We start from the raw sequence: 115,343 nt of genomic DNA, 5'->3' as shown, positions 1-115,343 counted from the left end.
CTGGGTACTTGGGCATGGAAACAGCCATAGCCTCCTGATAATGCGATTCTTGATAGTTTAGTTTTTTGTTGCTTATAGGATGTTGTGCGATAAGCTCCGTGTTATAATAAATCCATAATTGGTCATCGTACACTTGTAGTCCTACGTTTTTCCCTTGGTATTTCGATGGTACGGAGTACTGATTAGACTTGTAGGAAATCATGTTTGAAGCATTGACTTTTACAAGCGTATGTTTGATGCGATAGGAATCCCTTACTTTTTCAGTTGGTAGCTGGAGTAGGTGATTCCTTTCTTTTTGGAACTCTAGAATTGGGATTTTACCTGTCCCTTGATGTACTCCATGATTAATTCGATTACATAAATCTTCTACAAACTGATGCAACTCTTCTAAGGTCAATTGACCTTGATAAGCATGAATTTCCTCTAATAGTTTCATCGTTGTTTCTATTTTCCCTTTCGTTCTTGGTCGTCCTGCAATACAAGGTTTCACTTTAAAACCAAAGTCATTGGCGAATTGTGCGAACTTGGCGTTTACTTTTCCAGAAGAATATTCTGTCCTCGCTTCATCCATGACTGTTTTCATATTATCCGTGACAATTTCTGTTGGTACACCTCCAAAAGCTTCGAAGGTTTCTGTCAAGAAGGTTAGTAAGACACTCTGTGACTTGGAAATACTCAAATAAAACCTGCGCATCCGTGAGTGAGAAAGGATTAGTGCTGCTACATTAACCTCCACCTTTTGCCCATCTTTTGTTTCAAAAAGTATACTCTCTTTCCAATCCAACTGTGCCTGTTTACCAGGTGGAGTTTCGAAACGGACAGTTCCCTTGGGAGAAGGAATACGTTTGTCTTCTTCAAAATAGGCATTAAATTCAGGGATTTTACTAATGTAAGCACGAAATGTAGAAGCTCCACAATCAAGCCCATGATTATCTTTGAGATATTGCCAAAGTACTCGACGATAATAGAATTTTTGTATGGAGTCCTCTGAAAGTAGTACAGATATAATCGAGTAATATTCATCTATTTTGGATGGTTTATTACGCGTACGTTTTGGGATAAAGCCATTCAGATACTTTTCTATCGTTCTTCGATCTACCCCTAATTCCCTTGCTAGTTCACTCTTATTTATTTTCATTTTTAGTTGCTCCATTATTTGTTTAAATTTTGGAAGGTCGTCTAGACCTTTAACTTCAAAATCCATTTCAACATTTAACGATATGTACATCTTAATCACCTCAAAATTATTATAAAGAAGTGATCATTTTTGTCCATATTTATTCAAGCAACTTTGTACATATTTAAATTAACATTTGTACCCACGTTTCAGCTTGCGATTTGCGGTCCTGACCTTGCGATTTTCCTGAAGTATCTTGCGATTCTCGGTGTCGACCTTGCGATTTGCGAAACTTAGGAGCGAGTTTCTCCCTTCATATCTTCATAAACTTTCTTTAAAGCCTCATAACGCTCCCCATCAAAATCTTTCTGCCCACGAATATACTTCTCTTTAAGATTAAAATAACATATCTCCAAATATTCTTCGTTATGATGATGAACGAATGGATGTGTTACCTCTTCAAAAGGTCCTTCTGCGAAATAACGATCCATTTTATCTATCGTGCGAATATTAATATAGCGGGCACGCATTTCATGCAGAACAAGTTGCGTATAGGCAAACAAATCATCTTTCGAATAGTCATAAATATAGTTAATCAAAATATGACGATCTTCCTTTGCAAATATGCTATTTAACTCACGCCACTGTGCTAGCAGCTGAGACTTTGGTAAAACATTTAGTAAATTTTGATGCCATAAACGCAATCAGATCAACTCCCTTTCTACCTATTGTACGGCATTGATAGGAAGGACTGTTAAGAAAAAGGTTGGAACTTCACAATACCTAAACAATTTTTACTTAACATTATAAACTCATCCATACTTGCTTAATGTTTGTTTTGTAGAATAATCCTTGTAAGCAAATCAAAACAAACATAAACAAATGGAGGTTTTCATTAATGTCTTTTAAACGAGTCTGGAAAAAAAGTTTAGTCGGTGTATTAGCAGTATCTATTTTGGCGGCTTGTTCAGATAGTTCGGCAGAGTCAACAGTTAATGGCAACGATTTATCAGTAGATGAGATTACAACAAAAGCTAAAGAAGAAGGCACGGTAAATTCAGTAGGTATGCCAGATACTTGGGCGAACTGGGTAGAAACATGGGAAGAGCTTGGCACTGAGTACAATTTAGAACATGTAGATACAGATATGTCGAGCGCAGAAGAACTTGCTAAGTTTGAAGCTGAGAAGGAAGATGCAACGGCTGATATCGGAGACGTTGGTATAGCGTTTGGACCGATTGCGAAAGACAAAGATCTAACATTAGCTTATAAAACTTCTTACTGGGACGATATTCCGGATTGGGCAAAAGACGATGAAGGCCACTGGGTTGTTGGATATACAGGAACAATGTCCTTTTTAACAGATACAAATAATGTAAAAAATCCACCTAAATCATGGGAAGACATTAAAAACGGTGATTTTAATGTAAGTATTGGGGATGCATTAACTGCCAACCAAGCGCAGTTTGCTATTTTAGCAGCGGCAATGGCTTATGGTGGAGATGAGACAAATTTACAACCAGGAATTGATTTCTTCGCAGAGCTTGCAAAACAAGGTCGTTTACAAGGTGACGCAACCGTTGCAAACTTGGAAAAAGGAGAGATTGATGTAGCAATTATGTGGGATTTCAACTCGTTAGGCTACCGTAGTCAAATTGATGAGTCACGCTTTGACATAGTCATTCCAGAAGAAGGTTCAGTTATTTCTGGATATGCAACAGTTATTAATAAATACGCAAAAAATCCACATGCTGCGATGTTAACACGTGAATATATTTTATCGGATGCTGGACAAGAAAATCTGGCAAAAGGGTATGCTCGTCCTATTCGTGAAAACGTAGAGCTTTCAGCAGAAGTAAAAGCATTATTATTACCTGAGGAAATGTATGCAAATGCAAAACCAGTTGGCGATCAAAAAGCGTGGGAAGAAACAACGAAACAAATTCCACAAATGTACCAAGAACAGGTGTTAATCCATGTCAAATAAGCGTGTAGTTCTAATAGTCGTAGATGCCCTTCGATTCGATACCGCATGTACACATATGGGATTCATGCAACATTTAGTGGAAAGAGATGCTGGTGCGCGCTATGAAGTGCGCTCAGAAGTACCATCATTATCTCGCCCACTATATGAGACGATTTTAACGGGGACACCACCAATTATTCATGGTGTTACAAGTAATGCTACCGTACGTTTATCCAATCAAACAAGCTTATTCCATTTAGTAAAAAGCAACGGAAAAACAACCGCTGCTGCTGCTTACTATTGGGTGAGTGAACTGTATAATCATGCTCCTTTTAATCATTTTACAGATCGTATTCAATTGGATACGGATCTCCCGATTAAAGATGGACTATTCTATTTTGAAGACCACTATCCAGATAGTCATTTATTCGCTGAAGCGGCTTGGTTACTGGATAATAAAAACCCTGACTTTTTATATATTCATCCGATGAATGTGGATGATGATGGTCATAAGTTTACGGCAGATTCCAAGGGATATCGTAATCGTGTACTAGCGGTAGATGCCATTCTATCGATGTTTATCCCTAAATGCTTAGAGCAAGGATATGAAGTAATTGTAACGGCTGATCACGGCATGACGAGCGATGGAAATCATGGAGGTAATACGATAGAAGATCGACATGTTCCGATGTTTGTATTGTCGGATAAAGTGAAGCCGGGTATTAATGAAGGTATTGTTTCACAGTTACAAGTGGCACCTTTAGTTTGCCAATTATTAGAGATAGAGCCTTCAGGGGAAATGGTTCCTCTTCTTCTGAACGGTGTACGCAACTAAAAAGGGGCCAAGTGCCTCTTTTTTCACTTTAAAAAGGAAGTAGTGATGTTAGTTGACTTCTAAAAAGCAATTGTTCGTTTGGATATTGCCGTTTTTAGTACTTGTCTTGTTATTTTTTATCGTACCATTGCTATATATGGTTATTTCAAGTTTTAGTAGTGGGGATGGATTTACGTTCGGTCATTATCATGAGGTTTTGACGAGTAGATATATTTTACAAGGATTTAAAAATAGTATTACGCTGTCTGCAGTTTCGGCTATTATTGCGCTAATTGTAACGTTGTTTGCGGTGTATGCGATCATGCGTTTTTCAGAGCCGGTGCGTGAGCGGATTTTAATGATTTCGAATTTGACATCGAATTTTTCTGGTATTCCACTAGCGTTTGCTTTTATCGTTTTATTGGGTAATAGTGGTTTGTTCACACTGTTATTTGAAAAATGGGGAATCGATTCGTTAGCGTCGTTCTCTTTATATAGCTGGAGTGGATTACTACTTGTGTATATTTACTTCCAGTTACCTTTATCATTGATGCTTTTATATCCAATTTACTACGGTATTCAGCAACAATGGAAGGATGCAGCTGCGCTACTTGGGGCATCGACTTTTCAATTTTGGAGAAAAATTGGAGTTCCTATTATGCTTCCAGGGATTGTTGGGACATTTAGTGTCCTTTTTGCGAATGCGATGGGTGCGTATGCGTCTGCCTATGCGTTAACAGGCAGTAATTATAATTTAGTCGCCATTCGAATTGGTGCATTAATAAGTGGTGATATTTTTGCACAGCCAGAACTTGCAAGTGCGGTTGCAGTGTTGCTTGGAGTGACGATGGTTATCGCGATGCTGCTAAGTGAGTGGAGTATTAAGAAAACAAGGAGGAATTTATAGTGAAAAAGAGAGGTTTTGCAGATCTATTTTTTTTCTTCCTTCTTTTATATTTATTCCTCCCTATTTTAGCAACGATGCTTTATGCGTTTGCAACTAATTGGAACAAAACGGTGTTACCGGAAGGGCTAACGTTTAAATGGATCTCAACGTTATTTCAGGATAGTAGTTTTATCGAGGCATTTGGACGATCGGTTTTACTCTCTGGAGGAGCGGTACTGCTTGCTTTATTGTTCATTGTGCCAGCGATTTTTGTTATCGTTCTTTATTTTCCAAAGTATGAGAAATGGATTCAAGCGGCGGTCGTTATGGTCTATGCATTTCCGGGTGTTATATTAGCAGTTGGGTTGATACGTGCGTATGCTCATATAGGAGTGCCGATGATTTTAGCGGTCCTGGGGGCCTATGTGATTAGTATTTTACCTTATATTTATCAAGGGACGCGTAATAGTTTGCGCAGTGTAAATGCAAGACAGTTATTGGATGCTGCGGAGTTATTAGGTGCATCTAAAGCACAAGCCTTTACGAAAATATTATTACCAGCAGTATATCCGGGACTGTTTGCAGGTGCGTTATTGTCATTTTCCGTGTTGTTCGGTGAATTTGTATTGATCAATTTGGTTGTAGGTTCAAGGTTTGAAACGGTTCAAATCTATTTGATGAAAAAGTTGAGTACGAGCGGTCATATTGCGAGTAGCGTTGTGTTTGTTTACTTAGTATTAATGGGTATTTTAACATTTATCATATCGATGTTAACGAAACGATCAAAAGGGGCTGCAAAAGTATGAGTTATGTTGTAATAGAAGGCCTGCATAAAACTTATGGCACGAATGCGGTATTATCAAATATTGATATGACGATTGAAAATGGAGAATTTGTTACGTTACTTGGACCGAGTGGCTGCGGCAAAAGTACAATTTTACGTATTATTGCTGGTTTGACAGATGCGACTTCCGGATCTGTGAAAATCGAAGGGAAAAATATGAACAACATCCAACCGAAAAATCGTGAAGTTGGAATGGTGTTTCAGTCCTATGCATTATTTCCGAATATGACTGTAAAAGAGAACGTTGCATTCGGGTTGAAAATGAAAAAAATGAACGCCATTGAAATAGTGGAAAAAGTGAAAGATACATTAGCACTAGTGCACTTATCTGATAAAGAGCATGCATTTCCACATGAATTATCCGGAGGACAGCAACAACGAGTTGCACTTGCAAGAGCATTGATCGTACGCCCAAAAGTATTGCTTTTAGATGAACCACTAAGTGCATTAGATGCACAAATTCGTAAAAAGTTACAAGCAGATTTACGTTCGATTCAAACAGAGCTTGGCATGACCATGGTTTTAGTTACGCATGACCAAGAAGAAGCAATGGCTGTATCGGATAAAATATTCGTGATGAATAAAGGGGAAATTGCGCAAGAAGGGTCTCCAACAGAGATTTACACAAAACCGGAAAGTGAGTTCGTTGCCAATTTCATCGGGCATTATAATGTATTTACACGGGAAGAATTAGAGCAGATGATTGGTGGGAAACTACCTGGAGAACGGCAGAAGTTTGCAATTCGCCCGGAGGCTATTCATTTAAAAGCAAACGAAGGAGATTTCTGTTTTACAGGTATTGCAAAAGAAGCAGTAATGAGTGGGAATGTCATTCGAACTGTTTTTCAAGTAGGTGAACGTACTTTTTCCGTGGAGCAGTTACATGATCGAGGGTCTTCGGTAGAGCTCGGAAATAAGTATCGATGCTATGTATCACAAGAAGATGTGGTTGCATTATTATGATGTACTCCAAATTAGAACGTTTTGAACATATTTTAAGTAAGCTAGAATTTGAACGGCAAATTGTTGTCTCCGTTATTGCAGAAGAGTTGAATGTGGCACCAGAAACGATTCGTCGTGATTTTGATGAGTTAGAGGAACAGCATTTGTTAACAAGAGTGCATGGTGGTGCTGTGAAGTTTATCAACTTACGAAAAGAGCCTGAGTATTTACGAAAGTTGGATATGCAAAAAGAGGCTAAACGTGAAATTGCTCGTCTTGCAGCTATGCGTATTATGGACGGAGATACAATTGCGGTAGATGTTGGGACGACCACTGTCCACATGGCGGATTTTCTCGTGGAAGTAAATAATGTAACGGTCGTAACGAATTCGATTTCTGCTGCGGTAAGGTTCAACTTAGCTTTGGAAGAAAAAAGAATGACTGGTAAAGTGATTTTGCTTGGAGGGACGACAAACCCTGAACAATCTTCCGTGTCTGGAGCAATGACATTAGAATGGCTTAGTCGTATGAATTTGGATAAAGCATTTTTATCATGCGGTGGGATAGATGAAGGAATCGTTTTTGACTACGATTTGGATGAATCACTTGTTTCTACAAAAATGATAGAAAATAGTTATGATCATATATTGCTAGCGGATACTACGAAGATAAACCAAAAATCTTTTTATGAGATATGTAATTTGAATGATATTTCAGAAGTTATTTGTAATGAAGCACGTCCGACTAGTTGGACGACGTTTGAAGGACAATGGACTGTGGCAGATGGAGGTAAGTATAAATGAAAATGGATTATCATGTACATTTAGAGGAAGGTCCATACTCATTTGGTTGGTTGGAGCGAACTTCTCAGGCAATTACTGCTTTTCATTCGCCAGAAGGCTTGGAAAAGGGCTCAAAGGAATTTATAACTTGGCAAACAAACGTATTGAAACATAGATTAGATCAAGGTTGTTATAGTGAAGAATGGTTAGACTTTTACTTGATACGTGCAAAACAGCTCGGATTAAAGGAAGTTGGCATTGTGGATCATTTATACCGTTTTAAAGAGACGAAAGCTTATTTCGAAAAGAATTTAATCTTAGATGAATCAGATTTAGGAAAGATGCAGCGATATTGGTTGGACAGTGTCATGACGGAAGATATGAATAATTTTGTGGATATTATTATGCGGTCCAAAGAGAAATGGCATCGAGAAGGAATAGAGCTGAAGCTTGGTATGGAGGCAGATTATTTTGTCGGCAGTGAAGCGGAGCTAACAGAGTTGCTAAGCGAGTACCCGTGGGATTACGTGATTGGCTCGGTTCATTTTGTAGATGGATGGGGATTTGATAATCCACAAACAGCGAATAAATTTGAAGATATGGATTTGAAGGCATTGTATGAGCGATTTTTTACGACTGTGGAGAAAGCTATTCGGTCGGAGTTGTTTGACTTTGTAGCGCATTTAGATAATTTGAAAGTATTCAAATTTAAAGTGGATGATACGGAATTTATGATGAATTGGTATAAGCGAATTGCAGATGCACTCGTGGAAACGGGGACTGCTACGGAAGTGAATGCGGGATTATTCTATCGATACCCGGTACAAGAAATGTGTCCAGGTCCTGCGTTTGTGAAGGTATTAGTGGATCGTGGGGTAGAATTTACGGTATCTTCGGATTCCCATTTCCCAGATGATTTAGGAAAGTATACTGTTGTGAATGCGGATATGCTGAAGTCCTTAGGCGTGGAGAAGCTTGTAGGGTTTGAACGAAGAGAGAAGAAGGACTTTTCCATTTGACCATGTGTAAGAAACATTAGATTCACCTTGCGATTCGCCCCAAACCACGTTTCAACTTGCGATTTGCGGACCTGACCTTGCGATTAACCGGAAGTATATTGCGATTCTCGAGGTAGACCTTGCGATTTGAAGCGTTTAATTTGCGATTCGCCCCAAACCACGTTTCAACTTGCGATTTTCGGACCTGACCTTGCGATTAACCGAAAGTATATTGCGATTCTCGAGGTAGACCTTGCGATTCGAAGCACCTAATTTGCGATTCGCCCCAAATCACGTTTCGACTTGCGATTCGCGGACCTGGCCTTGCGATTTCCCTGAAGTATATTGCGATTCTCGAGGTAGACCTTGCGATTCGAAGCGCTTAATTTACGATTCGCCAAAAAACAAGATTCAAAACAGGGACGGTCTTGATTTAAGTCAATGAAACATCTTAACCCCTCTATTACAATAAAGTGAAAACAATAGTAGGGGGTTATTTTATTATTAGCTCACAAAAGAACGTAATAAGTTTGAGAAAGGCTGCTATTATTTCGGGTATATCACTGATCATTATGGCTATTGTTGCAGGATTTTCTTATGGTTATGCCCACAGTAGTCTTGTCGTACCTGGTGATATAAGCACAACTTATCAGAATATCGCATCATCCATTTTGCTGTTCAAAGCTGAAATAGTAGGTTGGGTCGTTATTTTAATCCTGGATGTAATTGTCGCTTGGTCTTTTTATATCTTCCTAAAGCCGGTTAATCAGGAATTAGCACTGCTAGCTTCCTGGTTGCGTCTTACTTATGCAGCAATATTAGGAATCGCCATTCTTAATTTAGTCTTTGTGTTACTGCTCTCAAATGATGCATCATTAGCAAATCAGCTTCAAGCAGATATTACTTTGTACTTGGAAGCATTTGAAGTGATTTGGTCTGTTGGATTAATTGTTTTTGGTTTACATCTACTAGTTGTGGGATGGATTGCCTTCCAATCAAGTAGTATCCCTAAAATTATTTCTAGCCTGTTGGTAATTGCGGCAATAGGCTATATGGTAATTCACCTTGGCAAAACATTACTCATTGAACAAAATATTATTGCAACAATGGAGCTAATTTTTAATATACCAATGATTGCAGGAGAATTAGGCTTTGGATTATGGCTACTATTCAAAGGAGGAAAAGTCACAATTAAGTCGTGACTTCCGCTTAGCTGTGATCTATTTCTACACGTTTTTTAATTCTACTTAGTGACTCTGGAGTAATTCCGAGATAGCTTGCCAATTGATGTTGGGGTACACGACCAATTAGTTGAGGTCGTTTTAGTAATAGCGTCTTAAAACGCTCTTCAGGGGTCGAGGCGATAAATGTAGCAAATTCCTCTTGAACCTTACCAAAGTTTTCCTCGATCATCTTTCGCGTCATAATTTCCAATTGAGTATATTTGGTATACATGTCCTGTTCCGTATCTAATTCGCCTTTAACCAATACAGAGTCCTCCAGACACGTAAAAGTGTATTCGGATGATTTATCTAGTTTATGATTATTGAAAACTGCAATTGCTTGTTCTTCTGTGTAAAAATTGGACGTTACTTCTTTTCCTTCTTCATTTACAGAGTATTGCCTTATGCATCCCTTTAACACAAAATAACATTTGGTGGGAACATCTCCTTGTCTAAGAAGGATTGTTCCCTTTTTAAATTCATCGATCTTTATTTCATTTGCGATGGTCTTTTGTTGTTCTTCGGTAAGAGAAGTGAATTTAGACATATACTTATACAATATACTTTTCATTTTGCTCTCCTTTTATCCAAACACATTTAATACTATAATACTATAAATAAGAGTGGAGATTTATGTTCATTAATTTAAATGGTTCGTTATTTTTATCCCCATACTATGACTAATAAAATGACATCCGCACAAACTAAGTTGTAGTTAGCTTTTGTGAGAAAAGGATGTGTCCTATGGATTTTTTTCAAAGTCAGGAAACACTTACTACGATTGAGTGGATTCTTCGCGCTGTTGTTGCGTTTATCTTTTTAGTGGTTGTTGCTAAAGCAATGGGTCAGCGTGCCATCTCCCAACTAAGACTATTAGATTTTGTTATAGCTTTAGTCATTGGAAATCTTATTGCACAACCGTTATCAGATGAGAGGTTGGGGCTTAAAGGATCTATTATTACAACAGTAGTATTGGTTTCCTTATATCTTAGTGGTATTTTCCTAATGCTAAAATGGCCTTGGTTTAGAAGGCTGATTACCGCTCCACCCATCAATCTTGTAAAGGATGGAGAAATCATTTATGCAGGATTAAAAAAGGCACGAATATCCATTGATGTATTATTAGAAGAGTTACGGGAGGAAAAAGTAGAAGATGTGAAGAAAGTGGCATTAGCTATCTGGGAGGCAGACGGAAAAATTTCCGTATTTTTAGATCCCAAGTATAATCCACTTACACCTGCATACTACCAGCTAATAGCAGAGCCTTTTGACTTGCCAAAGTTAATCATCAAGGATGGAAAACTTGAATTAAAGGAGTTAAAGCAAATCAATAAGGACGAAGAATGGTTAGTTTCAAACTTAAAAATTCAATTCCAGACCGAAATAAAAAATGTTCTCCTCGCTACTATTGATCAAAAAGACAATTTGAAGGTTTTTTTGTATAAGTGAAATGAATTGGACCCTGTGTAAGAAACATTCATGTTAGTTAAAACAATCGTGAATGTTCAAACTTTCCTGTTTGTTTGCTGCACAGGGACCATATATAAAGGAGTTGTAGAAGTTGATAGATTATAAAGCTAAAACATATGAAGATGCAATAAAAGTAATCGAGGAACTCGGATTACTTCCTCTGGCTTCCTTAATCCCTGGGTATCCTTCTCTGAATAGCATAACTATACAAGAAAATTGGCATTCTGATACAGAATTTGACCCTTGGATCTGGAGGACTAAGTTTTCTTCTGACGGGGTTGCAGGATACGGGAAATTTATCAAGAAAAAATCAATATTAGTATCTCGTCAGCTTCTGCCATATATAAAATTAGTCTTGGGACATAATGAATCAGTTGAAGAACGCTATTTTAACGGAAATATATCAAAGGAAGCATTAAGCTTATATAAGATTATCAATCAAGAAGCAGGGATCGATACGAGAGCGTTAAGGGTAAAGGCAGGGCTAAAGGAAAAGGAGAAAAAGAAAGAGTTTGAAAATGCATTACTCGATTTACAGGGAACGATGGATATTGTCATCTCGGGCATACATGAAAGAAGGAATGTAGATGGTGAAAAGAATGGTTGGAGTAGTACATCCTTTGAAACTTATGATTCTTGGACAAGCAGAAATAAAATAGCAGTTATTGACATGAAAAGAGAAGATGCAAAGAAATATCTTTTAGCTCACTTTTCGAAAGTATGTAGTAATGAATCTTTAACTAGATTTGAGAAAATATTTGGATAATAATAACGTAATTAGAGTACTCTTTCTATAAAGTAAGAGTACTCTAAAAGTGATGTTATTTGATAAACGCCACAGCACGAACAGGTGAAGCAGTTGCATTTTTTAGATTGAGTGGCAATGCCATGAAAGTGAAGCGTTCATTTAAAGGAAGCTGATGTAGATTCACTAAGTTTTCTACTATATAAATAGGAACACTTAATAGCTTTAAATGTACTTCGCGCATCATATTGTCGTGAATGTCGATATTCGCCAAATCTAATCCTATACATTTTACTTGTTTTTCTACGAGCCAGTCACCAGCACAAGGTGCAAAGGCATGTTCCTCATAAAATGCCCCTTCACCCCACGGAAGCTTTCGTGTACGAGTAAGAACAATGTCATCAGGTTGAACAGTAATACCTTGGCGTTTTTCAGCTTCTTCCAACATTTCACGTGTTACCGCCTGAAAAGGATCTTTAAAATCGGACACATCTAATAGTACAGCTTCTCCGTACGCTTTTGTGAGATCCATTTCAGCTGTAGATTGACCATCACGCATAAAGTGTAAAGGTGCATCAATATGCGTACCACTATGGTCGGACATTTTTAGCATGCGAGATTCAAAACCTTCACAGGGAGCCACATAACGATGCCCCGAGTTCTCAAAAGTAGATTCCTCTGCAATAGCAATAGGTGGATGTGACGTATAAGAGCGAAGTCCATCGTAAATTTCTAAAGATAAATCAATTAGTTTCATAAAAGTTCCTCCTTACATTTTAATAACAATTTTACCTGATGCTTTGTTTAATGCGCTTTCAAATCCTTCGAGGCAATCATTAAATGGCACGGTTTGCGCAATTAGTTTTTGGAAAGGAAAGCGAGGATCTGCTGCAAGCGATAAAACAGCTTCATAATTTGATTGGGTAATGCCGTAGCTTCCTTTTATACTGATTTCTCCACGAACGATTTGATCCATTGGAATAGAAAAATTAGCGGGATTAATGCCAACTAAGATAAGTTCACCACCTCGTTTTAAAAGGCGTAGTGCTGTATTTGGAATAGTTGGATGACCAGAACAGTCAATAATAGCATCAAAACCTTTGAATTGTTCATGTGGAATATCCTCTGCATTTTGAAAAATCTTGGAAACTCCAATGTCTTTAGCAAGCTGAAGACGATCTTTATCAATAGCAGTACCTAACATTACCACTTGTGGATTACCTGATCCGACTAAGATAGCTGCTACGCCTAAGCCAATCGGTCCTGGACCAACTACTAGGATAGACTTTTGTGCAAAGTTTTCTATTTTCACCACAGCGGTATAACTGACGGCTAAAGCCTCCGAAATTGCAGCAACCTCATCTGTTACCTCATCCTGAATTGGGATTAGATTTTTATTGTCCACAACCATGTATTCTGCCATTCCACCTGGTTCGCGAAAGCCATAACGTAAAGCTTCTGTCGGTGTTTTTATATATTTATAATCATCGAAATCACAGCGGTTACTATCACCTGTAAGGCAGAACTCACATACGCCACAGCTTTTATAAGGATTAATGACCATGCGTTGTGGTGGGATTTCCCCTTCACCGACCGCAACGACTTTACCAGTAACCTCATGCCCTAATACAAGAGGGTAGGTTACCCAGTCATAACCTCCATGCCCATCATACATATGTAAATCACTGCCACATATTCCAACAGCATTCACTTTTAATAAGCTTTGATGGGGTTTTAGTTCTGGTATTTCGTAAGACTCAAATTTTATATCCTTTTGAGCTGATGAATTTTTTACAAGTACTTTGTTATGCATTTATTCATTCACCTCTTCATCTTGAGCTGAAACAGCTCTAATAATATTTAGTAAAAAGTCATCTTTCTGGGCTAGATATTGTTTTTTGTCCGTTGTGGACCAATCATAAAAACCTTCATTTGTCTTCATGCCGAATCGTTTGTCTTCTATTAGCTGTTCATGAATCGATAATGGTTCGATACCATTTTCTAGAGTAGGATAAACGTATTTCACAATAGCCATATGCGTATCGAGCCCATTAATATCTCGCTGTTCAAGAGGACCAGTATTGGCTAGTCGAATACCTAAACTCCATTTAGCTATGAAATCCAGTTCTTCAGGTGAGACAATGCCTTTTTGGACAAGAGACATTGCTTCGCGTGATAGCGCACTTTGAAGTCTATTTGCCACAAATCCTTGAATTTCTTTTTTAAGCAGTACTGGCTTTTTATGAATGGACTGTAGAAAGGCCATCGTTTTTTGGATATGATGTTCATCTGTAAAAGCACTTGGAATAACTTCTACTAAAGGAGTAATATGTGCTGGTGAAAAGAAATGTGTACCAATGACTCTTTCCTTATGTTTTACGTTTTCTGCTATTGAACTGATTAAATAACTCGATGTGTTTGTACAAAAGGTAGTAGAAGTAGGGAAAAAATCTTCTATGCTTTCGAATAAATGTTGCTTTGCTTCTAAATTTTCCGTAATTGCCTCGATGACAAAATCTACTTCTTTACAATCCTCAATAGATTCTAAAAAGAGTACTTCTTGAAAAGCTTTATCTACCATTAATTCCTGGCGACGTGCAGTAAAACCTTCGTAAAGTGATACCTTTATTTGTGCATCCAAAAAATACTTAGTAAGGGCAGTCCCCATAAATCCACCACCAATTATGCATACATGCTTCAAATGATTCATCTCCTTAATACTTCAGAACAGCTTGAATACCAACTGCATAAATACAAATAGTCCGAATATCTTTCAGCACATCATCAGTAGCACCCATTTGAATCGCATTCGTTTTGTGAATATCTATGCCTTTTGGGTATTGATCGCAAAGGTTAATTGCGTATAAAAGTAGTTCCTTTAAGTAACGTGACACTCCCCCGTCACGAAGGGAAGTCGTGCGTAAATTGCTATACTTTAATAGTGTATCAGGTGCAAAATCTACTAAATACGCAATCCACTTTGGAAGCTGTTCAAATTCTGATTGATAGTAGCTTATGCATTCTTGTTGATTGGAGAAAGAAGAAACACTCTGTAGTTCTATTGTAGATTCAGCTTTACCTGTTAGTTCAATAGCCATCGTAATAGCCTCAATCCCCGATAACCAGGCTGGGATTCCTCGAGAAATAATGGCAGCGGAAATTAGTTCAGCAATTTCCTGTACTGTATTGCCTGCCTCAACGGCCACTTCTGTGAAGTGAAGCATAGCCTGTTCTTCGCGACGAGCAGCAAATAAACCAACTAATAGTAAAGACTTTTCTTTTTTAGAAAGATGAGAATCGTTTAGCAAAGTGTGCATGATGAAACCTCCATATAATTGAAAGAGCCATTGTGATGAAAACAATGACCCTTTTTTATTTTTATAATAGGTAAGCCCAAGCTAGTGTAGCAACGATATAAACAATTCCAACGTAGAACATAATCATTACTAGGAAGCCCATGATGTCTTTTAGTTTTAAACGAGATAGTGCTAATGCTGGTAAAATCCAGAATGGTTGTACTAAATCATTCCAAGCATTCCCAAGCATAACGGACATTGAAGTCTCTCCAAGTGAAGTTCCCAATTCTTTAGCGGCATCAATCATGAAAGGACCTTGAACTGCCCAGTGACCGCCTGCAGATGGTGCAAAGAAGTTAATAAAGAAAGAACTAATCAAGCCCCAAAACGGCAATGAATGCTGAGTGGAGATATCAACGAATACTTGTGAAATTGTATCTACTAAGCCAGAAGCAGCCATGATTGCCATAATACCAGCATAGAATGGGAATTGAAGAATAATCCCGGATACAGTTTTGATACCATCTGATAAATGCTCTGTATATTTTGCAGGAGTACCAAGTAAAATAATCCCCAGGAATAAAATCATAAAGTTAAGGATATTTAAGTCTAATGACTTCCCACTAGTAAAATGAATTACTACGTAAATAAAACCTAAAATCCCAATTGAATAAGAAAGCAGACGGCTATTATTTAATTTGTTAGCAAATGTGTTTTCATCATCCAACACATTTATTTTTAATTTTTTCGTATCTGAGTGTAAAGTAGGATCAATTTCTCTCACATTTTTCGGGTCTTTTGGATGAAGCATTGCATTGAAAAGTGGTAATGTGATGAACAAGAAAATAGCTGTGATAATCATTGGTAAACTAAAAATAGTTTCAGATAAAGCGATAAGTCCCATACTTTCCTCTAAAAAATGACCAGGTGTTGAGATTAAAATTGGTATAGAAGCAGAAAGACCTAATCCATAAAATGTGAAACCAGAATAGGCAGCAGCGATAATTAAAGGGTAATGAACACCTTTCACTTTTAAAGCTAATTTTTTAGCGATTATTCCACCGATAACTAATCCGAATCCCCAGTTCAAGTAACTACCGAATCCACCTACTAATGTAGCGACAATAATTGCTGCCTTAGGTGTATGCACGTAAGTCGCAATCTTATTCAAGAAGCGATCTGTAATTGGTGCTGTTGCTAGTACATAACCCATAGCTAAAATGACAGCCATTTGTGTAGTGAACGCTAAAAGGTTCCAAAAACCGTCACCCCATGAACTTGTTAAATTGAGGAATGATATATCCTCGATTAATAGCGCTAAAATAAATGTTAAAATCGTTAAACCAATCGCAAATACGAATGGATCTGGTAAATACTTTCTCATAACAGATGTAAAGAAATTCGTTAATCTTTCCATATAATATCCCCCTAAAATTGTTATACTTGCATCAATTACTCCCATATAATTTTTGTAATTTGAAATATTAAATCTTATTTGCATGACAATGCCTAATCTTCAGAATAACTATGCTAAAATGTATCTAGTTTAAATAAATGGAGGTCCTATTTATGCAACAATTAAATACCGTATTAGTGACTGCATATGCAAAAGCACCACAAGGTACAGCTATGTACGAAACCTATAAGCACGCAGGTATTGTACTTGAAATCGATAAACTAACACATAAAATAGTAAGTGCCGAATTTACATTCATAACAGAGTTAGCACAAAATTTCTTTCAACGCATGTTATTAGACTTTGACTTTACATCGGATATCCATATTTTAATCGACCGTATTGAAGAGCATTATTTGGCCCCTTCAAGCGGAGCGGTTATTGTTGCTTTAAAGTCTGCACAGAAAAGATATTTAGAAAAAATAGGTAAATAAGATTTAGACTTAAACATTAATATTTTTTAGAAGAAAACTCTTTTAGGAGAATTTTCTTCTATTTTGCTTGGCAATTTTCCACGATTGTTGTGATGCCTAATCCACCTGCAATACAAAGTGTGACTAGTCCATAACGCTTGCCTGTACGCTCTAATTCATGAATAAGTTTCGTCATTAAGATCGCACCAGTCGCACCAATAGGATGTCCCATTGCAATAGCTCCACCGTTAGGATTTACTTTGCTTTGATCTAAGCCTAGTTCTTCGATAACAGCAAGTGACTGGGAAGCAAAGGCTTCATTGAGCTCAATCACATCAATGTCTTCAATGGAAAGACCGGCTTGTTTTAAAGCTTTTAATGTAGCTGGAACAGGTCCAATACCCATAATAGAAGGGTCTACTCCAGCAGCAGCTTGAGCAATGATTTTAACCTTTGGCTGAAGACCTAGCTCTTCGGCTTTTTCTTTTGACATAACGAGAAGGGCTGCGGCTCCATCATTACGACCACTAGCGTTAGCGGCAGTTACTGATCCACCCTCGCGGAAAACTGGTTTTAAAGTAGCAAGCTTTTCTATAGGTGTCAGTCGTGGATGTTCATCGACTTTGAATACTTCCGTTGTTTTGCGTGTTTTAATCTCATACGGGACAATTTGTTTTTCAAAGTAGCCATTTTTAATAGCATTTTCAGTACGTAACTGACTTTGATAGGCAAATGCATCCTGCGCTTCACGAGTAATGGAGTATTTTTCAGCAAGATTTTCAGCTGTTTCACCCATTGTTGTTAGACCATATGATTCTGGTTGTGAGCCGGGTTGACTTTCCGTATTTGGGTCTAATACTTGGCTATTTCCTACATTAAAACCGTATCTGGCATTACGAATATAGTAAGGGGCAGTACTCATCGATTCTGTCCCACCTGCGATAATCACATCACTTAACCCAAGTGCAATTTGCTGTGCGGCATTATTAATAGATTGTAGTCCAGAACCACATTGACGATGCACCGTGTAACCAGGCACTTCAAGAGGGATATCTGCACGTAATGAAGCAAGGCGAGCAACATTAGACTGGTCAGCACTTTGTTTTGCTTGGCCAAAAATAACTTCATCGACTTCATGAGGGTCGATTTGCGTGCGAGCCAGTAGTTCTTTTATAACAGCAGCACCTAAGTAATCAGCAGTCTGAGTCATTAGTGAGCCGCCGAGCTTTCCAATTGCAGTACGTACTCCTTCTACAATAACTACTTCCTTCACGATGATTCCTCCTTATTTCAAGCTATTTACAAATGTTGCTTCCGTATTAGTTTCTACTGTTTCTAAATCAGCGCCAGGCATTAATTCAACTAAATGTAGTTGACCATCGATGTAATTAAAAACAGCTAAATCCGTAATAATAGTATTTACACTTCGAGTGGATGTAATAGGGTACTTACATTCCTTCAAAATTTTACTTTTTCCATCTTTGGATGTATGAGTAGTCGTTACAATGACTTTACGAGCACCAACTAATAAATCCATTGCACCGCCCACACCGATAATGTTTTTTCCTGGAACGGCCCAGTTGGCAATACGTGCATGCTCATCTACTTGTAGAACTCCTAGAATAGCTACATCTACGTGACCACCGCGAATCATGGCAAAGGATGCTGCGCTATCAAAGTAAGAGGCACCAACCGCTTCTCCAACTGCAAATTTCCCTGCATTGACGATATTTGGATCTATATCTTCTTCCAAAACATCCTCGACACCAAGCATCCCGTTTTCGGTGTGTAAGTACACATGGTTATGGTCTACGTAGTTTGCCACAAGTGTTGGAATACCAATGCCTAAGTTAACAATTTGTCCTTGTTCTAACTCTTGCGCAGCACGTTTAGCAATAGCTTCTTGAATTGGATTAGCCATGTTCGACGACACCTTCCTTTGTCAAAACTTTTTTCGCTAGGATAACGCGATCGACGAATAGGTGTGGTGTAGCGATTTCATCACTTTTAAGTTCGCCGGCTTCTACTATTTCATCCACTTCGACAATAACTGTTTTAGCAGCAGTTGCCATAAGCGGGTTGAAGTTACGTGCTGTTTTGTAATACACGAGATTGCCTAATGTATCAGCTTTATAGGCACGAATAATGGCTACGTCTGCCTGTAATGCTTCTTCTAAAACGTATTCCTCATCCTTAAACATCTTCGTTTCTTTCCCTTTCGCTAAATCAGTGCCAAAAGAGGTTTTTGTATAATACCCGGCAATCCCGGCGCCACCAGCTCGAATAGATTCTGCTAATGTACCTTGTGGCAATAACTCAATATCAATCTCTCCGCGTTGGAAGGCATCGCCGACATCTCTATTACCAGTAAAATAAGAACCTATTGCTTTTTTGACTTTCTTTTGTTCAAGTAATTTCCCTAAGCCTTGTCCTTGCTCGCCGAGGTTATTACTAATAATCGTTAAGTCATTAACATCAAGTTCTACTAATGTATCGATCAATGTTAGTGGACCACCAACTAAACCGAAGCCACCAACCATAATCGTTTGACCGGATTGAACACATTCCAGTGCCTCTTCTGCCGAATTATAAAATTTCATGTTTTTTCACTCCGTTATTTTTGTATAAGTGCGTCACTAATTTCAAACCAAGAAGGGATACCTGCTGTTAACAAACAAATGTACCCAAGTTCCGCTAAGCGAGGTTCATCTACCCCTTTTTCACGTGCTTTTTCAGCCCAGTACTCAGTTTCGGTATTTTTTAATACCGTAGTGTAAATACCAGTCATTAAAATATATTTCATTTGTTCATTTACTACATTTGTTTCAAGTAATTTCTCAGATAAAGCGTTTTCATCTTTTGATACCAAAAGAGATAGAAGCTGTTCGTAGTAGTTTTTGATATCGTCATTGGAAGCAAACTGTGCATAATAACGTACAATTTCTAATGCTGTTGCATCATGTGAAACTTTCTCGGCTTGTGTGCCAGTTAGCTCAAGTGCATATTCAAACGATTGAAGCCCAATTTGTAATGCTTTTTCTCCACCGTAGTTATATGCTACAAGTAAATACTCAACCAATTCTTCCAGCGTAGCACCACCATCAATTGCACCTTTTGTATGATAAACCATGCTTCGTGCATAATGTCGAGCAGAGTTAATACCAACTAGTAAAATATCCTTTTCTTTTACCGAAAGTACACCTTCCGACATTGCTGCTCCGCGTAACGCAGTGTAATGATCTAGCATAGCTGGGTTATAATCATGCATTTTTTGAACCCAACCTGGTACGACATCATAAACCTTTTTGAAGTAATCTAATCCAGTCGACATATTTTTTCAGCTCCTTTTTATATAATAAAAGGCCACACTACGTCCAAAACACAATAGTAGTGTCTTTTAAGAGTAGTGTGGCCAACAGTCAAGTGGGGAATAACAAAGAAAGGTCATTTCTCTGTAGCCACCTGATAGGCTTTATATTTATGGTTACATAATTATTCACATAAAACTGAATAAAATTCAAGCTTTATTTATAATTTTTGTACAAATTCCTTTATTGTCGGGTTTACATCGTTACGTTCCGCGAAAACAAGTGTATAGTGATTGCTGTCGGTTGTGATTTTATGGATATTTTTTGCGTATTGTTGCGTTTCAATATATGACTCAGCTAAAAATAATGCTGGCATCGTACCGATCTCACCAGTCGAATGCACTAATAGTACTGGACATTCTACTCCAGGAAATACTTCGGCAGGCTTGTAATCATAGAAGCTCTGGAAGTCTTGGCGAATTTTTGTTTCATCCGATTTGTTCTCCCAATGACCATCCACTTCGGTTAACTCATAACGACCAACACTTTCCATATGCTCATCCCAAACTACTCCAAGATTACTATAGATTCTCTTGATTTCTTCTAAGTAGGCTTCTGGAGTTTCGTAGTGTTTACTAATACGTCCTAGCGAAGGCTCTACTATTTTTCGCTGATGATCCGTACAAGTCGCAGCACCATCTAGTAAGATAAGACCTTTTACATCATCTCTCTTACTAGCGACATTAGACATAATAAATCCACCCATTGAGTAACCCATTAGTATTGGATTTTGTATATTTAATGCATCTATTAAACTGATAATATCCTGTGTATGCTGCTCGATACCGGTATATTCTGTAGCTTCAGAACTATTTCCACGACCTCTTAGATCAACAGAAATAAATCGGTAATCACCTTTAAGTAATTCTGCATAGTAATGGAGCTGTTTACTATTTCCTGTTAATCCATGAATACCAATAATTACACCTTGTGTTCCTTCGTAGTCTGCATAAGCCAAAGTACCACCATTAACTTCAATTGAACGATATTGCATATGTATCCTCCTTTTGTACAAAGTATAGAGTAATTTGTACACCTTCTATCCAGAAATGTCAAAATTTTAATTTACAGTTTGAAACAAATCTCTAACAACAATATAAATGGATAGCTGATATAGCTGAACGATTGCCTTCGCTCCACTTGAGTGAATTTTATCTGCTAGCTTTGTAAGGCCAGGAATTGTACCATCATGGTCTATGCACATCTGACCTTCAAGCTTTTTCCGTTTTTCGTAAATTAAATAGGTTTTTATGCATAGTTGTCTCCTTTTAAAAACACCTCTTCATTAAAGAAGAGGTGTTTTAGTATTATTAGTTATTTTTCATCCATTCTAGGAAGTTAGCGATCACAGTATCTAAAAATTCAATAGTTGCTTGGTCTGTTAATTCGCCATTGTCATTGAATTTTGTATGTGCTGCTCCAACGTATACTTCATTCATTGGCAATAGTGGTGAGTTTAAACCACTTGCGAATAGAATATCACGTAAATGCATTTGTGCTTTTACAGTGCCCATAGCACCCATAGAAGCTCCCATAATCATGGATGGTTTATTGTTCATTACTTTATCTACACGACTCATCCAGTCAATTGCGTTTCCTAAAACACCTGGGATTGTAGAATTATATTCTGGTGTTAACCAAAGAACAGCGTCTGCTGCTTTTACTTTTGCTTTAAAGTCTAATACTTCTGGTGGTGCATCTAACTCGATATCTTGGTTATACATAGGGATTGGTTTTAAGTCTAAAATTTCTAACTCAAACTTATCCGCATAGCGTGCTTGTATATGTTTTGCTAGTTGTAAATTTAATGATTCTTTGCGGATACTTCCTACGATTGCTACTATTTTCATGATGTGTTCCCTCCGAGGTCTATTTAATGGAATTTATGTTGATTTCCATTGTAAGTATGTGACTGCTGGTTGTTAATGATACGATACGTTTTGTATTGTAGGATGTCTTCACCTGAGTCCTTTGTTAGTATAGAAGGTTACTAAAAGTAAGTCAAAATAATTGACTCGCATTCGTAATTTTAGAAATTTCTGAAAATAAAAAGGAACCGAAAACGGCCCTTTTAGATTGAGAGACTGAAGTGACTTTTAGTTTAGGAAAGTGCTGGAATTCGAACTGTTAAAATAGTGCCTTCACCTAAAACACTTTCAATAGTAATTCCATATTTGTTACCAAAATAATAACGAATTTGTTCGTGAACATTTTTGAGCCCGATATGTTCTTCCGTTAAAGTATTAGAGGATTCTTCTAGGTGATCTCGTAAGTGCTGTACTTGCTCGGGATCTATGCCAACTCCATTATCTTGAATCTTAATAAGGAGGTCTTTTCCTGAAATAGTAGAAGAAACTTCAAGAATCCCTTGTCCAAGCTTCGGTTCTAAACCATGAACAATCGCGTTTTCCACCAGTGGCTGAAGTGAAAAGTGTACGATTTGTATTGATTTACTTTGTGGTTCTAAGGTTTCAATATATTGTATTTTGTCTCCAAACCGCATTTGCTGTACTTGGATATACAAACGAATATGAGTCAGTTCTTCTTCTAACGTGATTGTTTCTTTTCCGCTTTGGATAGTGACTCGAAATAACTGTCCAAGAAGACCAATCATTTCTGCTATATCTCGTTGTTTGTTTATGACTGCTTTCATTTGAATTGATTCGAGAGCGTTTGCTAAAAAGTGTGGATTGACCTGACTTTTTAATGCACGATAATGTGCTAGTTGTTGTTGAGCCTTAAGATAAGAGGCTCTCTCAATATAATCCTTTAAGTTAGTAGTCATTTTACTGATTCCTTGATATAGGACACCAAATTCATCTTGACGTTCACTAGTTAAGTTTACATTGAATTTTCCACTTCCAATTTTTTTCACTTGCTTACTTAAAAAGATAATTGGTTTTGTTACACGTGAATATAGAATTACCATAAATAACATAGCCATAGCAAGGGAGAAAAGTGCCAACCACAAAATAACCTGACGTAGCAGATTCGCATGTTTCGTCATTTCTTGTTCCTCAATATATTGGATTACTGTCCAACCAGAGTAAGGGGAAGTCACATAGTTAAAAAAAGAGTCAACTCCGTCTACATCAGCATAGAAGCTTCCTGTATCTGTTTGGGAGTTAGCAACTGCTTGCTGAACAGGTGTTTTAAATGTCCTATTAAAGTTAATCTGATTTAAATCAGAAGCATAAATAATCTTCCCGACGTCGTCGATAATAACAAAGTTTCGATTGCTATTCTCTGATAGGTTTAAGATATTGCGTAGTGAATCTAAACGGATATCGATTAGTAAAACCCCTAATGGATTTCTCGTGCCGCTTTTGTTAATGACTCTTGCAATGGATATAACCGATTCATTTGAATTGGGTCGATGAAATGGTTGATGAGTTCCAAATAACACTATTTTTCCTTTTTTCTCCACCGTTTTTTTGTACCATTCCTCGTTCGGTAGGTTACTCACGTCGTAAACAGCTCTCTTAAAACTCGAATAAAATACGCGGTTATCTAAAAAAATCTGTACACTGTCTACATTATCGATAGTCATTTCAATACTACTGATGAAGTGTTCAATTGCATTCTCGTATTCTAGACTTTGAATATAATCTTTCTCCGAATCCGTTTTCCCCCAATTTTCTAGTGCATTTTGAAGTCTGCTATCCATATGAGCTGTTAAAGCGCCAATTTCAACACTGCGTAAATATTGATCGAAATTGAATGATAAATTGTTCAGAATAAGGTTTGAGCTATTTTGATATTCACTTTTTGATGATTGGATAGAAAAGATATATATAATAACCGACAAAATTAATAGTGGAATAGTAATCGTAATAATCATCAGGCTAAAAATTTGAAAATTAACATATTTAAACTGAAATAATTGGAAGAGTCGTTTTAGTCGGTTCATACATTATATCCTTAGTTGTTTTCTATATTCTGTAGGAGTCATTTGTGAAATATGTTTAAATAATTTTACAAAATGTTTATAGCTTTTATATCCACACATAAGCGAAACATCATTTATGGAGTATTTAGATTCTTTGAGACATTCGAGAGCGTATCTAATTCTGATTTCGCTTACGAAGGTCATGTAGTTAATATTTAGTTTTGATTTGAATAGTCGACTTAGATACGATGGATTATAAAAGAAGTGTTCAGCAACCATATTAAGGGTTAACTCTTGGTTAATATGTTTTGTTATATAGGTTTCAATTTTCTTGAAGAGTTGAAGATCTTCTGGAGAAAGTGACTCCAACGTACTCAAAATTAAAGAGTTACCAAGTATATCTAGTGTGCTGTCTATAGTTTCTTGAGATGCTAGTTGCTTTAAACGAATTTTTTCTATACATTCCACAATAACGGAAAAACTCTTTTCATACTGTAAAGGTTTTAGTAAGTAATCATGAACCCCACCGTAGTGAATGGCTTTTTGTGCATATTCAAACTCGCTATGTCCAGTTAGAATAATGAATACGGTATCGGGTAGCTTTGTGCGTAGATGACCAATCATTTCTAGTCCATCCATTACCGGCATTCGAATATCTGTAATGACCAAGTGAGGCAATTCGATTAACGCAGTATCTACCCCATCTTTACCATTCTCTGCTTCCACAATTGTTTGTACCCCTAATTGCTTCCAATCGAAATATTGTTTTAAGCCAGAACGTATAACTGGTTCATCTTCAACAAGCATCAATTTATACATCATATTCCCCCAAAATGATTTAATAGTGGTTGTTGTTATAGAAGGATTTTAATATGCCATTTTTTGTATTTGCTCTAGTGTACACGATAAATTACAATTTCCCAATAGCTAGATATATGATTATTCAGACTATTTTATATATTATGACCATACATGTCAGAATCGGTGTATGAATGTAAAATTCGAGGGATTGTAGAGAGAGCTCTATGACTCTATGATAAAAGCAGGTAATGAAAGCGCTTACCAACATTTCCAGAATCGTAATAGGGGGGATACAATGCAAGGTTCAAAAAGAAGGTTCATTTTGTTTATCGCAATTGCATTAGTCGTATCGATGTTCTTAGCAGCTTGTAGTGAGGATGCTGGGGATGAAAAAGTAAAAGAAAAAGATTCTACAAAAGTTCCAACATCTAGTGATGCCAAATCAGTAGAAATAACATGGTGGAATTTCCCGAACTTCCAGGCTTTAGATGGAGAAGTAGGGAAGTATGAAGAAGGAATTATAGCTGCTTTCCAGGACAAAAATCCTGATATTAAAGTTAATTTAGAAATGCTTACTTTTGAAGGTGGACCAGAAAAACTTAATGTAGCCATTGCAACAAATACAGCACCTGATGTGATTTACGATGCACCTGGACGAATTATTGACTGGGGTAAAAAAGATTTGCTCGCACCGTTAAATGACATGATGCCTGAAGAGGTAATGAGTGATATTTCTCCAGCTTTGTTAAAGTTATCAATGGTTGGTGATGAAGTATATATGTATCCGTTCAATACAGGGCCATTCATGATGGCAGTAAATAAAACATTATTTGAAGAAATTGGAGAACTTGATTTGTTACCTTTAGACCGACCTGATCGTACATGGTCTGTGGAAGAATACGAGAAAGCTTTAAATGCAGTGAAAGAAAAAGCTCCAGATATTATTCCATCTGGGTTCTATGCAAAGAGTGTTGCAGGAGACCAAGGTACACGTGGTTACATTACAAACTTAGGTGGAAGTAGATTTTTAAATGAAGATTATAGTGAAGTAGCGATTAACTCAGCGGCTGGTGTGAAAGGGCTGGAGTGGGTTGTGCAGGCTTCTCGGGATGGATTAGTAGCACCGGGTGCTGCGTCACTTGAAGCGGGAGATCATAATGATTTATTCCTGCAAGGGAAAATGGCATTTGCTATTAACTATTCTGCTGTACTAAAATCACTATTTGCTCCAAATAAAACCGAAGACTTTGAAGATATTTTACTTCCTTACCCAACTCCAGATGGATCAGATCCTAAGCTTGAGCCGTTTCTTGGAGGTTTAGCTGTCTTTAATAATGAAGACGACGATAAAATCGAGGCTTCTAAGAAATTAATCGATTTTATCGTGAACGATCCAGAATGGGGAGAGAAAAACCTTATTCAAACTGGTGGCTTGTCAGCGCGTAACTCCATCACGGGGTTATACGAAGGTTCAGAGTATGATTATTCTGAGCTGGCACGTAAGTTTATAACAGATCCGCCCACAACTGCAGATGGTTATGCAGAAATCCGTACTTTCTGGTTCCCTGCTTTACAAGAAGCAATTCTTGAAACAAAAACGGCGAAAGAAGCACTAGATGAATTTGCAGAAAAAGCGAATGCAACGATTGAAAAAGCAAAATCTGCAAAATAAAATACGCGAAGAAAGAAAGTGCCATTAGCAGAGTGAATAGTTAGAAAAGGAGCAGCATCTTTGATGTGTTGCTCCTTTCTAAAAAAGAACTAGATTGGGGTGGTAGAAAATTGTTAGCAACTATTCGTAAACCAAATAAACACAAATTGTACGATTGGTTGATGAGTTATTTGTTCTTGTTGCCAGCGTTAACATTTTTCCTTATTTTCGTTGTATATCCTATGTTAAGAGGAATATACATGAGTTTCTTCGACTATAGCATTACCAACTTTGAATTCATTGGATGGGATAATTATGTAACTCTATATCATGATGAGACTTTCCATAAGTCACTTATAAATACGATTGTATTAGTTGCTGTTGCTGTTCCTATAGTTATTGGATTCTCGATTTTTGTTGCAATGGCTATTTACAAGAAAAGTGAATTTATCCGCTCATTTTGTAGGGGAATATTTTATCTGCCAGCAGTAACCTCTGTAGTAAGTGTGACAGTAGTGTGGGGGTGGATTTATCATCCGAATTTTGGACTGCTTAACTATGTGACTAATTTTTTCGGAATGGAGCCGAAATCCTGGCTTGGTGATCCTAAAACAGCGTTAATGGCGATAACCGTTATATTAATCACAACATCTGTCGGTCAGCCAATCATTTTATATGTTGCTTCTCTAGGTAATATTCCTACTAGTTATATAGAAGCTGCCCAAATAGACCGAGCAACGCCGTGGCAAATTTTTCGGAAAATTATTTGGCCATTACTAATGCCGACAAGCTTATATGTAATTGTCATCACAACGATAAATTCATTTCAGTGTTTCGCGCTCATACAATTACTTACTTCTGGTGGACCAATCTATAGTACCTCAACCGTCATGTATGGCGTTTACCAACAAGCATTTCTTTTAGGTAATTTCGGTATTGCTTCGGCAATGGGGGTCATTCTAGCAATTATTATTGGAATTATTTCCATCATTCAATTTAAATACTTAGGCAATGATGTGGAGTACTAAAAGGAGGAAACGTCTTGAAAACAATATCTCCGTTAAAAATGAAGAACAAAAATAATATGCATGGACGGTTAAAATGGTTACGCGAATTAAGTGCTATTAAAATAATATCCACAATTATATTAATCTTCTCGGGATTATTCTTTCTTTTCCCGCTCTACTGGATTGTTACTGGTGCATTTAAATCTCAAGTTGTAGCAATCACAATTCCACCAGAATGGTTTCCACTAAACCCTATACTTGATAACTGGGTAACATTATTTAGTAATCCAGTTTGGCGTTGGACTTTTAATAGTTTCTTCATAGCAAGTGCGGAAATGATTGCCGTATGTTTTGTAAGTGCAACAGCTGGTTTTGTCCTTGCTAAAAAGGTGTTTCCTGGTCGTAAGCTTATATTTATCGTATTGATTGCTGCTATGGCGCTTCCGAAACAGGTAATTCTTGTTCCATTGTTTACGATGCTGGCAGATTTTGGATGGGTAGATACATATAAAGGGCTGATCATTCCAGCAATTGGCTGGCCATTCGGTGTTTTCTTGATGAAGCAATTCTCACAAACCATACCGAATGAACTTCTCGAAGCCGCAAAAATAGATGGTTGTGGTGAAATTCGTACCTTTTTTCATATCGTACTTCCAATGCTCAAACCAGCAATTGGTGCTCTAGCAATCTTCACCTTCATGTTAAGTTGGAATGATTATTTTAGCCAACTCGTTATTACACGTTCTACCGATATGATGACTCTTCCTTTAGGTATTGCAACCATGCAAGGGGAATATAAAACAGATTATGGTGTAATGATGGCGGGTGCTGCATTAGCTTCTGTCCCTATGATTATTATTTTCATGCTATTCCAAAAGTCGTTCACACAAGGAATTACAATGGGTTCAATCAAGTAAAGGAGTGGGAGTTATGGCGCTAAGTAAATTTAAGGGTATTATACCTGCTTTCTATGCTTGCTATGATGATGCAGGAGAAATATCTCGAGAGAGAATTACAGAATTAAGTCAATATTTATACGAAAAAGGAATTAAGGGCCTCTATGTTGGCGGAAGTTCTGGAGAGTGTATTTATCAAACGCTTGCTGAAAGAAAAGCAACGCTAAAGTATGTTGCGCAAAACCTACAAGACAAGCTTACACTAATTGCGCATGTAGGGGCACCGTCTACAAAGGAAAGTGTGGAATTAGCACGGTATGCGGAGGAATTAGGTTACGATGCATTATCTGCTATTCCTCCCATCTATTTTCAGTTACCTGAAAGTGCGATTGAAAAGTACTGGTTAGAAATTATGAATTCTACGAAATTACCATTTATTATTTACAATATTCCTCAAACAACAGGCTATAATCTTTCCATTTCGTTACTAGAAAGGTTACTAAAAAATGATAAGTTAATAGGCGTCAAAAATTCTTCTATGCCGGTAATGGATATTGAGCGATTTAAAGCAGCAGCAGATGAAGACTTTATCGTTTTTAATGGACCAGATGAGCAATATGTGTCTGGTAGATTAATAGGCGCTGATGGAGGGATTGGTGGGACTTACGGGGTAATGCCAGAACTATTTTTAAAAGCGGAAGAATTTATTTCATCGGGTAACTTCTCAGATGCTAGAAAAATTCAACATGATATTAATAATATTATTATTGCCCTTTGCTCATTGAATGGTTCGATGTATTCCGTTATTAAAGAGATTCTAAAAATAAGAGGCGTAAATATTGGCAGTGTAAGAGGTCCATTAGAGGCAGTACATGGAGCAGATTGTGGAAAATTGGAAGGTATTAAAAGGATGATTGATGAGGCAATTGCGACATATCAAATGGCTTAATAATGGGGGCATGTAGATGAAATGCAAACGGGAAATTTTAAAATCTATCGAGAACGAACTCATCGTTTCTTGCCAGGCGTTACCGGAAGAGCCATTGCATAGTCCACACATTATGGCTCGAATGGCTTATGCTGCGATGAGGGGTGGGGCGAAAGGGATTCGAGCGAATAGCATTGAAGATATTAAAGAGATTAAAAAAGCAGTTGACCTGCCAATCATCGGGATTATTAAACAAGTCTACGATGAATCGGACGTTTTCATTACCCCGACACAAAAAGAAATAGACATACTCTATCAGGAAGGGGTCGAAATTATAGCTATTGATGCAACGAATAGGAGAAGACCTGATGGGAAAGTAATTAGCGACGTTTTCCCAACTATTCGTGAACAATATAGTAACCAACTGTTCATGGCAGATTGCTCTACATATGAAGAGGCAAAACAAGCTTACGAATTAGGTTTTGACTGTTTAGGTACGACACTTAGTGGTTACACAGAATATACTCAAGGGGTAAAACTACCAGACATGGAGTTGATCGCAAGGCTAGTAAAAGATTTCCCGATTCCAATTATTGCAGAAGGTGGGATTTGGGATCCCGAGGAACTAAAGGGTGTATTTGAACTTGGTGCCTATTCAGCAGTTGTTGGAACAGCTATTACAAGACCGATGGATATTACGAAAAGATTTGTAAAAGCGATAAAGTCCAATGTATAAGGATGAAGTTGATGAATATTTTAGCAATTGATATTGGTGGAACATCTATTAAGTTTTGCATCTCTGATACAAGTGGAAATATATCCGAATTTAAGGAATTTGATTCAGAAGCTAAAATGGGGGCCAAGCATTTAATCGCAAGAATAATGCATCTCATTTCAATGAATTATACAGACTTTCAAGCTATTGGTATTAGTACGGCGGGTCAGGTTAATAGCGAAGAAGGGTCAATCATCTATGCAAATGAGAACATTCCTAATTTTACTGGTATGAAGGTGAAGGATATTTTCGAGTTGAACTTCCATGTTCCTGTAGTTGTTGAAAATGATGTGAATGCGGCTGCATTAGGAGAAAAATATTTTGGCATAGGTAAAAGGTATAAAGACTTTTTATGTTTAACCTATGGAACAGGTATAGGAGGTGCTATTGTTTATAATTCAGGCATCTATAAAGGGTTAAATGGTTCGGCAGCTGAGTTTGGTCATATGATTCTATATCCAGGTGGAAAGAAATGTACTTGTGGTTTTTTAGGATGTTACGAAATGTACGGCTCCACAACAGCGTTAGTTGAAAAAGCATTAGAGGTCGATGAAAAATATGTGAATGGCAGAGAAATTTTTGCAGGACTTGAACAAGGTAATGCAGAACTGAAGAAAATACTTAGTGCATGGATAATGGACGTAGCGTATGGCTTAGTTTCTTTGATACATATATTCAATCCACCGGCAATTATTTTAGGTGGGGGAGTAATGGAACAGGATAAATTAGTTTCATTAGTAGATAGTAAAGTTAAAGAACTAGTAATGGAAAGTTATTCAGAGGTAGAGATTGTTAAGGCATCTTTAGGTAATAAGGCAGGATTATTAGGTGCAGTGTCGCTGCATTTATAAATGTTAATGGTTCATATAAACTTACAAATAGAGAAGCCGACTCTATCATTCCAATGCTAGAAATTGTAGAGAACTTAAGAGATATTCTTTACTATTGTGAGTTAAAGCCATATATGAAATATCGCTATTTGTCCTGTAGCAAATCAGTTTTTTGGAGAGGGCGCTACGCGGGGCTTTCAGCTCGTACTGTTCCCACAGGAGTCGCCACTTTCACTTCAATCAATTAAATGAGTATTACTAAACTATGGGATATTGCATAGCCTCTCGCTTGGATGATTAGAGGGGTCCGAGTTAAAGAAGGGATAAAATTGTCTTTTTAATTAGGGATACTATTCTGTAAGGAGAGAGGAAGAAAGTGGATTTTCTCTTATCTAGTGGAATAAAGAAAAATAGTAAGTATTTACTGAATAAAGAAGCGAAAGAGCGAACGAAATTGCATCTTCGTGAGCCTCTACTATGAATAGGAGAGTTTCATATCTATAGTTACCCAAAAATGAACTAACCTGTTTCTAAAAGTTGTAGAAGGGCGACGGACAGTCAATAGCCATAAGATTACCGAGAAAAAAAGATGCTGGTCGTGACTTCAGTCACGACCAGCATCTTTAAAAAATCAAACGGTAATTATATAGCGATAAGTCTGTCTAAAGCCCTTCGAAAACAGTAGAAACAGGTTTAGATCCTAAAGGACCAGGCATTTTTTGCCTGGTTTTTTTATGCAATAAAGAATTATCCTCTATTTTCAAAATCAATATTTCCAAATAAATCCTCGTATAATAAATGTGTTTAGATGCACGTTAATACAGTCGACAAATAGATTCAGGAGACCGTTATAATTTGCAATTGGTAGCTATCTATTGTCACAAATAAGTAGAAAGGTTTGTATCGCTCATTTTTAGGGCAATACATATAAGGGATTGTTGAACAGTACAATGGAGGTATAACATTGAAAACTAGAATTTTGGTATTTACATTAATCATTATAAGTATAAGTATTTCTACAGCAAGTGCTGATGAACCATTATTGAATCAACTGGATTTAACAGATACATATATAGAAGGTATGCCTATCTTAGAAGAAAGTCTTCCGGATCCATCTATACATACTGTAGTGGATGGGGACAACCTATTTGATATTGCGGCTGCTTATAATATTTCAGTTGACCTACTCATAGAGTGGAATGGATTGACCGATCACGTGATTTACCCAAAAGACCGGTTAGTATTGAGTAGCGATACTAAGTTGGTTAAGCATCCGAATTCTATCCCCCCAGATGGACCAGGTATAGAAATGACAGTAGAGGCAACTGCTTATACTGCCTATTGCTATGGCTGTATTGGAATTACTGCTTACGGGATCGATCTGAGAGCGAATCCAGAGGAAAAAGTAATTGCAGTGGATCCGACAGTTATTCCACTTGGTACTAAAGTGTGGGTGGAAGGCTATGGAGAGGCGATTGCTGGAGATACGGGTGGCGCTATAAAGGGGAATCGAATTGATGTGTTCATTCCTACTTATGATGGGGCGATTGAGTGGGGACGACAGGAGATAATACTGAAAATTATGGAGTAGTTTTAGCTAGTAAATTATGTGTTTTAAATGCCATTTTCCCAAACAGATTTTAAGTGTTTGGGAGGGTGGTATCTTTTTATTTTATTAGAATGTTTGTTTTTAAAAGTTTTTGGGCAATACTGAGTCAAATTCAAAAGTGATTGAAAGATTGCTTGAAGGAGGATTTAGTATTGAAAGCAAAAACAATGTTAATGATTTTAGTTGTTACTTTATCGATGAGTTCAGTAACGTATGCTGCTGACCCTTTCCTCATGGGCACGAGTGATGCAGAAGGATCTGATATATTTAAGTCAGATAGCGAAACAGATTATGTTTTTTTCGATGATGCCATAAATCTCGAACTAGCTTATGATTTTCTACTTAAGCCTATGACATATACAGTAGAGCAAGGGGATAATCTATTTCGGATTGCTCTTATGCATGGTATTTCATTGGAATCGCTGATGGAATGGAATAATATTGAGGGAGATTTAATCTTTCCAGGTGACGTGTTAAATGTAGGTAGAGAGGGGATCGATGAACCTGCTCATATGGTAGCGGCTGCATCAACTATAGCTAGAAGTTCCCCACCTTCGGATACGTCTGAAAAACCAAAAATAATTGTCTCGTCTTCTATAGAAGAGCCTACAAGTTTCGAAGAAGAGATGACTGTTACCGCTACAGCATATACAGCCTATTGTGCGGGGTGCTCAGGAACGACCGCATACGGAATTGATTTGCGAGCCAACCCCAACCAAAAGGTAATAGCCGTGGATCCCCGCGTAATTCCATTAGGGACCAAAGTGTGGGTAGAAGGCTATGGAGAAGCGATAGCTGGCGACACTGGAGGAGCTATTAAAGGAAATAAGATTGATGTCTTCATTCCTTCCTATGACAGTGCTATGGCTTGGGGAGTCAAACAAGTGAAATTAAGAGTAATTAACTAAACCAAAAAACCAGATCAGCTATTTTATGCTGATCTGGTTTTTTGGTAGAAGCTGCAGTTATGACAAGAATAAATGTAGAACTACGAGATCCTCTATTGCAACCCTTTAGTCCGTTAATTCGCTAAAGGGTTGTGAAGATGTTTAGAATGTTGCATAATAAGGAAATTAGTACGTTTATAATTGGAGGGTTTTATATGCAAATTGATACACAGGTAAGAGGTAGCTTGCAGCAACGAAGCACCGATTTAGACAACCGAGGACGCCTGTTAGTCAAATGCGCCGATAAACCAGGAATCGTTTCTGTGTTATCAACATTTTTACATACACATCATTCGAATATTATTGAATCTAGCCAATACTCAAGTAATCCAGAGAACGGTACATTTTTTATCCGAATTGCTTATCATTGCGATGGATTACGCGAAAAGGCGTCGCAAATGGAAAAGGATTTTGAACAAATTGCTACAGTACATAATATGGAATATAGCTTTCATTATTTGCATGAGCGTACACGTTCTGCAATTTTTGTTTCAAAGGAACCGCACTGTCTAATGGAGCTTCTATGGGAATGGCAAAATGGTGATTTGGATACTGATATTGTCGTAGTCATCAGTAATCATGAAGACGCGCGACCATTTGTTGAAGCATTAGGCATTCCATATTATTGTATCCCAGCAAATAAAGACATTCGGAAACAAGTGGAAGCTGAACAAATTCGTTTAATGGAAGAATACAATGTAGACTTATTAATTCTTGCTCGCTATATGCAAATATTAACACCCGCGTTTGTGGACCATTTTGAAAATCGCATTATCAATATCCACCATTCATTCCTCCCAGCATTCATCGGAGCCGGTCCATACGAGCGTGCTTACGAACGTGGAGTAAAACTGATTGGTGCTACATCTCATTATGTAACAAATAATTTGGATGAAGGCCCTATTATCGAACAGGATGTGGAGCGAGTGGACCATCGTGATAACGTAGGAGAGTTAAAGAAAATTGGTCGCACCATCGAACGTCGAGTCCTGGCAAAAGCAGTTAAGTGGCATTTAGAAAACCGTATTATCGTTGAAGGGAATAAGACGATTGTGTTCCACTAAGTCAAAAGTTGGAATATGAGCCTAAAAAATATTAATAAGCCCTGACAGAGTAATTTACTTTTCTCTGTCAGGGCTTATATTAGATATGAATAGGTTTAGGTTTCTTGGCACGTATATCTCCTAAGAAAAACTTTCCGTTTGGAATCATTTTTTGAATGGCGATGGACGCTATAATGGGTATGATTAACCCAAGAGTCGTAAAGCCGATAATGCCGTATTGGAAATAATCGTTCAGGATAATATCGGTGAAAATATGCAAATACATGATAGTAATCGAATGCTTTTCAATTTTTGCCAACCAGTCTAGCGATATAATAGCGGTAATTCTTTGGAACAGACCAAAGATAACGATTATAAATGCAAGCGGAATAACTAAGTCGAGCAGTAAATGATCGTACCGTAGAAACTTCATACTTAAATGATAATCAATAAATCCAACTCTATCTGTTATTATTGCAGTAATTGAAACGATAAGAGCTCCTATTAACCAAGATTTCGTAATGTTCATCCAAATAGACTTAGCGTAATAGCCAATAGCGAAATAGACAATTGCCATTAGAACGACATCTAAGTTCCAAAGCATAGGGATTGTTTGTGAGGCTTCGTCTGGAGCACCGCTGATATATTGCATAGCGAAAACACTTTCTAAATGAGCGACAATATAAAACACTATTAATAACCCAATTTGCTTGACCCGACTTAGATATTTAGTCATCATCATGAATAATAAATATGTAAAGAACATTGTCGTTACGAACCAGAAAACTCCATAAGCACCTCGTGCAAAACGGCCTGCGATAACTAATTTTAATAGATCTTGCAAGTACCACGATATGTCGAAGTTACCAGCTACAAGTTCCATTCCGTATCTAACAGTTGTAATTGCAAGTAGGAAAAATAGATAAGGTACCATCAGCTGTAAAAACCTTTTTTTAATAGTTACCTTAGTGTCTTGATCTTCATTCAATTCTTTGAAAAATAACCCGCTTAATAAGAAAAAAGCTGGCATATGGAACCAGTATATATAGGTAATGAAAGGGACATCCAATTCACCGGGATAATGTCCGATCACAACTAGTATCATTAAGAATCCTTTTGTCACATCGACCCATGTTAATCTTTTTTTTGCCATAAAACTTCCCCCAAAACATATTGTCTATGTTTGTTTATCCGTTTTCAGGTAAATATAAACGTATAGTGCGTTTCAAGTATATTATATATTTTCAAAAGGGGTTTTGTTAAATGCTGGAAGTAGTTTGTTTTGGTGACAGTATCACCGCTAGAAAAGAAGGCTACCCGTCACCAATATTAACGTCTAAATTGACATCAAAAATGCCTGGATTTAACTTTATCAATGCAGGTATATCTGGCAATACAACGGAGCAAGCGATGTTACGTTTTAATAAAGATGTGCTATCAAAGCGTCCAGATTTGGTGACTGTATTGTTTGGGGCTAATGATTCGGCAACTCATAAATTTGTAGATTTAGAAACATTTAAGCGTAATATATCTTTAATTGCTAAGCAGATAGGGCCAGAAAAAACGATATTAATAAGTCCTGCTCCCGTGGATGAGACCCTTCAACCGAATAGAACGAATGAACGTATGGAGCAATATGCACAAGCTGTTCGGGAGGTTGCGGAAGAAACAGGAAGTTATTTTATTGATTTCTTTCATATTTTTTATTCGCTTCCGAATTACAAGGAACTTTTAGTCGGAGAGCTGAATGATGGATTGCATTTTGGGGAGGCTGGCTATGAATTGCTTTCTGATTTAATCGCGCAAAAAGTAGGGGAACTGAAGGTGGAGGATGGTTTCTTCAAAAAACTAGTAAACCGATTAATAAGAGGCTAGTATTTTTCAAGCGATTCTTGGAAATGATAGGAGGAAGATTCGAATAAGGAGTGAATTTTCTTGCTGCAATTGCAAACAGAGTTAGAAGGGAAAGAAATTGGGTTTGGTGATTTAAGAAGTAGAATAGATAGCCTAGGCTACACGATAGGCGGAAATTGGGATTATCATAAGGGCAGTTTTGACAACGTATTATGGCGAGATGAAGGAGAAACAATCTACTTGCGACTTCCATTCGAAGTGGTGGAGGGGGAGCTAGATAATTACGATGCGCAAATTAAGTTTCAAACGCCTTATGTCATCAAGCATGTTGTCAATATAGGCTTGGACGATGATGAGAATTCACTACTCACTTCTACAGGCTTCAATCAATTCCAAAATCCAGTTGATAAGGACGGTCACATTGACAACAAAAATAAATGGACAGCTGCTGGAGAGCAGGCAGTTGAGAAAATCGTTCGGCTAGTCCAATAAGAAGAAAGATCATTTTGCACAAGTTGCGAAATGGTCTTTTTTACAAAGAACGAATAAATAATACTACTGATTTCCGTTTCAGGTGGGGTACAAATGCTAAGAGCGCCACCTCTCAAAAGGAAAGCAATCTAAGTTCGCCGCGTCCTGCGGCAACGATTGCATAACCCACCTCCTGTGGGCCTCAACGCCTTCGTGACCAACATCCTGTTGGCCTCCGCGGGGTGAGCGATGAGCTATCACCACAGCACACGCGTCGCTGTGATAGCTCATCAGTCTCACTCATTCCGACGGAGTCGCCACCTTTCACTACAATCAATTAAGTGAGTAGTACTCAACTATGAGATATTGCATAGCCTATCGCTTAGATAATAAGAGTAGTCAAAGGTAATATAGGTATAAAACCCCTTTTGAACTGGGCTACTATTCAGTAACGAAGAATGTAGAAAGTTGATCTTCTTTTTCAAAAGCCCCTTTTCCCCTTATTTATTTTAAGATAAAACATGTGTACATAGGTGGTTTTATACCAATTATCCAATCATATAAAGTGGATCTATTTGATTGGAGCGTAGAGCGGCGACTCCATTGGGAATAGCACGAGCTGAAGACCCTGGACTGAGCGTAAGTGAGGGAAGCGGCTGAAGCCGTGCCCACGGAACGCGTCCGCTCGGAGCGGAAACCAATGGCCTACAAAAGATCATTTTGCACAAGACGTGAAATGGTCTTTTTTAAAATTGGCTACTATTGTGTAAGATGAAAAAAGTATATTTTCTTTTAGTGGAAATAAAGTGAAATAGTAAGTAAGTTACTAAATAAAGAAGCGAGATAGCGAACGAAATTGCATCTTGGATGCCCGCACGATGCGGGTCAGGCAGTCGTTGCGAAATGTTTTTTATTTTGCGACGAGCTTTGCGCAGGAGCACCACGATGTCGCGCACTTAGACTGTCATCCACCTGAATGGGTAGTAAAGTATTTTATCTCTAGTTAACCAAAAATGCACTAAGCTGTTTCTAAAAGTTACAGGAGGGCGAAGGACAGGCAAACGCCATAAGATTACCGAAAAAAGGGTGCTGGTTGGTTGTGACGAACGTCACAACCAACCAGCACCCCTAAAAATTCACTCGGTAATAATATAGCAAAACGTCTGTCCAAAGCCCTTCGAAAACGATAGAAACAGGTCTTGAACTTAAAGAATCGGTCATCTTTATGGCTAATTTCTCTTATTGCGTTATGCTACCTAAAGACCCCACACTTACAATATTCGCTGTATTTCATTATAATAGAAGCATTAGAGATGTAACTGGAAAGGAAAGCAACCGATGAAATATGAACGAATGATTAATTCGGAGCAAGAAACACAGGCTCTTGCAGAGCAGCTGGCAGCTCGCTTACATGCCGGGGATATACTGACGCTAGAAGGCGATTTAGGCGCAGGTAAAACGACATTTACTAAAAGTGTGGCCAAGGGGCTTGGAATTACGCGTAATGTGAATAGCCCAACGTTTACTATATTAAAGCAATATGAGGGTAGACTGTCGTTAAATCATTTAGATGTCTACAGACTTGCAAATAGTGATGAGGATCTTGGTTGGGACGAGCTGTTTTACGGAGATGCGGTTAGCATCATTGAATGGGCACATCTAATAGAAGAAGATTTGCCGCCGGAACGACTGGCGATTCAAATTCTGCGTCTGGATGAGGATGCTAGAAAATTTACGTTTATGCCATTTGGCGAACGATATGAACAATTATGTGAGGAGCTTTTTGAATGATTTGGTTAGGAATAGATACGTCACATACACCGCTTTCGGTAGCTATTGTAAAGGATGAACAAGTACTTGCAGAGTACAAATCTTCTATGAAAACTACCCATTCGATTGGAACGATGCCAGCGATTGAGGAATTAATGGAAAAAGCAAATATCAAGCCCAATGAAATAGAGGCAATTGCTGTAGCGAAAGGACCAGGTTCTTATACAGGAGTTCGTATTGGAGTAACGATTGGAAAAACGCTTGCGTGGACGCTAAATGTGCCGATATATGCGGTATCAAGTTTACATGTGCTTGCCGAGAATGCACCGTATTTCCAAGGGGCTGTATGTTCCATTATGGATGCACGTCGTGGAAATGTATTTGCTGGAATTTATTCGAACGGTGAAGTAGTTAAAGAAGCACATATGTCGTTAGTAGATTTACTGTCGACACTAGAAAGTTTAGGACAGCCTGTTTTGTTTGTCGGCATGGACGTTACGATTCACTGGGAGCAAATAAAAGAAGTACTTGGAGGAAAGGTTCAACGGGTCAATGCCGCATTCGATTTACCAAGTGCAGCTGTTTTAATCGAAATGGCGAAAAAAGTGGAACCATCCGAAGTGCATACAGTGGTACCTGAGTATTTGCGCATTACTGAGGCAGAGGCAAACTGGATGAAAGAACAGAAGAAAAATGGAAACTAATATAACGTATCGCAAAATGACGCTAGATGATATAGACCAAGTACTGTTAATAGAACAGGAGGCATTCGACACACCGTGGACGAGAGAAGCCTTTGAACACGAAATGACGACTAATTTGTATTCACATTATCTTGTTGCGGAAACAGAGGACAAAGATATTATTGGATACTGTGGCATGTGGGTAGTAATAGATGAAAGTCATATTACTAATGTAGCAGTAGCCGAGCAAATGCGTGGAAACAAAATTGGCGAAGGTTTGATGCGTGAAGCTATCCGTGTTGTAACGGAGCAGAATGTAGTGCTCATGACGCTAGAAGTTAGAGTAACAAATGATGTGGCGAAGAACTTGTATCATAAACTTAACTTCCAAGACGGAGGCATACGGAAAAACTATTATTCAGATACCGGAGAGGATGCACTAGTGATGTGGGTGGAATTCAAATGATTAAAGACCAATATATATTAGGAATAGAAACGAGCTGTGATGAAACAGCAGCATCGATTGTGAAAAATGGGCATGAGATTATTTCCAATGTAGTCGCTTCACAAATCGAAAGTCATAAACGATTTGGTGGAGTAGTACCGGAAATTGCCTCGAGACATCATGTGGAGCAAATTACGATTGTTATCGAGGAAGCATTAAAAGAAGCAGGTATGACACCTCAGGATTTAGATGCAGTCGCAGTAACAGAAGGTCCAGGTTTAGTTGGCGCACTTCTGATAGGTATAAATGCAGCGAAAGCATTCGCTTTTGCAAATGGACTTCCACTTGTTGGAGTCCATCATATTGCGGGGCATATATATGCTAATGCATTAGTGCAGAAGATGGAATTTCCACTTCTTGCGTTAGTTGTGTCTGGAGGACATACGGAGCTAGTATTGATGAAGGAAGATGGACAGTTCGAATTGATCGGAGAGACTAGAGATGATGCTGCGGGCGAAGCGTACGATAAAGTAGCTCGAGTATTGAATCTTCCTTATCCAGGAGGTCCACATATCGATAAACTTGCGAACGAAAGTGATAAAGCATTGCAATTTCCTAGAGCATGGTTAGAGGAAGGGTCATATGATTTTAGCTTCAGCGGATTGAAATCAGCCGTGATCAATTATCAGCATAATGCCGAGCAACGAGGGGAAGAAGTGAATCCGAACCATCTAGCGGCAGGATTCCAGCAAAGTGTAGTGGAAGTGTTAACGACAAAAACAATTCGTGCAGCACGTGAATTTAAAGTGCAGCAAGTCATAGCTGCAGGTGGAGTTGCTGCCAATAAAGGACTTCGTACTTCACTAGAGGAAGCTTTTACAAAAGAAAATATCCCTTTTTATGTACCACCCATCAAGTTGTGTACAGATAATGCTGCCATGATCGCTGCCGCAGGTAATTCAAAATTTTCGGCGGGGCATATAGGTAATATGTCGATGAATGGTAGACCAGGTTTAGAATTAGATAGCTGGAACTAAATGAAATCCTCTTTTCTTCGACAAGAAAAGAGGATTTTTTAACATGTAATTTAACAGTTGTCAATAGAGAACATCCGTACTTATACACAATTTGTGGATAACATGTGCATAACTTAGCAGAAAACTACATATAGTATGATAGTTACGCACAGTGTTGTGTATAACTATTTTTGAGAATTGTGGACAGTGTGGATAAACCTGTTGATAGATTGCTATCACTAGTTTTTTTATGTGAATAAATATGTGGAGGAAAATTATTATAAAATAGTACTTGACCAACATATATGTATACGATTCGACAGGAAAAGAACGAGATATATAAAATAGGTAGTGAAACCAAATTGAAGATTGGTCTCACTACCTATTTAAGGTGCTATTTCCTCTAGTTGCTCTTGTAATTCCAACCATTCATTGGACAAGTCATCTTGTTTTTCTTTCAATTCATCCAGTTCACGCTGTAACTGTTGAACAGCTTCGTGGTCTTGGAAAATTTCAGGGTCACATAGCTTTTCTTCAATCGTAGCAATTTCCACATCAACAGTTGGAATCTGACTTTCTAATTCCTCTAGCTGACGTCGAAGCTGGCGTTCTTTTTTCTTCGCCTCTTTATCAATTGTGGATGTGTTCACTTTTGAAACTGCTGTATTTTCAACGACGGCATTTTCTAAAGCAAGCTCTTCCATTTCTTCTTTTTTCTCTAAGTAATAGTCATAATCTCCAAGGAAAAGGGTTGCGTCTTCGCTGGCTAACTCAATAACCTTTGTGGCAATTCTGTTGATGAAGTAGCGGTCATGGGATACGAATAGGATAGTCCCTGGAAAATCGAGCAAAGCATTCTCGAGAACCTCTTTACTGTCTAAGTCTAGATGGTTGGTAGGCTCATCGAGGACAAGCGTGTTCGCTTTTAATAGCATTAGCTTTGCGAGAGCAAGTCTTGCCTTTTCACCACCGGATAATGTAGATACCGTTTTTTGTACATCATCCCCTGTAAATAAGAAACGACCTAATACGTTGCGGACATCTCGTTCATTCATCAACGGCCACTCATCCCATAGTTCCTGTAAAGCGGTTTTGTTGCCAGTTAGTGCTGCTTGTTCTTGGTCATAATATCCAAATTGGACATTTGTTCCGTACTGGATTTTTCCGTTAGCGGCATCCAGTTGTTTCATAATTGTCTTAAGTAGAGTCGATTTCCCAACACCATTTGGTCCAACAAGTGCAATACGATCTTGCTTGTAAACAGAGAAGGAAATGTTAGACGAAACGGTATTATCCCGATAACCAATTGCGATTTCCTCTAGTCGTAGCACGTCATTGCCACTAGGACGGTCGATAGTAAATCCGAATGAGGCAGACTTTTCATCGCCATCTGGGGAATCCATCCAATCGGTTTTTTCGATAACCTTACGTCTAGATTGAGCCATTTTAGTAGTAGAGGCACGAGCTAGGTTTTTACTTACAAAATCCTCTAGCTTTGCTTTTTCCTCTTGCTGTTTTTCATACTTCTTTCTATCTAACTCATAGTTCTTTGCTTTTTGCGTTAAATAGGAGCTATAGTTGCCAACATATCTGGCTATATTATGACGAGACACTTCGTACACAAAGTTGACTACCTGATCTAAAAAGTAACGGTCATGTGAAACAATAAGAACCGCGCCGTTATAATTTTTTAAATAGTTTTCTAAAAAGCTCAGCGTTTGAATGTCCAAATGATTGGTAGGTTCATCAAGGATTAGTAAATCTGGCTTACTCAATAGCATTTTGGCTAGTGCTAGTCTTGTTTTTTGACCTCCAGACAATGCTTGGACAGGTTTATCATAATCATCTTGGAAAAATTGCATTCCATGTAAAATGGAGCGGATATCTGATTCAAAGCGATAACCACCAGCTTCCTTAAAGGCCAACTGTAATTCATCATACATAGCTGCCACTCTTGCATATGCTTCGGAATCTTCATATATAGTGGGGTTTGCCATTTGTGTTTCTAGTGAACGAAGCTCTTTTTCTGAGTCAATGAGATGACTAAAGATCGTCTTCATTTCTTCCCAGATGGACAGCTTGGAATCGAGTCCTGCATGCTGCTCTAAATAGCCCAGACGAATATTTTTGGGCATAATTATTTCGCCTGAATCATAAGACATTTCGCCAGCTATTATTTTAAGTAGAGTGGATTTCCCTGCACCATTTCTCCCTACAAGGGCAACCCGGTCTCGGTCCTGAACCTCTAGCTTTACGTTTGTTAATATATCTTCTCCGTTAAAGGATTTTGTTATTTGATTGACTTGTAAAACAATCACTGTATTCGCACCTCTATTCTACTCTAAGTGTAATAGATAGGGCTTGTCGTTGCAACGGGATAGCTTTACAATGGTAGAAATGTCTAGTATTATAATAACGATTTGTTTGAATAAATTAGGAGGATTTTTTATGAAACCAGAAACACCGAGAATTCCTCAAGCAACTACGAAAAGACTTCCATTATATTATAGATTTTTACAAAGCTTTCATAATGCTGGACATAAACGAGTTTCCTCACAGGAATTGAGTGAAGCGATGAAAATCGATTCCGCAACAATTAGAAGAGACTTCTCTCATTTTGGTGCACTTGGAAAAAAAGGATACGGTTATGAAGTTCCAATGTTACTTGCATTTTTCCGTAAAACACTTGATCAGGATGAGGCTGCCAATGTTGGCCTTATTGGAGTAGGGAGTTTGGGCACTGCATTTCTAAAATATAATTTCCAAAAAAATCACAACACGAAGATTGTCGTCGCATTCGATACAAAGGCACCCGTTGAAGGTACGATAATTAGTGATATTCCTGTGTATCATTCGAGTGTGATGCTTGAAAAGCTAAAGGAATATGGAATCGAGCTCGTCATTTTCACATTGCCAACCCGATCTGCACAACAAGTGGCCGATCAGTTAGAGGCTTCCGATATTAAAGGGATATTGAATTTTACGCCAATTCGTTTACAAACAACTGATGCTATTCGTGTGCATACAATCGATCTTTCTGTCGAATTACAGACCCTTATTTATTTAATACGAAACGAACATACTGAATAACGAAAAAGCCTTTGACCACATTGCTAATAGGTCAAAGGCTTTTATAAATGAAAAAATATAAAATTGTTCCATGAAAAATGGGATCATGGGACTTTAAAGGATGAATAATACTACTGATTTCCGCTTCAGGCGGACGCTTTCCGCGGGCTTGGCTTCAGCCTCCTCGTCGCAAGCTCCTGCGGGGTCTTTAGCTCAAGCTATCCCGCTGGAGTCGCCGCCTTTCGCTACAATCAAAAAAATGTGTAGTACTCCAATCTAAGATATAGCATAGCTTATCACTTAGATTATAAGATAGGTCAGAGAGTAATAAAATTATTTGTAATCCCTTTTGAATTAGAAATACTAATATTTAATTTTAATAATAAGTGAAGTTATATTTCATTTTTTACTAGTGGAATAAAGAGAAATAGTAAGAATTTACTAATAAAGAAGCGAGATAGCGAACGAAATTGCATCTTCGAGAGCTTTCTCTATGAATAGTAATGAATCTTTTCTCTAGTTATCCAAAAACACATTAAATTGTTTCTAGAAGTTGTAGGAGGGCGACGGACATACAAACGCTATAAGATTAACGAAAAAAGTGATATTGGTTGTGACTAACGTCACAACCAATATCACTAAAAGTTCACTCGGAAATAATATAGGAAAAAGTCTGGCCAAAGCCCTTCGAAAACGAATGAAATAGGTATGGACTTTAAAGGAACAGGGGTCTATGTTCCCGTTTTTATTAATGAAAAAATATTATTTGCAAATTTGAGTATTGTTTTAAAAAATTTTGAATATCTTCTCCGTAAAATTGGACAAGTACAACAAATCCATTTAATAGCATATGGGAGATAATAGATGCGATAATGCGCTTGGTCTTGTAATAGATATACGAGAATATAAATCCAGATACTGCATATATTAGGATGTGCGTAAAGTCAAAGTGAATAATACCGAACGCAATCGCACTGACAGAAGCAGCTACAAAGAAATTGGTTTTCGGTAATAAGGTTCCGAAAATGATGCGTCGAAATATGAGTTCCTCTAAGATAGGAGCAAAAATGACAATTGAAAAAATCGCAAATGGAACAGCTTGGGCGATTTCGATAAACTGGGTTGTATTATCTGAACCAGGATCTACACCAAATCTAAGTTCGATGCTTGCGGCAATACCTTGACCAACGAGTACTAAGAAAAAACCGGCAAATCCCCAGCTGATCGTTTGAAGAATTAGGGATGGCGTACCTTTTAATTGCTTCAAGTAAGTATTGTCTTTCCGGATGATCAGTAAGGTGATTATTGTGGCGATTCCCATGCTGAGAAATACCCACCAACCAGAAATATTAAGTGCCGGATCTTCCACACCTCTTGTTTCAAAAAAGTTATAAAGGGATGGCAGAAATGGTACAAGTACCGCTCCTGATAACTGCATAATACAGTAAACGATTAAAATGTATATACCTGTTTTTTGTTGTTTCATGAAAAGTTATATTCCTCTCTATTTGTACCTTCTTCTTTATTGTATCGGAAAAAAGAAATAAAAGAAAAAGATACCTTCTCACTTGCAAAATGTTCTGTGATTAATTATTATTAGAAGAGTGTTAGCACTCGAAGAGTAAGAGTGCTAATAATATTAAATTTTACTATTTTAGGGAGGTAGTTTCACTTGTTAAGACCATTAGGTGATCGTATCATAATCGAATTAATCGAAGCTGAGGAAAAAACAGCATCTGGCATCGTACTTCCAGAATCTGCTAAAGAAAAACCGCAAGAAGGTAAAGTTATTGCTATAGGGACTGGACGAGTACTTGAAAACGGCACTCGCGTTGAACTTGACGTTAAAGAGGGAGACCGTATCATCTTCTCTAAATATTCAGGTACAGAAGTAAAATATGACAACAATGACTATTTAATATTACGCGAAAGCGATGTTCTAGCTGTAATTGGCTAATATAACTTCGAAAATATATTTAGGAGGTAACTAACACATGGCTAAAGAAATTAAATTCAGTGAAGACGCTCGTAGTGCAATGCTACGTGGTGTAGACAAACTTGCAGATGCTGTTAAAGTAACGCTTGGACCAAAAGGACGTAACGTAGTTCTTGAGAAAAAATTTGGTTCACCACTTATTACAAATGACGGTGTAACGATTGCAAAAGATATCGAATTAGAAGACCCATTTGAAAACATGGGTGCAAAACTAGTAGCTGAGGTTGCTTCTAAAACAAATGATATCGCTGGTGACGGTACAACAACTGCTACTGTATTAGCGCAATCAATGATTCGTGAAGGATTGAAAAACGTAACAGCGGGTGCTAACCCAGTAGGAATTCGTAAAGGTATTGACCTTGCAGTTGCTGCAGCAATTACAGAGTTAAAAGCAATTTCTAAACAAATCGAAGGTAAAGAGTCTATTGCTCAGGTTGCAGCTATTTCTTCAGGAGATTCTGAAGTTGGAGATTTAATCGCCGAAGCAATGGAACGCGTTGGAAACGACGGTGTTATTACAATTGAAGAATCTAAAGGTTTCACTACGGAACTTGATGTCGTAGAAGGTATGCAGTTCGACCGTGGATACGCATCTCCTTATATGGTGACAGATTCCGATAAAATGGAAGCTGTTTTAGAGAATCCATATATTTTAATTACAGATAAAAAAATTACAAGCATTCAAGAAATCCTTCCTGTGCTTGAGCAAGTAGTACAACAAGGTAAACCACTTTTACTAATCTCTGAGGATGTAGAAGGGGAAGCTTTAGCTACTCTTGTGTTAAACAAATTACGTGGAACTTTCAATGCTGTAGCTGTTAAAGCTCCAGGATTTGGGGACCGTCGTAAAGCAATGCTAGAAGATATCGCAGTTCTAACTGGAGCTGAAGTAATTACAGAAGATTTAGGCTTAGACTTAAAATCTGCTAACATTACACAATTAGGTCGCGCTTCTAAAGTGGTTGTATCTAAAGACAATACGACAATCGTAGAGGGTAACGGAGAGTCTGATCGCATCGCTGGTCGTGTAGCACAAATCCGTTCTCAATTAGAAGATACTACATCTGAATTCGACAAAGAAAAACTGCAAGAACGCCTAGCTAAATTAGCTGGTGGTGTAGCTGTAGTGAAAGTCGGAGCAGCAACAGAAACAGAACTAAAAGAACGTAAACTTCGCATTGAAGATGCTCTAAATGCAACTCGCGCAGCAGTAGAAGAAGGTATCGTAGCTGGTGGTGGTACTGCACTAGTAAACGTATATAACAAAGTTGCAGCATTAGCAGAAACAAAAGAAGGCGACGTAGCAACAGGTCTGAAAATTGTACTTCGTGCATTAGAAGAACCAGTTCGTCAAATCGCTAACAACGCAGGTCTGGAAGGATCTATCGTTGTAGATCGTTTGAAACGTGAAGAAGTCGGTATCGGTTTCAACGCTGCAACAGGCGAATGGGTGAACATGATCGAAGCTGGTATCGTAGATCCAACTAAAGTAACTCGTTCAGCACTTCAAAATGCTGCATCTGTAGCAGCATTATTCTTAACTACAGAAGCAGTAGTAGCGGACATCCCAGAAAAAGGCGGCGCAGGAATGGGCATGCCTGACATGGGCGGAATGGGCGGCATGATGTAAAATAGCAAAATGAAGCCTTTAACACCAAGGTTTCAAGCTATGTGCCATTGTTATTGATGCCATTTTGATGCCTAAAATTTATTTTAGTTCATTTTCTGGCTCTGAAAGGCTTCTCATTAGTTGACCAAACTTTTGAGAGGCCTTTTTTTGTTTCTCTTTTGTAATGTGCAAATAAACTTGTGTTGTCGTTTCATCATCTCTATGTCCTAGCCTATCCATTATCTCGAATAGATCGACACCTGCTTCTGCCATAAGAGAAGTATGCGTATGCCTTAATGAGTGAGGAGTAAGATGCTTAGTGATAGTTGGCAATTGTTTTAGTACGGCTTCCATCCGATTTTGAACAGTCTTAATAAAAAGTGGATAGCCGAAATAGGGCGGGTTCATTCTGCCGAATACATAATTCTTGTCATAATATTCATCGCCAACTTCTTCTTTTACAGCATCGATTAACTTTTTCTGATTTAGTAGTACATCTATGACTTCATCCTCAACTATGATTTTACGAATAGACGAAGTCGTTTTGGGTGGCAATAGTGTATATTTAACGCTGTTATTAGTTGGGTTGTAATACGTTTTCGTTATACTAATTGTTTTTTGAATAAAATCTATATCACTCCATCTTAACGCTACGAGTTCCCCTACTCTTAAACCAGTCCAAGAAAGTACGAGTAAAATTGCATATGTTTCCTGTTTCATTTCTTTTGCTTTCTCTAAAAATAGCTTTAACTCATCTTTTTCAAGAAATAATTCTTTTACTTCCGTGTTTTCAATTTCTTCAACTGTTGTTCTATCTTTAGGTATCCTTGCGAACTCCGTTGGGTCAGAAATAAGTACATCCTGTTCCCTTTCCCTTTTAAAAATCATACGTGCAGTTCCGTGAATTCCAGAAATAGTGTTATAGGCCAGATTCTTTTTGTTTTTTAAATGGTTAAGTGCATTTTGGTACATAGTTTTTGTGATCTCTTTCATTTTATATAAAGCAAAATAATCATTCAGATGCCCGATTTCGTGAACACGTACCCGGATTGTGCTTATTTTTATCTCAGTTGTTTGGTAGAAGGAAAGCCATTCATCAGCCATATCTTTAAAGGTAATGTCTTCTTTGATTTCAAAGTTTAGAATATTCATTTGGTATTCAAATTTTAGTGCAGCATCTTTAGCATCCTTTTCACGTTTAAAACCACGTTTAACAATTCTACGTCTTTTTCCAGTCTGCGGGTTAATACCACCCTCTACAATATACATCCAACGCTGTCCGCTTTTCGTTTCATATTTCTCATACCGTGCCATTAGCTAACTCTACTCCCTTCAGTTCCTTTTACTAAATACTTCTGTAACAATATCATCCATTTTAATTTGTACTTTTATATTTTCAATACTAATAAATGTTTTCCTAGTAGACAGATATTACATTTATGAGCAAAGAAAGGTTTTAGATAAGGTAGCTAGCGGAATACTCGGTGTACCTGAAAATAATCTATTAAATGGCTTAAAACAGATAGAAGAAGAATACGCCGTAACTATTGTTTATTCAGAGATTATTGGAAGTTTGGATCAACTTAATGAAAGAATAAAATCAGAATTTGAAATGAAAAAAATAAAGCTAAACAAATTTTGGATTACTGAAAGTACGTTAAATACTTTACAGGAGAAAAGCGTTAATAAGATTTACGATCAAGGGGTAAGTAAATATAAAGTTTTAACTAAATTTATAAAAATAGATAATTTTATTATTGCCATTGGATTACCCTTACCGCATATGGAAGAAGCGATCGTAATTATAAATAGATTTAATATATTTATAATGACCATTTCCGTAATATTAATTATCTTTTTAGTAGTGATAATATCTAAAAAAATCACAAGGCCTTTAGAATCCTTGAAAAACTTGTCTCAAGATATAGCCAATTTGAAATTCAGGAAAGAAGAGATTAAAACAAATGATGAGGTAGGAGAACTTGCAAAGAGCATAAACATCATGAGTGAAAAATTAGAGAAAGCTCATGGTGAAATTAATGATCAAAATAACCGATTGAGAGATTTAATGTCAGATGTGTCCCATGAGCTAAAAACGCCACTTTCAATAGTGAAAGTTATTGGACGGTTTGGATGACGGAACCTTTAGGGATGTAATTGGAGAACAGATTGAGAAAATGGATTTATTAATCGGAAAGCTTTTGTTTTGGACAGAATTAGAAAACAGTTCATTAAACAAATCAAATTTTGATTTAGGCAAAAGTATTATTGCTATCATGGGGAAATACGCACTGATACTACAGGAAAACAGTATTGATTTTTCAATGAATGTAGATGCGGACAGGGAGTATTTTATTCGTGCAGAAAAAGAAGGAATAGATGTTGTACTTGATAATCTAATTACCAATGCTATTAAATATTCCAATGACAAGCGTATTGATATTACATTAACTAAAGACGATAATACCGTAAAGCTTACGATTGCTAACGGGGTAGGTGAAATTGATGAAAGTGAGCTAGATAATATCTGGAGGCCTTTTTATGTAGTTGAAAAATCAAGAAGTAAGGAGCTTTCTGGAACAGGTTTAGGATTACCTATTATCAAGACCATTTTGGATAATCACAATTTGGATTTTCGGTTTAAATTAATAAATAATAAGCTAGTGTTTTTTGTGACATTCGCATAACACACCCAGGTTAATCTAGTTATGGAGGCGGATTGTTAGCCGGACTTGTCGTTCTAGTTCATTTACTCGCATTTCAAGTTTAACAATATGGGTTTTCTGTTGATCAATTTTCATTTCTGAATTTCCGATATTTGTAGTTGCAATAAGCAATCACTTACCCCCTGGACTGACGTTCATTCAGGGGTTTTTAGTTTAATAGTTAAAACTCTAGAGTTGTCTTTAACCCAAAATAACCCAATGTCACTGGTAATGCTCTTACATAGATTGAGTGAATGAATGATTCCATTGAAATTATATTTTTAAGAAAACGTTGAATATTATGAAGAATCGGGTTATACTTGCCTAACTATATTAGTTAGGCGGGGAAACATGACAAAAAATAAAATTAAGGACGTTGCTTGTAGACAATTAGCTGACAAAGGGTATGAACGAGCCACTCTTGCCAGCATCGCTAAAGAGGTCGGTATAAAAACACCATCTATTTATGCATTTTTTAAAGGCAAAGAAGATCTGTTTATGGCTGTCTATAAAGATTTATTGGAAGATCAATTTCTGTACATCAAACAGTCACTAAGCAATATGGAAAATGCGCCTATCAAGGACTTACTTTATCAGATGGCAAAAGATGTTTGTAATTATCATTTAAGTCAACCTGGAAAAACAGCTGCATATATGAGACTAGCCTTTTTCCCAACCAATAATTTAAACGATGATGTGAAAAAAGTTTTTTACGATATGGAAGCGTTTCATTATGAGATTTTATTGAGGATATTTTCTCAAGGTGTAAAGCAAAGCATAATCAGGGATCAACCTGTAGATGATTTGATTGTTTCATTCCTATGTTTAATGGATGGCATATTTTTGGAGTTATTCTATTACGAAGAAGACAAATTCAAAAAGCGCTTTGAGCAGATATGGAACATCTATTGGAACGGTATATGTAACGAATGAATGAATGGGTTCAATATGCAAAGGGGGTATATTGGTAATGAAAGAAGCTAAACAAGCATTAGATTATCAACGGGAAGAAGTTAAACAAATATTAGATTACGAACAGGAAGCAGTTCCCATACAAGCACGCAAATCATGGATTTCAATGTTCCTGGTATTAATTGCTATCGGAGTCGATTTATCTTCTGTGTTGTTAGGCGCTGAGCTAGCAAATGGAATGACACTAAATCAAGCAATCTTATCAGTTTGTGTGGGATCATTTCTTTTGGCCATCTTATGTACTATCTGTGCTGTTGTAGGTGCTTCAACCAACTTATCCACCGCGATGATTACAAAGTATGTGTTTGGAAAATATGGTGCACTGACATTTTCTATTGTGATTGGTGTTTCCCTACTAGGATGGTTTGGCGTCCAGGTTGGTTTTTTTGCAGACAATGCCCATATTATTTTACAAGACTTAACCGGTTTAGACATCCCTGTAAAGGTGCTATCGTTTATCGGCGGCCTTTTAATGATGACAACTGCTATCTACGGGTTTCATGCAATTGAAAAGTTAAGTATGTGGTCAGTGCCTCTTCTATTAGGCTTAATGTTATTGACCTTATTTTTAACCTTAAAAAATTTCCCACTACCTGTTGAGTTACCTAATGTTGAGGCTTTTACATTTGGTAGTGCAGTTTCACTCGTTATCAGTATTTTTATCGTAGGCGCAACTATTTCACCAGATATTTCTCGATGGGCGAAAAGTAAAAAGGATGCCATTATTGCTACTTTTTTCGGTATTTTCATCGGGAATAGCTTTATGATTGTCATAGCCATTATCTTGTCAAAGTCGATGGGAACAGATGATATGATGCGCATCTTTATTATATTAGGAATGGCTATACCTGGTGTTTTGGTATTGACACTGGCACAGTGGACAACCAATACAAGCAATCTATATTCCGCTTCTCTCGGATTCTCTTTGGTTTTTCCGAAGATACCAAAAAAGTTGTTAACAATTATTTTAGGATTAATGGCTACGAGCCTAGCTGTTTTTGGTATTTATGATCAGTTTATCCCCTTTCTAGATATACTAGCCATTGTTGTTGCACCAATTGGTGGCATCTACGTTTCTGAATTTTTTACTGTGAAAACAGAATTTAAGCGCTACGAGAACGAACTAGAACCGAAAACAATAGTTGTTCGTTCAATCATCGCTTGGGTTATAGGAATGGTTGTCACTTATTTGACAACATTACAACCTACGGGACCGGAGTTATTTTCCCTAACGACCGTTCCTTCCCTAGATGGCTTTGTAGCAGGGTTTGTTGTACAAACTGTGATAGGAAAGTTTACCAATCGAAAGTCAATAACTAAATAGTGGAGGTATTAGGATAATGAGATACATTGATGAAGAAGCTATAGAAAAAATAGCATTAGGGGCTGCTGTTCTAGGTACTGGAGGAGGCGGTGATCCATATATCGGGAAATTGGTGGCCAAAGAGGCGATTCGTAAATATGGACCTGTTGCGTTAATCTCTTTAGATGAGTTAGAAGATGATCAACTAGTGGTACCTGTATCTGGAATGGGTGCACCATCTGTAACAATTGAAAAGATACCGTCAGAAATTGAATTCACTGCAGCACTTGATAAGTTAGAAGAGGTATTAGGGCGAAAAGTTGACGTGGTAATGCCAATTGAGATAGGAGGGATTAACTCCTTGACTCCTATTATTGCAGCTGCAAAAAAAGGATTACCTCTATTAGATGCAGATGCCATGGGGCGTGCTTTTCCAGAAGCGCAAATGGTTACTTTTCATTTAGATGGTTTAGAACCATCGCCTGTTACAATGGCTGACGAAAAGGGAAACACCGTTGTGTTATATCCTAGTGATGGCGTTTGGTCCGAAAGATTAGCACGTGTCATTACAATAGAAATGGGAGGAAGCGCTTCCATCTGTGATTATAGTCTATTAGGTAAAGAGGTAAAGCAAAGTGCTATTCCTGGAACCCTGACATTGGCCGAAAAAATCGGAGGATTTCTGCTTGATAACAAAGGGAAAGAACAGCAAGGTATTCGTAAAATGCTAGAGGAGCTAAAAGGATATCAGTTATTTGAAGCAAAAATTACGGACATTGAGCATAGGCTAGTTGGAGGGTTTACAAGGGGAAGTGCACAATTTGAAGGAATAAATCAAGCACAAGGAAGGTCTTTTACCATCCATTTTCAAAATGAGCACCTTGTAGCTAAAGAAGGCGAGCATATATTATGTTCAACACCAGATCTAATTGCTGTATTAGATGAAGAGACTGGTTTTCCCATTACAACAGAGCGAATGAAGTATGGAGCCCGTGTAGTGGTTGTAGCCTTTCCGTGTCATGATAAATGGCGAACAAAAAAAGGCATTGAAACCGTTGGACCTAATTATTTTGGATATGACTTTGACTATCGACCGGTGGAAGAGTTACAGAAGGAGAGAAGATAATGTATCGCTTAGGATTGGACGTTGGAGGAACTAATACAGATGCGGCTTTACTAGATGAACAGTTAAAGGTGATTCATACGGTAAAAGTACCAACTTCAAAAGATGTGGAAAGTGGAATAGGAGAAGCTATTGCAAAATTGGTGAAAGAAAGTAAGGTAGATAGTAACGCGATTAAATATGCGATGCTTGGTACCACACATTGTACAAATGCCATTGTAGAGCGTAAAAACTTGGACAAAGTAGGAGTTATAAGAATTGGAAAGCCAGCCACAACAGCTATCCCTCCTTTTACTGATTGGCCAAAAGATTTAAGAGAAAAGATTGAAGTTGCATCTGCTATTGTCTCGGGTGGGTATGAATTTGATGGACGTTTAATCTCTGAATTGAACAGAGATGAAATATCAATGTTTTGCAAGGACGTAAAAGGGATTGTTAAAAGTATCGCCATTTCAGGTGTATATGCTCCAGTAAATAAAGGCCAAGAGGAAATCGTGGCTGGTTGGGTAAGGGAGGAACTTGGAGATATTCCTATTTCTCTTTCCAATGCGATTGGCAGCATCGGTCTACTTGAACGTGAAAATGCCACGATATTAAATGCAGCATTAATGACGACAGGTCAAACCGTCACTAACGGATTCTCCAATGCATTAAGTAACCAAAATATTAAAGCTGAAGTTTTTTTTAGCCAAAATGATGGGACTTTAATGAATTCTGCATACGCACAACGTTATCCTATTCTCACCATGGGATGTGGCCCTACAAACTCCATTCGAGGTTCAGCCCATTTAACAGGGCTGGATAATGCGATAGTTCTAGATGTTGGGGGAACAACAAGTGACATTGGGGTTTTGACAAATGGTTTTCCCAGACAATCTTCCCTAGCGGTTAGCATCGGAGGAGTAAATACTAATTTTAGGATGCCAGACATATTATCCATTGGGCTAGGCGGTGGAACTAAAATACTCGAAAAAAATGGGTATATCACGATTGGACCAGAGAGTGTGGGCTATGAAATCACTAGAAAGGCACTTCTATTCGGCGGAGACGTCCTAACAACTTCGGATATTGTGACGCGTTTAGGACATGCCTTTCAAGATAAAGCAATACAAGTAGAACACCTTTCCATTGCGTTTTGTGAAAATATATATGAGGAAATGACAGTAATGTTAGAGGATGCTATTGATCAAATGAAAACAAGCTCCAAGGAAGTACCACTTATTTTATCAGGCGGGGGAAGCATTATAGTTTCTAATTCTTTAAGAGGGGTTTCTGAAGTTATTATGCCAGAACACTACAGTGCCGCAAATGCTATAGGCGCTGCACTTGGTCAAGTAAGTGGCGATGTAGAGAAAATTTATAGTTTAGAAACAATGAAGCGAGAAGAAGCGATAACAGATGCGAAAAAACTAGCGACTAATGAAGCGTTAAAAGCAGGTGCCGATGAAAAAAGTATTTCCATTGTTTCGGTTGAAGATATCCCACTCGCATATTTACCTGGCAATGCATTATTAATCCGTGTGAAGGCGGTAGGGGACCTACAATATCTTAAAAGCTCTGTTATTATATAGTGTCAAGGGTCTTCACTAATACACTTCCATCAAGGGGCTGTTCCTAAATTAATCTTTTAGGATAGCCTTTTTGTCATGCGTACCGAAAGAGTACGCTTATTTTTATAATTCGGGCTTACGTTTGTTTGGTGTTTTAGTAACTTTCCATCCTATTATGCTCTCAGAAGATTCCCTGCACAAAACTTATTCCATAGTCGTGGTGCCTAACAGGCACCACGACTATGGAATTTTTATTTCAACGTTCTAGTTGAAGAGTAATAAAAGTAGCCCTTCTTTTTCAATGTAATTCCAGTTAGATGTGGAATCGTGTAAAAATAATTACTTTCATAAGTAAGCTTAATCACCCTACTTATGCATGCTTAACAGCATCATCCAATGTTACAAATAAAATGTGGGTAATCCAAAAAACGATAGTCACAGACCATCTGTCACATTTGAAGCAAGCACTTGAAATCATATTTTGTGATTAGTTAAGATTTCATTCAAATGTAACATTGGCGTCACAATGAGAATGTATGGTACTAGTAAGAGGAAATTAGTGCTATGAAAAAACATTAGATTTCGAGCTTGGTTTGAAAGGAAGAACTGATGACTATAAATTTTGTAGATGTATTAGGACTTCTGCCTATTTGGCACCGTTTCTCATACAAATAACTATGAATTAATTCACATGAAGGACCTTAGATGGGTGTTAATAATATTAAGTAAAAAAGGTAGTGAAGGATTGAAAAGGTTAGTTTTTGGAATAATAAAATGCTTGGTTATAGCTAGCGTAGTAGTAGCTGGATTGGCTGTATATTCATTTAAAATAGAGCCAAAACGTCTTGTCACAAAGGAGTATGAACTCGAGTTCTCGTCGGGAGGCACGGATTCAATTAGGGTAGTGCAGTTTTCAGATGTCCATTTAGGTCCGAATTATTCGCTAGAGCAGCTAGAGAGGCTTGTAGATAGAGTCAACGATCTTGAGCCTGACATAATCGCTTTTACGGGAGATCTCCTAGATGTAGCATCCGAGTTCGAGAGAAGGTCTGAAACAAGTGGAATATTGGGTAAACTAAGTAGTAGGTATGGAAATTATGCTGTTTGGGGAAACCATGACCACGGAGGTGGTGGAGTTAGGTTTTACGAAGATTTAATGATGAAATCGGGATTTACACTACTAAAAAATGAGAATAGCATAATAGAACTTGAAAGTGGACAAGTACTAAATATTATAGGGTTGGATGAGGCTATGCTTGGAAAACCGGATGTTCAAAAGGCATATTCAGGTGTTGACGATCGGGGGGCTAAGCTTCTTCTGTTGCATCAGCCAGACCTTGTGGACGAAATAGGGTATGATAATTTTGATTTGGCACTTGCAGGACATAGTCACGGAGGGCAGGTCGTTGTTCCAACGTTTGGTCCAGTGGTGACACCCCCACTTGCAAAGAAATATAGAAAAGGGATGTATCAGCTAGGAACTCATACGCATCTTTATGTGAATAGCGGAATCGGCACAACGAGGATACCTATTCGATTTTGGAGCCCTCCTGAGATATCGGTGTTTGACATAACTTTATGACACTTCTTTTTGATTATTTTTGGACTTTTAAAGGCTTCTCCTGAGTTGACCAAACTTTCGTGAGGCCTTTTTTGTTTTCCTTATGTAAGACAACTAAAATAAGTTGCGTTTTATATGATTTCTGTCGGTGTTTCTAAATCCGGAAGTTGAAATCATAATCTAAGGGGGAGCGAGATTTGAATATTCTAATCGCGGATGATGAACAGCAAATGGTTAAGATCCTTTCAGCCTATTTCAGAGATGAAGGCTTCAATGTCCTGGAGGCTAGGGATGGACAGGAAGCATTGAATATAGTTGAATCAACCAAGATTGACTTAGCCATTTTAGATTGGATGATGCCAAAAATGGATGGAATAGAGGTATGTAAATATATAAAGGGAAATAGCCAGACCAAAGTCCTGATATTAACAGCTAAAGGTCAAAATGAAGATGAAATAAAAGCCTTAAATGGTGGAGCTGATGACTATATTAAGAAGCCATTTGATCCACGGATATTAATCTTAAGAGCTAAAAAGCTAATGAATAGTGGCGAGGAAATTAAGTTCAGAGATATTAGGATAAAGGAAAATGAAAAAAAAGCATATAAGGGTGAAGAACCATTGCAACTAACAAAGATAGAATATGATTTGTTGCTGGTCTTCATTAAAAATAGAGGCGTTATTTTATCGAGGGATAGACTTATTGACATAGTTTGGGGCATGGATTATGACGGAGATTATAGAACAGTAGATACCCACATCCGAAGATTAAGAACTAAAATTGGGGATGACATTATTAAGACGTATAGAGGCATTGGGTACTGTCTGGAGGTGAAGGAAGATTAAAATCAAGCACAAGTTTGCCGCTGGCATATCATCCATAGTAATTTGTACTTTTATATTTTCAATACTAATAAATGTTTTCCTAGTAGACAGATATTACATTTACGAGCAAAGAAAAATTTTAGATAAGGTAGCTAGTGATATCCTCGGTGAACCTGAAAACAATCTTTTAAACGGTTTGAAACAGATTGAAGAAGAATACGCCGTAACTATTGTTTACTCAGAGATTAGTGGAAGTTTGAATCAACTTAATGAAAGAATAAAATCGGAATTTGAAATTAAAAAAATAAAGCTAAATAAATTCTGGATTACTGAAAGTACGTTAAATACTTTGCAGGAGAAAAGCGTTAATAAGATATACGACCAAGGGGTAAGTAAATATAAAGTTTTAACAAAATTTATTAAAATAGATAATACTATTATTGCCATAGGACTGCCTTTACCACATATGGAAGAAGCGATCGTAATTATTAATAAATTTAATATATTTTTGATGACCATTTCAGTAATTCTGATTATATTTTTAGTAGTGATCATATCTAAAAAAATTACAAGGCCATTAGAATCCCTAAAAAATTTATCTCACGACATAGCCAATTTGAAATTCAGGAAAGAAGAAATTAAAACCAATGATGAGGTAGGAGAACTTGCTAAGAGTATAAACATCATGAGTGAAAAATTAGAAAAAGCTCATGGTGAAATTAATGATCAAAATAACCGACTGAGAGAATTAATGTCAGATGTGTCCCATGAGTTAAAAACGCCACTTTCAATAGTGAAAGTGTATGAACAGGGAATATTGGACGGTTTGGATGACGGAACATTTAGAGATGTAATTGAAGAACAGATTGAGAAAATGGATTTATTAATTGGGAAGCTTTTGTTTTGGACGGAATTAGAAAGTAGTTCATTAAACAAATCTACTTTTGATTTAGGCAAAAAGGTCATAGCTGTTACGGGAAAATACACATTGATACTACAGGAAAACTGTATTAACTTTTCATTAAATATAGATGCGGGTGAGGACTATTTCATCAGCGCAGAACAAGAAGGAATAGATGTTGTACTTGATAATTTAATTACCAATGCTATTAAATATTCCAATGACAAGCGTATTGAAATTACGTTAACTAAAGACAATAATACCGTCAAGCTTACGATCAGTAACGGGGTTGGCGAAATTGACGAAAATGAATTGGAAAGTATATGGAGACCATTTTATGTATTAGAAAAATCAAGAAGTAAGGAGCTTTCTGGTACAGGTTTGGGCTTACCTATTATTAAGACCATTTTGGATAATCACAATTTGGATTTTGGGTTTGAATTAAAAAATAATAGGTTAGTGTTTTTTGTAACATTCGCGTAACACACCCAGGTTACTATAGTTATGGAGGTGTGATTGTTAACTCGACTGGTCGTTCTAGTTCTAGTTCTTTTACACGAGTTTCTAGTTAAACAATGCATGTGCCTAAATAGTTACGATAAAACAGGACATAGAATTTAACGATAGGTGGATTTATGGATGGGAAAAAGCGAACGGAGAAACAAGAAGCATAAAGGAGTGAGGAACTTCCTTATCGTGACTACATTGATTTTGTTAGCGGGAATCGCATATGGAGTAGTCCAATACAATAGCGGATTAGCGACGGCAAACGAAGGATTGATTAAAGAAGAACAAACGTTGTTTGATGAATTTGAAGGCGCAGATCCACAATTTGGTGAAATTAATGTTCTGTTATTAGGTAGTGACTCTCGGGGAGAGAAAGTTGCACGGGCTGATACGTTAATGATTGCTCATTATAATCAAACGACTCATCAGATGAAACTCGTATCGATTATGAGAGATACGTATGTGAATATCCCGGATTACGGATACCATAAAATGAATGCTGCCTTTTCTCTTGGAGGTCCGGAGCTCGTTAGAAAAACGATAAAGGATAATTTCGATGTCGATGTTGATTCCTATGCAATTGTTGATTTTACTGGATTTTCAAAAATTGTAGATGTTATAGCTCCTGACGGTATTAAAGTTGATATTCCATACGCCATGTCTCATGGAATCGGCATGACATTACAGCCTGGAAACCAAGTTTTGAATGGAAAACAGCTACTTGGATATGTGCGTTTTCGCCACGATATTCATAGTGACTTTGGGCGAGTGGAACGGCAGCAGGAAGCGTTGTCGAAATTAAAGGATGAAGTTGTTAGCATCCACAGTATACTAAATTTCCCTAAGTTACTTGGTGTTGTTGAACCTTACATTAATACAAACGTTGATAATCGAACAATCCTTACAATCGGTAAAGGTTTGATTATTGGGAAGGCTGGAAATATAGAAACGTTACGTATCCCTGTTGAAAACTCTTTTGAAGATAAGCGTGTAGCAGCAGGGGCAGTTCTTAGTATTGATTTCGAGAAAAACAAACAAGCTTTACAAGAGTTTTTGTCGACTGAAGAAATTAAGAAGTAAGGAGCTTTCTGGTACAGGCTTGGGTTTACCTATTATCAAGAACATTTTGAATAACAACTTGGATTTTGGGGTTGAATTAAAAAATAATAGATTAGTGTTTTTTGTAACATTCATGTAACACAGCCAGGTTAATCTAGTTATGGAGCTGGAATTATTGGCGCGACTGGTCGTTCTTGTTTTATTACACCCATTACTAGTTAAACAATATGAGTTTTCTGCTGCTCAATTTGGATTTAAATTTTTTTAATATAGGGTAGATGATTCGTGATAAAGAAACAGAAAATGCGGTTAAAGTTATGCGTGAGTGGGAAGCACATTTAAAGTGGGAAGAAACGAATTGGAACTATGTAGAAGATACATTGACAGAAGAACAGAGCTTATCGAAAGAGGAAATTGAGTGGTTGAATGATTGGGTGGGCAAAGAGAAATGATAAGCATAGAAGTTGATCAAGAGAAGCTAAAAGAGCTTTATCTTCAGAAAATAGATGAGCATTTACAAGAACTTGAATCAGAAGTGTTTTTTATGAATTCAAAGCAACTAGGTGCATACTTAAATATGTCCTGGAATACTATTGTCACCCACCTTTTATATGATGAAGAATTTCCGAAGATACGCATTGAAAGTAAGTGGCTGTTTCATAAAAAAGAAGTCGGTATATATATGGATAAATATTATAATGAAGTTCATAAAAATGGTGGGAGCATGGTTGATTATAAACGAAAGTAATAGAAACAGAATAAGAAATGTTGCGCTTTCTATAATGTTTGAAATTTAGAAAACAGATAGCGGAACTTATAAAATTTCAGCTATCTGTTTCTGATGCCATGGAGGAATATTTGATGCCCCAATTGATGCCGAAACTTATAAAAGCCAGTATAGGTTGATATAACTGAATTGATTGAAACACTCTGAAACATTGATATAGAAAGATTTGTACGAGTACGTATATAACTGTAATAGCCCAGACTCTATGGGCGGCATGATGTAATTCTTTTTAAATCGCTTTCTGTGAAGCAGTGTATTTCACAATTAATTAGTAAAAAATAACCACTTCTCAAAATTAAAATGTACCCTATAAGATGGACACTTTGAAAAAAGACCATCTTGTAGGGTACTTTTGTTTATAATAGGAAAAAAGATGTTGGAGCGAAACTATAATGACGAAAAGATTATTAACTAAAAAAGAACAAGAACTACTAAAAGGGAATTCCTACATAAAATCGGTCAGTGATAAAGCAATTACGTATACAGACGAATTTAAACGTCATTTTATTGCGGAAAATGTGAATGGTAAGCTGCCTAGAGATATATTTGAGGAAGCTGGTTTAAGTGCGGATTTAATCGGTATTGATCGAATTAAAACAGCTGCTAAACGTTGGCGTACAGCCTTTCGAGAAGCAGGTATAGAAGGTTTACAAGATACCCGTAAAACAAATTCAGGACGCCCGCTTGAACGTGAACTAAGTATTGAAGAAAAGTATGCTCGATTAGAAGCGAGAGCACGATTACTTGAGGCGGAAAATGAGCTCCTAAAAAAGCTCGATTTACTCGAAAGGCAGATGTTGAAGAAGAAATAAAAATTGCACCAGAACTAAAGTTTGAACTCATCCAACAGACGATTAAAAAGTATAGATTGAAGCGGATGGTGAGTTATCTTTGCGAGGTAATGGATGTATCTCGTTCAGGTTTCTATAATTATTTTGATGAAAAGTCCGTTCAAAAACGTGCAGTTAAAGACAGTTCAGACGAGGTTTTGAGAGATAGTATTTTAAAGGCATATCATTTCCGAGGACGTCACAAAGGAGCACGCCAAATTAAAATGACGCTTCAAAATCAATATCAAATTACGTACAACTTGAAACGTATACGTCGCATTATGAAAAAGTTTGATATTATTTGTCCCATCCGAAAAGCGAACCCCTATCGACGTATGGCAAAGGCAACGAAAGAACATCGCACATGCAAAAACGAATTACAACGTCAATTTAAACAAGGTGTCGCAGGAAAAGTGTTATTAACGGATATCACTTATTTAACATACAGAGGCGGAAAACGCGCGTATTTATCTACGATTAAAGACGCTGAAACGAATGAAATTTTAGCGTATGAAGTCTCAGATAAAATTACATTAGACATTGCCCTAAATACACTACGCCAATTAAAACGTCGTCATTCACATATCCGAAATGATGCCATTATTCATTCAGATCAGGGATTTCATTACACAAATCCGACCTATCAAAAATTAGTGAAGAAGTTAAAGCTTGGACAGTCGATGTCGCGCCGTGGAAACTGTTGGGACAATGCGCCACAAGAATCGTTCTTTGGGCATTTTAAAGATGAAACGAACCTAAAAAATTGTGAAACATTAGAAGAAGTAAGACGAGAAGTGAAGAGTTATATGACCTATTACAATCATTATAGAGGCCAATGGAATTTAAAAAAGCTGCCGCCTGCAAAATACAGACAGCAGCTTCAACAAGTTGCCTAGGCTTTTTCAAAATGTCCTTTACAAAGGGTACACTTTAAATTAGAGAGGTGGTTATTTTTTATGCTTTTGAAATTTGCTTATCAAGATTTTTTAGCGGACAGAAAGTTTAAGAACACAACGCAAACAAACATCAAGAACTAGGAGATGACGTTAGTCAGCTGTAATCCACCAATTGTTAGAAATATGATTAAAAAAATCGATTAGTTCCACGAGATCGGGACAAAAAAGATGCCCAGATTAGTGGAGTCCATTTGACAGAAAAAGGTCGTGAAATTCAAGCTCCTGTTTCTGACTTTATTTTCGGTATTGGCCCTTCCCCAATCTAAAAGTTATAATTATTATCACAAATGGTCATATGGTAAAAAAGTGCCCGTAGTTATTTTTAGTAGTATTAGTAGGGAAGGAGTGGTCAGGAGTGGTCTATATTCACCTTATTGATATGACACAACGAATTCAAATTAGCAAAGCCAGTTCATGGGTTTTATTTTGTTGACAATATAATATAACAATAATATGATTTTATCAGTTGATAGGTTTTGCATGCTTAGAAAGGATTTTGAATATGAATAATCAATTTGACCATATTAACAATTCACATCAGAAAATTGTGGAGGTAGCTCGTGACCTTTTCATGAAAATGGGATATAGAGCTGTGTCTACGCGTAAAATTGCTGAAATTTGTGGGATCACTCAGCCGACCCTTTACCATCATTTTAAAAATAAAAAGGCGCTTTATGTTGAAGTATTAAAAACTGAGTTGTTTAAGATGCAAATAGCACTTAGGAAAATTATTAATACATGTAGCGATGATATTGAAGAGTGCTTGTTTCAAGTTACTTATCATATATTAATCAATAAACCAACTTCTATGGGGCAAATGTTCCATGATATTGAAAAAGAGTTAGGCGAAGAAGATAAAAAAGAAATCGACAAATGTTGGATTGAATCTTATCAATTGCCCATCGCTTCCATATTTGAAAGGGGAATCAAAGAAGGGCAAATTAGAAACCCTGTCGAATTCGGTTCATACCCCATCCCCTCAGCCTACTTACTTTTAAACTTAATATCTTCAAATAATAGAGAAGATCAATCACAGGAACACATCGCAAAAGAACAGGCGAGATTTTACACGAATGTTCTTTTATATGGATTAGCTCCTTTATCAAAAGAAAAAAGAAAGTAATTCTTTTTTCTTTTTTTTGATAAAGAGCCTATCAATCGATAGATAGGAAAATGATGAATGGAAACATTCACTTAATATAGATGAAAACATACAACAAGGGAGGTTATTTGATGAATTTTTTAACGAAATTCAGTTTAAAGAATGCAATGGCTGTTTTTATTATTTCCTTTTTACTTGTACTTGGTGGTTTATATTCTTTTACTAAACTAAAGATTGATCAGTTCCCTGATATTGAGTTTCCTCAGCTTTCTATAGAAGCTATCTATCCAGGTGCATCACCAGATGACGTTGATAAGCAAGTCGTTTCAAAGCTTGAGAAAAGACTAAATTCGATAGAGGGCGTAACTAAAATAACTAGCTCATCTTATGATAGCATTGGAATCATTACCTTAGAATTCCCGTTTGACACAGATCTAGATAAAGTCGAACAACAAGTCAGTTCTGGGATTGAGGAAGCTGGATTACCTGATCAGGCTGAAATTAAAGTAAACCGACTATCTTTTGGATCTTTTCCTATCTATAATATTTCATTCTTTAGTAAAGACGGGAAAAGTATTGAAGAGGTAATGAAAGATGATGTAATTCCCGAGCTTAACAAAATAAAAGGAATTAGTAGTGTTTCGGTTGCAGGTTTAACAGATACATTTGTTGAAATTACGGTGGATAAAGGGAAGGCAGAGCAAGCTGGACTGTCTCTCGGAAGCATTAAATCTCAAATCAATGAAAGATATTTGTCCTTCCCAGCTGGTGAGTTAACAGAAAATGAAGAGCGAATTCCTATACGTGTTGAGGAAAATCTTGAATCCTTATCCGAGCTGGAGAATTTACAACTTACGGCTTCCTTTGGAGCTTCAACGACACAGCAAGTCTTCCGTTTAAAAGATGTTGCATCTATTAAAGAAATAAAAGAGAGAAGCGAGCTTGCTCGCTATGATAAGAATGATTCTTTATCCATGGCGATTACGAAGAAACAGGACGCCAATACAGTAGAAGTTGCAGAAAAAGTTAGGAACGTCTTAAAAAAATATGATGACAGGTTCGCTTATGAAATTAGCATAGACTCTGCGAAGGATATTGAAGAATCGGTTAGTACGTTAGTTAAGGAAGGTTTATTAGGAGCGTTATTTGCCTCTCTTGCAGTGTTAATTTTCTTACGGAATACAAGAGCAACGATTATTGCGGTTATTTCCATTCCGTTATCCTTGTTAATTTCTGCTATTTTTCTAAACCAGTTAGATATTTCGTTAAACATTATGACTCTTGGTGGAATGGCAGTAGCGGTAGGACGTGTGGTAGATGATAGTATTGTAGTCATTGAAAATATTTTTAGACGGGTTAGAAAAACGAATGAAGGTATGTCAGATAAAATAATTTTAGAATCGACAAAAGAAATATTAAAGGCAATTACTTCATCTACTTTAACTACAGTTGTAGTTTTTCTTCCTATTGGATTTGTAGGTGGAATTACAGGGAAATTCTTTTTGCCTTTTGCATTAACCATTATTTTCTCACTACTGGCATCCCTACTTGTTGCCATTACCATTGTACCGATTTTAGCGAAGTTTTCCTTTAAGAAAGTACCTAACGAGGAAAAAGAGGGGATTCTTCAAAAGGTATATGGCCCGTTAATTGAAAAATCCTTGAATAACAAAGGAATCATATTAGTCGTATCTGTATTAATGCTTGTTGGTTCGTTTGCGTTTGTCCCTTCTTTAGGGTTCACTTTTATTCCTAATGAAGAGTCCAAAACATTAACTGCATCTATTGAGCTGCCCTCATCATCTCCTTTGGCTAAAACTAATGACATCTCATTGCTTGTCGAAGATATGTTTAGCGGCCAAAAAGAAATCGCCGATGTGACTGCATCAATTGGAGCTAGGGACTTTGCTACGGGACTTAGGCTAAAAAATAAAGCAGGTTATTTTTTAAATTTAAAAGATGATGTGGATGTTGAAAAAACAATAAAATCCTTAGAGGAAAAAATAGAAACGATCTCAACTGAACAAAATATCGATTTAAAAATAAGTATTCAAGAATTGGAAACAGGCGGGCCGCCATCAAACAACAATGTGGATGTTGAGTTGTTTTCCAATGATTTAGGTGAACTGCAACAAGCAGCGAACCTTGTAGAAGACTATATGAATCGAAATAGTGATTTAAAATATGTTACAAATAATTTCAGTGAAAAGCAAAAGCAGTTTTTAGTTCAAATTGACTCTGATAAAGCCATGGAATATGGGTTGTCAGGGTTCCAAATTCTTGGAACAGTCAGCGATCAGACAAAGCCGGTCAATGTGGGAACATTAACCTTGGGTGGGAAAGAGCAGGAGATACAACTATCCTATGATACGGAACTACAATCAAAGGATCAACTAGATGAAGTCACAATCTTTTCGCCAAAAGGTCCAGTCAAGCTTTCGGAAATAGCAGAAATAAAGATGATTGATGCATTTACATCTATTCAGAAGCTAGATAGCAAGGTTTATGCACGCGTTTCAGGTCAAGTAAAAGGAAACGATGTGCAGGCTGTGTCCTCTAAAGTAAAAGCTAGTGTAGAACAACTTGATTTGCCAAACGGTGTTTCTTTGACAAGTGGAGGGGGGAACGATGATACGGTCGAAATTTTCCAATCGTTAGGAATCGCTATCATTGTGGCCATTGGGCTCGTGTATTTAACGATGTTAATTACGTTTGCCAAAGCAAGAATTCCATTTATTATCTTGTCATCATTGATTTTTGTGCCGATTGGATCACTTGTATCGCTATATGTTGTCAAAGAGCCATTATCCGTTAGCGTCATGATTGGCTTCTTAATGCTAATTGGTATTGTTACAACAAATGCAATAGTACTTGTCGATCGAATTGGTCAGAATAGATCTCGCGGCTTAACAATTAGAGATTCCCTAGTTGAGGCTGGGAAAACAAGATTACGACCAATTCTAATGACAGCATTTGCGACAATAGCTGCTTTAATTCCTCTAGCAATGACTACATCATCTGGTACACTTATTTCAAAAGGGCTGGCGGTTACGGTAATTGGGGGATTAACTTCATCCACATTATTAACGTTAATCATTGTTCCTGTAGTGTATGAAATATTCTTCTTCAAGACTTCAAGAGAAGAGAGATTTAAAGAAGCGAAGTAGTAAAATAAAATCCCCACTTAGTCCATTAGTAGAAACGAGTAGTGCTACACATCATTGAATTCTGAATTAGATGTTGCATAGGCGCTTTAAAGTTTACACTGAACGAGTAAAATGGAGGAAGAGTTAGGCCTATTATCGTTAAAGGACCTTGAAAAGGGCGAATACAAAAGAGTTACGTCGCCAAAATAGATTTTTATATCAGTGAAGCAGGTGCAAAATTATTATATTTATTAATACTTTTTCACGTAATTGACTCTATTTAACAAAGATGATATCTTAAAGATATTTTAATAAAAGGTGTGGTGGGTATGTCAGAAGTAGGTATGAACTAATTCAATTTAGTTTAATAAGGCTTTTAATAACTGGATTTACTTCAGGTTTTTAAATGTGCCTTGTTTCTCAGTGTTAACGAAACATTGTGAGTACCTACCTTAAGACTGCTTCCTTTTCCATATATTCGTTTAACATCATTGGGTGTTAGGACGAAGAGCATGGCGGGACATGTCCTGTCATGCTCTTTTTTAGTCCACTCATTTAATTGTTGACGATAATAACGCCCGCGGGAGCATTCTACACATTTTTACGGTTCAATCGTGAAAATGGAGGGTAGGAGAGTTTTTTGCGGGCATTTTTTCAATTAAAGGAGGAACATATTTGAATACAATGACATATGTTATATTGGTGTATGTGGCTTTTAAAATAATAACTGGTACATTTTAATATAGAAGAAAGCCCAACCACTTAAGTGTGGAAGGGCTATTTGTGAAGAATAACTGTGACCACTTTTTTGACCACTTTTATTTTTATTTCCATATAATCATATATACTGCAAAAATGAAAAATCCTTATTTTACAGAAGCTTTGATACTGTATTTCCTCCTAAATATAGCGTTGAGTGATGGGCGGCATGATGTAAGAAGAACCTTGAACCCTTGATGTATATGGGTTTGTAAGGTGACGCTTAGTGAAATGCTAACTTTTTTACTAACTTCCGTTTTTTAAAAAACTAAAAATGATTCATTAGAGAAGACTTTTTGTAAGTTCATTGAACTTATGAAAGGTCTTTTTTGATTTGAATTTCTGCTACAAAGATTATTCCTGAGACGAATAATTGAAATCGGATTCTTGAATATTCGGAAGCTCGATGTTGAGTTTTAAGAGGGTCAATACTTTAAAGCGAATGAAAATGCTATCGATGCCTGGAAAAATGCGGGGCGAGTTTTCGATGATAATGATAAATTCAAAGCGAACGATAAATACTTAAAAGATCAATCAGAAGAATGGTCTGGTTCCGCCACATTTACTTCTGATGGAGAAATTCGTTTATTCTATACCAACCGTACTGAGTTTAATGAAGCAAAAGGCCTTTACGGAAAACAAACCTTAACAACTGCACAGGTGAATGTTTCTGAAATCGAAGAGGAAACACTTCAAGTTGATGGTGTGGAAGATCTTAAGTCAATCTTTGAGGGAGAAGATGGCTCTGTCTATCAAAATGTTATGCAAGCTTTCGGAGATGGAATAGATTGGAAAGAAAACCATACTTTGAGAGACCCACATTATATTGAAGATAACGGTCATAAATACCTTGTTTTTGAAGCTAATACCGGAACAGATTATGGATACACTGGAGAGGAGTCTCTTTATAATCAAGCTTATTATGGGAACAGCAATAATTTTTTCCAGAATGAAAAAAATTGGCTTTTAAATAGTTCGCAAAAAGATTATGCTGAATTGGCCAATGGAGCCATGGGAATTGTTGAACTTACTGATGACTACGAATTGAAAAAAGTAATGAAGCCTTTACTAGTTTCTAATACCATTACAGATGAAATCGAAAGACCGAACATTTTCAAAAAGGATGGAAAATGGTACTTGTTCACGAGTGTCCGCGGATCTAAAATGACAATTGATGGTATTGATGATGAAGATATTTATATGCTTGGATATGTTGCAAATTCACTAACTGATGAATTTAAACCAATGAATAAAACAGGTATTGTTCTTCATCATGATTTGGACCCAACTGACATTACTTGGACTTATGCGCACTATGTTATTCCTCAAAAAGGAACAGATGAAGCGGTAGTTACAAGTTATATGACGAACAGAGGAGAGTTTGAAGATCATAACTCTACCTTTGCACCAAGCTTTCAGTTGAAATTAAAAAACAAAAAATCATCGGTTGTGCATGATAGCATCCTTGAACAAGGTCAAATCACACAATAGGATGAAGATGAAAAAGTAAAAAGAGAAAACGCCTAGCCCATTCGGCATTGGCTGTCGAGAACCATCGACAGTCATTTTTTGTTTTCTCCATTTATATTATCATTACAATTTATGCTAATAGAAATAATGATAAGGAAATGAAATGGCGTTTGTCTTTCACGGAAAATTAGTACCCCAAGACCATCTGCGCTCCCCGGAAGATAGGGGGCGCTATCTTTCATAAAACAGTTATTTCTAGAAGGAGGTCAGAAATCTTGAAAGTATTCAAAATCATGAAGAGAAAATGGTTCGTAATTTTTTTCTTTCTTTTATTCCTTTTATTGGTTATTTCCACCATTTTTATGTTGCAAACTGAAAACGAAAAAGCAACTACGGAGCCTGTAGTTGAACCATATTCTTATCGGGCTGATTATCATTTCACGGTGCCCGATAATTGGAAAAACGACCCTCAACGACCCATTTATCTTAATGGAAAGTATTACTACTATTATCTTTATAACGAAGATTACCCAGATGGAAACGGAACCGAATGGCGTTACGCTATTTCTGAAGATTTGATTCATTGGGAGGATGAAGGCGTTGCGATTCCAAAATATACGAATGAAAATGGGGATCCATGGTCAGGATCTGTGGTGATCGATCATGAAGATACAGCTGGATTTGGAGAAGGTGCGCTGGTTGCTATCGTTACCCAGCCATCCACAGATGGACAACAGGAACAATATCTTTGGTATAGCACGGATGAAGGCCAAACATTTAACAGCTATCAAGACGAACCAGTTATGACCAATCCCGGTGTAGAAGACTTTAGAGACCCTAAGATTATTTGGGAGGAGGAATCACAAAAATGGATCTTGCTAATGGCTGAAGGATCCAAAGTTGGTTTTTACGAATCTGATAATCTTAAAGAATGGCATTATACGGGTGGGTTTCAAACAGAAAATATAGGGATAATAGAGTGCCCCGATCTATTTCAACTGCGAGCAGATAATGGCAGTATAAAATGGGTAATGGGCGTCAGTGCAAACGCTATAGAGCAAGGAAACCCCAATACATATGCTTATTGGATCGGAGACTTTAATGGCCAAACGTTCACTCCAGATCACGAGGAGCCTAAATGGCTGGATTATGGATTTGATTGGTATGGAGGCATCACTTTTGAAGATGGTGAGCAAGAAGATAAACTGAATCACCGCTATGCTTTAGCATGGATGAATAACTGGGCATATGCAGACAATACACCAACAGTAGAAGAAGGCTTTAATGGACAGGATTCCATTGTTAGAAAGATAGCGTTAAAAGAAGGTGAACCAGATGAATATTATCTCACTTCTCAACCCAAAAAAGAACTCGACCAACTTATAAAGGATACAGATAGTTACCCCGAATTAAAAGTAGACGGTGAATTAACGCTGGATGCTGTGGGGGATATATTTCAGTTAGAAGCAGATATCAGTTGGGATGAAGCTGAAAATATCGGGATTAGACTTAGAGAATCAAACAAACAAAATCGTCACATTGATATCGGTTTTTTCCCTCGAGAGGCGTATTCTTATGTCAATCGTGAATCTGTACATCAGCCAGATGATAATAATGAAATGGTTGAGAGTAAAGCACCTATGGACCAACACCAAAAGGATGCTCATCTCAAAATACTTGTCGACAAAACGAGTGTGGAAGTATTTATTGATGATGGGAAAATAACACATTCCAATTTAGTTTTTCCGCTACAGGAAGATCAGGGAATTACCCTATTTTCTGAGGGAGGTAAAGCCATTTTTAAAAATGTGGAAATTAAACATATGAATTCAATACTTGAATAAACACTAAAAAGTAAGAAACGCTGATGAAATACATTAGCGTTTCTTTTGGTCCCTCGTTATTTGGTGTGGGAGTAGACCTAACACAATGGTTAGGATAAATCTTAAAATTTTATGAGTATAGGCTTTTGTCTAGATAGGAATCCTTCCCTATAATCTGTGTAGGCGTTAAACCTTAATCCTTTTTTATTGGTAAAAATCCCCGTCGCTTTGAAGTGGTAATTGTAGCACCTGCGGGTTAAATAGAAATACATTAAAGCTGAATGTATTTTTTTGATATTTTTGTGCTATAAAATCCAACGTTTTTGGATAGCGTGAGTATATTCTAGGTACAGCAGGAGGCAGTGCTGTTTTTATGGGTATAAATTCAGTTTGCTCGTAATCATATTTCTTATATATAGGATTTATACGGATAAAATCTTCCACAGAGTTAAAAATAGTATTTGTTGAAAGTGCCTCTTTATTTTCCTTAGATAATTTATTATATGTTATATCGTACTCCGAACCAGATTCACTGTTTTTCCATGCAGTGAATTGTATTGCTCGTGGCATGTCTTTAAATATATTATTTTGGAAGGTAGGATTAATAGCCCCACTTGCGATAATTCCTCTGTTAGAGTTGTACTTTCCTGGTTCAACTTTTTGGAGTGTATTATTTTCTATTGTTGTATTACTCCAGTTCAGCACCCGAATGGCATCCTGACGCATTTTTTCTATTTTATTATTTCTAATTACAATATGATCGTGATATTTCCCGCCTGAATATTTATGTGTTCCGATTGCTCGGTCTAAATCGTAGAAAGCATTGTTTTCTATCCTCATATTGGAATTAGGGGTTTTGTCGAACTTACTCCATGCAGAGCTCCATCCATTCGTTAGCTTGTCCGGCGTATCGATATTAATGGCTTCTTTAATTTTAGTTGGTGAAGCCTTTGAGTTCATAAAATGGTTGTTGGATATTACCGCATCCTTTGTTGCATCAATTTCAATGAAATGACCAGAATACATATTTAGAAAATTAATATTTTCAATCCTAATATTTTGATTATGACCTGCAATAATAGCGATAGCTTCCTTATCGAAATTCAAATCAATCGTCGCTGTCCCAGCTCCAATGATCGTAATATTTTTTTCACCTTCATATTTGCCATAAACACCTTCATATTTGCCATAAACACCTTCTTCTTTTCCTAGTGAAGGACGGATGAGTTGGAAAAGTGATTTGTCGGCATCTAGCTTAGATGTACCAGTTTTTATCCCATTTACGATTTTTGCACCGTCTTCTAAATTAATCGTTATGTTGGAAGAGACAAACAATACATTAGACACGGTATATGTGCCTTTTTCTAATGTGAGTGTACCACCGCCTGTTTTCTCCAGCTGTTCAAGATAAGAACGAAGTAAATAATAATGCTTCGTATGATGATTGTAAGTCGAATAGCTTTGAAAATTAGGGTTAAATGTATCGCTATTTGGTGAAATAGTATAAGTTTCTGCCTTAGCTTCGAATGAAAATGTCGGAATAATAATTGACAAAGACCAGACAGCTATGACCAGTAAAAATTTTTGCATGTTTTCTCTGTTCCTCCTGACTATTGCTATAAGTATGACTATAGATTCCGGAATTCTAGTAATAAGAAGACAAGCAACAATGTAACCGTATGCTTTATTTTTAGCCTATCTATAGTTCTCTTTACTCTCTAAAACATTTACCCTCTTTTTGTAAAAGTAATCTAGGAATGCCTTCAAAATTTGACTAGGACCTATTCCGGACTGATTTTCTTAACGGTCAGTATTTTAAATGCTGGTGCATATTGAATCGTTCGATCAGATACAGAGACGACATTAGGATTTAAGTCTAGTATTTTTCGCTGATGTTCGTTGAAATAGATTTTACTCATAAGATTCTCCCGCTTTCTCTAATTACATTTAGTATAACGGGCTTTTTCATAGAAAAAACCCTAAAAATGAGACTTTTTTAAGTGTCCGATTTTCAGGGTTCAGTTCATAAAGGGAGGTGGTTTGTTATTATATTTATACCAAGTGTGAGTTTCGTGTAATGATATCAACAGTGTTTCACCCCATAAACCACCCCAGGAATACCCCTGTGAAAAAAATGCATATATTTAATTTTAAAGAAGGTCTTTATCAGGGTGTTAAGCTGGTGGAGGCCTTTTCTTCCATATTGGTGAAGGAGAAGACGTACTATAAGGGGGAATTACACATGGATTTTACGAATAAAGTGGTGTTAATTACTGGTGCGGGTGCTGGGATTGGCTGAGAAACCGCATTTCAATATGCAGCAAATGGTGCGAAAGTGGTTGTAAATGCTATAGGGAATGAACGTGGTAAACAAACAGCCGAGTTAATCAAAGAAAAAGGTGGAGAAGCAATTTTTATACAGGGTGATATATCCAAAAGGTCCGATGTGGAAAATATGGTGAATAAGACGGTACAGACATACGGTCGGATTGATATTTTAGTTAACAATGCTGCTGTTGTTTCTGTTGGGACCATTGAGAATACATCGGAAGAAGATATCGATCGTACATTGGCCGTTAATATTAAAGGTACTTACCTTACATCTCAATTTGTGGCAAAACAAATTAGGGCGCAAGGAGTTGGAGTAATCGTCCATGTTGGTTCTGTTGCTGCTACAAAAGGACATCATGACCGTAGCATTTATAGTGCTTCAAAAGGAGCTGTTTTGGCTCTTACAAAATCAATGGCGCTTGAATTAATGGATGCCAATATTCGGGTTAATTGCGTGAGTCAGGGAACAACCCATACAGAAGGCGTACATAATCGTATTGAAGCTTCTTCAGACCCAGAATCATTGAAATCGATGTATCTCGCAAGACAGCCCATGAATCGTCTCGCAACACCTATTATTTGCAAGCTGTGACGAAGCAGCATTTATGACTGGAAGTAATATTGTCATTGATGGTGGTACTTCGATATAATATATTTTGAACGTTCTTTTCATTTAGGGAAGGTGACTCCCTGTATACTTATTCAAAATAGTATTTTTATTATAAATAATCATTCAATTAACGAACGATTTTAATTATTTTTAAATAAATGTTCGTGTTTTGTATTGACGTTAAGAATTAATGATGTTAATATGAGAAAGTGTATGTTAGAATTATAGTATTCGACTAAATTCGACAAGAAGCTTTCGTTAAGTATATACTGAATTTTACGCTTCGCTTGTGGCGGTTTTGTACGAACACGATTCTCACGGCGAATCCGTCTTTGAAAACGCGGAACAACCGTTTAGAACAGTTTTTTCGGTGCATACTTGAGTTAATAAATAATTTATTTAAAAAATTACCTAAAAGGGGAATACTATTATGAGCAATTATAACGCAGTAGCAGCAAAAAATACAGAAAATGCTCCAAACGGTAACGGTCTATATTCACAAACTGTAGCTTTCTCTCATTACAATAATCTTTCAGCTCAATTACCTATCGAACCAAACACTGGTAAATTGGTAGCTGGCGGTATAAAAGAGCAGGCTGAACAGTGCTTTAAAAATATTAAGGAAATTTTAGGCAGCATCGACCATGTTATGAGCGATATTGTTAGAATCACTGTATTCGTTAAGAATATCAAAGATATTGACGCTGTAGACGAAGTTTATAAAACATTCTTCCCAACTTATGTTCCTACACGTACGACAGTCGCAGTTGCAGCTTTACCTATGGATGCTTTGGTGCAAATTGAAGCAAATGTTACACACGGTGAAGGTACAATTCCAAACGCACCACAATCAGGCGACCTTATAAAGATTACAAATAACACGGCAAATGCACCAACAAGTCCTCTATCTACACAAACAGTAGCTTTCTCTCATTATAATAACCTTTCAGCTCAATTACCTATCGACCCTAAAACAGGCAGATTGGTAGCTGGTGGTGTAAAAGAGCAAACTGGACAATGCTTAACAAATATCAAGGCAATTTTAGAAAGTATCGACGTTCCTTTGGACGATATTGTTAAAATTAATATATTCCTTACAAACTTATCGGATATTGAAGACGTAAATGAAGTTTATACAACATTTTTCCCAGACTCGGCTATTGCCAGATCTGCAGCCTATTTCCCAGCACGCACAACAATTGCAGCTTCAGCTTTACCTATGGACGCTTTAGTACAAATTGAAGCAGTAGTGTCACACGGAGATGGTACACCTCCACAAGCTGTTGAAGACAGACATGGAATTGTTCTATGGGCAAACAACACTGAAAATGCACCTAAGAGCTCACTATCTACACAAACTGTAGCATTTTCTCATTACAATCACCTTTCAGCGCAATTACCATTGGATCCAACAACTGGTGAGATGGTAGCTGGTGGTGTTAAAGAGCAGGCTGGACAGTGCTTAACAAATATCAAAGCAATTTTAGAAAATATCGACCACGTTATGGATGATGTTGTTAAAGTGAATATCTTCCTTAAAAATATCACAGATGTGGAAGCTGTAAATGAAGTTTACAAAACTTTCTTCCCAGGCGGTGTTCCTGCACGAAGAATAGTTGGCGTATCAGCTTTACTTCAAGATGCTTTAGTCCAAATTGATGTAGTTGTATCAAACGCTGAAGGAACTCCTCCAAAAGCATAACGGACATTTGTTTGTGGGCTGTCTCAAATGAAAATTGAGGCAGCTTCCTTTTTTAGACAGTATAAGTGAAAAAGCATCAAGATTTTAGCTAATTATGGCAGAAATCTTGATGCTTTTTACGTTTCCGGTCATTGTATAACAAATCTTCCCAATTTTAATTTGGATCAGATAATATATTTTTATTTTGTTTGAACGAAAAATCCCTTCATATGTTCTTTCTGAACACATGAAGGGATTCCTATTACTAATTTATTGAGCCGTGAAACCACCATCAATTGTTAATGTATTCCCAGTCATGAATGAAGAATCATCAGAAGCTAAGAATAAAACTGCTTTTGCCATTTCCTCAGATGTACCTAAACGTCCCATTGGAGTAACTTCTCTTAAAGTTTGTTTATAATCTTCAGGAATAATTGGTGTATCAATGTAACCTGGACAAAGTGCGTTCACGCGAATATTACGAGTCGCATATTCAAGACCTAAAGAACGAGTTAAGTTAATAACTCCACCTTTTGCGGCATTGTAAGCAGCACTACCAGGAGAACCAACCCAACCGTACATAGAAGCAGTATTGACGATTACTCCTCCGCCAGTTTTCAACATTTCTTTAATAGCTGATTGAGCTACTAAAAACGTACCGTCTAAATCTACACTTACTGTTTTACGATATTCAGCAAATGTTAATTCTTCTGTTGGTTTTACAGCACCGATCCCAGCATTATTGAATAAGATGTCAACTTTACCAAGTGCATCAATTGTCGCTTTATAAGCATTTGCAACGTCTTCTTCACTTGCAACGTCAGCTTTTACAAAAATAGCTTCAGCACCTTGACCTTTCAATTCGTCCGCAAATGCTTGTCCGTTTTCCTCATTCCAGTCAAGAACAACAACTTTTGCTCCTTCTTTAACAAAAAGACTCGCTGTTGCTGCACCAATACCTGAAGCTCCACCAGTAATAATTGCTACTTTATCTTGTAATTTACCCATTTTAAAACCCTCCACTAATTTAGTGTATCGTTATAAAATATATAATTATCTTAATAAAATACTTTATACGACCAATTTGAAAGTTAACTTTTAGTATTTATAAGATTGTCCACCATCAATAGGAACAACTGTCGCATTGATGAAAGTAGCTTCATCAGAGAGTAGGAATGCTACTAAGTATCCAACTTCTTCAGGGCGACCAAAACGTATCATTGGGTTTGGTTTAACAACTTTTTTTCCAACTTCTTCCCAATTGTCGCCACCCATTTATTTAAGCGAACCTTCTACCATTGCTGTCATGATTGCTCCCGGTGCAATTGCATTAATATTAATGCCGAATTTCCCATATTCAATTGCTGAGTTTCTTGTTAATCCAATTACACCATGCTGATTGGTTACCAACACCACGAATACCACCAACAGAAGCGCAATTCAATATCGAACCTGAATCTTGCTTTCTCATTCTTAAACTATTTAGCCGGTGAAAAATTGATGATTAGGATCCATAATTCAATTATAACATTAATGGTTTAAAAGACATTTACCATAGAGGATAACTATTTACGAAATAGTTATACAAAAACCGGAGCAAGAAAATAGCAGCACCACCATGTAGATCTTCCGCAATCGGGTGAGATTAATCTAGTCGGTAAAAATAAGTTACATAAATAATTGAATGTAAATAATTAGGGAACCCAGCTAGTCTTCCAACTTAATATAATGTTAAGTAAAAACTACTCCATGCATACTCAGCAGGTTTTTAGGGGAAATTCATTACGAACTTAAAAAAAAGGAGTAGTTATTATGAAAAGACTGGGTGGAAATATTTAATAAAGAATTAAACAGATTATATAAAAAAACAAAACTAGGCCTTGAAAATCCATTTAATATGATTTTCAAGGCCAAGTTTCATTTAAAATATTCTACTAAATGGACATCCGCTCTTGTTTCGGATCAATTGTCTTTTTCAAATTGCTTTCTTAGAAACTGAATGACATCATTAAATGCATTTTGCACAGTAATACTTTGCCAATCTTCATCAAATACATGTTTGCCGTTTGGAATAGTTATCAATTGATTTTCTACTCCAACTTTCGTCAATGCTTCGGACATGAAAACAGATTGTTCGTATGGGACATCTTCGTCCATAGTTCCATGTAATAAAAGGGTTGGTGGATACTCCGCATTTACAGAATAAATTGGGCAAAATGACAGTAGCTCATTGACGTCCATATTGCTGATTTTTTCAATCCAATTACCATTTTGTCTTGCATACATATAAATCGCGTAACGTTTTTGAATCGGTCCAACGGTAATAACTTCATTCGATACGAGCATGTCGGCAAGTTCTTTTGGTACAGTGGTCATTTTTTGATAGTGAGGGCTTGGTTTTAATGCCCAATCCCCAGTAATATCACCGTAGCCATAAAACGATACAATGGCTTGTGGCTTAGTATTGAACGTTCCAGATAAAAGTGCAAGGTAGCTGCCTGCTGAGCTGCCAATCACTGCTATTTTTTCTGGATGATAGTCAAACTGTTTTATACCCTCATACTTTAACCAGGAAAGTGAATCCGCAATATCGGTAATTATGTCAGGGATTTTTGTTTCGGGTGCAAGCCGATAGTCAATGGAAAATACATTAAATCCCGCCTCCAAGTAAAATTTAACTTGTTCAACTTTTATATCTTCTTTAGAACCCCAAAATAGACCGCCACCATGAATATAAACAATAACAGGAGCTGACTGTATAGAGGTGGGATAAAAGTCTGCTTTTATTTCAAATTGTTCATTTTTTTTATAAACGACTGTTGTTTTCATCTTGTTTAACACGTACTTTCTATTATATAGTTATCTTTTTTATTATAATCTAACAAATCTTTGAAATTATACACTAGTATGGTTTAGTACTATTAAATATATCATGAAATATATTACCTTTAAATAAGCAGTATATTAGGAAAATAGCTCATAAACCCTGAAGTTCCCCCAAAAAAGACAAAAATTGGTCATAAGCAGCCAAACCTACTCCTACCAAAAGTAAATAAGAAAAAAGAAAGAAAAACTTTATCCATTTGCACTAAAATTATTGCTGTCAATTTATCCACATTGTCAAATGAATCGCTGTTTCCCTCTCTGTATTATTAAGTAATAGAGTTTTTGTGGAAAATAGCAAATAAAACACTTAACAAGAGGTTGAAAGCGTTTGCTATATTTTTTGCGTCTATAAAAAGAGCGGATTTAGGGAATGACTAATTGTTAGGAAATGATCCTCATATTACATCAACTATTAAAGAGGTGTTTTTAAAAAGACCAGAATTTTTAATAACAGGAGAAAATTGTGATTCAACAAAAGTCATCATCCACAATTTTCTTTGAATGAATTGTATGGTTCAACCAACACTTATAGCTTTCGTTCTATATTCATTAATTGCTAAAGAATCGATATTAAATCAATATAGAAGAAGAAATATACTAATGTTAGGGAGGAAAAGTAATGATGTATGATCTGATTATTAAAAATGGAAATGTTGTATTCCGAGATGGAGTCCGTCAAGTCGATATTGGAGTTAAAAATGAAAAAATTAGTTGTATTGCTTTGGAAATAACTGATGAAGCAAAAGAAGTTATTGATGCGAGTGGGCAATATGTAATGCCTGGAATGGTTGATACACATGTTCATATTAGTGAACCTGGTCGAACTGAGTGGGAAGGTTTTGAAACAGGATCTAAAGCAATGGCAGCTGGTGGTACGACAAGTTATGTTGAAATGCCACTGAATGCATTACCGGCAACGATAAATAAAGAAGCACTTAATCTTAAACTTGAAGCTGCTATCAATCAAAACTACGTTGACTATGGTTTCTACGGTGGGCTTGTACCTGGAAATATAGATAAATTAGAAGAAATGGCAGATGGAGGAGTTCTAGCGTTTAAATGTTTCCTTTCGGATATTACGAGTGATGTTCCTGGAGATTTTACTCATGTCGATGATTATACGATGTATAAAGGGATGCAAAAAATAGCTGAATTGGGTGGGATTTTATGTATCCATGCTGAAAATCCAAATGTTACAAAAAGACTTACGGAAGAAATGATTCGAGAAGGACGTACATCTGCTGCAGACTATGTTGATTCACGTCCGATTTTCACGGAAGTAGATGCTGTTCAACGTGCAATTTTGTTTGCAAAAGAAACAGGATGTAAATTACATTTAGTACACATTAGTACGTCAGAAGCCATTCAAGTAATTTTAAAAGCGCGAGCTGAAGGCCAGGATATAACAGTTGAGTCGTGCCCACACTATTTTGCAATGACTGCTGAGCAAGTAGAGGAAATTGGTCCAAAAGCAAAATGTCAGCCACCACTTCGAAAAGCAAAGGATCAAGCGAAATTATGGGACGAGTTATTAAATGGAAATATTGACTGGTTAACATCTGACCATTCCCCATGTACAGAAGACTTGAAGCAAGGAAATATTTTTGAAGCGTGGGGCGGCATTAGCGGGGTTCAAAACAACGTTGATTTAATGTTTGATTTAGCTGTAAAACAACGTGATTTACCAGTAGAAAAGTTTGTTGATTTGATAGCATTTAACCCTGCCGAACGGTTTAACTTACCTAATAAAGGAGAAATAGCAGTAATGAAAGATGCGGATATTATTTTAGTAGATCCAAATCAATCTTATGTTGTGAAAAGAGAAGATCTTTATTACAAAAACAAGCATAGTGCATATGAGGGCAGAAAAATTGATTGCCGTGTAACGAAAACGATAGTTCGTGGACATGTAGTTTTCGATTTACAAAAAGGAATAATAGGGGAACCAGTTGGAAAGCCTTTGTCAGTGGTACAACAATAAACGATAATATATTTCAAACTTTTTCTAAAAAAAGGGAGAGCTAAACATGACAAACTACGATTTAATTATAAGAAATGGTCAAATTGTAACCTCGGAGTCGGTTTCAAAAGGAGATATTGCTATTAAGGATGGCAAGATTGTTGAAGTATCCATTAATAAAGAAATTAGTGCAATAGCTACTAACGAAATAAATGCAGAAGGTCTTCATGTTTTTCCGGGTTTAATTGACACCCATGTACATTTTAATGAGCCGGGAAGAACGGAATGGGAAGGTATTACAACTGGAAGTAAAAGCTTAGCAGCAGGTGGGGTTACATCTTATTTCGATATGCCTTTAAACAGCACACCTCCAGTGATAAATAAAGAAAACTTAGAAATTAAAAGAAAACTTTCAGAAGAAAAATCAATCGTGAATGCAAATTTCTGGGGTGGGCTTGTACCTGAAAATATTGATCAGTTAAAAGGGCTTCATGAAAATGGAGTCATTGGATTTAAAGCATTTATGTCTCCAAGCGGTATTGACGATTTCCATAGTGCGAATGACGAAACACTTTATAAAGGGATGAAAGAAATTGCTTCCCTTGGTTCAAGACTTGCTGTTCATGCGGAAAGTACAGTAATCACGGAACAACTGGCAGCGGAGAAGTTACAAGAAGGCAAGACATCTGCACGTGATTTTGTTGAATCTAGACCAATTATTTCTGAAATTGAAGCTGTTAAAAGAATTATTTCCTATGCTGAAGCAACAGGATGTAAAGTGCATGTTGTTCACGCTAGCAGTAGAAAAGTAGTTCAAGTTATAGAAGAGGCGAAAAAAAGAGGCGTAGATATAACTGTTGAAACATGCGCACATTATTTAGCATTGACTGTAAAAGACTTAGAAGAAAAAGGTGGATTAGCTAAATGTGCACCCCCACTTCGTGATCAAGAAGAAGTGGAAGAATTATGGGTCGCCGTTGCTAATGGTGAACTGGATATGATTGCTTCTGACCATTCACCCGCACCAACATCTATGAAAACTGTTACAGATAATTATTTTGAAGGTTGGGGCGGTATTTCAGGTGCACAATCAACATTGAATGTAATGCTAACAGAAGGTTATTTTAAACGTAATATACCTTTAGAAAAAATAGCTACACTAATGGCAAAAAATCCTGCAAAAGTTTTTGGTTTAGCAAACAAAGGTGATATTGCAGTAGGATTCGACGCAGATATTGCAATCGTTAATTTAAATGAAAGCTTTAGATTAGAAAGTGAAGATTTATTCTATCGTCATCAACATTCGCCATATGTAGGAAAGACATTCCAAGGAAAAGTAAAAATAACTATTGTAAATGGTAATGTTGTCTTTGAGAATGGCAGTTTTCCAATAGCATAAAAAAATATACTCTTTATTGTAAATAATATGTAAAAATATTACAAAGGGCTGAGGTGTTTCTATCTGCCCTTTTCTCTATGCGAAAGTTGGACCGCGATACAGAATGTATAAAGCTGTTGAAAAGACAGATAACTATAATTGATTAAATCCTTTAGGAAAGAAGAAGTGAAATAGATGAAGAATGAAATAAAAAAAGCAGGTAACTGGCTTGGTGGTTTACAATGGTTAATGTTTATCTTTATAAACACAGTTGTAGTACCAATCACAGTTGGTGCTGCTTATGACTTAAGTCAAGAACAAATTGTAAGTACGATGCAATTTTCCTTTATAATTGGTGGTATAGGATGTCTATTACAAGCAATCATTGGACATAGAAGACCTATCATGGATGGACCATCCGGACTGTGGTGGGGTGTTATTCTTGCACTTTCATCTATGTCCGCAGCACAAGGTATCCCATTAGTTGAAGTTGGGGGAAGTATTGCAGTTGGTATAATCATTGCTGGTATTTTAACTATACTAATTGGAGTTACTGGCTTTGGCTTTTATTTAGAAAAATTATTTAACCCTAGTGTAATGGGTACTTTCATGCTGTTATTTGGTGTTTCTTTATGTATCAGTTTCTTTAAAGGAATGTTAGGTATTTCATCCGGAGATGGTACTATTAAATTAGGGATGGGTCTTTTAGCTATTGGTATTGCTGTATTAGTATTATTATTATCGGTTAAAGGTTCAACTAAAATAGCGCAGTACTCTATGTTGATTGGTATCATTGTAGGTTGGCCTTTATTCGCTGTACTATTAGGTTCTGAGAGTCAATTAGGAGGCGGAGGGGTTTCGCTTTCTTTAGATTTGTTTTTATTCCCATTAGGGGAACCTGCCTGGAATCTTGGAATTATTATTACAGTAGTTGTAACAGGTATTCTAAATTTATCGAAACAATATGGTTCCATCAAAGGTACAGACATTATGTATCCTGACCAACCATCTACAAGTAAAGACTATCGTAATTCATTTGTGATTACTGGTATTCAAAGTATTTTAGCAGGTCTTTTAGGTTTAGTACCGTACTCACCGTTTATATCATCAATTGGTTTCATCCAACAAACTAAAATATATGATAGAATGCCATTTATTTTTGGTTCTGTTATGTTCCTTATTATGGGTATCATTCCACCAGTAGGCTATTTCTTTACTCTACTTCCATTAAGTATCGGTAGTGCCGTATTGTTCGTCTCGTACGTAACACTATTTGGTTCTGCTCTTGATTGGTATGCAAAAGTAACATTTAACTCAACCAACGTTTACCGTGCAGCAATTCCATTGTTTATTGGTTTAGTTTTGTTTGCTATACCTGGTACTGCGTTCTCAACTTTACCTAGTTTTGTTCAACCTTTACTGTCAAGCGGCTTATTGGTTGGTACTGTTCTAGCTATACTAATTGAAAATGTAATGAATTGGGATAAAATCGGGATAGATGAGAAAGTAAATGTTCAAAAGAATATATAACGCTAAGCAAATCTTTTTGTGGAATATTGCAATTGATGATGGTAAAGTTGTTTTTGAACGGTACTTTACCAATTGCATAGAAACGTTTAATTCATAGTGAATAATAAGGATTAAAGGGCCGAGAATATCTCTGCCCTTTTCTTCTATTAAAAAGGAGGGATAGGTTTTGGAATTTCGGGTAAGCGATATGTTAAAATTACCATCTATGAAAGATTCGATTGTATTAAGTGGGGAACAATCTTTACATAAAGTTGTTAAAGGATCCACAATCATGGAAGCACCGGATATTACTGACTGGTTAAAAGGTGGAGAATTAATTTTAACAAGTTTATACCCTATCCGTTTTTTTAATGAAACGGAGCAAAAGCAGTTTATTGCAAAGCTAGCTGAAAAAGAAATTAGTGCGTTAGTGATAAAAAATCATCGTTTTGTATCAGAGATTCCTCCAGCCATAATCAGCGAAGGGGAAAAGTATAACTTACCAATTATCCAAATTCCTAAAGAACTCCCTTATGTTGACATAATGTATCCTGTGATGGAAGAATTTTTGGATATCCAAGTAAAAAAACTTCAGTATTACAAAGAAATTCATGATCAGTTTACAGCGTTATCATTGGCTGATGAAAGTGCGGAAAAGATCATTGAAACATTAGAGGAGTTAATCGGAAATCCTGTTGCTTTATTTGACCGAAACTTCTTTTGTATAGCTTCCACGCTCCCTTACCTTTCTAAGTTTGAAATTGTTGAAAAATATGATGATTATGACAAAAAAGAAGAGATGAAATTTCCTCACTATCGTCAAATTGTTAAATATCCCGGGCAAGATAATCAAAGTGGTCAACAAATAGTCGTCCCAATTGAAACGATTAACCATATTGAAATTTACCTATTAATCGGTGAAATGAATAAACCATTGGAAGAACTTAATTTTATTGCAGTTGAAAATGCTGCAATATCGCTTTCGCTTGAATTTGTAAAAAAGTTTGCTGTGGCAGAAGTAGACAAACGATTTAAAAATGATCTACTGGAACGATTAATCGAGGGTAAATTACCTTCCAATATTCTTTATCAAGATGCCAATATAATTGGTTGGAATATAAAAGGATCATTTACAGTTGTTTTATTCAAATTAAGCAAAAATAATGAACTAGACTTCTCGAAACAAGTTAAACGAGGAAAATCGAATGGACATGAAGAGACATTACTTCATGAAGCTATTTATAAATATTTACCTAATGCAATCATTGGCAGTAAAAGTGGTTTCAAAGTAGTACTTTGGAAAGCCAATACAGAAGATCAAAAATGGTTGGATAAAGTTAAAGAAACAGTGTACAATATTAAACAATTGGTAACGAAACAAAATAGCGAAATAATTATTCAAGTCGGGATTGGGACGCTATCAGAACGTATAAATAATATTTCAGAAAGTTATAAAAAGGCTCAAGATGCATTGGAATTTGGAGAGATTTTAAATGGCAAAGAATCCATTACTGCTTTTTCTGAATTAGGGGTCTTTAGGATGCTCTGCCAATTTTCTAATCCCGAGGATTTAAAGACTTTTATTCCATCGTCTTTACAAACGTTGCTAAAACATCAACAAGCAAGCAAAACAGATTTGTTACTCACACTAAAAATTTTTCTACAGTGCAATCAAAATGCTACAAAAGCATCCCAACTTCTTTTTATCCACCATAAAACAGCTGTCTATCGTATAGAAAAGATCAGGGAAATAACAGGGATGAATTTTGAAAATGCGGAAGAAATGTTATTAGTTCAAATTGGGTTAAAAATTACTGAACTTCTTGAACGAGACAAAATCCAACAATAGTAAATTGCAACACCAAAAAAAGTCAGGAGTGTTATCAGATGGTTAGGAAAACGTATATTGCAAAAAATGTAACAGCATCAGGACCGTATTCACATGCAGTAGAAGCAGATAATATTATTTTTTTATCAGGTCAGACAGCAATGAACGCGGATACAGCAGAAAATTTGCAAGGAAATATTGCAGAACAAACAAAACGATGCTTTGCCAATTTATTGGAAGTGTTAGAAGCAGCAAATCTAACATCAGATGACGTGCTGAAAGTAAATGTATATCTTACGGATATGAATCATTTTTCTTCTATGAATGAAGTATATAAAACGTTCTTTAAAGAACCATATCCAGCTAGAACTTGTGTGGCAGTTTTAGCATTACCATTAGGTGCAGAAGTAGAAATTGAAATGGTTGCTAAGAGAAAAGCGTAGGTATTTTATATACGAATTTCAACTTAGTATTTAAATTCCTATTTTTAGGAATAAGTGGGATAAATGTAGATGAGAAAAAGCAGGTCTATTGATTGGACTAGGGCTTTGAGTTGCATGATCGGCATTTCTGTCATGTTATGGGCACCACTTCACTAATTAATGTGAGTGGGAGCAGCCCTTCTCTATTCGTACGGCACTCTTAAAAATTCGAGTGCTTTTTCTTGTTGAAAATAACATTTGGTAGGATACTACAACAAAACTATATGTTTTGAATTATGTGGTTATTCTTATAATTACTGCTCAACTTTCACACAACTCTTTTTATGTTAATTTTCGAGCATAAAGAGGTTGTTCAATGTGTACAAAGGATTGTTCAAAGTATCTGTTATTGTAACAATTGTTATGCACTGTATATAGCGAGAGCTTGTGCATTTTGTTTAATGCACATAAAGACCTTCTTAATAAAGCGATGTATAATAAACATTGTAATAGGTATTGTTCCTATGAAAACGTTTTCGATAAATGAATTACACATTAAAAAGGAGAATGACATATGTCTACAAAAACAGATACAAAAGATACACAGATTGAACATATTTCGGTATTGGATGAATCACTACATCCGAAAGCCGATAAAGATAGAACCGTCAAGCCAAGAGACTATATTTTCATGTGGATGGGTGATGGGGTTAACATAGGGAATATGACATTAGGAGCCAGTGTAGTTATTGCGGGTGTAGCAACGTTAAACATCTTCCAGACAATGCTTGCAGCTCTGATCTCCATTGGAATCATTTCAACTATTTTCGCATTAAATGATCGACTAGGCTATACAAAAGGTATTCCGTACGTTGTACAGCTTAGAATGTCTTTCGGAATAAAAGGTACAGTTATTTCTTCATTACTACGCGGTGTACCTGCTATTGTCTGGTACGGTATTCAAAGTTGGATTGGTGGTACTGCTTTAAATGAATTTTTGAAGATAGTTACCGGTGGATCTTTTGATAATATTGTTATTTGTTTTATAGGTCTTCAACTACTTCAGATTGTTATATCACTATACGGCTTCCATGCGATTAAATGGGTAGAGACGTTTGCATCTATTATTTTCATGATAGGACTTATTTATGTTTTTGGAATCCTTGTAACATCATACGGTACTGAGATTACTCAAACTTGGGTACAAGCAGAAGGTTCATGGGGATTACCGTTCTTCGCACTAATTATGGTCTTATTAGGGAATTATGCAGGGATCTTTGTAAGTGCTGCAGACTATTCCAGAGAACTGAAAACGGGTATAAGTGATAAGAAACGCGGAGCATTATACTTTATTCCGATCACTGTTTCATATGGTTTTGTTATTGCCATCGGGGCAATGTTAGCTGCTGCAACAGGTATAACGAATCCTGCATTAGCACTGCCAGAGGTAATTGAAAATCCTATTATTTCTGCAGGTGTATCTCTATTTATCGTCATAACAGTAATTGCGACAAACATGGTAGCGAACGTAGTTCCACCAGCGTATGTTATTACATTGCTGACAAAATTAAAATATAAAGCTTCTGTAACTATAACAGGATTGCTTGCTCTAGCTTCATTCCCTTGGTTGCTTATTCAAGAGTCATCGGCTGCAGGTCTTAGTATGTTCGTTCTCATCTATTCTGCATTTTTAGGGCCGGTAATTTCGATTCTGTTAGTTGAATATTATATTATAAGAAAGCAGAGAGTAGATACTGCAGAACTATACAAAGAAGATGGTTCATATGCGGGATATAATCCAGCAGGACTGATTGCGATGTGTATTGGTGCAGCTGCTGCATTTATGTTAGTGGAGCTAGCATGGGTAATTGGTTTTATAGTAGCAGGAATAGCTTACTACCTACTTTCGAAATATGCCTTTAAAGGTTCAAGTTTCAAAAAAGGAACAATTTTCGATAAATAATTAGTTGAAAAACCCTCATGGAGAATATATCTTCATGAGGGTTTTTGTTATTCAAAGATAAGAAAACGAAGCGTACCTTCATGTTGCTTAGATAAAAAGACTAGTCCGAGTTAATGTTGATATAACACCGTCTGTTGAATTTAGGAGAGAAATTGTGTAAAGATGGATGAAGATAGTAGATTTCCTTTTTTAATGGAAATAAAGAAAAATAGTAAGTGTCTATCCAATAAAGAAGCGAAATTGCGAACGAAATTGCATCTTCAGGCCCGCACGATGCGGTTCAGGCAGTCGTTGCGAAATGTTTTTTTATTTTGCGGCGAGCTTTGCGCAGGAGCACCACGATGTCGCGTATTTAGACTGTCATCATCTCTCCTCTATTAATAGGTAAGGTTCTATTTTCTAGTTATCCAAAAATGAACTAACCCGTTTCTAAAAGTTGTAGAAGGGCGACCGTACAGTTAATAGCCATAAGATTACCGAGAAAAAAAGATGCTGGTCGTGACTTCATTCACGACCAGCATCTTTAAAAAAATCAAACGGTAATTATATAGCAATAAGTCTGTCCAAAGCCCTTCGAAAACAGGAGAAACATGATTAGATACTAAAGGACGGGTCGTTTTATTACCTAGTTTTTACTATCTATTTCCATGCATCAGCGGCTCTTCTTATGTTTGTTGCCGATAAGTGTGCGCTTTGCACTTTTCATTGACTAGATACTTCATCCTCTTCTTTTAGAATAGAGCCGATGATGAGGGCTACTCGTATCGCTAAAGAGTCAGTCGGATCGCGGAGGGAGCAGTTTAGCAGTTCCTCTGCTTTTTCTATTCGATATTTCACTGTATTTCGATGTACGAATAATTTTCTAGATGTTTCCGAAAACTCACATTGGGAGTCTAAGAAAGCATGAATCGTTTTTACTAGTTCCAGCTCTTCGTTTGTTTTTGGATATGCCAATGATTTTAATGTATTTACATAAAGGGCCCTTATTTCTTTACGAGGAAGGGATTTTAACAATTCCTCCAAATCGCTTGTTTTGTAAAATTTTATAAACCCTTTTAAATGTTGTTCATATCCCGTTAATATAGCTTCTACTGCTTCATGATAAGCGGTCGGTATTTCTTTAAGGGATGGCACTGAGTGGCTAACTCCAAAGGAAAGCGTGAAATCTCCTTCGAAGTTTGCTTGGATATTTTCTACGAATTGTGTAACCGTATTAATTTCTCCCTCACTATATTTCGGGAATTGTAAGATCATGGCGAAGTACTTTCCTTTTGTGAATAGAGTAGCTTCTAAATTCTCATGAATAATTTCATCTTCAAGCTGGTCGTAAACGCTATTATGTAGCTCTCCAACTTTTTTTTCGTAAAGTTGCAACGTTTCATATATGTCTCCTTGGGCATCGATTGTACATACTACACAGACACTTTCCATGCTTTTTTGGAGTCCATAATAGTTTGATCGGCTAAATATTTCTTCATCGGAATGAATTTTCATTTCGATTAAATCAGCGAAGAAGTTATTTTTTAACAATCTAGAGTTCTCTTCTATTGCTTGCTCTTTTACAATTGTAAAGGAAATGACATTGCCGGCCTGTTCAATTGCCATTTGTGAAGAAGGATAAGGCAAGGTGAGTGAATCGAAAATGACAAGCATACTTTGATATTGACGTTTCGTATGAACTGGAAATGTCGTAACACTTTGATGTTCCCTTGATGGGATTGAAAACGTAGTCCCTTCTCGTGCAACAAGTAAGTCTTCTTTTATCTTCTGAAGTATCTCCTGTTTAATATCCTTCATTGATTCCTTCAAAAAATCATGACTTTGAGCAATCTTTTCTCCCCTGTGATTCAATAAAAGGGCTGGGCGTGCCAAAAGATAGCCTAACTGTTCTAAAAGAGCGCTTAAACTGTATCCTTTGATGAGCATATTTGAAAATTCTTTTTGCACATGCAATGCATAATACAGTTGCTCTGCCTCATGATCATTCAAATAATTCAAGATATGGCGGGAAACTTCACCTAATGTATGATTGGTAGGTAAATCTATAATTGGAAAAGCAAGTTCATCAGCCAGTAATTTTACTTCAGGTGGCAATTGATGAAAGAATCGGCTGATTTTAATAACAATGCCTGAACAATTTAAGTCGTGCATTTGTTTGATTAATTCGCAGAATTTCTCTGTATCATCTTTAAACGCATATCCGGTTGTAAGGAGAAGATGGCTTTCAGCTAAAAAATTGATCACGTCAGGCGTATCAGATATATTTACAAATTGCACATTTCTTGTTAGACCACGATGACCTGCAAGAACAATACCTTTTTTCATACCTTCCAGTATAAATAAATCATTTACGGTTTTCATACGAATACCCTTTCTATTTAAAGATTTCCATAAGAATAATTTATCTAACTCTTATGCAGTCCATTGTAAGTTAAAAGTGAACAAAAAACAAATCGTAAATTGTTCATAGTGAACAGTGACAATTCAGAACAATAGCTTTAGAATGGAAGAATCAACGCTGTAAGTAAGGTAATGCTAATGTCTACCCGAAGAACACCATTTGCTCATGCATTCCGATTGAACTACAAAAAAGATGCGTGCTATTAAATATGTCTTGTAAGGAAACCGTAAGAGATAACTCTGTGATCGACAACTTCTTGGAGTAGTAAAGACAGAATTGCAATACTATCAAGGAATTTGAAAGTCAATTATCCGTATAATATAAATAAAATCTAAAGTTTTATCTATATGTACTAAAGATTATTTTTATGGCAACGTTTACAATTAGTAGTGTAGTCAAAGATCATAAGTTTATGAAAGATAATTTCAGTGAATACTATCTACATGGATTGCAAACAATGAAATAGTGTTACTAAAATAATTATAGACAATACATAATGCAGAACAGGGTGGTGAAATAGGTGGACGAAATGAAAAACATTGTACAAAAGTTTGATCATCTAGATGAAGAAACAGCCGGCAAGCTTGAATGGTTAGCCGAATTTGGAAAAGATCCTGAAGGTGGAGTTTCTCGTTTACTTTATACAAAAGAGTGGGTTAAAGGTCAACATGCATTAAAAGAATGGATGGAGAACGAAGGCCTAGAAGCTCGATTTGATAATGTCGGGAATTTATTTGGGACGTTAACAGGTAAAAACACAAACGAAACTATTTTAACTGGATCCCATGTGGATACTGTGACGAATGGTGGCAGTTTTGACGGTGCATATGGAATTGTTGCAGGAATTCTTGCATTGAAATACTTGAAAAAACATTTCGGTCAACCAGTAAGAAACATCGAAGTCGTTTCGATGGCAGAAGAGGAAGGAAGTCGTTTTCCATACTCGTTTTGGGGTTCCAAAAACATTGTTGGCTTAGCGAAACGTGAAGATGTTGAAACAATTAAAGACTTTGAAGGTATTCCATTTGTCGTAGCGATGAATGAAGCGGGCTTTGGCTTCGGAGATGAAACGAAGGGTCCACGTAAGGATCTAAAAGCCTTCGTTGAAGTTCACGTTGAACAAGGAAGCGTTTTAGAAACGGAAAAAACGGCAATTGGTGTAGTAAACAACATTGTCGGGCAACGACGATATACGATAGAAATAACTGGTGAAGCTAATCATGCAGGTACAACACCAATGGGCTATCGGAAAGATGCTGTTTATGCGGCAAGCCAAATGATTCATGAAATTATTTCGATGGCGAGAGAAACCGGTGATCCACTTGTGACGACGGTTGGGAAATTCGAGGCTTATCCTAACATCGTGAATGTCGTGCCGGGGAAAGTCATTTTCACAATAGATGTTCGTCATACTGATAAACAAGCAATTATTTCTTTTACAGAACAAATGACTGCAAAAATGCAAGATATCTCTAAAGAACATGAAGTTGAGTTGAATATCGATATGTGGATGGATGAAGATCCAGTTCCAATGGATCAAAGGGTCGTTGAACTTATCGAAAAGCAATGTAAAGAAAATGGTCTCAATTATAAGGTAATGCACAGCGGTGCGGGGCATGATTCCCAAATCTTTGCTCCTTTTGTACCGACAGCTATGTTGTTTGTTCCAAGTCTGAAAGGAATCAGCCATAATCCGGCGGAATTTACAGAGCCAACAGATTTGGCAGAAGGTGTAAAAGCACTTATTGGTGCTCTTTACGAATTAGGCTATAAAGAATAACACTGAGAATTAGATGTACAGATAAAAATACAAACAAACAGAGGAGAATGTAAAAAATGGGTTATCCAAAAGATTTACTTTCAAGCAGATCAATTATTAAGCACGGATTATACGCTCTAATCGCACCAGAAGGTTTAGTTAATAATGTGATTCCAGGATTTGAAAATTGTACAATTTCTATTTTAGGATCACCAAGACTAGGAGCTAGTTTTGTTGATTACATCGTAACAATGCATGAGGGTGGAAAAAATAGCCAAGGATTCTGTGGTCAAGAAGATGTAGAAAGCTTTGTTTATGTTTTGAACGGTAAAGTAAAAGTATCTGCTGGCGACGAGGAATTTGTACTTGAGGATAGCGGCTATTTGTATTGCCCACCAGGAGTGAAAATGTATATCGAAAATTTAGAAGCAGGAGATTCCCGACTTTTCCTTTATAAACAAAAATATAAACCTCTTGAAGGAAAAAAACCGTGGACAGTATCTGGACATGCTAACCAAATTGAGTTTAGAGACTATGATGATATGCACAATGTTCATATTAAAGATTTATTACCAGCGGATTTGGATTTTGACATGAACTTCCACATTTTATCGTTTGACCCGGCAGCAAGTCATCCGTTCATTGAGACTCACGTCCAAGAACACGGAGCTTACTTATTGTCAGGGGAAGGTATGTACAACCTCGACAATGAATGGATTCCAGTTAAAAAAGGTGACTATATCTTTATGGGTCCTTACGTACATCAAGCAGCGTATGCAGTTGGAAGAGAACCACTAGCTTACGTATATTCAAAAGATTGCAATCGTGATGCATCACTTTAACATTTTTGAATTTAGACTAATTACGGCAAGATGCATTTGAAAAACATGCAATATAATAACTAGAAAAGATATATATTTCATGAAAAGTTGGTGTCTGAATGAGAGTTACAGAAGAAGAACTAAAACAATTAATTATAAACAAACTTCATAAAGCAGGCCTACAAGAAAGTCACGCTGAGACAGCCGCAGATGTTCTTGTATTTGCGGACCAAAGAGGAATTCATTCGCATGGTGCCATGCGTGTGGAATATTATGCTGAAAGAATTGCTAAAGGCGGAATTAATACAAACCCTGACTTTAGATTTGAAAAAACAGGTCCTTGCTCAGCCGTTTTCCATGCAGATGGCGGAAATGGCCATACAGCTGCCAAATTGGCAATGGATGAAGCCATAAAAATGGCGAAAGAAAATGGTGTTGCTATTGTTGGAGTGAGAGATATGTCCCACAGCGGAGCAATCTCTTACTTTACTGAACAAGCTACACAAGTTGATCTTATTGGTCTTACCGTTTGTCAATCGGATCCGATGGCAGTTCCATTTGGTGGAGCAGAGCCTTATTACGGTACGAACCCAATTGCTTTTGCTGCACCAAGTTCAGAAGACGGGAAATCCATGACATTAGATATGGCAACAACAGTTCAAGCATGGGGTAAAATTCTCCATGCAAGATCAAAGCATGAATCTATTCCTGATACATGGGCAGTAAATGGAAATGGTGAACCAACAACAGATCCTTTTGATGTAAAAGCATTATTACCAATTTCGGGACCAAAAGGATACGGGCTCATGATGATGGTTGACGTTTTGTCAGGCGTTTTACTTGGCCTTCCGTTTGGAAATAAAGTCTCTTCTATGTACGATAATTTGGCTGAATACCGCAAATTAGGTCTGCTTCATATTGTCATTAATCCTGAATTTTTCGGTGGAATAAGCGGCTTCAAGAAAGATATTTCTCAATCCATGGATGATTTAAACAACATTAAACCTGCCACTGGCTTCTCTAAGGTATTATACCCTGGTCAAAATAATGACATTGTAATTGAAGAATATAAAAATAATGGCATTGAAATTGTAGATGATGTATTAGAGTACTTACGTTCTGATGTGATTCATAACAACCAATATGATAATAAAGATCCGTTTGCTAAATAGTTTTTTAAGTACAAAAAACGAATTCAAAGGGGGATAAGGAATGAGATTATCAAAAGAGCAATTGCATGAGTTAATTTCTAAAAAGATTCATAATGCTGGATTAACGGAAGATCATGCAGCCGGTGTAGCGGATGTACTAGTACATGCTGATGCAAGGGGTGTACATTCCCACGGAGCAATGCGAGTTGAGTATTATGCTGAACGAATTGCTAAAGGCGGAATCAATAACAACCCAGAGTTTAGCTTTGAAAAAACTGGACCGTGTTCAGCAATATTTGATGGTGATAATGGGTCTGGGCATGTTGCGGCAAAGTTAGCTATGGATGAGGCTATTAATATGGCCAAGGAAAATGGAATTGCTGTAGTAGGTGTAAGAAGAATTAGTCATAGCGGTGCGCTATCTTATTTTGTTCAGCAAGCTTCTGATGCCGATCTAATTGGAATTTCAGTATGCCAATCCGACCCAATGGTTGTTCCATTCGGGGGAGCAGAACCTTATTATGGGACAAACCCAATTGCATTTTCTGCACCAGGAAAAGACGGTAAACATATTACGTTTGATATGGCTACTACTATACAAGCATGGGGGAAAATCCTCCATGCAAGATCGAAGAACGAACCAATTCCTGATTCGTGGGCCGTTGATAGCAGCGGGGAACCAACGACAGATCCATTTAAAGTAAATGCTCTCCTGCCAATTGCTGGACCAAAGGGATATGGATTAATGATGATGGTTGACGTGCTTTCGGGCATTCTGTTAGGACTGCCATTCGGAAACAAAGTATCCTCTATGTACCATGATTTAACGGAGGGGCGCAATCTAGGGCAACTTCATATAGTTATTAATCCAGAATATTTTGCTGGACTTAGCTCTTTTAAAGAAGCAATAGCTCAAACAATTCAAGAATTGAATAACATTAAACCAGCTACAGGATATAACCAAGTTTATTATCCAGGACAAAGAAGTGCTGAAAGAGAAGAAACTTACGAAAAAGACGGTATTGAAATTGTCGATGATATTTATGAATATTTAATTTCAGATGTTATTCATAATAATGCCTATGATAATAAAAGCCCTTTTGCAAAATAAAAGAGGTTTACCATTTTTACATATACAAGTAAGCAAAAAAAGAAGAAGAGGTGCATTCAAAATGCTTTATACAATTGTTAAACAGAATTCTTATCAGGATTCAGTTAATCTAATGCTTCTTACAAATAAAATCTCCACGATGGAAGGCATCAACAAAACTCAAATTATGATGGGAACTCCGGCTAATAAAGATATTATCAAGGCAGCTGGACTATACACTGATGAACTTGATGGTGCAGCGTCTAATGATATGTGTATAGTTATTGATACTGACTCAGAAGAAAAAATTCAAGAGGTTCTTGATGAAGTAGATAACTATTTAAGCAACCAAGCAATCTCAAGTGGTAAAGAAGCTTTCGAAACTGTTCGTTCTTGGGATAAAGCTACAAAAGCATTGCCTGGTGCAAATCTAGCAATTATCTCTACACCAGGTCAATATGCAGCTGAAGAAGCTGAAAAAGCACTTGATCGAGATATGCACGTTCTAATTTTCAGTGACAACGTAACGGTGGAAGATGAGCGTCGCATTAAAGAAAAAGCACATGAAAAAGGTCTTCTTGTTATGGGTCCTGACTGTGGTACAGCAGTAGTTTCTGGCGTACCTCTTGCATTTGCGAACGTTGTGAAAACTGGAAAAATTGGTGTAATCGGAGCTTCTGGTACAGGTATTCAAGAAGTTACAACAGAAATTGACCGTCTAGGCGCTGGAGTTAGTCATGCAATCGGTACTGGTGGTCGTGACCTTTCTGAAAAAATCGGTGCGATTACCATGTTAGATGGAATTAAAGCATTAGCACAACATAGCCAAACAGAAGTAATCACATTAATCTCAAAACCACCTGCTAAAGAAGTTCGTGATGAGGTTGTTCAATTACTTCAAAGTATTTCTAAACCAGTTGTTGCTATTTTCCTAGGTGAAGAACCTCATAACCATGAAGGCAATATTTATTATGCTAACACACTTGAAGAAACAGCTGCGATTGCTGTTGATCTTGTTAAAGGCAACCCTATTAAGTCAAGTTACAACAAATTACAAAGTCAAATACCTGCTGTAAACTTAAAGCCGGAGCAAAAAACAATTAAAGGTCTATATTCAGGCGGTACATTAGGTTATGAAGCAGCTACTTTAATTAGTAGAGGTCTTAACTACGATAATACTGGTGCTCATGAGGAAGGATATCTTCTAAGTGCAAATGGATTTGAAGTTGTTGACCTTGGGGATGATATTTATACACAAGGTAAACCGCATCCAATGATTGATCCAGATACTAGAATTCAATACTTCCAAAAAGCGGCACAAGATGAGTCAACTGCAATTATCCTATTTGATCTTGTACTTGGATATGGTTCTCATGAAGATATGGCGGGCGCACTTATTCCTGGTATCGAAAAAATCCAAAAAGAAACACAAGCAAAAGGTAAAGAAATTTACTTCGTAGCAACTGTATGTGGTACCGACCAAGATCCACAAAGCATTGACGAGCAAAAAGCTAAATTAGAAAAAGCTGGAGTTATTTTACGTGATAGCAATAACCAAGCGACTCTTACTGCATTAGCTATGCTTGATATTCAAATCGAAGAAGTACAAAAAGAATTAGTTCCTGCAACAGAAACTTCAACAGTGGAATTTACTGTTTCAGAAGCTATCCAAAAATTATTAACTGAAAAACCAAACGTTGTTAACGTTGGATTAAAGAAATTTACAGAAGCAATTACTGCTAATGGTGGAAGAGTTGTTCAGTTTGACTGGCGTCCAGTTGCAGGCGGGAATCCAAGAATGCGTCAAATTTTAAGTGTACTTCATTAATCGAAAGAATTTATTCGAACTTTAGGTCATTGATCAGACGACCAATGAATTATTAGGAGGAAAAAGCATATGTACGGACAATTTAAAACAATTGATGAAGCGAACAGAGCCGTTATCGATAAAATTGTATCAAGCGCACCATTTTTAGTGGATGTTGTTCCAGCTAAATCTGTTATCAAAGAATTAAATGGAAAAGTATTACTTCATGCAGGACCACCTATGAAATGGGAAAATATGACAAGCCCGATGCAAGGATCTTGTATAGGAGCTACGTTATTTGAAGGTTGGGCATCTAACGCTGATGAAGCATCTAAAATGCTTGAAAATGGAGAAATCGAATTTATTCCTTGTCACCATGTGAACGCTGTTGGTCCAATGGGCGGAATAACATCTGGGAATATGCCAGTTCTTGTTGTAGAAAATCGTGATGGCGGAAATAGCGCTTATTGCACAATGAATGAAGGTATTGGTGCAGTTCTACGATTTGGTGCGTATTCTGAAGAAGTTATCAACCGCTTAGTATGGTTCAAAGATGTACTTGGTCCAACACTTTCTAAAGCTCTAAAAGTTAAAGGTGACGGATTAAACATTAACGTTATGATTGCGAAAGCAATTACAATGGGAGATGAGTTCCACCAACGTAATATTGCCAGTTCACTTATTTTCTTAAAAGATCTGGTGCCACATATTTTACAAACAGATGTAACAGATAAAGATAAACAAGATGTTATTCAATTCTTGGCTGATACAGACCAGTTCTTCTTGAATGTTGCAATGGCAACTACTAAAGTAGTAATGGATACAGCACGTGAAATTCAACATGGCACCGTTGTAACAGCAATGAGCCGTAATGGTTATGAATTCGGTATCCGTATTGCTGGTATGGGCGACCAATGGTTTACTGCACCAGTTAATACACCTCAAGGATTATTCTTTACTGGCTATGATCAAGATATGGCTTGTCCTGATATGGGTGACAGTGCCATTACTGAAACATTCGGAATAGGCGGTTTTGCAATGATTGCTGCTCCTGGTGTTACACGCTTCGTAGGTGCCGGTGGTATGGACGATGCAGTTAATACAAGTAATGATATGATGGAAATTTGTATTGATCATAACCCTAACTTCTCTATTCCAACTTGGGACTTCAAAGGCTCTTGCCTAGGAATTGACGCAAGAAAAGTTGTTGAAACTGGAATGGAACCAATTATTAACACTGGTATTGCACATAGAGAAGCAGGAGTTGGCCAAATTGGTGCAGGTACCGTTCGTGCTCCAATAGCTGCTTTTGAAAAAGCAATTGATGCATACGCTGTAAAACTTGGTCTAATTGATCCGCAATAAATGAATAATTTTACTCTTTTTGGAGAGGACTATAGTTATCTAGTTCCTCTCCTTCTTTCTAATAATGAAAATGGGCACGTTCATAGTCGTTTTTCTAATGGCTTTAATATTAAAATGGGCGATTCTCTAGTATTTATTGGAAATAATAAGAACGGTTCTCTGCCATTTGGAGTTCATCTTCAGGAAATAGATACTTCACGTGCTGTTTCCTATGTAAATAACGGAGATACAGTTATCTGGAATAAAAGAACAAACTCCATTGAATTACCAGGGGTTACTATTAGTATGGAAAAAGGTAAAAGTTTTAAAAATGAACTAACTAGTATGAAAAACACAACTATTTTTCATACTAGTTTAGAACATTTTTGTTTCCAATTAATAAAAATAGAAGAACAAACGGGATTAGATGTTTCTTTCAGAGAATTCTTAGATAAGTTTCATGCAGATGGTAAACAAAAGTGGCTTGGTGCTGAACCTTATTTGATTATGTTGATTGAAGCGGCTATGTCGAATGATGAGCATTTAATAGAGAAAGTTCTTAGATACTTTCTCGGAAGAGGACAAGGCTTGACTCCTTCAGGGGATGATATGATTGTCGGACTGCTTGCCTTTGATGCTGTTTCTCCTTCTCTTTCCACCGCCTTTTATGACAAAGTTTCAGAGCTAATTGAAGGCGAGTCGATTACGACCGATGTGGCAAGAGAATATTTAAGGTATGCACTTAAAAAGGAGTATAGCTCCACTGTTTCCAATATGGTTAATGCCCTTGCTGTCGATGATGTTTCTAATTTTGAGAAAGTCTTACATGACTTACTTGGAGTTGGTCACAGTTCAGGATTGGATACGGTATTAGGTATTCTTATTGGAATGCTGGCTTTTAGAACTAAAAATAAGTATAGAAACAAAATATAAGGTTGGAGAGTGTTTAAATATGAGTAAAGTCGTCCTAGCAATTGGTGGAAATGCAATTATTAAAGAAGGTCAAATTGGTACAATTGAAGAACAGCGCCAGAATATTATGGAAAGCGCCATACCTGTTCTTGAATTAATGGAGCAGGGTCATACCGTTGTGATCACTCACGGAAATGGACCACAAGTTGGTAATACGTTAATAAGAGGAGAAATGGCCAAATCCGTGGTTCCAGAATATCCTTTAGATGTATTAGATGCGGAAACTCAAGGAAACTTAGGTTATTTAATCCAACAAGCTTTTAAAAATAAGATGGTTGAAAGAAATATCCATAAAACAATTGCTACTGTAGTGACTCAATCTGTTGTTTCTAATAATGATCCTGCATTTGAGAATCCTACAAAACCAATTGGTCCATTTTATTCAAAAGAAGAAATGGAAAAAATTGTAGAAGAACGAGATCTTACGTTTGTTGAGGATAGTGGAAGAGGATACAGACGTGTTGTTGCTTCTCCAAAACCTGTGAAAATTGTAGAAATAGAAGCGATAGAAGCATTGCTTGAAAAAGGCATTACCGTTATTACTGCTGGTGGAGGTGGAATTCCTGTAATCGAAAAAGACGGTAAATTAGAAGGCGTTGAAGCAGTAATTGATAAGGATTTCGCAAGTGCATTACTTGCAGCTGACATTAATGCGGACTATTTATTCATTTTGACAGGTGTAGAACAAGTTGCTATTAACTTCGGTACGCCAGAACAACAAAATCTGTTGGAAGTGTCGATTGAAGATGCACTTCGTTATTTGGAAGAAGGTCAATTTCCAAAAGGAAGCATGGGTCCAAAAATTGAGGCAGCTATTCTTTTCCTACAAAAAGGTGGAAAGAACGTTATCATTACTACTATTGATAAGCTTCAAGATGCTCTTGCTGGAAAAACAGGTACACGTATTGTAAAGTAAAGTTAACTGTATAATTATCTTTCAATTTAGATAAGATCCATTATACGTTTTTCTTAAGCAACCTAAACTAGTTCTAATCAACTATATAAATTTTAGACTGTCTATCGTTACTTTCTTTCAGAATGTAGCGGTAGACAGTACTTTTTATATTTACCCAAATAATATACCAATTGAGACGTAAACTAATTTCTCAATTCCTTTCCCCATTATCCCCGCATTTTTTCTACTACATACATAATTATTTTCTTAAACAGTTTTAAAAAGTTCTATAAATAAAATAAATTAAAATTTTTTTCTTTAATGATTATAATATTCTGAGGACTTATAATAAGAAGAGACTATAATGGTGAGGCGGGAGAGCTTTATGGATCATAAGGAAAGATATCAATTACTTTTTAATAATATAAATCAATATAACTCAGGGAATAAAGGAATCACGAGAGTTGCTTATACGAATGAAGAACAGGCATGTACACAAGCTTTTCTGCGGATGTGTAAAGACGAAGGATTAGATATTCGGATAGATCAGTCTGGAAATGCTATTGGGAGAAGAGAGGGTAAAATAAAGGGACTTCCACCAGTGTTACTGGGATCTCATTTGGATACAGTTTATCAAGGTGGTAAGTATGATGGGGTAGTTGGTGTTACCGCTGCGTTGGAAGTTGTAAAACGACTTAATGAAAAAGGAATTGAAACAGATCATCCCATTGAAATAATTTCATTTGCTTGTGAAGAGTCTTCTCGATTTGGTGTTTCGACTTTAGGAAGCAAAGCAATGGCCGGTGTATTTGATAAGGAAAAAGTTAGACATTTAAAAGACCGTAATGGAGTTACATTGGAAGAGGCACTTTCATTATGTGCATTTGAAATTGATAGTGTTGAATATGCGAGTAGGAAAGATGAAGATATAAAGGCATTTTTTGAATTGCATATAGAGCAAGGTCCGGTCTTAGTAAGCGAAAATAAAAAGATTGGTATAGTTACTGGAATAGCTGCCCCAGTTAGGTTTTCTATTAGAATAATAGGAACCCCTTCACATTCTGGTACAACACCAATGAATATGAGAAATGATGCTCTTCTTGGTGCATCTGAAATAGCTTTAGAACTTGAAAAAGTAGCAAAAAACGAACAAATTCATGGAACAGTTGCTACGGTTGGTGTATTAGACATTCAAGCAGGTGCGATGAACGTGGTTCCAGGCGAAGTAGAAATCAAAGTGGACATTCGAGGGACTTCATTACCTTCAAGACAACGGGTGTTAGATCATCTAAATCGAACGATAGAATTAGTGGAAAGAAATAGACTTTTAAAAATCGTAAGTCAGGAAATAATTAAGGAAGAACCAGTATTACTATCTACTGAAATTATTGATGCTATGGAAACAATTTGCATGGAACAGGATATATCTTACCAAATGATGCCAAGTGGTGCAGGTCATGATGCTATGAACATGGTAAATTTATGCCCTACCGGATTGATCTTTGTTCCATCTGTAAATGGTCTTAGTCACCATCCAGATGAATATACCGATCCAGATGATATATTAATAGGTATAGATGTATTGGAGAAAATTGTCATACATTATTCTAAAATGGATTCAATAATTCAGGAAAACTAGTATTTAGATGAATAATAGACTAACTAATTTAACAAATACTTAAAATATATACATGAGGGAGAATTACATGGCCTGGAGCGAATTGAAGCAAAGTCTGGAGAGTTTTCTCTGTCCTGTGAAGAGTCATCAGAAGCTAAGAATAAAACTGTTTTTGCCATTTCATCTGATGTACCTAAGCGTCAAATAGTGCACACATGGAAGAGGATCTAAAAATTGACCATCTTATTGCGTGGTCAAAAGACCTCCCAGCTGATTGCTATATTCAATCTAAGAAAAAAGAAATGCCTTTCTGACAAAAAAGTCGGAAAGGCATTTTCTTTTTAAAAGATAAGAAAGTATATAAAAATACAGCATGAACACTGAGTTTACAGAACTTTAAAGATAGATTAATGCTACTGATTTTCGTTTCAGGTGGACGCGTTTCGCGGGGTGAGCGATGAGCTATCACCGTCGCTAGCGCGTCGCTGTGATATCTCATCTGTCTCACTCATCCCGCAGAAGTCGCCACCCTTCACTTCAATCAATTAAGTGAGTAGTACTGTACTTAAAGATTTAGCATAGCCTCTCGCTCAGACGATAATAGTAATCAAAGTTAATATAGGGATAAAACAGTCTGATGAATTAGAGATATTATGCTATAACGTAGAATGTAGAAAGTGGATTTTCTTTGATATGAGTCCCTTTCAGCTTTACATATTTTAAGATGAAACATCTATATTGTATATTTAAGTGGTTTTATAGCCAATTATCCGCTCATATAAAGTGGAATTAATTGATTGGAGCACAGAGCGGCGACTCCAGTGGAAACAGCGCGAGCTGAAGACCCTGGACTGAGCGTAAGCGAGGGAAGCGGCTGAAGCCGTGCCCACGGAACGCGTTCGATCGGAGCGGAAATCAATTTCATATCTACATTATTCTTTTAGAAGACCGGGCGTTTTTTTGCCAGGTTTTTCTTAAAAGATAAGAAAGTATATAAAAATGTACCGTGTACACTGAATTCATGGGACTTTAAAGAATGAATAATACTACTGATTTCCGTTTCAGGTAGATGCGTTCCGCGGGGTGAGCGATGAGCCATCACCGTCGCTTGCGCGTCGATGTGATGTCTCATCTGTCTCCCTCATCCAGCTGGAGTCGCCACCTTTCACTCCAATCAATTAAGTGAGTAGTACTCGATAAGAAGATTAGCAGAGCTTATCGCTAAGACGATAAGAGTAGACAAAGTTAATATAGGGATAAAATCGACTATTGAATAAATGAGGAAGAAATGAGATTTTCTTTTATATAGTGGTAAAAAGAGAATTAGTAAGTGTTTACTAAATAAAGAAGCGAAATAGCGAACGAAATTGCATCTTCGTGAGCCTCCTCAATTATTAGGATAGTATCTTTTCTCTAGTTACCCCAAAAATGATCTAACCCGTTTCTAAAAGTTGTAGAAGGGCGACGGACAGTTAATAGCCATAAGATTACCGAGAAAAAAGATGCTGGTCGTGACTTCAGTCACGACCAGCATCTTTAAAAAATCAAATGGTAATTATTTAGCAATAAATCTGTACAAAGCCCTTCGAAAACAGTAGAAACAGGTTTAGATCCTAGAAGACCGGGCGTTTTTTTGCCAGGTTTTTCTTATAAGAAACAATGTGTTCACTATTTGATGCTTACGCATTTATTGTTATTTAGTTGTAGATACTATACTTCTATACTTTGTTTGTTCTGCACTTGCCATTAGTTCTTAGGAAGAAGCCGCAACTTGTTCAGAAGATTCACGTACGCGATCAATTCGTCCTTTTAAATTTAATAGCATTTGATTAAATGATGCTGCAAGAATGCCAATCTCATCATTTGATTTGTATGTACTTTGGACAGTTAAGTCTCCTTTTTCAGCTTCTTGCATTAATGATTTCATTTCATCAACAGGGCGAATGATTGACTTTGTAAAAAATAGGGAGGGTATAAAAAATCTGTTAACTTTACTAGTTAAAAGCTAAAGAGATTGCATTTTTATATAGTTACATATTTTTATTTAATATTCTATAAATCTTTAATGCAATTTGAATACGTAATAGCTCTTCTGCGTTTTTCAGGTCTGTATTTAATATTTCTTTAATCTTCTCTATTCGATAAATTAGAGTGTTTCTGTGTAAATACATCGCTTTTGAAGTTTCAGAAACGTTTTGGTTATTGTAAAAGTAGTTTTCTAAAGTATCGATATAACTAGTTACGTGCATTTTGTCGTGTTCTAAAACATTTCCTAAACATTTTTGAAGAAAATCGTCTAATTCAGGAACGCTTACATTTGAATCTAAAAGATGATAAACGGAATAATCTTCAAAATGCGAAATATCATTTTTTTCATTAAGTTGCTGCATTAAACGAATCATTTCATTTGCTTCAGAAAAACTTTTATACAATAAATTAATATCCTTGTATTGTTGTCCTATACCTATTAAAAACGTTTTCTTTATCTTTTTTACAAGTTCTTCATGTAAATCAGTCGCATATTGCTTTGCTTCGGTAACTGTAATTGGAGGTCTATCTTTACTTTGCCCTACCAAAACAATTACTCTGTTATTTCTATGGAAACAGGTCACTTCACCTTTTGTTTTATAGGACAATTCGTATATCAACTGCACGCATTTTTGTGCAATATTGTCCATCTTGAATTTACCGCTAATCATATCTTCAAATTTCTCTACTTCTTTTACTTCGATATTTATCACAGTACAGTAATACATATAGTTTGGATTTAGTCCGTGTAAATCACATAGCGTTTGTAAAGTTTCAGGAGATGTAATTTTTCCAGAGAGTAAGTCGTCGAAGAAGTCATGTCTTATTTTTAATTTCACTTCTTCAATTTCTTTCGCTTTTATCCTCTCGAGAGCAATGATCGTAGTCGCTTGTTGTAAAATGCCATAGTCAAATTCCTTTAGTTCATTTACTGTTTGCCAAATAATGATATAACCATATATATCTCGAGATACTGCAATTGGCATAATGCGGCAAATTATGTTTTTTCCATCTAAGTCATAAATTCTTTTAATTGATTTTTTCATGTCACTTAAATTATCTGGAATAGTATCCGTGAACTTTTTATTAAATATAGGCTTGTTTGATACTACATCAAGTGAATCCTTGATTAAGATTTTATTATCCATATGCTCGGAGTAATTTAGGAGCTTCCAATCTTTATCTACAATGATTATTGGATTACTAATTGTTCCAGATAACATCGAAGAAATTCTAGTAATTCCGCCGCCTTCCAATGTTATTTTAAAAAATAAATTATGCATGTCTAGAGCTTGTCTATTTAATAAATCATATCTACCTGACGCTTTTTCATTAATGATGGATATAACATTAGACAGTGTATAACCTAAAGGCAGTTCTAGTAGTGGTAAACCACACTTGTTTGCTTCATCAATCATGTTTTGAGGAAGTTTATCAAAATATCGTTTCATTTTAATGACAAGCCCTGCACAGTTAATTTCTGAAAGCTCTTGGATGATTTTATTTTGTAATTCTACATTGTCTTTAAAAATATATCCTGTCGATAGCAGTAATTCATTAGGTGAAAGCCAATCAAAAGCATCGGGATTTTCAAGAATATTGACGATGGATATTTTGTTATTTATCCCCTTTTCTCCCGCAATAATTTTTAAACCATCTATAGCCCTTATTTCTAGTAGGTCTTGAACAGTTAGCAACTTTTCCACACTCCTTAAACAATTTGATTTTCTCTTAAATTGTACAACGTGCACAATTACTTTTCACACTTTTTGGTTTGATTGGACAATGACCATACTATGTATTCTATTCTATAGTATTAATGTAAAGGGAAACTATGTCAAAGAAAAAACTAGTAATTGTATATTATGAACAAACTGTGAAAGGGGTGAATCTTTAAAAAGAAGGCGCATGAACCTTCAAAATAGAGGTGAAACTAGAGATATGATATATGCCAAATCAGGAAATAATGATTTTATTCAAAGAATTACCCGCTCAAAGCTCAATGGTTTTATTCACAGTACTTTTAAACACACATTAAATATACAATGCTTGGAAGATGGGGAACTATACACTATTGCCTGTAAAGAAATAGATAATGGACCTAATACGCTAATCGTCGATGCAGCAAGCATCAAAGAATGGAATGTACAAGTTAATGATAAAGTGTGTACAGGAAATAACCATATATCCTTGGGAAATAAGTTGACCATTACTATCGAACGGGCAAATTGTTGGGAAGGAATATTACCGACATATCCAACCGATATATTTGTTTTGAAGAAAAACGTAGAACAAATGAAGCGACATATCGAAACCTATGGGACAGGTGGAGGTATTAAAAGTAAGTCGTTTTGTGAAAGTCCTTTTGAACTTGAAATGTCAAAAATGCTTCATGAAAGAACTAATTTAGTCCTAAATGAGTTGTTAAATAAACAAATACAACGTGCTTTAAAACACGCAGTTTCACTAATTGGGCTTGGTCCTGGATTAACTCCATCAGGAGATGATTTTTTAGTTGGGTTATTTACAACTTTCCATTTAAATGGAAGTTATCTTTCTCAGCATAAAGAGTTTTGCAAAGAAATTGAAAAAGTAGCTAAAACCGCTACAAATGATATTAGCTACATGGCTCTAAAAAAAGCATCTGATGGGAAAGTAAGAGAATCTATTATTACTTTAATAGAAGTGTTGTTAACTGGAGAGAAAGAAGAACTGATACTTTCCTTAAACAATGTATTAAATATTGGTTCTTCATCTGGAACAGATATTGCTTTAGGGATTCTTGCTGGACTAGAAATAAATTTTAAAAATGGAGGTCTATTAAATGATTGTTCAAGTAATAGTTAAAGCAAACACTTATTTCGATTCAGTTTCATTAATGTCTTTATCAACGAAAGCAAATCAAATTGACGGAGTTGAGCAAGCCATTATTGCAATGGGTACGGAAATGAATAAAGAAGTAATTAGCAATGTTGGATTAATGACAGTTGAAATAGAAGAAGCGAAAACAAGTGATTTAATGATTATTGTAAAAGCCGAGAATGAGAGAATTTGTGCAAACGCTTTAGAAGAAATTGAAGAACTATTAACGAAGAAAAATACTACAAAAGGAACGAGTGAGGCTAGGTACTCTACCATTAAGTCTGCTGCTGAAAATATTCCAGAAGCGAATTTAGTTGTTATAGCGGTAAACGGAGCATACGCACCTCGAGAAGCAAAAAAAGCACTTGAAAATAATCTTCACGTTATGATGTTCAGCGACAACGTATCAGTAGAGGATGAGATTGAGTTAAAACAATTGGCTCATGAAAAAGGTTTGTTAATGATGGGTCCAGATTGTGGGACTGCAATTATCGGCAACGTAGCTTTATGTTTTGCAAATGCAGTAAGAAAAGGAAATATTGGTATTGTTGGCGCATCTGGTACAGGTAGTCAAGAGATAAGTGTTCGTATCCATGAATTTGGTGGCGGTATTACTCAACTTATCGGTACAGGTGGTCGTGATTTAAGTAAAGAAGTCGGCGGCATTATGATGTTGGATGGTATAAAAGCACTTGAAGAAGATGAAGCAACAAAGGTTATTGTACTTGTCTCAAAACCACCAGCTCCTAGTGTTGAAGAAAAAGTATTAGCACAAATTCAACTTTGCACAAAACCAGTTGTCGTATGGTTTGTTGGCGGAGATGAAGAGAAAGTTACAAAGGCTGGTGGGCATTTTGCCAAAATGTCTAAAGAAGCTGCACTAAAAGCAGTTTTACTAGCTGGAGCTGATGAAAGCAAGTTAAATAAACGTGCGCTTAATCTTCCTCTAATTGAAGAAGTCCGTGCAAAATTAACATCTGAACAAAAATACATTCGTGGCTTATTCAGTGGTGGAACACTTTGTGATGAAGCTATGCATATTGCGATGGAAAAATTTAGTGATGTCTATAGTAATATTCAAAGAGAACCAGAATATCGCTTAAAAGACGTTAAAGTTAGCCAAGGTCATACTTTTATCGATTTTGGAGATGACCAATTTACACAAGGGAAACCACATCCAATGATCGATCCTTCTACTCGTATTGAGCGATTTATCCAAGAAGCAAAAGATCCATCCGTAGGTGTAATTCTAATGGACTTTGTTTTAGGATTTGGTGCACATGAAGATCCAGTTGGTGTAATGCTACCAGCGATTATTGAAGCAAAACAACTAGCTGAAAGTGAAGGAAGACATTTAGAAATCATCGGATATATTTTAGGAACAGAGTTAGATAGTCAAAATATTGAAGGTCAAGTGAACAAACTAATAGCAGCAGGTGCTACACATGCAAGTAGTAGTCAAAATGCTGGCTTATTAGCGAGAGAATTTGTTGTGAAAGGAGAATAATCATGAGTAAAATAAATGAACTTTTTAATGAAAAGCTGAACGTTATAAATGTAGGAATTGAATCCTTCAAAGATGATATGTCAAAACAACATGCAACCGTGACACATTTAGAGTGGACACCCCCAGGTAGAGGGAAAATAGAAATTATTGCAGCATTAGATAAATTAGAAGAGCCAAGTGTTGCAAAAAAAATTGAAGCTGCAAATAAGCTTGCAGTTGAACGAATTGTAAATTCTCAACCTGTATTAATTGGTTTTGACCAAGCGATTAACGTTGTTCCTGGTATGACGAAAACGACTATCCTGCATGCTGGTCCCCCAATAACTTGGGACAAAATGAACGGACCAATGAAGGGTGGAGTAACAGGAGCAATTGTATTCGAAGGGTTAGCGAAAGATTTAGATGAAGCAGCAGCACTCGCAGCTTCTGGCGAAATTACTTTCTCTCCTTGCCATGAGCACAATTGTGTTGGTTCAATGGCAGGTGTTACATCAGCATCGATGTTTATGCACATTGTGGAAAACAAAACATACGGAAATATTGCATATACAAACTTGAGTGAGCAAATGTCAAAAATTCTTCGGATGGGTGCTAATGATGAAAGTGTCATTAATCGTCTAAATTGGATGCGCGATGTACTTGGACCTATTTTAAAAGAAGCGATGAAACTAAGTTCAAATGGAATTGATCTACGCTTAATGTTGGCGCAAGCACTTCATATGGGAGATGAATGTCACAATAGAAATATAGCGGGAACAACTTTATTGATTCAAGCTTTAACGCCATTAATTATTCAAACAGATTTCACAACGGAGCAGAAAAAAGAAGTATTTGAGTTTGTAGCGAGTAGTGACTATTTCTCCGGTCCAACATGGATGGCACTTTCTAAATGTGCACTTGATGCTGCACATGGAATAGAGAATAGTACGATTGTTACTACAATGGCACGTAATGGTGTAGAATTCGGAATTCGAGTTAGTGGAATTTCTGGATACACATGGTTTACAGGACCAGCTCAAAAAGTAATTGGACCAATGTTTGCTGGTTATAAACCAGAAGATTCTGGGCTAGATATTGGAGATAGTGCAATTACGGAAACTTATGGAATTGGTGGATTTGCAATGGCAACAGCTCCAGCAATAGTAGCACTTGTTGGTGGAACCATTGATGATGCAATTAATTATTCAACAAAAATGAAAGAAATTACAACAACTGAAAATCAGAATGTAACAATCCCATTATTAAACTTCATGGGTATTTCAACTGGAATCGATGTTCAGAAAGTAATTCAAACTGGAATTATGCCGATTATTAATACTGCAATTGCTCATAAAGATGCAGGAATTGGTATGATTGGTGCTGGTATTACTAATCCTCCAGTGGAAGCTTTTGAAAAAGCTATTCTAGCTTTAAGTGAAACTATTTAAGAATAAAATAAGCCCTAAACTTTGTTTAGGGCTTAAATAATTTTGTAGGTTGTACAGGGGAGAGAAAAATTGTGGATAATCAATCCTTAAATTTAGAACTAATAAAAGCAAGTGAACTTGGAAGTACCTCTATTATAAGAAAGCTGTTAATTGATGGTGCTAGTGTGGTCTTCAAGGATGAAGCTGGACGTACTGCTTTAATGGCAGCTACCCAAAAAAATCAAGTAGCAGCAGTGAAAATATTAATCGAAGCGGGAAGTGACGCAAATACGAGAGATGTTACGCAATTATCTCCGTTTATTTGCTCCGCAGCAAATGGATTTTATGAGATTACACGATTGATGATTAACAATGGTGCTGAATTATCTAGTGTGAATAGATTCGGGGGTACGGCTTTATTACCTTCAAGCGAAAAAGGTTATTTGAAAACTGTACAGGTCTGTCTGGATGCTGGAGTTCCAGTGAATCATGTGAACAATCTAGGCTGGTCTGCTTTGCTTGAGTCCGTTATTTTAGGGAACGGTGGCCGATTATACGCTGATATTATTCAAACTCTTGTTGATGCTGGTGCAGATGTAAATTTAGTTGATCGAGATGGAATTTCATCCCTTCAACATGCAAAAAAGCTTCATCAACAAAAAGTAGTTCAAATATTGCTAAAAGAATGGGAAGAAACCAATCAGTTTATCAACAATGCAAAATCATTTGCCCAAATAGACAATTATGAAGATGCAATTTTGGAAATGGATAAAGCATTAGAAACATCAGACAATCAACAGTCTGATTATATTTATTATAAAGGTTACTTCCTTCAAGAGTTAAAGCAATATGAAGCAGCACTTGAACAATACAAAAAAGCATTATCCATTAATCCAGATGATTTAGATTTCTATTTTTACACTGCAAATTGTTTGAGATTGTGGAAAAAACCGGAGGAAGCAATAGCTGAGTATGATAAAGCTTGCGATCTGGATCCGAATGAAACATTCTATCGTTATCATAAATCGAATTATTTAAGAGAACTTGGCAGACATGAAGAAGCCGTTGCTGAAATGGATAAGCTGCTGGCTCTTCAGCCGAATCGTTATGATTTCTCTTTCCATAAAGCAAACAGCCTTAGGTCATTAGGCAAGCATGAAGAGGCGATTGAAGCTATCGAAAATGCAATTGCTAATGATCCGGAAAATCCATTATATCATTTGCATAAAGAGCAATCTCTTGAATTGATTGAAAAGGAAAAAAAAGCAAAATACTAAATTTTGTGGTGAATGAAGTTGTAATTGTAGCCATTGGAGGCAATGCACTAGTTAAGGGGAATGGTCTTGACTGTTCAAGATCAATATGAAGCAGTAAAAGAAACAGTTGTTAACATTATAGGTTGATAGAAGAAGGCTATAATGTTGTCGTTACTCATGGTAATGGCTCTCAAGTAGGTTTCGGATTAAGACGTTCTGAAATTGCTCATGAAGTCACTGGTATGCCTGAAGTGCCGCTTGTTAACTGTGGAGCAGATACACAAGGCAGAATTGGATACCAAATTCAACAGGCATTAACAAATGAACTTGCAAAAAGAAGCATTAACAAAAAAGTTGCTACTATCATTACACAGGTTGAAGTAAGTAAAGATGATCCTAACTTTAAAATTCCAACAAAACCTGTAGGTTCTTTCTTTACATTAGAGCAAGCAGAAGAAATGAAAAAAGTACATCCAGACTGGATTTTCATTGAAGATTCAGGCCGTGGATACCGTCGAGTTGTTCCATCTCCAAGACCAATTAATATCGTTTGAAGGGGCGTTCTTTTAGCTTATTAGCACAGATTTTTAAGAAATACGATAATCAAAAGACATCGTAAATTACCAGCTAAACTATGGTTAAAATGATTTACAGATTTGACTTATTTTTACCTACTACCTTGTATAATATGCCTAAAAGTATGCAACTATTTTTGGTTTTAATACACAATGACTGCTTTGTGCATTTTGTTTACACTAAGCATGTAAGGTTTAGTGCAAATGCGCTAATTTAATTATCCATACTGTGGCATTAAAGTAAGCCTTGCAATATGTAGAATTAATTAATTCAGGTATCTTTTAGAGATATTTAAACAAATGTGCAAAGGTTTTGTACAAATGGCAAATGCTCTCAAGTGAATGGATCCTCGCTTGAGATCAAAATTTAAACAGGCTTTTTATAAAAAGCGGGGAGTGTTAGTCATGGAGAAAGTAGCTTTTTGGAAAAAAGGAGACATTGCTGCTTCTTTTGGTTTATTTGTTAACGTTTTGACAGACTTTTTGGTTATGATCTCACTATTAATCGGTGTAGTTGGGATGCCAACTGATTTTGTTTTTAAACGAATTGTTCCTGGCTTTGGACTTGCAGTATTGTTATCCGGTATTATTTTTGCCTTTTTTGCCTACAAATTAGCGAAGAAAACAGGTAGAACGGATGTTACGGCATTACCATCAGGTTCTAGTTCGCCTGGTATTTTTCTTATAGTATTTGTGATCATGCTTCCTTTATATCATCAAACTCAGGATGCTGTTTTCACAACATCAGTTGCTGTGCTTTGGGGCTTTATTGAGGCTTCGATTTTATTTTTAGGTGCATTCATAGGAGATACAATAAGAAAGCTTGTACCTAGAACTGTTCTATTAGCATCTTTGGCAGGTTTGGCATTTGTATTCTTAGGTATGAACCCAATGCTACAATCTTTTGAAATGCCTGTCGTGGCTTTTGTTGCCTTAATAGTCATCTTCATGAACTGGTTAAGTAAACATCCAATATTTAGAAAAGTACCTACAGGTTTATTATTGATTTTAATTGGTACTGCTATTGCTTGGATAGCTGGATATCAAAATCCTGCTGATGTTACCGAATCTCTAAAATCATTTGGATTTAATCCTCCAATGTTACATTTAGATGGGCTTTTCGATCATATTGAAGCTGCATTGCCATATTTATTAACTGCTATACCTCTAGGTTTATCTAACTTCATTTTTAATCTGGAAAACGTTGAAGCTGCTGCGGTTGTTGGGGATGAGTACAATACTAGAGACGTTATGCTTGCAAACGGTTTTTCAACTGCAATAGGTGGCATTTTCGGTAACCCATTCCCAGTAACAGTATATGTTGGTCATGCTGGTTGGAAAGAAGTTGGTGCAGGTTTAGGCTATTCTATTGCTAGTTCTGTTGCTATATTCTTATTATCGATTTTCAGTCTAATGGGTGTCTTACTAGCTGTAGTCCCAATTGCCGCTATTGTTCCGATGCTCGTGTTTATTGCGATTGTAACAGGTCATCAAGTTGTTAAAGAAAGTCCGAAATTTGAAGCTCCAGCAATCTTTGTATGTTTCTTCCCATGGGTTGCTAACTGGGCACTTGTTGCTGTTAATAATGCACTTTCAGCTGCTGGTGTGACTGTAGGAGAAGGTGCAGATCAAGTTTCTTCACTTACCCTGCACAATGCTGGACTTTTCTACGATGGATTGGTAGCTCTAGGTAATGGTGCTCCTATTACTAGTGTAATTTGGGGTTCTATAGCTGTATTTACTATCCGTAACACGCCATTGGGTGCTATTGTAGCTGCATTACTAGGAGCTGTTTTGGCCTTTGTAGGTGCAATTCATACAAGCACAGTTGGAATTGGGCAAGATACTGCAATTCCTTTCGTTGTTGGATATCTTCTAGTTGCAATACTCTTAGCTTATAAACTATATGTAAATAAGAAAGAAAATATTGGTCCTGTTACTGAATAAAATGGAAGTTTGTGAGTGCTCTTTCTATTATTACATTCTCAAAGTGAGAGAATTGAACATCGATTAATAAAAAAATCGAGAGTATTTGGAGGTTTATCAAATGGATTACATGAAATTAGCTGTAGACTCTACTATTGTAGGGATGGATAAAGGACATGGTGGCCCATTCGGTTCTACTATTGTCCGTAACGGTGAAGTAATTGCCGCTGTTGGAAATACAATGATGAGAGACACAGATGTTTCAGCACATGCAGAGATGGTTGCTATTCGTGAGGCTACTAAAAAATTAGGAACTTTTGACTTATCAGATTGCGAAATTTATGCAACTTGTGAGCCTTGCCCAATGTGTATGGGAGCTATTATATGGGCTGGTATTAAAACTGTTTACTATTGCAGTACAAGTGAAGATGCCCACATTCATGGCTTCTCTGATAAACATCTTCGTGCCTATTTAAAAGGGGAAGATGATAGCGTAGTTAAAATGATTAAAGTGGAAGACAGAGAAGATGTCGACTACCTATGGGAGCACTTTCATAAATTAAACGATAATAAATAATCATAGTTTGTATGTTTTTTTACATCATTCGGCGCTGTTCCTATCGGTGCCGGATTTTGGTTTTTTAGTAATTCTACAGAAGGTGAATGAAGCACTGAATGAAAATAGAAAATAACTACTTAAGTACAATACAATGGTTTGTTTATTTATTAGCTAACTCAATTGCACTTCCCATTGTTATTGGTAATATGTTTCACCTTTCAGAACAGGAAGTTTCATCTCTTATGCAGCGAACGTTCTTTATTGTTGGTTTAAGTTCATTTATCCAAGCAAAAATTGGTCACCGTTATCCTATTGCTGATGGTCCTGCTGGTTCATGGGTTAGTATATTTGTTATTTATGCGAGTGTCGGTTTACAGCAGGGGAATTCAATGATGGAAACACTACAGATACTTGAAGCTGGTTTAATCATTTCCGGTATAGCATTGTTATTATTAGGAATAACCAAATGGTTACGGCATTTACTCTTTCTCTTTACCCCGATTGTGACAGGGACTTTTTTATTTCTTTTAGCAATTGGCACTGACTATACTTTTTGAGACAGGAATAAAACACCCTACTTTGCAACCAATTGACGGTATTGAACCGGAGATTGGTTGTTTAGTTTCGTTTGAATACGGATATTGTTATAATAAGTAATGAATTCTTCGACGATTTGTATCACTCGCGCATTCGTTGTGCGGTAGATACCGTCGAGATAGAACGTTTCAGTCTTTAGCGTGGAGTGAAACGTTTCGATTGGGGAATTATCAGCTGGTGTGCCTTTGCGGGACATACTCATGATAATTCCTTTTTCTTTGACTGCTTTTTGATAAGCATAGGAGGTATAAACGGAACCTTGGTCACTATGCAGAATACACCCTTCGGGTAGCTCAGGCAATTGGTTAAGCGTGTCCAACACGAAATCGGTGTCTTGTTTAAAACCGATAGTTTGTGTCACAATTTCACCATTGTAGACATCGAGAATACTAGAAAGATACATCATGGATTGGCCATAAGGCAAGTATGTAATATCCGTTACTAGCTTCTCGAGGGGTTTAGATGCAGAAAAATCCCGTGCCAATAAATTGGCTGCGACGAAGGCTGGCTGCCCGGTACGCTTGCGTTTTTTTACCTTCACCCGACATTGCCAACCATATTTTTGCATGACACGCTGCACGGTCTTCATACAAACTCCTGTGAACAGAGCTGCAATCTTTCGATAACCATATCGGAATTTATGTTGTTTGCACAAGTCGCCAATCTGCTGATCTCGAACTTCCTTTTGGGTGATTTGTTCCGCATTCTTTCTCCAACGATAGTAGGACGAGCAACCTACGCCAAGGTGACGACAGATCTCTCCAACCGCCATAACACCCTTTAACTCTTCTACTAATTGAATCACTAATTTTGGCGCCACTTCCTTTCCAATTCCTCGTACTTTTTTAAGACTTCAATCTGCTGTTTCAAATACCGATTCTCGGCCTGTAGTTTGGCTGTCTCACTTTCATATTCCGGTCCTTTACCGAAGGTATATTGTTTGCCAACTGGTTGGTGAAGACGGTGGATTTCTCCATTTCGATACCATCGCATCCATGTTTTCAACTGTGTATAGTTTCGAATATTTAATTCTTCCATTACTTCTTTTACAGGTACCTTAGCCAATCGCATTTCAATAGCCTTCATTTTTACTTCTACTGGATAACTCACTCTTGTACCCATAGAAAAAACACCTCCGTGTTGAATTTAGGTATTGTATACCCGTTTTTCAACGAAAGGTGTTTTTATTTGTCTCATTTGTTTAGGTCAGTGCA

Annotated in this window: 100 protein-coding genes and 4 pseudogenes (1 of these 104 running past the window's edge); 72 read left to right on the top strand and 32 right to left on the bottom strand. The window is 36.8% G+C overall.

Annotation, left to right across the window (positions count from 1 at the left end; genetic code table 11):
* Both istA and LDK52_RS06400 read right to left on the bottom strand, forming a co-directional pair.
* Positions 1-1,228, bottom strand: partial view of an IS21 family transposase gene (istA, locus tag LDK52_RS06405; RefSeq protein ID WP_320415346.1) — the 5' portion only. Its footprint begins 56 nt before the window's first position; 1,228 of the gene's 1,284 nt are visible here — the first part of the coding sequence; its start codon is at positions 1,226-1,228; the stop codon falls past the left edge of the window.
* Between the two features lie 182 nt (positions 1,229-1,410).
* Positions 1,411-1,821 (bottom strand): pyrimidine dimer DNA glycosylase/endonuclease V, encoded by a 411-nt coding sequence (locus tag LDK52_RS06400; RefSeq protein ID WP_277585118.1) that lies wholly within the window; start codon positions 1,819-1,821, stop codon positions 1,411-1,413.
* A gap of 194 nt (positions 1,822-2,015) precedes the next feature.
* On the opposite strand from LDK52_RS06400, the gene LDK52_RS06395 reads away from it, so the two are divergent.
* The 8 genes from LDK52_RS06395 (at position 2,016) to LDK52_RS06360 (ending at position 9,551) form a co-directional block, all read left to right on the top strand.
* On the top strand, positions 2,016-3,104 hold the full coding sequence (locus LDK52_RS06395; RefSeq protein ID WP_277585117.1) for an ABC transporter substrate-binding protein: 1,089 nt from the start codon (positions 2,016-2,018) through the stop codon (positions 3,102-3,104).
* On the top strand, positions 3,094-3,918 hold the full coding sequence (locus LDK52_RS06390) for an alkaline phosphatase family protein (RefSeq protein ID WP_277585116.1): 825 nt from the start codon (positions 3,094-3,096) through the stop codon (positions 3,916-3,918). Before LDK52_RS06395 ends, LDK52_RS06390 begins: the two co-directional genes overlap by 11 nt.
* Before the next feature lie 52 nt (positions 3,919-3,970).
* Positions 3,971-4,804, top strand: coding sequence for an ABC transporter permease (locus LDK52_RS06385; protein WP_277585115.1), 834 nt, complete (start codon positions 3,971-3,973; stop codon positions 4,802-4,804).
* Complete coding sequence (locus LDK52_RS06380; protein WP_277585114.1) at positions 4,804-5,589, top strand: ABC transporter permease; 786 nt, start codon at positions 4,804-4,806, stop codon at positions 5,587-5,589. The genes LDK52_RS06385 and LDK52_RS06380 overlap by 1 nt, the downstream gene beginning before the upstream one ends.
* Complete coding sequence (locus LDK52_RS06375) at positions 5,586-6,590, top strand: ABC transporter ATP-binding protein (RefSeq protein ID WP_277585113.1); 1,005 nt, start codon at positions 5,586-5,588, stop codon at positions 6,588-6,590. The genes LDK52_RS06380 and LDK52_RS06375 overlap by 4 nt, the downstream gene beginning before the upstream one ends.
* Positions 6,587-7,372, top strand: coding sequence for a DeoR/GlpR family DNA-binding transcription regulator (locus LDK52_RS06370; protein WP_277585112.1), 786 nt, complete (start codon positions 6,587-6,589; stop codon positions 7,370-7,372). The genes LDK52_RS06375 and LDK52_RS06370 overlap by 4 nt, the downstream gene beginning before the upstream one ends.
* Positions 7,369-8,370 (top strand): histidinol phosphate phosphatase domain-containing protein, encoded by a 1,002-nt coding sequence (locus LDK52_RS06365; RefSeq protein WP_277585111.1) that lies wholly within the window; start codon positions 7,369-7,371, stop codon positions 8,368-8,370. The genes LDK52_RS06370 and LDK52_RS06365 overlap by 4 nt, the downstream gene beginning before the upstream one ends.
* Before the next feature lie 503 nt (positions 8,371-8,873).
* On the top strand, positions 8,874-9,551 hold the full coding sequence (locus tag LDK52_RS06360; protein ID WP_277585125.1) for a DUF4386 domain-containing protein: 678 nt from the start codon (positions 8,874-8,876) through the stop codon (positions 9,549-9,551).
* A gap of 7 nt (positions 9,552-9,558) precedes the next feature.
* Here LDK52_RS06360 and LDK52_RS06355 read toward each other — a convergent pair whose 3' ends face one another.
* Positions 9,559-10,143 carry a Crp/Fnr family transcriptional regulator gene (locus LDK52_RS06355; protein WP_277585110.1) on the bottom strand — a complete coding sequence of 195 codons (585 nt, stop codon included), beginning with the start codon at positions 10,141-10,143 and terminating at the stop codon, positions 9,559-9,561.
* A gap of 173 nt (positions 10,144-10,316) precedes the next feature.
* Here LDK52_RS06355 and LDK52_RS06350 point away from each other — a divergent pair, with 173 nt between their 5' ends.
* A complete protein-coding gene (locus LDK52_RS06350; RefSeq protein WP_277585109.1) occupies positions 10,317-11,021 on the top strand; it encodes a DUF421 domain-containing protein in 705 nt (234 codons plus the stop codon).
* A gap of 112 nt (positions 11,022-11,133) precedes the next feature.
* Entirely contained in the window at positions 11,134-11,808 is a 675-nt protein-coding gene (locus LDK52_RS06345; RefSeq protein ID WP_277585108.1) for an AlkZ-related protein, read from the top strand.
* A 55-nt stretch (positions 11,809-11,863) separates the two neighbouring features.
* Here LDK52_RS06345 and LDK52_RS06340 read toward each other — a convergent pair whose 3' ends face one another.
* From LDK52_RS06340 to LDK52_RS06320, 5 genes are read right to left on the bottom strand one after another with little or no spacing between them, the layout of a single operon-like run.
* On the bottom strand, positions 11,864-12,544 hold the full coding sequence (locus tag LDK52_RS06340) for a cyclase family protein (RefSeq protein WP_277585107.1): 681 nt from the start codon (positions 12,542-12,544) through the stop codon (positions 11,864-11,866).
* A 12-nt stretch (positions 12,545-12,556) separates the two neighbouring features.
* Entirely contained in the window at positions 12,557-13,600 is a 1,044-nt protein-coding gene (locus tag LDK52_RS06335; RefSeq protein ID WP_277585106.1) for a zinc-dependent alcohol dehydrogenase, read from the bottom strand.
* The gene (locus LDK52_RS06330; protein WP_277585105.1) at positions 13,601-14,488 is read right to left on the bottom strand and encodes a 3-hydroxyacyl-CoA dehydrogenase NAD-binding domain-containing protein; all 888 of its coding nucleotides are present in this window, start codon (positions 14,486-14,488) and stop codon (positions 13,601-13,603) included.
* A 13-nt stretch (positions 14,489-14,501) separates the two neighbouring features.
* Entirely contained in the window at positions 14,502-15,149 is a 648-nt protein-coding gene (locus LDK52_RS06325) for a carboxymuconolactone decarboxylase family protein (protein WP_479687887.1), read from the bottom strand.
* A 16-nt stretch (positions 15,150-15,165) separates the two neighbouring features.
* Entirely contained in the window at positions 15,166-16,500 is a 1,335-nt protein-coding gene (locus LDK52_RS06320; protein ID WP_277585103.1) for a short-chain fatty acid transporter, read from the bottom strand.
* A gap of 152 nt (positions 16,501-16,652) precedes the next feature.
* Between LDK52_RS06320 and LDK52_RS06315 the strand changes: the two genes are divergently transcribed.
* Positions 16,653-16,973 carry a DUF3870 domain-containing protein gene (locus LDK52_RS06315; RefSeq protein WP_277585102.1) on the top strand — a complete coding sequence of 107 codons (321 nt, stop codon included), beginning with the start codon at positions 16,653-16,655 and terminating at the stop codon, positions 16,971-16,973.
* Positions 16,974-17,031: 58 nt separating this feature from the next.
* On the opposite strand, the gene LDK52_RS06310 is transcribed toward LDK52_RS06315, so the two are convergent.
* The 9 genes from LDK52_RS06310 to LDK52_RS06270 form a co-directional block, all read right to left on the bottom strand.
* Positions 17,032-18,225, bottom strand: coding sequence for a thiolase family protein (locus tag LDK52_RS06310; RefSeq protein ID WP_277585101.1), 1,194 nt, complete (start codon positions 18,223-18,225; stop codon positions 17,032-17,034).
* 12 nt (positions 18,226-18,237) lie between these two features.
* On the bottom strand, positions 18,238-18,873 hold the full coding sequence (locus LDK52_RS06305; protein WP_277585100.1) for a 3-oxoacid CoA-transferase subunit B: 636 nt from the start codon (positions 18,871-18,873) through the stop codon (positions 18,238-18,240).
* Entirely contained in the window at positions 18,866-19,552 is a 687-nt protein-coding gene (locus LDK52_RS06300) for a CoA transferase subunit A (protein WP_277585099.1), read from the bottom strand. Before LDK52_RS06300 ends, LDK52_RS06305 begins: the two co-directional genes overlap by 8 nt.
* A gap of 14 nt (positions 19,553-19,566) precedes the next feature.
* Positions 19,567-20,283 carry a carboxymuconolactone decarboxylase family protein gene (locus LDK52_RS06295; RefSeq protein WP_277585098.1) on the bottom strand — a complete coding sequence of 239 codons (717 nt, stop codon included), beginning with the start codon at positions 20,281-20,283 and terminating at the stop codon, positions 19,567-19,569.
* 197 nt (positions 20,284-20,480) lie between these two features.
* Complete coding sequence (locus tag LDK52_RS06290; protein ID WP_277585097.1) at positions 20,481-21,314, bottom strand: alpha/beta fold hydrolase; 834 nt, start codon at positions 21,312-21,314, stop codon at positions 20,481-20,483.
* A gap of 66 nt (positions 21,315-21,380) precedes the next feature.
* Positions 21,381-21,524: a hypothetical protein gene (locus LDK52_RS06285; protein WP_320415345.1), complete on the bottom strand. Its 144-nt coding sequence runs from the start codon at positions 21,522-21,524 to the stop codon at positions 21,381-21,383.
* Between the two features lie 106 nt (positions 21,525-21,630).
* Positions 21,631-22,170, bottom strand: a complete 540-nt coding sequence (locus tag LDK52_RS06280) for an NADPH-dependent FMN reductase (protein ID WP_277585096.1) — start codon at positions 22,168-22,170, stop codon at positions 21,631-21,633.
* A 251-nt stretch (positions 22,171-22,421) separates the two neighbouring features.
* Entirely contained in the window at positions 22,422-24,230 is a 1,809-nt protein-coding gene (locus LDK52_RS06275; RefSeq protein ID WP_277585095.1) for a cache domain-containing sensor histidine kinase, read from the bottom strand.
* A gap of 3 nt (positions 24,231-24,233) precedes the next feature.
* A complete protein-coding gene (locus LDK52_RS06270; RefSeq protein WP_277585094.1) occupies positions 24,234-25,028 on the bottom strand; it encodes a response regulator transcription factor in 795 nt (264 codons plus the stop codon).
* 277 nt (positions 25,029-25,305) lie between these two features.
* Between LDK52_RS06270 and LDK52_RS06265 the strand changes: the two genes are divergently transcribed.
* From LDK52_RS06265 to purU, 9 genes are all read left to right on the top strand, one after another.
* Positions 25,306-26,682 (top strand): ABC transporter substrate-binding protein, encoded by a 1,377-nt coding sequence (locus tag LDK52_RS06265; RefSeq protein ID WP_277585093.1) that lies wholly within the window; start codon positions 25,306-25,308, stop codon positions 26,680-26,682.
* A gap of 110 nt (positions 26,683-26,792) precedes the next feature.
* Positions 26,793-27,689, top strand: coding sequence for a carbohydrate ABC transporter permease (locus tag LDK52_RS06260; RefSeq protein WP_479687886.1), 897 nt, complete (start codon positions 26,793-26,795; stop codon positions 27,687-27,689).
* Between the two features lie 14 nt (positions 27,690-27,703).
* A complete protein-coding gene (locus tag LDK52_RS06255) occupies positions 27,704-28,585 on the top strand; it encodes a carbohydrate ABC transporter permease (protein ID WP_320415344.1) in 882 nt (293 codons plus the stop codon).
* 13 nt (positions 28,586-28,598) lie between these two features.
* Positions 28,599-29,513 carry a dihydrodipicolinate synthase family protein gene (locus LDK52_RS06250; RefSeq protein ID WP_277585092.1) on the top strand — a complete coding sequence of 305 codons (915 nt, stop codon included), beginning with the start codon at positions 28,599-28,601 and terminating at the stop codon, positions 29,511-29,513.
* Between the two features lie 16 nt (positions 29,514-29,529).
* Entirely contained in the window at positions 29,530-30,228 is a 699-nt protein-coding gene (locus LDK52_RS06245; RefSeq protein WP_277585091.1) for an N-acetylmannosamine-6-phosphate 2-epimerase, read from the top strand.
* Positions 30,229-30,239: 11 nt separating this feature from the next.
* Positions 30,240-31,118, top strand: coding sequence for an ROK family protein (locus LDK52_RS06240; protein WP_277585090.1), 879 nt, complete (start codon positions 30,240-30,242; stop codon positions 31,116-31,118).
* A 943-nt stretch (positions 31,119-32,061) separates the two neighbouring features.
* Entirely contained in the window at positions 32,062-32,688 is a 627-nt protein-coding gene (locus tag LDK52_RS06235) for a 3D domain-containing protein (RefSeq protein WP_277585089.1), read from the top strand.
* 170 nt (positions 32,689-32,858) lie between these two features.
* Positions 32,859-33,614 (top strand): 3D domain-containing protein, encoded by a 756-nt coding sequence (locus LDK52_RS06230; RefSeq protein WP_277585088.1) that lies wholly within the window; start codon positions 32,859-32,861, stop codon positions 33,612-33,614.
* Positions 33,615-33,808: 194 nt separating this feature from the next.
* Positions 33,809-34,717 carry a formyltetrahydrofolate deformylase gene (gene purU, locus LDK52_RS06225; RefSeq protein WP_277585087.1) on the top strand — a complete coding sequence of 303 codons (909 nt, stop codon included), beginning with the start codon at positions 33,809-33,811 and terminating at the stop codon, positions 34,715-34,717.
* A gap of 79 nt (positions 34,718-34,796) precedes the next feature.
* Here purU and LDK52_RS06220 read toward each other — a convergent pair whose 3' ends face one another.
* Positions 34,797-35,849: an acyltransferase family protein gene (locus LDK52_RS06220; RefSeq protein ID WP_277585086.1), complete on the bottom strand. Its 1,053-nt coding sequence runs from the start codon at positions 35,847-35,849 to the stop codon at positions 34,797-34,799.
* A gap of 110 nt (positions 35,850-35,959) precedes the next feature.
* Here LDK52_RS06220 and LDK52_RS06215 point away from each other — a divergent pair, with 110 nt between their 5' ends.
* The 6 genes from LDK52_RS06215 (at position 35,960) to tsaD (ending at position 40,956) form a co-directional block, all read left to right on the top strand.
* Positions 35,960-36,571 (top strand): SGNH/GDSL hydrolase family protein, encoded by a 612-nt coding sequence (locus tag LDK52_RS06215; protein ID WP_277585085.1) that lies wholly within the window; start codon positions 35,960-35,962, stop codon positions 36,569-36,571.
* Positions 36,572-36,631: 60 nt separating this feature from the next.
* Complete coding sequence (locus LDK52_RS06210) at positions 36,632-37,042, top strand: YugN family protein (protein ID WP_277585084.1); 411 nt, start codon at positions 36,632-36,634, stop codon at positions 37,040-37,042.
* 1,317 nt (positions 37,043-38,359) lie between these two features.
* Positions 38,360-38,812 carry a tRNA (adenosine(37)-N6)-threonylcarbamoyltransferase complex ATPase subunit type 1 TsaE gene (gene tsaE / locus LDK52_RS06205; RefSeq protein WP_277585083.1) on the top strand — a complete coding sequence of 151 codons (453 nt, stop codon included), beginning with the start codon at positions 38,360-38,362 and terminating at the stop codon, positions 38,810-38,812.
* Positions 38,809-39,495 (top strand): tRNA (adenosine(37)-N6)-threonylcarbamoyltransferase complex dimerization subunit type 1 TsaB, encoded by a 687-nt coding sequence (gene tsaB / locus LDK52_RS06200; protein ID WP_277585082.1) that lies wholly within the window; start codon positions 38,809-38,811, stop codon positions 39,493-39,495. Before tsaE ends, tsaB begins: the two co-directional genes overlap by 4 nt.
* Positions 39,485-39,940: a ribosomal protein S18-alanine N-acetyltransferase gene (gene rimI / locus LDK52_RS06195; protein WP_277585081.1), complete on the top strand. Its 456-nt coding sequence runs from the start codon at positions 39,485-39,487 to the stop codon at positions 39,938-39,940. Before tsaB ends, rimI begins: the two co-directional genes overlap by 11 nt.
* Positions 39,937-40,956 (top strand): tRNA (adenosine(37)-N6)-threonylcarbamoyltransferase complex transferase subunit TsaD, encoded by a 1,020-nt coding sequence (tsaD, locus tag LDK52_RS06190; protein WP_277585080.1) that lies wholly within the window; start codon positions 39,937-39,939, stop codon positions 40,954-40,956. Before rimI ends, tsaD begins: the two co-directional genes overlap by 4 nt.
* Positions 40,957-41,321: 365 nt before the next feature.
* Here the strand turns inward: tsaD and LDK52_RS06185 are convergent, their stop codons facing one another.
* On the bottom strand, positions 41,322-43,253 hold the full coding sequence (locus LDK52_RS06185) for an ABC-F family ATP-binding cassette domain-containing protein (RefSeq protein ID WP_277585079.1): 1,932 nt from the start codon (positions 43,251-43,253) through the stop codon (positions 41,322-41,324).
* A gap of 130 nt (positions 43,254-43,383) precedes the next feature.
* Between LDK52_RS06185 and LDK52_RS06180 the strand changes: the two genes are divergently transcribed.
* On the top strand, positions 43,384-44,025 hold the full coding sequence (locus LDK52_RS06180; RefSeq protein ID WP_277585078.1) for a redox-sensing transcriptional repressor Rex: 642 nt from the start codon (positions 43,384-43,386) through the stop codon (positions 44,023-44,025).
* Between the two features lie 727 nt (positions 44,026-44,752).
* Here the strand turns inward: LDK52_RS06180 and LDK52_RS06175 are convergent.
* A complete protein-coding gene (locus LDK52_RS06175; protein ID WP_277585077.1) occupies positions 44,753-45,490 on the bottom strand; it encodes a CPBP family intramembrane glutamic endopeptidase in 738 nt (245 codons plus the stop codon).
* A gap of 186 nt (positions 45,491-45,676) precedes the next feature.
* Here LDK52_RS06175 and groES point away from each other — a divergent pair, with 186 nt between their 5' ends.
* The gene (gene groES, locus LDK52_RS06170) at positions 45,677-45,961 is read left to right on the top strand and encodes a co-chaperone GroES (protein ID WP_277585076.1); all 285 of its coding nucleotides are present in this window, start codon (positions 45,677-45,679) and stop codon (positions 45,959-45,961) included.
* Between the two features lie 37 nt (positions 45,962-45,998).
* Entirely contained in the window at positions 45,999-47,630 is a 1,632-nt protein-coding gene (gene groL, locus LDK52_RS06165; RefSeq protein ID WP_277585075.1) for a chaperonin GroEL, read from the top strand.
* Positions 47,631-47,708: 78 nt separating this feature from the next.
* Here groL and LDK52_RS06160 read toward each other — a convergent pair whose 3' ends face one another.
* Complete coding sequence (locus LDK52_RS06160) at positions 47,709-48,923, bottom strand: site-specific integrase (protein WP_277585074.1); 1,215 nt, start codon at positions 48,921-48,923, stop codon at positions 47,709-47,711.
* A gap of 259 nt (positions 48,924-49,182) precedes the next feature.
* On the opposite strand from LDK52_RS06160, the gene LDK52_RS06155 reads away from it, so the two are divergent.
* Both LDK52_RS06155 and LDK52_RS06150 read left to right on the top strand, forming a co-directional pair.
* Positions 49,183-49,746, top strand: coding sequence for a HAMP domain-containing protein (locus LDK52_RS06155; RefSeq protein WP_277585073.1), 564 nt, complete (start codon positions 49,183-49,185; stop codon positions 49,744-49,746).
* Complete coding sequence (locus LDK52_RS06150; protein WP_277585072.1) at positions 49,730-50,296, top strand: sensor histidine kinase; 567 nt, start codon at positions 49,730-49,732, stop codon at positions 50,294-50,296. Before LDK52_RS06155 ends, LDK52_RS06150 begins: the two co-directional genes overlap by 17 nt.
* 15 nt (positions 50,297-50,311) lie before the next feature.
* Here LDK52_RS06150 and LDK52_RS06145 read toward each other — a convergent pair whose 3' ends face one another.
* Positions 50,312-50,446 (bottom strand): hypothetical protein, encoded by a 135-nt coding sequence (locus LDK52_RS06145; RefSeq protein WP_277585071.1) that lies wholly within the window; start codon positions 50,444-50,446, stop codon positions 50,312-50,314.
* Positions 50,447-50,665: 219 nt separating this feature from the next.
* Between LDK52_RS06145 and LDK52_RS06140 the strand changes: the two genes are divergently transcribed.
* The 15 genes and pseudogenes from LDK52_RS06140 (at position 50,666) to LDK52_RS06070 (ending at position 71,008) form a co-directional block, all read left to right on the top strand.
* Complete coding sequence (locus tag LDK52_RS06140) at positions 50,666-51,247, top strand: TetR/AcrR family transcriptional regulator (protein ID WP_277585070.1); 582 nt, start codon at positions 50,666-50,668, stop codon at positions 51,245-51,247.
* Between the two features lie 37 nt (positions 51,248-51,284).
* Positions 51,285-52,610 carry a cytosine permease gene (locus LDK52_RS06135; protein ID WP_277585069.1) on the top strand — a complete coding sequence of 442 codons (1,326 nt, stop codon included), beginning with the start codon at positions 51,285-51,287 and terminating at the stop codon, positions 52,608-52,610.
* 16 nt (positions 52,611-52,626) lie between these two features.
* On the top strand, positions 52,627-53,715 hold the full coding sequence (locus LDK52_RS06130) for a DUF917 domain-containing protein (protein WP_277585068.1): 1,089 nt from the start codon (positions 52,627-52,629) through the stop codon (positions 53,713-53,715).
* Entirely contained in the window at positions 53,715-55,283 is a 1,569-nt protein-coding gene (locus LDK52_RS06125) for a hydantoinase/oxoprolinase family protein (RefSeq protein WP_277585067.1), read from the top strand. Before LDK52_RS06130 ends, LDK52_RS06125 begins: the two co-directional genes overlap by 1 nt.
* Before the next feature lie 688 nt (positions 55,284-55,971).
* On the top strand, positions 55,972-56,844 hold the full coding sequence (locus LDK52_RS06120; RefSeq protein ID WP_277585066.1) for a metallophosphoesterase: 873 nt from the start codon (positions 55,972-55,974) through the stop codon (positions 56,842-56,844).
* A 176-nt stretch (positions 56,845-57,020) separates the two neighbouring features.
* The gene (locus LDK52_RS06115) at positions 57,021-57,668 is read left to right on the top strand and encodes a response regulator transcription factor (RefSeq protein ID WP_277585065.1); all 648 of its coding nucleotides are present in this window, start codon (positions 57,021-57,023) and stop codon (positions 57,666-57,668) included.
* 175 nt (positions 57,669-57,843) lie between these two features.
* Positions 57,844-59,031, top strand: coding sequence for a sensor histidine kinase (locus tag LDK52_RS06110; RefSeq protein WP_277585064.1), 1,188 nt, complete (start codon positions 57,844-57,846; stop codon positions 59,029-59,031).
* Positions 59,032-59,187: 156 nt separating this feature from the next.
* The gene (locus LDK52_RS06105; protein WP_277585063.1) at positions 59,188-60,135 is read left to right on the top strand and encodes an LCP family protein; all 948 of its coding nucleotides are present in this window, start codon (positions 59,188-59,190) and stop codon (positions 60,133-60,135) included.
* Between the two features lie 257 nt (positions 60,136-60,392).
* Complete coding sequence (locus tag LDK52_RS06100) at positions 60,393-60,566, top strand: hypothetical protein (protein ID WP_277585062.1); 174 nt, start codon at positions 60,393-60,395, stop codon at positions 60,564-60,566.
* On the top strand, positions 60,563-60,862 hold the full coding sequence (locus LDK52_RS06095; RefSeq protein WP_277585061.1) for a group-specific protein: 300 nt from the start codon (positions 60,563-60,565) through the stop codon (positions 60,860-60,862). The genes LDK52_RS06100 and LDK52_RS06095 overlap by 4 nt, the downstream gene beginning before the upstream one ends.
* Before the next feature lie 431 nt (positions 60,863-61,293).
* A protein-coding gene (locus LDK52_RS06090) for an IS3 family transposase (protein ID WP_407081794.1) occupies positions 61,294-62,627 on the top strand; the annotation gives its coding sequence in 2 pieces (ribosomal slippage) (positions 61,294-61,681 and positions 61,681-62,627; 1,335 coding nt in all).
* A 562-nt stretch (positions 62,628-63,189) separates the two neighbouring features.
* Entirely contained in the window at positions 63,190-63,810 is a 621-nt protein-coding gene (locus tag LDK52_RS06085) for a TetR/AcrR family transcriptional regulator (protein ID WP_277585059.1), read from the top strand.
* 110 nt (positions 63,811-63,920) lie between these two features.
* The gene (locus LDK52_RS06080) at positions 63,921-66,956 is read left to right on the top strand and encodes an efflux RND transporter permease subunit (protein WP_277585058.1); all 3,036 of its coding nucleotides are present in this window, start codon (positions 63,921-63,923) and stop codon (positions 66,954-66,956) included.
* Between the two features lie 1,167 nt (positions 66,957-68,123).
* Positions 68,124-69,185, top strand: a pseudogene (locus tag LDK52_RS06075) (glycoside hydrolase family 68 protein); the annotation flags it as partial.
* A gap of 272 nt (positions 69,186-69,457) precedes the next feature.
* Positions 69,458-71,008 carry a glycoside hydrolase family 32 protein gene (locus tag LDK52_RS06070; RefSeq protein ID WP_407081795.1) on the top strand — a complete coding sequence of 517 codons (1,551 nt, stop codon included), beginning with the start codon at positions 69,458-69,460 and terminating at the stop codon, positions 71,006-71,008.
* 183 nt (positions 71,009-71,191) lie between these two features.
* Here LDK52_RS06070 and LDK52_RS06065 read toward each other — a convergent pair whose 3' ends face one another.
* Positions 71,192-72,577 (bottom strand): right-handed parallel beta-helix repeat-containing protein, encoded by a 1,386-nt coding sequence (locus LDK52_RS06065; RefSeq protein ID WP_277585057.1) that lies wholly within the window; start codon positions 72,575-72,577, stop codon positions 71,192-71,194.
* 191 nt (positions 72,578-72,768) lie between these two features.
* Positions 72,769-72,906, bottom strand: a complete 138-nt coding sequence (locus LDK52_RS06060) for a hypothetical protein (RefSeq protein WP_277585056.1) — start codon at positions 72,904-72,906, stop codon at positions 72,769-72,771.
* Between the two features lie 206 nt (positions 72,907-73,112).
* Between LDK52_RS06060 and LDK52_RS06055 the strand changes: the two genes are divergently transcribed.
* The 3 genes from LDK52_RS06055 (at position 73,113) to LDK52_RS06045 (ending at position 75,630) form a co-directional block, all read left to right on the top strand.
* Entirely contained in the window at positions 73,113-73,286 is a 174-nt protein-coding gene (locus tag LDK52_RS06055; protein WP_277585055.1) for a hypothetical protein, read from the top strand.
* A 36-nt stretch (positions 73,287-73,322) separates the two neighbouring features.
* On the top strand, positions 73,323-73,910 hold the full coding sequence (locus LDK52_RS06050) for an SDR family NAD(P)-dependent oxidoreductase (RefSeq protein WP_277585054.1): 588 nt from the start codon (positions 73,323-73,325) through the stop codon (positions 73,908-73,910).
* 448 nt (positions 73,911-74,358) lie between these two features.
* Positions 74,359-75,630: a RidA family protein gene (locus LDK52_RS06045; protein WP_277585053.1), complete on the top strand. Its 1,272-nt coding sequence runs from the start codon at positions 74,359-74,361 to the stop codon at positions 75,628-75,630.
* Positions 75,631-75,879: 249 nt separating this feature from the next.
* Here LDK52_RS06045 and LDK52_RS06040 read toward each other — a convergent pair whose 3' ends face one another.
* The 3 genes and pseudogenes from LDK52_RS06040 to LDK52_RS06030 all read right to left on the bottom strand — a co-directional run bounded on the left by LDK52_RS06040 (position 75,880) and on the right by LDK52_RS06030 (position 78,438).
* Positions 75,880-76,617, bottom strand: coding sequence for an SDR family NAD(P)-dependent oxidoreductase (locus tag LDK52_RS06040; protein ID WP_277585052.1), 738 nt, complete (start codon positions 76,615-76,617; stop codon positions 75,880-75,882).
* A 90-nt stretch (positions 76,618-76,707) separates the two neighbouring features.
* Positions 76,708-77,080: pseudogene (locus LDK52_RS06035) on the bottom strand (SDR family oxidoreductase); the annotation flags it as partial.
* 491 nt (positions 77,081-77,571) lie between these two features.
* Positions 77,572-78,438: an alpha/beta hydrolase gene (locus LDK52_RS06030; RefSeq protein ID WP_277585051.1), complete on the bottom strand. Its 867-nt coding sequence runs from the start codon at positions 78,436-78,438 to the stop codon at positions 77,572-77,574.
* A gap of 676 nt (positions 78,439-79,114) precedes the next feature.
* Between LDK52_RS06030 and allB the strand changes: the two genes are divergently transcribed.
* From allB to LDK52_RS06000, 6 genes are all read left to right on the top strand, one after another.
* Entirely contained in the window at positions 79,115-80,476 is a 1,362-nt protein-coding gene (gene allB / locus LDK52_RS06025; RefSeq protein WP_277585050.1) for an allantoinase AllB, read from the top strand.
* Between the two features lie 46 nt (positions 80,477-80,522).
* A complete protein-coding gene (locus LDK52_RS06020; RefSeq protein ID WP_277585049.1) occupies positions 80,523-81,854 on the top strand; it encodes an allantoinase in 1,332 nt (443 codons plus the stop codon).
* Positions 81,855-82,028: 174 nt separating this feature from the next.
* Complete coding sequence (locus tag LDK52_RS06015; RefSeq protein WP_277585048.1) at positions 82,029-83,363, top strand: uracil/xanthine transporter; 1,335 nt, start codon at positions 82,029-82,031, stop codon at positions 83,361-83,363.
* Positions 83,364-83,529: 166 nt separating this feature from the next.
* The gene (locus LDK52_RS06010) at positions 83,530-85,191 is read left to right on the top strand and encodes a PucR family transcriptional regulator (RefSeq protein WP_277585047.1); all 1,662 of its coding nucleotides are present in this window, start codon (positions 83,530-83,532) and stop codon (positions 85,189-85,191) included.
* A gap of 38 nt (positions 85,192-85,229) precedes the next feature.
* Positions 85,230-85,613 carry a RidA family protein gene (locus tag LDK52_RS06005; RefSeq protein WP_277585046.1) on the top strand — a complete coding sequence of 128 codons (384 nt, stop codon included), beginning with the start codon at positions 85,230-85,232 and terminating at the stop codon, positions 85,611-85,613.
* 553 nt (positions 85,614-86,166) lie between these two features.
* Complete coding sequence (locus LDK52_RS06000) at positions 86,167-87,555, top strand: NCS1 family transporter (protein ID WP_277585045.1); 1,389 nt, start codon at positions 86,167-86,169, stop codon at positions 87,553-87,555.
* Positions 87,556-88,257: 702 nt separating this feature from the next.
* Here the strand turns inward: LDK52_RS06000 and LDK52_RS05995 are convergent.
* Entirely contained in the window at positions 88,258-89,916 is a 1,659-nt protein-coding gene (locus LDK52_RS05995; protein WP_277585044.1) for a PucR family transcriptional regulator, read from the bottom strand.
* A gap of 569 nt (positions 89,917-90,485) precedes the next feature.
* On the opposite strand from LDK52_RS05995, the gene allC reads away from it, so the two are divergent.
* From allC to LDK52_RS05950, 9 genes are all read left to right on the top strand, one after another.
* Complete coding sequence (allC, locus tag LDK52_RS05990; RefSeq protein WP_277585043.1) at positions 90,486-91,736, top strand: allantoate deiminase; 1,251 nt, start codon at positions 90,486-90,488, stop codon at positions 91,734-91,736.
* Between the two features lie 56 nt (positions 91,737-91,792).
* Positions 91,793-92,557, top strand: coding sequence for a (S)-ureidoglycine aminohydrolase (gene allE, locus LDK52_RS05985; protein WP_277585042.1), 765 nt, complete (start codon positions 91,793-91,795; stop codon positions 92,555-92,557).
* Positions 92,558-92,655: 98 nt separating this feature from the next.
* Positions 92,656-93,708 (top strand): ureidoglycolate dehydrogenase, encoded by a 1,053-nt coding sequence (allD, locus tag LDK52_RS05980; RefSeq protein WP_277585041.1) that lies wholly within the window; start codon positions 92,656-92,658, stop codon positions 93,706-93,708.
* Between the two features lie 40 nt (positions 93,709-93,748).
* Positions 93,749-94,798: an ureidoglycolate dehydrogenase gene (gene allD, locus LDK52_RS05975; RefSeq protein ID WP_277585040.1), complete on the top strand. Its 1,050-nt coding sequence runs from the start codon at positions 93,749-93,751 to the stop codon at positions 94,796-94,798.
* 61 nt (positions 94,799-94,859) lie between these two features.
* Positions 94,860-96,605, top strand: coding sequence for an acyl-CoA synthetase FdrA (fdrA, locus tag LDK52_RS05970; RefSeq protein ID WP_277585039.1), 1,746 nt, complete (start codon positions 94,860-94,862; stop codon positions 96,603-96,605).
* Positions 96,606-96,674: 69 nt separating this feature from the next.
* Positions 96,675-97,949 carry a YlbE family protein gene (locus LDK52_RS05965; RefSeq protein WP_277585038.1) on the top strand — a complete coding sequence of 425 codons (1,275 nt, stop codon included), beginning with the start codon at positions 96,675-96,677 and terminating at the stop codon, positions 97,947-97,949.
* A complete protein-coding gene (locus tag LDK52_RS05960; RefSeq protein ID WP_277585037.1) occupies positions 97,950-98,861 on the top strand; it encodes an oxamate carbamoyltransferase subunit AllH family protein in 912 nt (303 codons plus the stop codon).
* 19 nt (positions 98,862-98,880) lie between these two features.
* Positions 98,881-99,816, top strand: coding sequence for a carbamate kinase (gene arcC, locus LDK52_RS05955; RefSeq protein WP_277585036.1), 936 nt, complete (start codon positions 98,881-98,883; stop codon positions 99,814-99,816).
* Between the two features lie 364 nt (positions 99,817-100,180).
* Positions 100,181-101,434 carry a Zn-dependent hydrolase gene (locus LDK52_RS05950; RefSeq protein WP_277585035.1) on the top strand — a complete coding sequence of 418 codons (1,254 nt, stop codon included), beginning with the start codon at positions 100,181-100,183 and terminating at the stop codon, positions 101,432-101,434.
* Positions 101,435-102,353: 919 nt separating this feature from the next.
* Here the strand turns inward: LDK52_RS05950 and LDK52_RS05945 are convergent.
* From LDK52_RS05945 to LDK52_RS05935, 3 genes are all read right to left on the bottom strand, one after another.
* Positions 102,354-102,545, bottom strand: a complete 192-nt coding sequence (locus LDK52_RS05945; protein ID WP_277585034.1) for a hypothetical protein — start codon at positions 102,543-102,545, stop codon at positions 102,354-102,356.
* 621 nt (positions 102,546-103,166) lie between these two features.
* Complete coding sequence (locus tag LDK52_RS05940; protein ID WP_277585120.1) at positions 103,167-103,388, bottom strand: HAMP domain-containing protein; 222 nt, start codon at positions 103,386-103,388, stop codon at positions 103,167-103,169.
* Positions 103,389-103,443: 55 nt separating this feature from the next.
* Positions 103,444-105,138 carry a PucR family transcriptional regulator gene (locus LDK52_RS05935; protein WP_277585033.1) on the bottom strand — a complete coding sequence of 565 codons (1,695 nt, stop codon included), beginning with the start codon at positions 105,136-105,138 and terminating at the stop codon, positions 103,444-103,446.
* Between the two features lie 211 nt (positions 105,139-105,349).
* Here LDK52_RS05935 and LDK52_RS05930 point away from each other — a divergent pair, with 211 nt between their 5' ends.
* The 8 genes and pseudogenes from LDK52_RS05930 to LDK52_RS05895 all read left to right on the top strand — a co-directional run.
* Positions 105,350-106,288 carry an oxamate carbamoyltransferase subunit AllH family protein gene (locus LDK52_RS05930; RefSeq protein ID WP_277585032.1) on the top strand — a complete coding sequence of 313 codons (939 nt, stop codon included), beginning with the start codon at positions 105,350-105,352 and terminating at the stop codon, positions 106,286-106,288.
* Positions 106,266-107,810, top strand: coding sequence for an acyl-CoA synthetase FdrA (gene fdrA / locus LDK52_RS05925; RefSeq protein WP_277585031.1), 1,545 nt, complete (start codon positions 106,266-106,268; stop codon positions 107,808-107,810). The genes LDK52_RS05930 and fdrA (LDK52_RS05925) overlap by 23 nt, the downstream gene beginning before the upstream one ends.
* A gap of 2 nt (positions 107,811-107,812) precedes the next feature.
* Positions 107,813-109,237, top strand: coding sequence for a YlbE family protein (locus LDK52_RS05920; protein WP_277585030.1), 1,425 nt, complete (start codon positions 107,813-107,815; stop codon positions 109,235-109,237).
* A 71-nt stretch (positions 109,238-109,308) separates the two neighbouring features.
* Positions 109,309-110,493, top strand: a complete 1,185-nt coding sequence (locus tag LDK52_RS05915; RefSeq protein ID WP_277585029.1) for a tetratricopeptide repeat protein — start codon at positions 109,309-109,311, stop codon at positions 110,491-110,493.
* Between the two features lie 8 nt (positions 110,494-110,501).
* A pseudogene (locus tag LDK52_RS05910) lies at positions 110,502-111,023 on the top strand (carbamate kinase); the annotation flags it as partial.
* A 429-nt stretch (positions 111,024-111,452) separates the two neighbouring features.
* On the top strand, positions 111,453-112,994 hold the full coding sequence (locus LDK52_RS05905) for a xanthine permease (RefSeq protein WP_277585027.1): 1,542 nt from the start codon (positions 111,453-111,455) through the stop codon (positions 112,992-112,994).
* A gap of 100 nt (positions 112,995-113,094) precedes the next feature.
* Positions 113,095-113,550, top strand: a complete 456-nt coding sequence (locus LDK52_RS05900; RefSeq protein ID WP_277585026.1) for a nucleoside deaminase — start codon at positions 113,095-113,097, stop codon at positions 113,548-113,550.
* A 98-nt stretch (positions 113,551-113,648) separates the two neighbouring features.
* Positions 113,649-114,068: pseudogene (locus tag LDK52_RS05895) on the top strand (purine/pyrimidine permease); the annotation flags it as partial.
* Positions 114,069-114,106: 38 nt separating this feature from the next.
* Here the strand turns inward: LDK52_RS05895 and LDK52_RS05890 are convergent.
* A protein-coding gene (locus LDK52_RS05890) for an IS3 family transposase (RefSeq protein ID WP_277585025.1) occupies positions 114,107-115,251 on the bottom strand; the annotation gives its coding sequence in 2 pieces (ribosomal slippage) (positions 114,107-114,963 and positions 114,963-115,251; 1,146 coding nt in all).
* Positions 115,252-115,343 lie beyond the last annotated feature (92 nt).

The organism is Psychrobacillus antarcticus (assembly GCF_029533155.1).
GTDB classification, from domain to species: domain Bacteria; phylum Bacillota; class Bacilli; order Bacillales_A; family Planococcaceae; genus Psychrobacillus; species Psychrobacillus antarcticus.
The sequence above is the reverse complement of the archived record's forward strand: the minus strand, read 5'-3'. Positions and strand labels throughout refer to the sequence as shown.

Bases quoted from the DNA above. Each gene is read 5' to 3' on its own strand.
- LDK52_RS06280 (WP_277585096.1), bottom strand. From the start codon at position 22,170: ATGAAAATAGTAGCAATCGTAGGAAGTATCCGCAAAGAATCATTAAAT.
- tsaD (WP_277585080.1), top strand. From the start codon at position 39,937: ATGATTAAAGACCAATATATATTAGGAATAGAAACGAGCTGTGATGAA.
- LDK52_RS06305 (WP_277585100.1), bottom strand. From the start codon at position 18,873: ATGGCTAATCCAATTCAAGAAGCTATTGCTAAACGTGCTGCGCAAGAG.
- LDK52_RS06095 (WP_277585061.1), top strand. From the start codon at position 60,563: ATGATAAGCATAGAAGTTGATCAAGAGAAGCTAAAAGAGCTTTATCTT.
- LDK52_RS06340 (WP_277585107.1), bottom strand. From the start codon at position 12,544: ATGAAACTAATTGATTTATCTTTAGAAATTTACGATGGACTTCGCTCT.
- LDK52_RS06105 (WP_277585063.1), top strand. From the start codon at position 59,188: ATGGGAAAAAGCGAACGGAGAAACAAGAAGCATAAAGGAGTGAGGAAC.
- LDK52_RS06220 (WP_277585086.1), bottom strand. From the start codon at position 35,849: ATGGCAAAAAAAAGATTAACATGGGTCGATGTGACAAAAGGATTCTTA.
- LDK52_RS05920 (WP_277585030.1), top strand. From the start codon at position 107,813: ATGAGTAAAATAAATGAACTTTTTAATGAAAAGCTGAACGTTATAAAT.
- LDK52_RS06300 (WP_277585099.1), bottom strand. From the start codon at position 19,552: ATGAAATTTTATAATTCGGCAGAAGAGGCACTGGAATGTGTTCAATCC.
- LDK52_RS06080 (WP_277585058.1), top strand. From the start codon at position 63,921: ATGAATTTTTTAACGAAATTCAGTTTAAAGAATGCAATGGCTGTTTTT.
- LDK52_RS06275 (WP_277585095.1), bottom strand. From the start codon at position 24,230: ATGAACCGACTAAAACGACTCTTCCAATTATTTCAGTTTAAATATGTT.
- rimI (WP_277585081.1), top strand. From the start codon at position 39,485: ATGGAAACTAATATAACGTATCGCAAAATGACGCTAGATGATATAGAC.
- LDK52_RS06030 (WP_277585051.1), bottom strand. From the start codon at position 78,438: ATGAAAACAACAGTCGTTTATAAAAAAAATGAACAATTTGAAATAAAA.
- LDK52_RS06005 (WP_277585046.1), top strand. From the start codon at position 85,230: ATGGTTAGGAAAACGTATATTGCAAAAAATGTAACAGCATCAGGACCG.
- LDK52_RS06365 (WP_277585111.1), top strand. From the start codon at position 7,369: ATGAAAATGGATTATCATGTACATTTAGAGGAAGGTCCATACTCATTT.
- fdrA (WP_277585039.1), top strand. From the start codon at position 94,860: ATGCTTTATACAATTGTTAAACAGAATTCTTATCAGGATTCAGTTAAT.
- LDK52_RS06085 (WP_277585059.1), top strand. From the start codon at position 63,190: ATGAATAATCAATTTGACCATATTAACAATTCACATCAGAAAATTGTG.
- LDK52_RS06000 (WP_277585045.1), top strand. From the start codon at position 86,167: ATGTCTACAAAAACAGATACAAAAGATACACAGATTGAACATATTTCG.
- tsaE (WP_277585083.1), top strand. From the start codon at position 38,360: ATGAAATATGAACGAATGATTAATTCGGAGCAAGAAACACAGGCTCTT.
- LDK52_RS06060 (WP_277585056.1), bottom strand. From the start codon at position 72,906: ATGAGTAAAATCTATTTCAACGAACATCAGCGAAAAATACTAGACTTA.
- LDK52_RS06160 (WP_277585074.1), bottom strand. From the start codon at position 48,923: ATGGCACGGTATGAGAAATATGAAACGAAAAGCGGACAGCGTTGGATG.
- LDK52_RS06040 (WP_277585052.1), bottom strand. From the start codon at position 76,617: ATGGGTAAATTACAAGATAAAGTAGCAATTATTACTGGTGGAGCTTCA.
- LDK52_RS06015 (WP_277585048.1), top strand. From the start codon at position 82,029: ATGAAGAATGAAATAAAAAAAGCAGGTAACTGGCTTGGTGGTTTACAA.
- LDK52_RS06045 (WP_277585053.1), top strand. From the start codon at position 74,359: ATGAGCAATTATAACGCAGTAGCAGCAAAAAATACAGAAAATGCTCCA.
- allC (WP_277585043.1), top strand. From the start codon at position 90,486: ATGAAAAACATTGTACAAAAGTTTGATCATCTAGATGAAGAAACAGCC.
- LDK52_RS05960 (WP_277585037.1), top strand. From the start codon at position 97,950: ATGAATAATTTTACTCTTTTTGGAGAGGACTATAGTTATCTAGTTCCT.
- LDK52_RS06180 (WP_277585078.1), top strand. From the start codon at position 43,384: ATGAAACCAGAAACACCGAGAATTCCTCAAGCAACTACGAAAAGACTT.
- LDK52_RS06130 (WP_277585068.1), top strand. From the start codon at position 52,627: ATGAGATACATTGATGAAGAAGCTATAGAAAAAATAGCATTAGGGGCT.
- LDK52_RS06020 (WP_277585049.1), top strand. From the start codon at position 80,523: ATGACAAACTACGATTTAATTATAAGAAATGGTCAAATTGTAACCTCG.
- LDK52_RS05905 (WP_277585027.1), top strand. From the start codon at position 111,453: ATGGAGAAAGTAGCTTTTTGGAAAAAAGGAGACATTGCTGCTTCTTTT.
- LDK52_RS05900 (WP_277585026.1), top strand. From the start codon at position 113,095: ATGGATTACATGAAATTAGCTGTAGACTCTACTATTGTAGGGATGGAT.
- LDK52_RS06100 (WP_277585062.1), top strand. From the start codon at position 60,393: ATGATTCGTGATAAAGAAACAGAAAATGCGGTTAAAGTTATGCGTGAG.
- LDK52_RS06240 (WP_277585090.1), top strand. From the start codon at position 30,240: ATGAATATTTTAGCAATTGATATTGGTGGAACATCTATTAAGTTTTGC.
- tsaB (WP_277585082.1), top strand. From the start codon at position 38,809: ATGATTTGGTTAGGAATAGATACGTCACATACACCGCTTTCGGTAGCT.
- LDK52_RS06125 (WP_277585067.1), top strand. From the start codon at position 53,715: ATGTATCGCTTAGGATTGGACGTTGGAGGAACTAATACAGATGCGGCT.
- LDK52_RS06215 (WP_277585085.1), top strand. From the start codon at position 35,960: ATGCTGGAAGTAGTTTGTTTTGGTGACAGTATCACCGCTAGAAAAGAA.
- arcC (WP_277585036.1), top strand. From the start codon at position 98,881: ATGAGTAAAGTCGTCCTAGCAATTGGTGGAAATGCAATTATTAAAGAA.
- LDK52_RS06390 (WP_277585116.1), top strand. From the start codon at position 3,094: ATGTCAAATAAGCGTGTAGTTCTAATAGTCGTAGATGCCCTTCGATTC.
- LDK52_RS06140 (WP_277585070.1), top strand. From the start codon at position 50,666: ATGACAAAAAATAAAATTAAGGACGTTGCTTGTAGACAATTAGCTGAC.
- LDK52_RS06335 (WP_277585106.1), bottom strand. From the start codon at position 13,600: ATGCATAACAAAGTACTTGTAAAAAATTCATCAGCTCAAAAGGATATA.
- LDK52_RS06315 (WP_277585102.1), top strand. From the start codon at position 16,653: ATGCAACAATTAAATACCGTATTAGTGACTGCATATGCAAAAGCACCA.
- groL (WP_277585075.1), top strand. From the start codon at position 45,999: ATGGCTAAAGAAATTAAATTCAGTGAAGACGCTCGTAGTGCAATGCTA.
- allD (WP_277585040.1), top strand. From the start codon at position 93,749: ATGAGATTATCAAAAGAGCAATTGCATGAGTTAATTTCTAAAAAGATT.
- LDK52_RS06065 (WP_277585057.1), bottom strand. From the start codon at position 72,577: ATGCAAAAATTTTTACTGGTCATAGCTGTCTGGTCTTTGTCAATTATT.
- LDK52_RS06245 (WP_277585091.1), top strand. From the start codon at position 29,530: ATGAAATGCAAACGGGAAATTTTAAAATCTATCGAGAACGAACTCATC.
- LDK52_RS05965 (WP_277585038.1), top strand. From the start codon at position 96,675: ATGTACGGACAATTTAAAACAATTGATGAAGCGAACAGAGCCGTTATC.
- LDK52_RS06375 (WP_277585113.1), top strand. From the start codon at position 5,586: ATGAGTTATGTTGTAATAGAAGGCCTGCATAAAACTTATGGCACGAAT.
- LDK52_RS06290 (WP_277585097.1), bottom strand. From the start codon at position 21,314: ATGCAATATCGTTCAATTGAAGTTAATGGTGGTACTTTGGCTTATGCA.
- fdrA (WP_277585031.1), top strand. From the start codon at position 106,266: ATGATTGTTCAAGTAATAGTTAAAGCAAACACTTATTTCGATTCAGTT.
- allD (WP_277585041.1), top strand. From the start codon at position 92,656: ATGAGAGTTACAGAAGAAGAACTAAAACAATTAATTATAAACAAACTT.
- LDK52_RS06135 (WP_277585069.1), top strand. From the start codon at position 51,285: ATGAAAGAAGCTAAACAAGCATTAGATTATCAACGGGAAGAAGTTAAA.
- LDK52_RS06175 (WP_277585077.1), bottom strand. From the start codon at position 45,490: ATGAAACAACAAAAAACAGGTATATACATTTTAATCGTTTACTGTATT.
- LDK52_RS06395 (WP_277585117.1), top strand. From the start codon at position 2,016: ATGTCTTTTAAACGAGTCTGGAAAAAAAGTTTAGTCGGTGTATTAGCA.
- LDK52_RS05930 (WP_277585032.1), top strand. From the start codon at position 105,350: ATGAACCTTCAAAATAGAGGTGAAACTAGAGATATGATATATGCCAAA.
- LDK52_RS06355 (WP_277585110.1), bottom strand. From the start codon at position 10,143: ATGAAAAGTATATTGTATAAGTATATGTCTAAATTCACTTCTCTTACC.
- purU (WP_277585087.1), top strand. From the start codon at position 33,809: ATGCAAATTGATACACAGGTAAGAGGTAGCTTGCAGCAACGAAGCACC.
- LDK52_RS06270 (WP_277585094.1), bottom strand. From the start codon at position 25,028: ATGTATAAATTGATGCTTGTTGAAGATGAACCAGTTATACGTTCTGGC.
- allB (WP_277585050.1), top strand. From the start codon at position 79,115: ATGATGTATGATCTGATTATTAAAAATGGAAATGTTGTATTCCGAGAT.
- LDK52_RS06320 (WP_277585103.1), bottom strand. From the start codon at position 16,500: ATGGAAAGATTAACGAATTTCTTTACATCTGTTATGAGAAAGTATTTA.
- LDK52_RS06285 (WP_320415345.1), bottom strand. From the start codon at position 21,524: ATGTGCATAGACCATGATGGTACAATTCCTGGCCTTACAAAGCTAGCA.
- allE (WP_277585042.1), top strand. From the start codon at position 91,793: ATGGGTTATCCAAAAGATTTACTTTCAAGCAGATCAATTATTAAGCAC.
- LDK52_RS05995 (WP_277585044.1), bottom strand. From the start codon at position 89,916: ATGAAAACCGTAAATGATTTATTTATACTGGAAGGTATGAAAAAAGGT.
- LDK52_RS06250 (WP_277585092.1), top strand. From the start codon at position 28,599: ATGGCGCTAAGTAAATTTAAGGGTATTATACCTGCTTTCTATGCTTGC.
- LDK52_RS05950 (WP_277585035.1), top strand. From the start codon at position 100,181: ATGGATCATAAGGAAAGATATCAATTACTTTTTAATAATATAAATCAA.
- LDK52_RS06265 (WP_277585093.1), top strand. From the start codon at position 25,306: ATGCAAGGTTCAAAAAGAAGGTTCATTTTGTTTATCGCAATTGCATTA.
- LDK52_RS06370 (WP_277585112.1), top strand. From the start codon at position 6,587: ATGATGTACTCCAAATTAGAACGTTTTGAACATATTTTAAGTAAGCTA.
- LDK52_RS06295 (WP_277585098.1), bottom strand. From the start codon at position 20,283: ATGTCGACTGGATTAGATTACTTCAAAAAGGTTTATGATGTCGTACCA.
- LDK52_RS05945 (WP_277585034.1), bottom strand. From the start codon at position 102,545: ATGAGACATCACATCGACGCGCAAGCGACGGTGATGGCTCATCGCTCA.
- LDK52_RS06070 (WP_407081795.1), top strand. From the start codon at position 69,458: ATGAAGAGAAAATGGTTCGTAATTTTTTTCTTTCTTTTATTCCTTTTA.
- LDK52_RS06350 (WP_277585109.1), top strand. From the start codon at position 10,317: ATGGATTTTTTTCAAAGTCAGGAAACACTTACTACGATTGAGTGGATT.